110 protein-coding genes, 1 other RNA gene and 3 pseudogenes (2 of these 114 only partly in view) are annotated in these 115,343 nt (G+C 44.5%); 56 read left to right on the top strand and 58 right to left on the bottom strand.

Annotated features, from left to right (window positions below; genetic code table 11):
* The 3 genes from trpB to accD all read left to right on the top strand — a co-directional run.
* A protein-coding gene (trpB, locus tag ACO6VG_RS21790; protein ID WP_422134214.1) for a tryptophan synthase subunit beta crosses the window boundary here: on the top strand, nt 1–257 show its 3' portion. It extends 958 nt beyond the left edge of the window; the window shows 257 of its 1,215 coding nt (coding positions 959–1,215); its start codon lies beyond the left edge, outside the window; the stop codon is at nt 255–257.
* 17 nt (nt 258–274) lie between these two features.
* Complete coding sequence (gene trpA, locus ACO6VG_RS21785) at nt 275–1,078, top strand: tryptophan synthase subunit alpha (RefSeq protein WP_422137120.1); 804 nt, start codon at nt 275–277, stop codon at nt 1,076–1,078.
* Between the two features lie 88 nt (nt 1,079–1,166).
* Complete coding sequence (gene accD / locus ACO6VG_RS21780; protein WP_422134213.1) at nt 1,167–2,096, top strand: acetyl-CoA carboxylase, carboxyltransferase subunit beta; 930 nt, start codon at nt 1,167–1,169, stop codon at nt 2,094–2,096.
* Nucleotides 2,097–2,171: 75 nt separating this feature from the next.
* Here the strand turns inward: accD and ACO6VG_RS21775 are convergent, their stop codons facing one another.
* Nucleotides 2,172–2,606: a DUF29 domain-containing protein gene (locus tag ACO6VG_RS21775; protein ID WP_422134212.1), complete on the bottom strand. Its 435-nt coding sequence runs from the start codon at nt 2,604–2,606 to the stop codon at nt 2,172–2,174.
* 101 nt (nt 2,607–2,707) lie between these two features.
* Here ACO6VG_RS21775 and folC point away from each other — a divergent pair, with 101 nt between their 5' ends.
* The 24 genes and pseudogenes from folC to ACO6VG_RS21655 all read left to right on the top strand — a co-directional run bounded on the left by folC (nt 2,708) and on the right by ACO6VG_RS21655 (nt 30,601).
* Complete coding sequence (gene folC, locus ACO6VG_RS21770) at nt 2,708–4,006, top strand: bifunctional tetrahydrofolate synthase/dihydrofolate synthase (RefSeq protein ID WP_422475653.1); 1,299 nt, start codon at nt 2,708–2,710, stop codon at nt 4,004–4,006.
* 591 nt (nt 4,007–4,597) lie between these two features.
* Nucleotides 4,598–4,918 carry a nucleotidyltransferase domain-containing protein gene (locus ACO6VG_RS21765; protein WP_422475651.1) on the top strand — a complete coding sequence of 107 codons (321 nt, stop codon included), beginning with the start codon at nt 4,598–4,600 and terminating at the stop codon, nt 4,916–4,918.
* Between the two features lie 167 nt (nt 4,919–5,085).
* Nucleotides 5,086–5,367, top strand: coding sequence for a nucleotidyltransferase family protein (locus ACO6VG_RS21760; protein ID WP_422134209.1), 282 nt, complete (start codon nt 5,086–5,088; stop codon nt 5,365–5,367).
* The gene (locus tag ACO6VG_RS21755; protein ID WP_422134208.1) at nt 5,364–5,489 is read left to right on the top strand and encodes a hypothetical protein; all 126 of its coding nucleotides are present in this window, start codon (nt 5,364–5,366) and stop codon (nt 5,487–5,489) included. Before ACO6VG_RS21760 ends, ACO6VG_RS21755 begins: the two co-directional genes overlap by 4 nt.
* 27 nt (nt 5,490–5,516) lie before the next feature.
* Nucleotides 5,517–5,855 (top strand): hypothetical protein, encoded by a 339-nt coding sequence (locus tag ACO6VG_RS21750; RefSeq protein ID WP_422134207.1) that lies wholly within the window; start codon nt 5,517–5,519, stop codon nt 5,853–5,855.
* A 97-nt stretch (nt 5,856–5,952) separates the two neighbouring features.
* Nucleotides 5,953–7,071 carry a non-hydrolyzing UDP-N-acetylglucosamine 2-epimerase gene (wecB, locus tag ACO6VG_RS21745; RefSeq protein WP_422134206.1) on the top strand — a complete coding sequence of 373 codons (1,119 nt, stop codon included), beginning with the start codon at nt 5,953–5,955 and terminating at the stop codon, nt 7,069–7,071.
* Between the two features lie 87 nt (nt 7,072–7,158).
* Complete coding sequence (gene wecC / locus ACO6VG_RS21740) at nt 7,159–8,409, top strand: UDP-N-acetyl-D-mannosamine dehydrogenase (RefSeq protein WP_422475647.1); 1,251 nt, start codon at nt 7,159–7,161, stop codon at nt 8,407–8,409.
* A gap of 77 nt (nt 8,410–8,486) precedes the next feature.
* A complete protein-coding gene (locus tag ACO6VG_RS21735) occupies nt 8,487–10,466 on the top strand; it encodes an alginate lyase family protein (RefSeq protein WP_422475645.1) in 1,980 nt (659 codons plus the stop codon).
* 2 nt (nt 10,467–10,468) lie between these two features.
* The gene (locus tag ACO6VG_RS21730) at nt 10,469–12,682 is read left to right on the top strand and encodes a bi-domain-containing oxidoreductase (RefSeq protein WP_422475643.1); all 2,214 of its coding nucleotides are present in this window, start codon (nt 10,469–10,471) and stop codon (nt 12,680–12,682) included.
* Nucleotides 12,683–12,697: 15 nt separating this feature from the next.
* Complete coding sequence (asnB, locus tag ACO6VG_RS21725) at nt 12,698–14,617, top strand: asparagine synthase (glutamine-hydrolyzing) (protein ID WP_422475640.1); 1,920 nt, start codon at nt 12,698–12,700, stop codon at nt 14,615–14,617.
* On the top strand, nt 14,614–15,846 hold the full coding sequence (locus ACO6VG_RS21720) for a hypothetical protein (RefSeq protein WP_422475638.1): 1,233 nt from the start codon (nt 14,614–14,616) through the stop codon (nt 15,844–15,846). Before asnB ends, ACO6VG_RS21720 begins: the two co-directional genes overlap by 4 nt.
* Before the next feature lie 6 nt (nt 15,847–15,852).
* On the top strand, nt 15,853–17,178 hold the full coding sequence (locus tag ACO6VG_RS21715; RefSeq protein WP_422475636.1) for a hypothetical protein: 1,326 nt from the start codon (nt 15,853–15,855) through the stop codon (nt 17,176–17,178).
* Nucleotides 17,168–18,316: a glycosyltransferase gene (locus ACO6VG_RS21710; protein WP_422475634.1), complete on the top strand. Its 1,149-nt coding sequence runs from the start codon at nt 17,168–17,170 to the stop codon at nt 18,314–18,316. Before ACO6VG_RS21715 ends, ACO6VG_RS21710 begins: the two co-directional genes overlap by 11 nt.
* Before the next feature lie 71 nt (nt 18,317–18,387).
* Nucleotides 18,388–20,538: a bi-domain-containing oxidoreductase gene (locus ACO6VG_RS21705; RefSeq protein WP_422475632.1), complete on the top strand. Its 2,151-nt coding sequence runs from the start codon at nt 18,388–18,390 to the stop codon at nt 20,536–20,538.
* Between the two features lie 207 nt (nt 20,539–20,745).
* Entirely contained in the window at nt 20,746–22,047 is a 1,302-nt protein-coding gene (locus tag ACO6VG_RS21700; protein WP_422475630.1) for an MBL fold metallo-hydrolase, read from the top strand.
* Between the two features lie 207 nt (nt 22,048–22,254).
* Nucleotides 22,255–22,791 (top strand): Gfo/Idh/MocA family protein, encoded by a 537-nt coding sequence (locus ACO6VG_RS21695; protein ID WP_422475629.1) that lies wholly within the window; start codon nt 22,255–22,257, stop codon nt 22,789–22,791.
* 103 nt (nt 22,792–22,894) lie between these two features.
* Entirely contained in the window at nt 22,895–24,568 is a 1,674-nt protein-coding gene (locus ACO6VG_RS21690) for a heparinase II/III family protein (RefSeq protein ID WP_422475627.1), read from the top strand.
* 145 nt (nt 24,569–24,713) lie between these two features.
* The gene (locus tag ACO6VG_RS21685) at nt 24,714–25,952 is read left to right on the top strand and encodes a glycosyltransferase family 4 protein (protein ID WP_422475625.1); all 1,239 of its coding nucleotides are present in this window, start codon (nt 24,714–24,716) and stop codon (nt 25,950–25,952) included.
* A pseudogene (locus ACO6VG_RS21680) lies at nt 25,912–26,040 on the top strand (ISAs1 family transposase); the annotation flags it as partial. The gene ACO6VG_RS21685 and the pseudogene ACO6VG_RS21680, both read left to right, overlap by 41 nt.
* Nucleotides 26,041–26,351: 311 nt before the next feature.
* Nucleotides 26,352–27,317, top strand: coding sequence for a UDP-glucose 4-epimerase family protein (locus ACO6VG_RS21675; RefSeq protein WP_422475623.1), 966 nt, complete (start codon nt 26,352–26,354; stop codon nt 27,315–27,317).
* A 1-nt stretch (nt 27,318) separates the two neighbouring features.
* Nucleotides 27,319–27,876, top strand: coding sequence for a sugar transferase (locus tag ACO6VG_RS21670; RefSeq protein ID WP_422476318.1), 558 nt, complete (start codon nt 27,319–27,321; stop codon nt 27,874–27,876).
* A gap of 43 nt (nt 27,877–27,919) precedes the next feature.
* A pseudogene (locus ACO6VG_RS21665) lies at nt 27,920–28,657 on the top strand (nucleoside-diphosphate sugar epimerase/dehydratase); the annotation flags it as partial.
* A gap of 15 nt (nt 28,658–28,672) precedes the next feature.
* Complete coding sequence (locus ACO6VG_RS21660; RefSeq protein ID WP_422476315.1) at nt 28,673–29,950, top strand: UDP-N-acetylglucosamine 4,6-dehydratase family protein; 1,278 nt, start codon at nt 28,673–28,675, stop codon at nt 29,948–29,950.
* Nucleotides 29,951–30,028: 78 nt separating this feature from the next.
* Complete coding sequence (locus ACO6VG_RS21655) at nt 30,029–30,601, top strand: Uma2 family endonuclease (RefSeq protein ID WP_422475621.1); 573 nt, start codon at nt 30,029–30,031, stop codon at nt 30,599–30,601.
* Here the strand turns inward: ACO6VG_RS21655 and ACO6VG_RS21650 are convergent.
* Both ACO6VG_RS21650 and ACO6VG_RS21645 read right to left on the bottom strand, forming a co-directional pair.
* Nucleotides 30,598–31,032, bottom strand: coding sequence for a DUF29 domain-containing protein (locus tag ACO6VG_RS21650; RefSeq protein ID WP_422475619.1), 435 nt, complete (start codon nt 31,030–31,032; stop codon nt 30,598–30,600). The two genes, ACO6VG_RS21655 and ACO6VG_RS21650, sit on opposite strands and share 4 nt — an antisense overlap.
* Nucleotides 31,033–31,101: 69 nt before the next feature.
* Nucleotides 31,102–31,536 carry a DUF29 domain-containing protein gene (locus tag ACO6VG_RS21645; RefSeq protein WP_422475617.1) on the bottom strand — a complete coding sequence of 145 codons (435 nt, stop codon included), beginning with the start codon at nt 31,534–31,536 and terminating at the stop codon, nt 31,102–31,104.
* Between the two features lie 409 nt (nt 31,537–31,945).
* On the opposite strand from ACO6VG_RS21645, the gene ACO6VG_RS21640 reads away from it, so the two are divergent.
* The 5 genes from ACO6VG_RS21640 (at nt 31,946) to purF (ending at nt 35,627) form a co-directional block, all read left to right on the top strand.
* Nucleotides 31,946–32,194, top strand: coding sequence for a type II toxin-antitoxin system HicA family toxin (locus tag ACO6VG_RS21640; protein WP_422134182.1), 249 nt, complete (start codon nt 31,946–31,948; stop codon nt 32,192–32,194).
* Nucleotides 32,191–32,580 carry a type II toxin-antitoxin system HicB family antitoxin gene (locus ACO6VG_RS21635; RefSeq protein WP_422134181.1) on the top strand — a complete coding sequence of 130 codons (390 nt, stop codon included), beginning with the start codon at nt 32,191–32,193 and terminating at the stop codon, nt 32,578–32,580. Before ACO6VG_RS21640 ends, ACO6VG_RS21635 begins: the two co-directional genes overlap by 4 nt.
* 465 nt (nt 32,581–33,045) lie before the next feature.
* Entirely contained in the window at nt 33,046–33,330 is a 285-nt protein-coding gene (locus tag ACO6VG_RS21630) for a ComEA family DNA-binding protein (RefSeq protein ID WP_422134180.1), read from the top strand.
* 112 nt (nt 33,331–33,442) lie between these two features.
* Nucleotides 33,443–33,940 (top strand): CvpA family protein, encoded by a 498-nt coding sequence (locus ACO6VG_RS21625; RefSeq protein ID WP_422134179.1) that lies wholly within the window; start codon nt 33,443–33,445, stop codon nt 33,938–33,940.
* Between the two features lie 175 nt (nt 33,941–34,115).
* On the top strand, nt 34,116–35,627 hold the full coding sequence (purF, locus tag ACO6VG_RS21620) for an amidophosphoribosyltransferase (RefSeq protein ID WP_422134178.1): 1,512 nt from the start codon (nt 34,116–34,118) through the stop codon (nt 35,625–35,627).
* Between the two features lie 60 nt (nt 35,628–35,687).
* On the opposite strand, the gene ACO6VG_RS21615 is transcribed toward purF, so the two are convergent.
* Nucleotides 35,688–36,476, bottom strand: a complete 789-nt coding sequence (locus ACO6VG_RS21615; protein WP_422475615.1) for a 5'-3' exonuclease H3TH domain-containing protein — start codon at nt 36,474–36,476, stop codon at nt 35,688–35,690.
* Between the two features lie 368 nt (nt 36,477–36,844).
* Between ACO6VG_RS21615 and ACO6VG_RS21610 the strand changes: the two genes are divergently transcribed.
* The 4 genes from ACO6VG_RS21610 to ACO6VG_RS21595 all read left to right on the top strand — a co-directional run bounded on the left by ACO6VG_RS21610 (nt 36,845) and on the right by ACO6VG_RS21595 (nt 42,046).
* Entirely contained in the window at nt 36,845–38,041 is a 1,197-nt protein-coding gene (locus ACO6VG_RS21610) for an O-succinylhomoserine sulfhydrylase (protein ID WP_422134176.1), read from the top strand.
* Between the two features lie 114 nt (nt 38,042–38,155).
* Nucleotides 38,156–39,055 (top strand): AAA family ATPase, encoded by a 900-nt coding sequence (locus ACO6VG_RS21605; protein ID WP_422410508.1) that lies wholly within the window; start codon nt 38,156–38,158, stop codon nt 39,053–39,055.
* 5 nt (nt 39,056–39,060) lie between these two features.
* Entirely contained in the window at nt 39,061–40,053 is a 993-nt protein-coding gene (locus tag ACO6VG_RS21600; RefSeq protein WP_422410510.1) for a DUF58 domain-containing protein, read from the top strand.
* Nucleotides 40,043–42,046, top strand: coding sequence for a transglutaminaseTgpA domain-containing protein (locus ACO6VG_RS21595; protein WP_422475613.1), 2,004 nt, complete (start codon nt 40,043–40,045; stop codon nt 42,044–42,046). Before ACO6VG_RS21600 ends, ACO6VG_RS21595 begins: the two co-directional genes overlap by 11 nt.
* Before the next feature lie 2 nt (nt 42,047–42,048).
* Here ACO6VG_RS21595 and ACO6VG_RS21590 read toward each other — a convergent pair whose 3' ends face one another.
* Complete coding sequence (locus ACO6VG_RS21590; protein ID WP_422475611.1) at nt 42,049–43,227, bottom strand: macro domain-containing protein; 1,179 nt, start codon at nt 43,225–43,227, stop codon at nt 42,049–42,051.
* Nucleotides 43,228–43,476: 249 nt separating this feature from the next.
* Here ACO6VG_RS21590 and ACO6VG_RS21585 point away from each other — a divergent pair, with 249 nt between their 5' ends.
* Entirely contained in the window at nt 43,477–43,731 is a 255-nt protein-coding gene (locus ACO6VG_RS21585) for a hypothetical protein (RefSeq protein ID WP_422134171.1), read from the top strand.
* A gap of 32 nt (nt 43,732–43,763) precedes the next feature.
* Here the strand turns inward: ACO6VG_RS21585 and acnB are convergent, their stop codons facing one another.
* Entirely contained in the window at nt 43,764–46,355 is a 2,592-nt protein-coding gene (acnB, locus tag ACO6VG_RS21580) for a bifunctional aconitate hydratase 2/2-methylisocitrate dehydratase (RefSeq protein WP_422134170.1), read from the bottom strand.
* A gap of 563 nt (nt 46,356–46,918) precedes the next feature.
* On the opposite strand from acnB, the gene solA reads away from it, so the two are divergent.
* Complete coding sequence (solA, locus tag ACO6VG_RS21575) at nt 46,919–48,049, top strand: N-methyl-L-tryptophan oxidase (RefSeq protein ID WP_422134169.1); 1,131 nt, start codon at nt 46,919–46,921, stop codon at nt 48,047–48,049.
* A gap of 48 nt (nt 48,050–48,097) precedes the next feature.
* Here the strand turns inward: solA and ACO6VG_RS21570 are convergent, their stop codons facing one another.
* Both ACO6VG_RS21570 and ACO6VG_RS21565 read right to left on the bottom strand, forming a co-directional pair.
* Nucleotides 48,098–48,811 carry a hypothetical protein gene (locus ACO6VG_RS21570; protein ID WP_422134168.1) on the bottom strand — a complete coding sequence of 238 codons (714 nt, stop codon included), beginning with the start codon at nt 48,809–48,811 and terminating at the stop codon, nt 48,098–48,100.
* Nucleotides 48,812–49,033: 222 nt separating this feature from the next.
* Nucleotides 49,034–49,441 (bottom strand): hemerythrin domain-containing protein, encoded by a 408-nt coding sequence (locus ACO6VG_RS21565; RefSeq protein WP_422134167.1) that lies wholly within the window; start codon nt 49,439–49,441, stop codon nt 49,034–49,036.
* A 224-nt stretch (nt 49,442–49,665) separates the two neighbouring features.
* On the opposite strand from ACO6VG_RS21565, the gene ACO6VG_RS21560 reads away from it, so the two are divergent.
* Nucleotides 49,666–50,379 carry a Fic family protein gene (locus ACO6VG_RS21560; RefSeq protein WP_422134166.1) on the top strand — a complete coding sequence of 238 codons (714 nt, stop codon included), beginning with the start codon at nt 49,666–49,668 and terminating at the stop codon, nt 50,377–50,379.
* Nucleotides 50,380–50,652: 273 nt separating this feature from the next.
* Here the strand turns inward: ACO6VG_RS21560 and ppnN are convergent, their stop codons facing one another.
* Complete coding sequence (gene ppnN, locus ACO6VG_RS21555) at nt 50,653–52,032, bottom strand: nucleotide 5'-monophosphate nucleosidase PpnN (RefSeq protein WP_422134165.1); 1,380 nt, start codon at nt 52,030–52,032, stop codon at nt 50,653–50,655.
* Between the two features lie 534 nt (nt 52,033–52,566).
* Between ppnN and yfcD the strand changes: the two genes are divergently transcribed.
* Nucleotides 52,567–53,106: an NUDIX hydrolase YfcD gene (gene yfcD, locus ACO6VG_RS21550; RefSeq protein WP_422134164.1), complete on the top strand. Its 540-nt coding sequence runs from the start codon at nt 52,567–52,569 to the stop codon at nt 53,104–53,106.
* Between the two features lie 9 nt (nt 53,107–53,115).
* Here yfcD and ACO6VG_RS21545 read toward each other — a convergent pair whose 3' ends face one another.
* Nucleotides 53,116–56,475 carry a hypothetical protein gene (locus ACO6VG_RS21545; protein ID WP_422475608.1) on the bottom strand — a complete coding sequence of 1,120 codons (3,360 nt, stop codon included), beginning with the start codon at nt 56,473–56,475 and terminating at the stop codon, nt 53,116–53,118.
* A 403-nt stretch (nt 56,476–56,878) separates the two neighbouring features.
* Nucleotides 56,879–59,362: an endopeptidase La gene (gene lon / locus ACO6VG_RS21540; protein ID WP_422134162.1), complete on the bottom strand. Its 2,484-nt coding sequence runs from the start codon at nt 59,360–59,362 to the stop codon at nt 56,879–56,881.
* A 149-nt stretch (nt 59,363–59,511) separates the two neighbouring features.
* Here lon and ACO6VG_RS21535 point away from each other — a divergent pair, with 149 nt between their 5' ends.
* The 6 genes from ACO6VG_RS21535 to ACO6VG_RS21510 all read left to right on the top strand — a co-directional run bounded on the left by ACO6VG_RS21535 (nt 59,512) and on the right by ACO6VG_RS21510 (nt 64,780).
* Nucleotides 59,512–60,099, top strand: coding sequence for a DUF924 family protein (locus tag ACO6VG_RS21535; RefSeq protein WP_422134161.1), 588 nt, complete (start codon nt 59,512–59,514; stop codon nt 60,097–60,099).
* Nucleotides 60,100–60,192: 93 nt separating this feature from the next.
* Nucleotides 60,193–60,768 (top strand): chalcone isomerase family protein, encoded by a 576-nt coding sequence (locus tag ACO6VG_RS21530; RefSeq protein ID WP_422134160.1) that lies wholly within the window; start codon nt 60,193–60,195, stop codon nt 60,766–60,768.
* A gap of 215 nt (nt 60,769–60,983) precedes the next feature.
* A complete protein-coding gene (locus tag ACO6VG_RS21525; RefSeq protein ID WP_422134159.1) occupies nt 60,984–61,262 on the top strand; it encodes a hypothetical protein in 279 nt (92 codons plus the stop codon).
* Between the two features lie 282 nt (nt 61,263–61,544).
* Nucleotides 61,545–62,720, top strand: a complete 1,176-nt coding sequence (locus ACO6VG_RS21520) for a thiolase family protein (protein WP_422475606.1) — start codon at nt 61,545–61,547, stop codon at nt 62,718–62,720.
* A 125-nt stretch (nt 62,721–62,845) separates the two neighbouring features.
* Nucleotides 62,846–64,003: an acyl-CoA dehydrogenase family protein gene (locus ACO6VG_RS21515; RefSeq protein ID WP_422134157.1), complete on the top strand. Its 1,158-nt coding sequence runs from the start codon at nt 62,846–62,848 to the stop codon at nt 64,001–64,003.
* 3 nt (nt 64,004–64,006) lie between these two features.
* Nucleotides 64,007–64,780, top strand: a complete 774-nt coding sequence (locus ACO6VG_RS21510; RefSeq protein ID WP_422475604.1) for an enoyl-CoA hydratase — start codon at nt 64,007–64,009, stop codon at nt 64,778–64,780.
* 36 nt (nt 64,781–64,816) lie between these two features.
* On the opposite strand, the gene ACO6VG_RS21505 is transcribed toward ACO6VG_RS21510, so the two are convergent.
* The 5 genes from ACO6VG_RS21505 to ACO6VG_RS21485 form a co-directional block, all read right to left on the bottom strand.
* Entirely contained in the window at nt 64,817–65,098 is a 282-nt protein-coding gene (locus ACO6VG_RS21505; RefSeq protein WP_422475602.1) for a peptidylprolyl isomerase, read from the bottom strand.
* Between the two features lie 4 nt (nt 65,099–65,102).
* The gene (locus ACO6VG_RS21500) at nt 65,103–65,618 is read right to left on the bottom strand and encodes a ProQ/FINO family protein (RefSeq protein WP_422134154.1); all 516 of its coding nucleotides are present in this window, start codon (nt 65,616–65,618) and stop codon (nt 65,103–65,105) included.
* A gap of 102 nt (nt 65,619–65,720) precedes the next feature.
* On the bottom strand, nt 65,721–66,104 hold the full coding sequence (locus ACO6VG_RS21495; protein ID WP_422410536.1) for a DUF2237 family protein: 384 nt from the start codon (nt 66,102–66,104) through the stop codon (nt 65,721–65,723).
* Nucleotides 66,105–66,436: 332 nt separating this feature from the next.
* Nucleotides 66,437–66,694, bottom strand: a complete 258-nt coding sequence (locus ACO6VG_RS21490) for a hypothetical protein (RefSeq protein ID WP_422409201.1) — start codon at nt 66,692–66,694, stop codon at nt 66,437–66,439.
* A 369-nt stretch (nt 66,695–67,063) separates the two neighbouring features.
* Nucleotides 67,064–67,228, bottom strand: coding sequence for a hypothetical protein (locus ACO6VG_RS21485; RefSeq protein WP_422138255.1), 165 nt, complete (start codon nt 67,226–67,228; stop codon nt 67,064–67,066).
* Between ACO6VG_RS21485 and ACO6VG_RS21480 the strand changes: the two genes are divergently transcribed.
* The 5 genes from ACO6VG_RS21480 to recR all read left to right on the top strand — a co-directional run bounded on the left by ACO6VG_RS21480 (nt 67,223) and on the right by recR (nt 72,041).
* Nucleotides 67,223–68,584, top strand: coding sequence for a L,D-transpeptidase family protein (locus ACO6VG_RS21480; protein WP_422134151.1), 1,362 nt, complete (start codon nt 67,223–67,225; stop codon nt 68,582–68,584). The genes ACO6VG_RS21485 and ACO6VG_RS21480 overlap by 6 nt on opposite strands.
* A gap of 98 nt (nt 68,585–68,682) precedes the next feature.
* Nucleotides 68,683–68,779, top strand: an RNA gene (gene ffs / locus ACO6VG_RS21475) — signal recognition particle sRNA small type.
* Between the two features lie 126 nt (nt 68,780–68,905).
* Nucleotides 68,906–70,915, top strand: a complete 2,010-nt coding sequence (gene dnaX, locus ACO6VG_RS21470; RefSeq protein ID WP_422475600.1) for a DNA polymerase III subunit gamma/tau — start codon at nt 68,906–68,908, stop codon at nt 70,913–70,915.
* A gap of 91 nt (nt 70,916–71,006) precedes the next feature.
* Nucleotides 71,007–71,333 carry a YbaB/EbfC family nucleoid-associated protein gene (locus ACO6VG_RS21465; protein WP_317146116.1) on the top strand — a complete coding sequence of 109 codons (327 nt, stop codon included), beginning with the start codon at nt 71,007–71,009 and terminating at the stop codon, nt 71,331–71,333.
* Between the two features lie 108 nt (nt 71,334–71,441).
* Nucleotides 71,442–72,041: a recombination mediator RecR gene (gene recR, locus ACO6VG_RS21460; RefSeq protein WP_422134149.1), complete on the top strand. Its 600-nt coding sequence runs from the start codon at nt 71,442–71,444 to the stop codon at nt 72,039–72,041.
* Nucleotides 72,042–72,069: 28 nt separating this feature from the next.
* Here recR and ACO6VG_RS21455 read toward each other — a convergent pair whose 3' ends face one another.
* From ACO6VG_RS21455 to ACO6VG_RS21370, 18 genes and pseudogenes are all read right to left on the bottom strand, one after another.
* Nucleotides 72,070–72,981, bottom strand: a complete 912-nt coding sequence (locus tag ACO6VG_RS21455; RefSeq protein WP_422475598.1) for a hypothetical protein — start codon at nt 72,979–72,981, stop codon at nt 72,070–72,072.
* Nucleotides 72,982–73,049: 68 nt separating this feature from the next.
* Nucleotides 73,050–73,658, bottom strand: coding sequence for an acyloxyacyl hydrolase (locus ACO6VG_RS21450; RefSeq protein ID WP_422134147.1), 609 nt, complete (start codon nt 73,656–73,658; stop codon nt 73,050–73,052).
* A gap of 325 nt (nt 73,659–73,983) precedes the next feature.
* On the bottom strand, nt 73,984–75,273 hold the full coding sequence (locus ACO6VG_RS21445) for a capsule biosynthesis protein (RefSeq protein ID WP_422475596.1): 1,290 nt from the start codon (nt 75,271–75,273) through the stop codon (nt 73,984–73,986).
* A gap of 149 nt (nt 75,274–75,422) precedes the next feature.
* Complete coding sequence (gene hepT, locus ACO6VG_RS21440; RefSeq protein WP_422475594.1) at nt 75,423–75,956, bottom strand: type VII toxin-antitoxin system HepT family RNase toxin; 534 nt, start codon at nt 75,954–75,956, stop codon at nt 75,423–75,425.
* The gene (gene mntA / locus ACO6VG_RS21435; protein WP_422138249.1) at nt 75,949–76,356 is read right to left on the bottom strand and encodes a type VII toxin-antitoxin system MntA family adenylyltransferase antitoxin; all 408 of its coding nucleotides are present in this window, start codon (nt 76,354–76,356) and stop codon (nt 75,949–75,951) included. Before mntA ends, hepT begins: the two co-directional genes overlap by 8 nt.
* Before the next feature lie 200 nt (nt 76,357–76,556).
* Nucleotides 76,557–76,997, bottom strand: a complete 441-nt coding sequence (locus tag ACO6VG_RS21430; protein WP_422475592.1) for a hypothetical protein — start codon at nt 76,995–76,997, stop codon at nt 76,557–76,559.
* A 54-nt stretch (nt 76,998–77,051) separates the two neighbouring features.
* Nucleotides 77,052–77,294 (bottom strand): hypothetical protein, encoded by a 243-nt coding sequence (locus tag ACO6VG_RS21425; protein ID WP_422134142.1) that lies wholly within the window; start codon nt 77,292–77,294, stop codon nt 77,052–77,054.
* A 265-nt stretch (nt 77,295–77,559) separates the two neighbouring features.
* Nucleotides 77,560–79,626 carry a capsular polysaccharide biosynthesis protein gene (locus ACO6VG_RS21420; protein WP_422475590.1) on the bottom strand — a complete coding sequence of 689 codons (2,067 nt, stop codon included), beginning with the start codon at nt 79,624–79,626 and terminating at the stop codon, nt 77,560–77,562.
* Between the two features lie 118 nt (nt 79,627–79,744).
* On the bottom strand, nt 79,745–80,047 hold the full coding sequence (locus ACO6VG_RS21415) for a nucleotidyltransferase domain-containing protein (protein WP_422475588.1): 303 nt from the start codon (nt 80,045–80,047) through the stop codon (nt 79,745–79,747).
* Nucleotides 80,047–80,466, bottom strand: a complete 420-nt coding sequence (locus ACO6VG_RS21410; protein ID WP_422134139.1) for a nucleotidyltransferase substrate binding protein — start codon at nt 80,464–80,466, stop codon at nt 80,047–80,049. The genes ACO6VG_RS21415 and ACO6VG_RS21410 overlap by 1 nt, the downstream gene beginning before the upstream one ends.
* A 117-nt stretch (nt 80,467–80,583) precedes the next feature.
* Nucleotides 80,584–80,877, bottom strand: coding sequence for an adenylyl-sulfate kinase (locus ACO6VG_RS21405; RefSeq protein ID WP_422134138.1), 294 nt, complete (start codon nt 80,875–80,877; stop codon nt 80,584–80,586).
* 215 nt (nt 80,878–81,092) lie between these two features.
* A complete protein-coding gene (locus tag ACO6VG_RS21400; RefSeq protein WP_422134137.1) occupies nt 81,093–81,407 on the bottom strand; it encodes a nucleotidyltransferase domain-containing protein in 315 nt (104 codons plus the stop codon).
* A complete protein-coding gene (locus ACO6VG_RS21395; protein ID WP_422134136.1) occupies nt 81,400–81,834 on the bottom strand; it encodes a nucleotidyltransferase substrate binding protein in 435 nt (144 codons plus the stop codon). Before ACO6VG_RS21395 ends, ACO6VG_RS21400 begins: the two co-directional genes overlap by 8 nt.
* A gap of 318 nt (nt 81,835–82,152) precedes the next feature.
* Entirely contained in the window at nt 82,153–82,458 is a 306-nt protein-coding gene (locus ACO6VG_RS21390) for a HigA family addiction module antitoxin (protein WP_422134135.1), read from the bottom strand.
* Nucleotides 82,459–82,683: 225 nt separating this feature from the next.
* A complete protein-coding gene (locus tag ACO6VG_RS21385) occupies nt 82,684–82,881 on the bottom strand; it encodes a DUF2442 domain-containing protein (protein WP_422134134.1) in 198 nt (65 codons plus the stop codon).
* Nucleotides 82,874–83,047 (bottom strand): annotated as a pseudogene (locus tag ACO6VG_RS21380) (DUF4160 domain-containing protein); the annotation flags it as partial. The pseudogene ACO6VG_RS21380 and the gene ACO6VG_RS21385, both read right to left, overlap by 8 nt.
* A gap of 40 nt (nt 83,048–83,087) precedes the next feature.
* Nucleotides 83,088–83,312 carry a CopG family antitoxin gene (locus ACO6VG_RS21375; RefSeq protein WP_422134133.1) on the bottom strand — a complete coding sequence of 75 codons (225 nt, stop codon included), beginning with the start codon at nt 83,310–83,312 and terminating at the stop codon, nt 83,088–83,090.
* On the bottom strand, nt 83,309–83,596 hold the full coding sequence (locus ACO6VG_RS21370) for a BrnT family toxin (protein ID WP_422475585.1): 288 nt from the start codon (nt 83,594–83,596) through the stop codon (nt 83,309–83,311). Before ACO6VG_RS21370 ends, ACO6VG_RS21375 begins: the two co-directional genes overlap by 4 nt.
* Nucleotides 83,597–84,036: 440 nt before the next feature.
* On the opposite strand from ACO6VG_RS21370, the gene ACO6VG_RS21365 reads away from it, so the two are divergent.
* Nucleotides 84,037–84,168, top strand: coding sequence for a hypothetical protein (locus tag ACO6VG_RS21365; protein ID WP_422475583.1), 132 nt, complete (start codon nt 84,037–84,039; stop codon nt 84,166–84,168).
* A 71-nt stretch (nt 84,169–84,239) separates the two neighbouring features.
* Here ACO6VG_RS21365 and ACO6VG_RS21360 read toward each other — a convergent pair whose 3' ends face one another.
* The 5 genes from ACO6VG_RS21360 to ACO6VG_RS21340 all read right to left on the bottom strand — a co-directional run bounded on the left by ACO6VG_RS21360 (nt 84,240) and on the right by ACO6VG_RS21340 (nt 93,232).
* Nucleotides 84,240–85,265, bottom strand: coding sequence for a hypothetical protein (locus tag ACO6VG_RS21360; protein WP_422475581.1), 1,026 nt, complete (start codon nt 85,263–85,265; stop codon nt 84,240–84,242).
* A gap of 3 nt (nt 85,266–85,268) precedes the next feature.
* Nucleotides 85,269–88,298, bottom strand: a complete 3,030-nt coding sequence (locus ACO6VG_RS21355; RefSeq protein ID WP_422475579.1) for a glycosyltransferase — start codon at nt 88,296–88,298, stop codon at nt 85,269–85,271.
* Between the two features lie 35 nt (nt 88,299–88,333).
* Nucleotides 88,334–89,215 carry a UTP--glucose-1-phosphate uridylyltransferase GalU gene (gene galU, locus ACO6VG_RS21350; RefSeq protein ID WP_422475577.1) on the bottom strand — a complete coding sequence of 294 codons (882 nt, stop codon included), beginning with the start codon at nt 89,213–89,215 and terminating at the stop codon, nt 88,334–88,336.
* Nucleotides 89,216–89,258: 43 nt separating this feature from the next.
* Nucleotides 89,259–90,425, bottom strand: a complete 1,167-nt coding sequence (locus ACO6VG_RS21345) for a nucleotide sugar dehydrogenase (protein WP_422138236.1) — start codon at nt 90,423–90,425, stop codon at nt 89,259–89,261.
* Nucleotides 90,426–90,499: 74 nt separating this feature from the next.
* Nucleotides 90,500–93,232 (bottom strand): glycosyltransferase, encoded by a 2,733-nt coding sequence (locus ACO6VG_RS21340; RefSeq protein ID WP_422475575.1) that lies wholly within the window; start codon nt 93,230–93,232, stop codon nt 90,500–90,502.
* Between the two features lie 181 nt (nt 93,233–93,413).
* Here ACO6VG_RS21340 and ACO6VG_RS21335 point away from each other — a divergent pair, with 181 nt between their 5' ends.
* The gene (locus tag ACO6VG_RS21335) at nt 93,414–93,899 is read left to right on the top strand and encodes a DUF29 domain-containing protein (RefSeq protein WP_422475573.1); all 486 of its coding nucleotides are present in this window, start codon (nt 93,414–93,416) and stop codon (nt 93,897–93,899) included.
* 88 nt (nt 93,900–93,987) lie between these two features.
* Here the strand turns inward: ACO6VG_RS21335 and ACO6VG_RS21330 are convergent, their stop codons facing one another.
* From ACO6VG_RS21330 to ACO6VG_RS21260, 15 genes are all read right to left on the bottom strand, one after another.
* Nucleotides 93,988–94,713 carry a glycosyltransferase family 2 protein gene (locus ACO6VG_RS21330; RefSeq protein ID WP_422475571.1) on the bottom strand — a complete coding sequence of 242 codons (726 nt, stop codon included), beginning with the start codon at nt 94,711–94,713 and terminating at the stop codon, nt 93,988–93,990.
* Nucleotides 94,710–96,326, bottom strand: coding sequence for a hypothetical protein (locus ACO6VG_RS21325; protein ID WP_422475569.1), 1,617 nt, complete (start codon nt 96,324–96,326; stop codon nt 94,710–94,712). Before ACO6VG_RS21325 ends, ACO6VG_RS21330 begins: the two co-directional genes overlap by 4 nt.
* Nucleotide 96,327: 1 nt before the next feature.
* Nucleotides 96,328–96,717: a capsular biosynthesis protein gene (locus tag ACO6VG_RS21320; RefSeq protein WP_422475567.1), complete on the bottom strand. Its 390-nt coding sequence runs from the start codon at nt 96,715–96,717 to the stop codon at nt 96,328–96,330.
* Between the two features lie 299 nt (nt 96,718–97,016).
* Complete coding sequence (locus ACO6VG_RS21315; RefSeq protein ID WP_422475565.1) at nt 97,017–98,150, bottom strand: hypothetical protein; 1,134 nt, start codon at nt 98,148–98,150, stop codon at nt 97,017–97,019.
* Nucleotides 98,151–98,338: 188 nt separating this feature from the next.
* Nucleotides 98,339–98,629 carry a hypothetical protein gene (locus ACO6VG_RS21310; RefSeq protein ID WP_422475563.1) on the bottom strand — a complete coding sequence of 97 codons (291 nt, stop codon included), beginning with the start codon at nt 98,627–98,629 and terminating at the stop codon, nt 98,339–98,341.
* A gap of 3 nt (nt 98,630–98,632) precedes the next feature.
* The gene (locus tag ACO6VG_RS21305; protein WP_422475561.1) at nt 98,633–100,423 is read right to left on the bottom strand and encodes a glycosyltransferase family 2 protein; all 1,791 of its coding nucleotides are present in this window, start codon (nt 100,421–100,423) and stop codon (nt 98,633–98,635) included.
* Nucleotides 100,424–100,510: 87 nt separating this feature from the next.
* Complete coding sequence (locus ACO6VG_RS21300) at nt 100,511–102,343, bottom strand: hypothetical protein (RefSeq protein WP_422475559.1); 1,833 nt, start codon at nt 102,341–102,343, stop codon at nt 100,511–100,513.
* Between the two features lie 345 nt (nt 102,344–102,688).
* The gene (rfbB, locus tag ACO6VG_RS21295) at nt 102,689–103,801 is read right to left on the bottom strand and encodes a dTDP-glucose 4,6-dehydratase (protein ID WP_422475557.1); all 1,113 of its coding nucleotides are present in this window, start codon (nt 103,799–103,801) and stop codon (nt 102,689–102,691) included.
* On the bottom strand, nt 103,798–104,745 hold the full coding sequence (gene rfbD / locus ACO6VG_RS21290; RefSeq protein WP_422475555.1) for a dTDP-4-dehydrorhamnose reductase: 948 nt from the start codon (nt 104,743–104,745) through the stop codon (nt 103,798–103,800). The genes rfbB and rfbD overlap by 4 nt, the downstream gene beginning before the upstream one ends.
* Nucleotides 104,746–104,747: 2 nt before the next feature.
* Entirely contained in the window at nt 104,748–105,377 is a 630-nt protein-coding gene (gene rfbC, locus ACO6VG_RS21285; RefSeq protein WP_422475553.1) for a dTDP-4-dehydrorhamnose 3,5-epimerase, read from the bottom strand.
* Between the two features lie 12 nt (nt 105,378–105,389).
* On the bottom strand, nt 105,390–106,313 hold the full coding sequence (gene rfbA, locus ACO6VG_RS21280; RefSeq protein ID WP_422475551.1) for a glucose-1-phosphate thymidylyltransferase RfbA: 924 nt from the start codon (nt 106,311–106,313) through the stop codon (nt 105,390–105,392).
* 305 nt (nt 106,314–106,618) lie between these two features.
* A complete protein-coding gene (locus ACO6VG_RS21275) occupies nt 106,619–106,930 on the bottom strand; it encodes a nucleotidyltransferase domain-containing protein (RefSeq protein ID WP_422475549.1) in 312 nt (103 codons plus the stop codon).
* Nucleotides 106,931–107,089: 159 nt separating this feature from the next.
* Nucleotides 107,090–107,515: a nucleotidyltransferase substrate binding protein gene (locus ACO6VG_RS21270; protein ID WP_422475547.1), complete on the bottom strand. Its 426-nt coding sequence runs from the start codon at nt 107,513–107,515 to the stop codon at nt 107,090–107,092.
* Nucleotides 107,516–107,524: 9 nt separating this feature from the next.
* Nucleotides 107,525–107,920 (bottom strand): PIN domain-containing protein, encoded by a 396-nt coding sequence (locus ACO6VG_RS21265; protein WP_422138221.1) that lies wholly within the window; start codon nt 107,918–107,920, stop codon nt 107,525–107,527.
* Nucleotides 107,907–108,218, bottom strand: coding sequence for an AbrB/MazE/SpoVT family DNA-binding domain-containing protein (locus tag ACO6VG_RS21260; RefSeq protein ID WP_422138220.1), 312 nt, complete (start codon nt 108,216–108,218; stop codon nt 107,907–107,909). The genes ACO6VG_RS21265 and ACO6VG_RS21260 overlap by 14 nt, the downstream gene beginning before the upstream one ends.
* Before the next feature lie 380 nt (nt 108,219–108,598).
* On the opposite strand from ACO6VG_RS21260, the gene ACO6VG_RS21255 reads away from it, so the two are divergent.
* Together ACO6VG_RS21255 and ACO6VG_RS21250 are read left to right on the top strand one after the other, a co-directional pair.
* Entirely contained in the window at nt 108,599–108,829 is a 231-nt protein-coding gene (locus tag ACO6VG_RS21255) for a hypothetical protein (RefSeq protein WP_422138219.1), read from the top strand.
* Between the two features lie 27 nt (nt 108,830–108,856).
* Nucleotides 108,857–109,294 (top strand): type II toxin-antitoxin system VapC family toxin, encoded by a 438-nt coding sequence (locus ACO6VG_RS21250; protein ID WP_422475545.1) that lies wholly within the window; start codon nt 108,857–108,859, stop codon nt 109,292–109,294.
* A 161-nt stretch (nt 109,295–109,455) separates the two neighbouring features.
* Here the strand turns inward: ACO6VG_RS21250 and ACO6VG_RS21245 are convergent, their stop codons facing one another.
* From ACO6VG_RS21245 to ACO6VG_RS21230, 4 genes are read right to left on the bottom strand one after another with little or no spacing between them, the layout of a single operon-like run.
* Entirely contained in the window at nt 109,456–111,093 is a 1,638-nt protein-coding gene (locus ACO6VG_RS21245; RefSeq protein WP_422475543.1) for a polysaccharide biosynthesis/export family protein, read from the bottom strand.
* 58 nt (nt 111,094–111,151) lie between these two features.
* The gene (locus tag ACO6VG_RS21240) at nt 111,152–112,405 is read right to left on the bottom strand and encodes a hypothetical protein (protein ID WP_422475540.1); all 1,254 of its coding nucleotides are present in this window, start codon (nt 112,403–112,405) and stop codon (nt 111,152–111,154) included.
* 19 nt (nt 112,406–112,424) lie between these two features.
* Nucleotides 112,425–113,078, bottom strand: coding sequence for an ABC transporter ATP-binding protein (locus ACO6VG_RS21235; protein ID WP_422475538.1), 654 nt, complete (start codon nt 113,076–113,078; stop codon nt 112,425–112,427).
* Nucleotides 113,075–113,854, bottom strand: a complete 780-nt coding sequence (locus ACO6VG_RS21230; protein WP_422475536.1) for an ABC transporter permease — start codon at nt 113,852–113,854, stop codon at nt 113,075–113,077. The genes ACO6VG_RS21235 and ACO6VG_RS21230 overlap by 4 nt, the downstream gene beginning before the upstream one ends.
* 1,380 nt (nt 113,855–115,234) lie before the next feature.
* Between ACO6VG_RS21230 and ACO6VG_RS21225 the strand changes: the two genes are divergently transcribed.
* Nucleotides 115,235–115,343, top strand: partial view of an acyltransferase gene (locus ACO6VG_RS21225; RefSeq protein WP_422138211.1) — the 5' end (the start) only. 596 nt of this gene lie beyond the right edge of the window; only the first 109 of its 705 coding nucleotides appear in the window; its start codon is at nt 115,235–115,237; its stop codon lies beyond the right edge, outside the window.

Below are 115,343 nucleotides of genomic sequence, written 5' to 3'. Positions count from 1 at the left end.
GGCCAGAGCACAGTCATCTCAGAACTGTGGGTCGTGCAGAGTATCCTTGCGTGACAGATGATGAGGCCCTGGCGGCATTCAGAAGCCTGACACGTATGGAAGGTATTATGCCGGCGCTTGAGAGTTCTCATGCCCTGGCTTTTGTTGAGCAGCTGGCTCCCACCATGGCAAAGGATCAGATTATTCTTGTCAATCTGTCTGGTCGGGGTGACAAGGATATTCACACCGTGGCCGAGATTGATGGACTTACGTTCTAAGCATTCAAGGAGAAATCATTATGAGAATTAAAACATGCTTTGAGCGATTGTCTTCAGAAGGTCACAAGGCTCTGATGCCTTACATAACAGCGGGTGATCCGGCCAGTAAGACCGTAGACGTTATGCACAAGATGGTAGCCAGTGGTGCTAACCTGATTGAGCTTGGGTTTCCGTTCTCTGACCCCATGGCGGACGGGCCGGTGATTGCAGAGGCTCACGAGCGGGCATTATCACAAGGTGTTACATTGAATGACGTTTTTTCAATGGTAACTCGCTTCAGGGAAAACGATAATAATACACCGATTGTCCTGATGGGCTACCTGAACCCGGTTGAAATCATGGGTTATGAGGCGTTTGCTACCCGGGCAGCTGAAGCCGGTGTAGACGGTGTACTGATTGTTGATCTGCCTGCGGAGTTTGCCGGTGATCTGGTTGAGCATTTAAAGCCCAGACAGATTGATATGATCAACCTGATTACGCCGACTACCACCGATGAGCGTATTCAAAAGATCTGTTCTGTTGCTTCAGGGTTCGTATATTACGTTTCTGTAAAGGGAGTCACAGGCTCGAACAAGCTGGATCTGGACAGCGTTCAGTCCAGAGTGGCTCACATCAAAGGGTTTACCGATCTGCCTGTAGGGGTAGGATTTGGTATTCGTGATGGTGAGTCTGCCGCCGCCATTTCTTCGGTTGCGGATGGTGTGGTAGTAGGGTCCCTGCTGGTCTCTGAGCTGGCTAATTATGAAAGCCAGGGGGATGGTGCTATCGACCGGGTTTCTGACCATCTGGAAGCCATGCGTCAGGCAATGGATAAAGGTTAACCCAATGAATTAAGGCGATAGAAAATGGGGGATTGCCCTGAATATTCAGGTGCCCCCTTTCAGTCTTGCTAACAGACAGGAAGCGTGAATGAGTAACTGGCTAGTCGACAAACTGATACCTTCGCTGTCACGCTCTGCGAGTCAGCAGAAGAGCAGCAATGTGCCAGAAGGATTGTGGCGCAAGTGTGTTAAGTGTGAGTCGGTATTGTATCGTCCAGAGCTTGAGAGAAATTTATACGTTTGTCCAAAATGTAATCATCACATGCGCATCGGTGCCCGAAAGCGTCTGCAGTATTTTCTGGATAAAAACAGCACAGAAGAGCTGTTCTCTGAGATAGAGCCTGTCGATAAGCTCAAGTTCCGGGATTCAAAGAAATACAAGGATCGCCTGTCATCGGCCCAAAAGCAGACGGGGGAAAAAGATGCTCTGGTGGCCATGAAGGGCCAGCTTGATGGCTTGCCTGTGGTCGCTGTGGCATTTGAATTCAGCTTTATGGGTGGGTCAATGGGTTCTGTTGTTGGCGAGAAGTTTGCCCGTGCGGCAGAGCTGAGCCTGGAACTCAAGATTCCTTTTGTGTGTTTTTCTGCCAGTGGCGGCGCTCGTATGCAGGAAGCCTTGTTCTCCCTGATGCAGATGGCTAAAACCAGTGCGGCACTGGAGCGTATGAAACAACGCGCGGTACCTTATTTCTCAGTGTTGACAGATCCAGTTTATGGCGGTGTGTCTGCCTCTCTGGCAATGTTGGGTGATGTGAATATTGCCGAGCCTGGCGCCTTGATCGGTTTTGCCGGTCCACGGGTAATCGAACAGACCGTTCGTGAAAAGTTGCCGGAAGGCTTCCAGCGCAGCGAGTTTCTGCTAGAGCATGGTGCCATCGATATGATTGTTGATCGAGGCGATATGCGTTCGACGATTGCTCGACTTTGTAGAAAAATGCAGGGGATGGGCCCTGCGCCCGCTGAGCCGGATTCAGACTTTAGTACAGTTGAGGAAGAGGTGATTTCAGCGGCTGGGTGAGGTGTGATTAGAATAAAGAAAATCATGCCTTCCTTGAGGGAGGGAGTTGAAAGTCTCTAGTAATGAATCGATAAGCTAGTCTGGCCAAAATTCATCATTGATCACCTGTTCAAAGCGCCACTCGCATTGTGTTGGGAATGTGGCTTCTTGCAGGCCCGTTTCCTTGAATGCTGTGATCTTCGCAGCGTTATAAGCTTCAGCAAAGATCTCAGGGAATTTGGGTTTGAGTCCGGGGTTTTCCTTGATGAGTTTTTTCAGACGGTACCGTTGTTCTTCAACTGAGCCTTGCCAATATGTGCTCCTGTTTACGGGTTGATATTTCCACTTCAAAAGATGTATTAGCAATACGTCCAGTCGATGACTAAGCTGGCGATATTCACTTCTGCCCATGCTTTCGATTTCCTCGAGAATGTTATCCAAATCCAGTTCTCCCAGTCGACCCTGACGGATTAAGTTGGCTTGTTGCTGCGTCCAGCTATAAAAATCAGTTTCGTAAAGCTGCTGAGTCATCGAATTGCCTCATAAAGGATTCATCCAGAGCAAGATATAGAATGATTTGGGCAAATATGCAACCATTCGTCCTTCACGATGTACTACCAAGGAATCCCTGCATGACATACCAGCAAAACAGTCAGCCTCCCTTCGAGCAGCTGTCTGATTGGCTTGACTGGTTGGAAAACACCCGGCCTGAACACGAAATGGAACTTGGATTGGACAGAATCAGAAAGGTGGCCGAAAGACTGGATCTTATCAAACCCGCTCCGCTCGTAATCACGGTAGGTGGTACCAATGGCAAGGGATCAACGGTCGCTATTCTAGAGTCCATTCTCCTGGCGGCTGGTTATAAGGTCGGCGTTTACACCTCTCCGCATCTACGCAGATTTAATGAGCGAATTAAAGTTAATCGTGTTGAAGCGAGCGATGCAAGCCTCTGTGACTCTTTTCAAAAAGTAAATGACGGGCTGGGTGGTGACTGGCTATCCTATTTCGAGTTCGCAGTCCTGTTGGCCGTCGATGTGTTCAGGAAAGAAAAAGTAGATATCGCTCTCATGGAAGTTGGACTTGGCGGTCGTCTCGATGCCACCAACATGATTGAGCCCGATATTTCAATTATTACAACAGTAGGGTTGGATCATCAGGACTGGCTGGGTTACAGTATTGAAGCGATAGCAAAAGAAAAAGCAGGAATTTTTCGCTCTGAAAAACCAGCAATATTTGGTGGTGTGGAGACACCAAACAGTATCGTCGATCAAGCTGTCAGACTGGAGTCAGCTCTTTACAGAAGAGATAAAGAGTTCGAGTTAACAGAAGAAGACAGAACATGGAGTTGGAAAGGTTTGAACAAAACGGGTGATTGTATTGATTATGTTGACCTCCCTGTGCCTGCGTTAGTCATTGATAACGCTGCTACTGCTCTGCAAGCGATTCAGTTTTTACCTGAAGTGGTAAGCCGTGATGCCATCGTAGAAGGTTTAAAAGCATCGCACCTCCCTGGTCGCTATGAAAAAGTCCTTGAGACTAATAAAAGCGGGGAGGAAGTTCAGATTGTTTTCGATGTTGCTCATAATCCCCAGGCAGCAGCAAAGCTGGCGGAGTGCCTGAAGTCAGACCCGGTATCAGGGAAGACTCGTGCACTGATAGCTATCTATAAAGACAAGGATTATCACGGAGTGATTGAGTCACTGTCTGAAGTGGTAGATGAGTGGGTTGTTGCTGATTTCGACTCACCCAGAGCACTTAATAAAGCCGATCTCAGTGAAGCAGTGGCCAGATATTCTGGTCTGCCTGTCATCGCTGACAATGCAGAACAAGGTTTCCAGCAACTTAAAGAAGAGTCAACAGCCAGTGACAGAGTGCTTGTTGTTGGTTCATTTTTGACGGTTGGTGCAATTTTGAGCATTGACAGTTAGGTATTCCTTTTTAAATAAGAATTCTGGCATGAGTGTTACGTGCTCATGGGTATTTTTATAAAAATATTTGTATTTAGACGTGTGTTTTGGGTGACAGGTACTTGTCAGTGTATGTATAACTGGTACTCTTGTTGTGCTACTTCATGACATCTAGAGAAGGCTCTTGGCTAACGGTTGCCTGGTTTTTGCGTGCCCGTCAGTGGTTGTGTGGTGAATAAAAATTAGACGGTTTTTAAGCTGCTTTTCAGAGGGAGGTGTTATCTGGAGGGCGGTAGCGTTTCTAAAAACAATGATTGAGAGAGAGCACAGTGCGATTGACTGAATCGTAGCAGCAAGCCATTGTGACTTTTATTCGACAGATTGATACTGATCGTTTTGCCTGTATTAGTGACATTCGTTACAAAAAATATTCCGCCTGATTGATACTATTGACCTTGATGATGTCGGCACCATCAGAGACAGAATCAACTGTTGCAGCTACACTCACCCTGCTGGATATTGCTTGAACGGGTATGAAAAGACTGCCTGTGGTATGAGCCCTGAAAATTCCGGAATGCTTGCTTAATAGATAATAGCGAGAGGTCAATACCATTGAGAATCACAAGCGAACATGCAGACCATATTTGCAACGTGCTTCAGCATTACTTTGATGCAAAAACTGATATCTGGCTTTTTGGCTCCAGAGTTGATGATAATCAGCGTGGCGGTGATATTGACCTCTATATAGAAACCGACCTGCAAAGTCCGGAAGCGGTTTTTGATGCTAAACTCCATAGCCTGGTGGACATCAAGCAGCACATCGGTGACCAGAAAATTGACCTGGTTATTTATCGACGAGGAAAACACCGAGAAGCGATTCATCATGAAGCCAGAAATACCGGGATTCAACTGAGTGGCAGCAGAGCAGGGTAAGGAATGAGTAGCGGTAGACAATTTGTAGACGTCATTGGGCGCACTCTTTGGATTTGTGACCGTCATGCTTTGCGCCTTGAGTGGGTGATGGGCGAAGTGAAAAGATTGTAACAAAGGTGATAAAGAGCCGGTGTCTGATATAAAAGCGATGGTTGAGGGAGTGCCCAGTGCGGCTGAGTGAATCTGAGCGTAAAGCTATTGTGTCAGCTATTCAGCAGTTTGACCCAGATGCCGAAATTTGGCTTTTTGGTTCAAGGGTTGATGATCAGGTCAGAGGTGGGGATATAGACTTACTGATTCTTTCAGATAAGTTGAATCCTGACGATAAAATGAGGATCAGGTTGGCGCTCTACGAAAAGCTGGGTGAGCAGAAAATAGACTTGGTCATTGCCGCTGATGATTCCGATCCGTTTACTCGAATAGCATTGGCTGAAGGTGTTTCTCTGTGAGTGAAGGTAAAGTCGGCAAGCAACAAGTAGCAATAAAAGAAGACCAGTTCTTGTTATTGCAGCAGCAGCTGGAAAGCATGAGGCAGATGGAGGAGTTGCTCAAATGGTCTTTGGCTCGCTGAAAGACTGTAAATCTAGAAAAGGGAAGTATGCCAGACCTTGAAGATCTGGAAAAATTTGAATCCCTCACCGCTCGCTTTGCTCGTTTTAACGACATCTTACTACAAAAAATATTCCGTTTGATCGACGTCATAGACGTGGAGCACGGGGGTACCGTTCGCGACAGAATCAACCGCGCTGAGAAAAAAGGTCTGATTGATAACACCATTGAATTTATAGAAATTCGTGAGCTTAGAAACAGTATTGCCCATGAATACCAGCCGGAGGCTTTGAGCCGGATTTTTTCCAAAGTTCTCACATTTACGCCAGTTTTGCTTGATGTTGCTGAAAAGGTTAGGGGGTATTGTCGGCGGTATGGTGGTGGTTAGTGCTATGCAATACTCTGATTCAACTGCATAAATAGACGATATCTCCCTTGAAAGTCACCGTTTGGATACGGTGCCATTTTCCGGATTAAGGAAAATCATGAAACTTCTAATCGTTTTTGGTACACGTCCTGAAGCCATTAAAATGGCGCCTGTCGTCAAAGCATTATATTCACATCCCAAAATTGAAGCCCGAGTTTGTGTGACAGCACAACATCGGGAAATGCTTGACCAAGTATTGAAGCTATTTGAAATAGAGCCAGATTATGATCTAAATGTCATGCTGCCGGGCCAATCACTGACGGATATAACCAGCAATATTCTAAAAGGTATGGAATCCGTTCTCCACGAGTGTAAGCCAGATGCAGTCTTGGTACACGGTGATACTACAACAACTTTGGCTACTTCATTAGCTGCATTTTATCAGCAAATACCCGTGGGGCACGTTGAAGCAGGCCTCAGAACCGGAGATTTGTATTCACCGTGGCCAGAGGAGGCGAACCGAAAAATTACCGGAGCACTTGCAAAATGGCACTTTGCGCCCACCGAAAGTGCAAAAGCTAATTTGCTGACCGAGAACATTGCGGAAGAGAATATTCTGATTACCGGTAATACAGTCATTGATGCGCTGTTGGAGGTAAAAAATAAACTGGAAAATGATCATGAGCTTAAATCATGTTTCTCTGATCAGTTTGCTTTTATTGCCGACAATTCCAGGATTATTCTGGTTACCGGACATCGCAGGGAAAGTTTTGGTGATGGCTTCGAGCGCATTTGTGAAGCACTGGCAGTAATAGCCAAGCAGGAACCCGACGTACAGATCATTTACCCGGTACATTTGAATCCAAATGTCAGGGAACCCGTTAATCGGTTGTTGAGTGATATTGATAATATCTATTTGATTGAACCATTGGACTATTTGCCTTTTGTTTGGTTAATGAACCGTTCGGATATTATCCTGACCGATTCTGGTGGAATTCAGGAAGAGTCTCCGTCCCTTGGTAAGCCAGTATTGGTAATGCGTGACACAACAGAGCGTCCAGAGGCAGTAACGGCAGGTACCGTTAAATTAGTCGGAACGGATTCCTCAAAAATTATTGAAACCATCACTACTTTGCTGAATGACAGCAAAATCTACGAAAAAATGAGCAAAGCCCAGAACCCTTACGGGGATGGTAAAGCCAGCGACAGAATTATCGGTCATCTGATCAATTCATAATTCACATCTTCTTTTTTGCTGCCATATTGCGGCATTTCGTGTGGGCTGGTTTAGGACAAAAGTTACCCATTCCTGGATATAAAAACAATGCATGACTCAACATTTAAAACTGTTTCAGTAATAGGTCTCGGTTATATAGGCCTACCTACAGCGGCCATGTTTGCTTCCCGCAAGATGAACGTTATCGGGGTAGACGTGAACCAGCTGGCCGTTGACACCATCAACGACGGTAAAATCCATATTGTTGAGCCCGACCTGGACATGCTGGTGAGTGCAGCTGTTACTGCTGGTTATCTGCGGGCAACAATAACACCGGAACCTGCTGATGCTTTTCTGGTGGCAGTACCGACTCCTTTCAAAGAGGGTTATGAGCCAGACCTTTCTTATATTGAATCGGCAACTAAAGCCATTGCTCCGGTACTTAAAAAAGGCGACTTGGTTGTGCTGGAATCCACTTCACCGGTGGGTGCCACAGAACAAATGGCGAATTGGATAGCAGAAGCCAGACCAGATCTACTGGTACCACTTAATGAAAAGCAGAGTGGTGACTTGTTTATCGCCCATTGCCCTGAACGGGTTTTGCCGGGTTACGTGGTAAAAGAACTGGTAGAAAACGACAGAGTTATTGGTGGCATAAATAGAGCGAGTTCGGAAAAAGCTATAGAACTCTACCGTGCGTTTGTAATGGGTGAATGTATTACTACCACAGCCCGAACTGCTGAAATGGCCAAACTCACAGAGAATGCCAGTAGAGATGTAGGCATAGCTTTTGCCAACGAACTTTCAATAATCTGCGATGAGCTGGATATCAACGTCTGGGAATTGATCGCTTTGGCTAACCGACACCCAAGGGTGAATATACTTCAGCCCGGTCCGGGGGTGGGGGGGCACTGTATTGCTGTTGATCCATGGTTTATTGTTAGTAAAACGCCGGAAACAGCTAAATTGATCCGACAGGCAAGAGTAGTAAACGAAAATAAACCGGCTTGGGTCATTGAAAAAGTAAAAGAGAAGGTGGATCAGTTTCTGGCAGACCATCCCGGAAAAAAAATGGTTGAGGTCACCATTGCCTGTTTTGGTTTGGCCTTTAAGCCTGATATTGATGATTTGCGAGAAAGCCCGGCGCTGCAAATTACTAGAGAGTTAGTTAACAGCCTGAATTGTAAGATTGTTGCTGTGGAGCCAAATGTTGATAGTTTGAATGAAGACTTTGAACTGGTGAATCTGGATACTGCTTTTGCTAAAGCTGATGTTTATGTTTTGTTGGTTGATCATTATCAATTTAAGAAATTCAGACCGTCAGTTACATACATCGTTGATACTAAAGGATTCTGGTAATTAACATTGTTGAGAATGGGTGATGATTAAATATTTATTATATGAGAAGAATCTCCTGATATTAAGTTGAAATTTAAATGATATTAAAAACATTGAGTCTCATGCAGCGGGCTGTAAAAAAACCTCTGCCTGTTTTATTTTTTAGATTCAAGCAAAGTTTTCAGTTACAGTGGCTGCACTATTCTAGTGGGTGGAAAAAAATAGTAGTAAGATGCGAGCGTCTGTCAAAACATGATATATGCTCAGATCCTATAATACTGAATAAGAAAATACCTTTATTAAATGAGAATCAGAAAATTTTTTTGAAGGAAATTACCCAAAATGTATTAAAATCTAAATTCGATATTTTTGGTAACGCCGCGCCTGATCTCAGTGTTTGCAATTTTTCAGAGGATTGGCGTTTTGGCTATCAATGGAAACCAACATACTTCAAAAACTATTCCTTCTACGAAGAAAAAAGTATCGCATACGATGTTAAGTTTCCATGGGAGCTATCCAGACTTTATTATTTAGTGCCAGTAATGGCTTGGCAAACAATCAATGGTGCAGATAAATCAATTTTAGTATGGGTTTTTAATTTGTTGAGTCGATGGAGACAAGAAAATCCTTTGGCTGGTAGCGTGAATTGGTATCCGATGGAAGCTTCCATGCGCTTGATTAACTTGGCCTTCATTTATGATTTTGTGTTGTTGTTATTTGAACAAAAAGAAAATGGGTCAAGAAAAGAGCTCATAAAAATACATAAAATATTGCTCGTTATGATACGAGAACATAGTGAGTTTGTCTGGATTAATAGAGAGTTTACTGATGTTCGTGGTAATCACTTTACGGCAAATCTTGTGGCTTTGTTGTATGGCTTTTTGATACTTAATAAATATTCTGAAGCATCTCATAAATGGTATCGATACGTTGAAAGCTGGCTAGAGAAGGAGGTTTTTCTTCAGTTTTTACCTGATGGGGTCAATTTTGAAAAATCATGTGGTTATCATAAGCTGGTCACTGAATTGTTTGTACTGGCTGCTATAGCTTTAGAAAAATATGGCGCCCCCCTGACTAGAAAAGCGCATCATCGCTTAAAAAAAGCAGCTTTTTTTAGTCAAAGTATCACACGTGCAGATGGTTTAGGCGCAAACTTCGGAGATAATGACGATGCAGTGGCTTTACCATTTGTATTTGAAAGTCCACGAAGTCACGGATCAGTAGTCGAACTCACCAGATCATGGCTAAAAAAACCTATTGGTACGACTATTTATAACGATGCTGATAATCTAGCTGCACTTTTTATAGTAGGGGAAGTTGAAAGTTATGGTAAGAAAGCATCTGGTGTTGAGGTATTAGAATTTCCTGAAGGTGGATATACAATCGTTCGGAACAAAAGTAACGACTTTTTCTTTATGGTCGATGTTGGCGAAGTTGGAATGAATGGTCGAGGTGGTCATGGACATAATGACTTACTGTCTTTTGAGCTTTGTATAGATGGATTAAATGTTGTTATTGACCCTGGATGTCCTGGCTATACTGCAGATCTAGTTAAAAAGGAGCGATACCGTAGTACATCTAAACATTCAACTATTCAACTGTACAATAAAGAAATTGCCTGTATCACAGGGTATTGGACCATTGAAAATGATGCTTTACCAAAAAATGTAACAGTAACAAAAAGTCAATATGGTGCTGTTATAAGCGCAGGCCACAATGGTTATTGTCGAATAGAACATGGTAGTTATATTGCTCGGCGTTTTACTGTCGATGCACTCATGCAAAGCCTCATCATAGATGATGAAATTACTGTGCCAAGCGACGATGTAAAGGCGTGTTGGCATTACCCGCTTGGGGATTGTAAGAATCTCAGTGTTGTCAATAATTATATGGCTTTTGGCAGTAATGATATTAAAATCGAAATGGTTGGTGATTTACCTTTTACTGAATTAAAAGAACCTTTTAGTACTGGGTATGGAATAGAAAAAGAAGGTTCAGTGATTTATACCGAAACTGGCTTAGCATCAGACAAAAATTACTTTCGGTTCTGTATTAGGAAATCTCTTGAGAAAGTTTGAACATGAAGCAAGTTTTTCTTTCAGGTCAAGGTCAGGTTGATGTCATAGAAGCGCCTGTCCCTCAAAAATTACGTGGCGGGATACTCGTTCGGAATGCATTCTCTCTGATCAGTACAGGGACAGAAGGTGCTGCCGTAACTCAGAGCACTGGTGTTAAAGGACTATACGAAAAGGCCATAAACTCAAGTGATAAGCTTGGGCAGGTTTGGAATATGGCTCAGAATCTGGGTTTAAGTAATACTGTAGAGCTGATTAAAAATAAGTTAGGGGATTATACGCCACTAGGCTATTGCTCATCTGGTGTTGTACTAGAGGTTGAAAATGAAGAGCTTGGCTTTAAGGTAGGGCAACGTGTTGCTTGTATGGGTACCGGTTTTGCCAATCATGCCGAATATGTAGCTATTCCCAGAAACCTTGCTGTAGTTGTTCCTGACTCCGTTCCATTAGAGCAAGCTGCTTTTTCCGCCATAGCATGTATTGGCATGCAAGGTATTAGGCGATTAGAGCTTTCACCCGGCGAGTCTGTTGCTATTGTGGGACTTGGCCTAATTGGTCAGATAACTCTTAGACTAGCAACAGCAATGGGATACCGTGCTTATGGTTTTGACATCGATGACAAACGAGTTAATCAGGCAGCTAAATACGGTAATGCAGTCACAGTTATAAATTCTGCAACCACAGATCCGGTTGCTGAAATAGCTTCTCTAACAGTCAACGCTGGTATAGATGGTGTTGTACTTTGCGCTTCATCAAAATCCAATGTTTTAATAAATCAGACATTTGAAATGTGTCGCAGACGTGGCAGGGTGTCTGTTGTTGGTGATATAGGGCTGGGCCTTCAGAGAGCGAAAATGTATGCCAAAGAACTAGAAGTTCGCTTATCTTGTTCCTATGGTGTTGGTCGCTATGATAGAGAATATGAATTAGAAGGACATGATTACCCATTACCCTACGTTCGTTGGACTGAAAGGCGAAATCTTGAGTTCTTTATAAATCTATTAGCTGAAGGTAGGCTGGACCTATCAGATCTTATTACTTCTAAGATTGGAATCGGTGAGGCAAAACAAGCATATTCACTAGTTAAATCGGGAGGTGGTTCTGTTTATGGTGTTTTGTTGGATTACCTTTTGCCTGAAAAACCAGAATTACCTACCCATTTTGATACGATAAAATATGAAGTGGAGTCAACGAATAAAAAAAAATTGGATGTAGGTTTAATCGGTGTTGGTGCTTATGCAAGAAATATACATGTACCTAACCTTCTTAAAATTAGTGATGTCGAAATAAGAGCGGTTGCCAGTAAAACCGGAAGCTCAGCAGCAGTGACTGCAAAGAAAGTGAAAGCATCTTATGCTACTTCTAATATCAATAAAATTTTGGAAGACGAAGATATTGATGCTGTTGTTATCTCAACTCGTCATTCTAGTCATGCAGAGTTGGTCATTAAAGCTCTAAAGTCAGGAAAAGATGTTTTCGTAGAAAAGCCTATGGCGACAAAAACTACGGACTGTTTGCGTATTATTGATGCACAAAATGAATCAAAGAGAATAGTACGGGTGGGTTTCAACCGTCGTTTTTCACCTATGTTAATAAATATGAAGAAGGCAGTAGGTGCTGGGCAAAAGGTTTTGAATGCACGGATAAATGTTGGAAATATAGGGCAGCATTGGTCGAATACTTTGTCCGAAGGTGGGCGCTTAGTTGGCGAAGGTGTACATTTCTTTGATCTTGCCACTTGGTTGATGGATAGTAAACCGGTTGCAATAAGTGCTCAGTTTGTAGGTGAGCCAGGTCCACTTAATCCTGATGCAAGCATTTCTATTCGCTATGAAAATGGTTCTGTAGCCAATATAAATTACGTCACATTGGGTAATGTTTCGCAGGGAAAAGAGTTTTTTGAATTGTATGGGAATGGTCGAAGTGTTGTCATTAATGATTACAAAAATATAAATGCTTTTGGATGCAGGGTGGAAAAAAAACGCAGCTATCAAGACAATAAAGGCCAAAAGGAAGCCATGGAAGATTTTGTGGTTTCAGCTAAGTCAGGCCATCTTGGGCAAGGTGCAGATGCTTTAGCCGGGCTTTGGGCCACGGCTATATCAGAGGCTGCTATTGTTTCAGGAAAAACTGGTACAACAATTATTCTTGCTGATTTTATTGAACGTCAAAGAATCATGGAATCCGATGCCGAGCAAACATCTGCTGGTGATTGTTAAGGAGAGCAGTAAAAGATGTGTGGTATTCTCGGTATTATTAATTTAGAAAACCGCAGACCCATCGGTGCTGAATTATTGGCAGACATGGCGAAATCTATGGCGCACCGCGGACCTGATGGTGAAAGCGTTTGGGTTCAGGAAAATAGGCAATGTGCTTTAGCACATCGCCGCTTGGCTATTTTGGATTTGACAGAAGCTGGCCGTCAACCAATGGGAACTCCGGATGAAAAAATATGGATTACCTTTAATGGTGAGATTTATAATTATCCATCATTGAGAAAACAGTTGGAGGGTAGAGGTTATCATTTTCGTTCTAACTCTGATACGGAGGCAATCTTATATCTTTACCAAGAGTATGGTGAACGATTTTATGAATATTTAGATGGTGACTTTGGCATCGGTCTTTGGGATTGCAATAAACAACGATTGATTCTTACTCGTGATCGTGCAGGGGTTAAGCCTGTTTATTATACCTATGCGGATGGTCGTTTTATTTTTTCTTCAGAGATAAAGGCCATACTTAAATATCCTGGTATAAATAAACAGATCGACTCTGATTCGCTTTACCACTACCTGACCTATCTGGTGGTGCCGCCTCCTAAAACTTTGCTGAAGGGTATCTGTAAGTTAGAGGCAGCGAGTAGATTAACTTTACTACCTTCTAAAGGTAATCAGCCTAAGGTTGAGAAATATTGGTTGCCACTGCCCCAAGTGGAGCATAATCGGAGCTTTGAAAGTTTTGATGAAGAGCTGGCTTCATTATTTTCATCATCGGTCAAGAAGCGACTGATGGCAGATGTCCCCGTGGGGGTACTTTTCTCGGGTGGTGTTGATTCCACGTTAAATCTCTGCTCCTTCGGCGAATTGATTGCACCGGAGCGGGTAAAAACATTTACTGTAGGTATGAATGATTCTGGAAACTTTCATGACGATTCTGCCATTGCCCGTGAAATGGCGTGTCGACTTGGCAGTAATCATCATGAGGTGCGTATTTCACAGACAGATTTGATAACTGCAGCAGGGAAGCTCGCCCACTTGCAGGATGAGCCAGTTTCAGACCCAGTTGCTGTGCCGCTGTATTTTGTGACTAAGCTTGCGAAGGAGCAGGGCGTTACAGTACTGCAGGCAGGTGAAGGGGCGGATGAATTATTTTGTGGTTACAGTAACTACCGTCGGTTTTTAAATCATCATAGTCGACTATGGAATCCCTTATCAAAACTACCACGCTGGGTCAGTGGCATGGCTGGTGACGCTCTTTCTTTAAGCAACTCACCACGATTCCGAAAAATCAGAGATGTACTTGAGCGCCGTGCCAGAGGGCAGGAGCTTTTTATGTCGTCTGCTGTTGCTTACTATGAACTGGAAAAACAAGCTATTTTGTCATCGGATTTACGACATTCTATGCGAGGGGTTGATTCCTTTGATGTAGTAGCACCTTATTATGAAATAATTGATCAATTGTGCCCTGAGTCCAGTTTTCTGCAAAAGATGACATTTATCGAATTGCAATTACGCCTGCCTGAGCTGCTTCTTATGCGTGCTGATAAAATGTCAATGGCTAATTCAGTGGAGATACGTGTACCTTTTCTGGATCGAGATCTTATGGATTTTGCCATGCGAGTGCCTGATACTTACAAGTTACGGGATGGCATTTCGAAAGAACCAATCAAACGACTTGCTACAAGGTACGTACCGACTCAGGATATTTATCGACCCAAGACAGGTTTTGGTGTTCCTATTCAGCAATGGTTTAAGGGCGAGTTGGGTGATGCGCTACGTGACATGTTGAGTTCAGATAGGGTTGTTGATGAGTTATTCGACAGTAATGTCATTCACCACCAGTTAAAACATGGTTTACGTACAGTTAACGAAGCTTTTCAGTTATGGGTTATCTATAATTTTTTAGTCTGGCATCAAGGAATCATGCGGGAATGAGTGGTACCGTTCAGAAACAGCTAGCAATCAACCTCGGCTTTACCTTGGTAAAGAGTATTTTTATTCTGCTTAGTTTCCGACTTGCGGATATGATGCTCAGTGCTCAAATGATGGGACTTGTATTGCTTTTTCGTAGGCAGGGAGCTTTATGGAGTAATCTTGCACAGCTGGGTTTTTCTCAGATTCTACTTAAGTATTATGTGAGTTCCGATAATAAGGAAAAGCAGTCACAACTTTGGTCAATATTGCTGCGCTTGCTTGCAGTCGTGCTAACAGGTCTGATACTTGCCTGTATAATATTTGCAGAACAAATTAACCCTTGGCTCTTTCCAGCAGCGCCAACGTCTGTTTCAGCCGTATTTGGTCTTTATGTCGCTGGCTTGGCACTTGGTTTTTTGGCAAATTCATCTTGGCTCTCTGAATTCAGGTTCGTCGAAGCGAATCTTATTGATTGGTACCATGGCAGCTTACTTTTTGTTGTTTGTTTATTGATTGGTAGCAAGCTTGAAATAGATGTATTCAGTCTGCTGTTAGCAGGCTTCACTATTGTGGCTTCACTTTTTTCACTCTGGTTTTTTGCTCGACGGATGGGCTATCAGCGCAAGTTATTTGGCTACGATAGTTGGTCCCTGGAAAAAAAAATTTGTCACTACGGTTTTAGCCGTGCATTAACTGCTTATGTCGATATGGCTACCTTAGTCATTGGACCGTGGTTTTTACGTGATGAGCCTGCTCAGGCTGCACAATTTATTGCGGCTTACACTGTACTTCGCATTGCCCAAACTCTTGTGTTACCTATTGCACAAGTTTTGGTTTTGAGGGCTAATAGCCAGCTCTATAACAAAAAAAAAGAGAAGCGGCGTATACTTTTAATGGCTATTATTGTGTTCATATTATCCTGGTTTGGTGTAGCGTTGTATTACCAACTGGGCGATGTATTGATTGCGATTTGGCTACCAAGTTCTAGCACAGAAGTTATGAGCATATTAGATGAATTAATGCCCTACATGCCGGCAATATGTATGTTCTATGGGTTAAGAAATTTCATAGATATTAACTATTCACAACCATGGAATTTGTTGGCATTGCTTTTTTCACTACTTGCTTTTTTGATTTCATTTTATCTTAATGATGGTTCGGTTTTTTCTTCTGTGTTAGAAGCAAGTAGAAGTATGTTTCTGGTTTACTATATTTATTCGGGTTTTTTTATATATAAGCTTTGGAGATAGCATATTTTGGAATATATGTTGCTTTTTTTTTTGCCCCTTTGGCTATTTTTATTGATTATTAGTAATTTTTTAAAAAATCCATTTGTTATATTTTTTTCTTTTTGCCAGTTTATATTCATTGGATTTGGTCTTGTATTTTTTGGTTATTCTGATAAAGAATATTTGAGTTATTTGTTTCCAAGTTTTGATTTTTCTGGGTTAAGTGACTGGCACTTTATAAAGGCGAGTTTTATCGTTTTTTTGGGGACATTTGTTGTAGTTGCACTCTCATTTCCGTTGGGTATGAATGTTAAGTCTGTCAGAGCAAATGAGCTGAACTATAAGGTAGACAACATTAGAAAATACTTGTTTTTGTTTCTATCTCTTCTTGTTGTATGGTGTTGTTTTATATTTGTTGTAGACAACCTATTGCCAATGTTTCAGCTTTTATATGCTTCAAGCAATAGTGATTTATCATCTGCGCTAGATATGAGAGTTGCAGCTACATCAAATTATTTTCTTATCTTGGTTGTATACAATCTTGCTCCTGCATTGGCTTTAGTTTCACTTATCGTATACCGTGAGAATAAAACAATTATAAATGGATTTGTTTTTTATACTTTGATTTTTTTAGTTTTTTTATGTTTGCTATTGACCTTTCAAAAAAGACCTTTAATTGTTTTTTTAGGTGCTGTAATTGTTGCATTTCAGCTTTCTAGCGTTAATGAAATTAATATTTCATCTATTTCTTATATTCATATTTTAAGGGGTATATGGAAATATATTTTATTATTATTGCTCCTACTTATAGGTTTGTATTATTTTTATACGGCATATCGTTTTGAACTTGATAATTCCTCTATGTTAATAAAACTTCTGGAGGTTGTCGGATCAAGGATTTTTGGGAGATTATCATTACCTGCCGCTATGTATGTTGATTACTTTCCTCGAATTGATGATTTTTATGGACTTTCAAATGTTGGATTGTTTTCACGAATCTTTGATAGTGAATTATTTAGAGATACGACAAGAGTTTTCTTATATTATTCGACTTCGGGTTTGGATGGAAGTGTTGCAGCTTCTGTATTTATCGATGCGTATGGACAAGGTGGTTGGCTCTTTGTGTTATTTTACAGTTTGGTTGTGACCTTTATTTTAAATTTATTAAACCTTTTGTTTTTTAAAGAAAGAAATGGGTTGTCCAAAGTTTTACTGTTCCTGTTTAGCTGTATTTTTATTTACTATCTGAGTCAAGCAAGTTTATTTAGATCTATGCTTGGTTATGGTGGTATTATTTATTTCTTGGTTTGGTTTGTTTCTTTAAAAAGGCGGAGTATATTAATTGGCAGTTAAACTTATTTGTTTTCTTTCATCAATGCATCCCCCTTATGATAAACGAGTATTTGATAAGGAAGCTGTTTATCTGTCAGATACTGGGTTTACGGTTAGTCATATTTGTCCAGGGAAATCGCAAGTGGCGAAGGTAGTAAAGGGGGTAAGAATTCAGACCTATACTCCACCATCAGGTATCCTTGGTAGATTAAAACAATTAACCAACCTTTATCGTATAGCCAAAGCTGAAAATGCAGATGTGTATCATTGCAATGAGGTTGACTCTTGGTTTATTGGGGTATTACTTAAAATATTTCATGGTAAACAATGTGTTTTTGATGTACATGAACACTACCCAAGCACCTTTGCTCAAAGTCGTTTTCCTATTTGGCTACAACCCTTGGTTTCATCTGCTGTAAAGCTGGTATTCAGATGTTTAACACCATTCACTGACCGCATTGTCCTTGCCAAGCGCTCTGTGTCAGATGATTTTCATTTAGCTGCTGATAAGAAAGTTCTGGTTCAAAATTTTACGCCACTGTCTGGTCTGAATTTTTCCACTGATGAAGTGCATTTTGAGGAAAAAGCTATATACACAATGGTGCATCTTGGTTTACTCAACAAAAATCGTGGTTGGCCTCAAATAATAGATGCAATGGCTACAATGAAGCATCATAACCTACACTTGTTAGTGATCGGTGAAATTAATGATGGTAGTCGTTCTGAGTTTGAGCAGCGAGTCATAGAGTTAGGTTTGAGTAACCGGGTTCGCATAATGGATTGGATGCCTTTTGAGCGGGCTTTTTCTTATCTATTGAAAGCCGATATAGGCATAATTGGTTTTCAGCCGGGTATATTGAATCATGTTTACGCCATGCCTCATAAGATGTTTGACTACATGGCTGCGGGACTTGCCGTATTGTTGCCTGATTTTGCGGTAGAGGTTGCGCCGATTGTTGCTGAGACTGGCTGCGGTCTACTCATTGACTCGGCAGACCATAACGATATAGCAGCGAAACTGGATACAATGCTTGATAATCCAGAATCTATTCGCTTAATGGGCATTAAAGGTAAAGAGGCTGTTAAATCACGCTATAACTGGGAACTTGAAGTTGCCAAACTAATTGAGATGTATAAAGGGTTAGAGCAGAGCAGGTAGCTGTAAAAAATATTACCTGAATTAGGATTACTTTCTTTTGATGTATATGCCTTTTCCTACCAACTGTTCCATTGAGTGAATTAAAGTTGAAACAAATCCTCCAAAACATGTCCACCGGTGAAACCACACTAGTTGAAACACCATCACCCAAATCTAAAAGCGGCCAGCTATTAATACAAAGTAAAACATCGCTAATTTCTGCTGGCACGGAACGTATGCTAGTTGAATTCGGTCAGGCCAACCTGTTAGAAAAAGCACGACAGCAGCCAGATAAAGTAAAAATGGTGATTGAAAAAGTGCGTACCGATGGTTTGGCTACCACACTGGACGCTGTCAAGTCAAAGCTGGATCAGCCATTGCCATTGGGCTATTGCCATACTGGTGTTGTGCTTGAAACGGGCAATGGTGTTAGAGGGTTTTCTATTGGTGACCGAGTGGTCAGTAATGGCCCCCATGCAGATATTGTGCGGGTACCACAAAACCTGTGTGCAAAGATTCCAGATAATGTAGACGATGAATCGGCAGCCTTTACCGTCCTTGCAGCGATTGGCTTACAAGGCGTTCGACTGGCCCAACCAACTCTGGGTGAATGCGTGGTGGTAACTGGCCTTGGTCTAATTGGTTTGGTGACGGTACAGCTGCTTCGTGCCCAAGGTTGTCGGGTATTGGGTGTTGATTTTGATGAAGATAAATTGGCGCTGGCTCGGTTGTTTGGTGCTGAAACGGTTAATCTTGCTCAAGGTGAAGACCCAGTTGCGGCAGGTATGGCGTTTTCCCGGGGTAAAGGCGTGGATGCCGTATTGGTTACAGCCAGTACCAAATCTAATGATCCAGTGACTCAAGCTGCACGCATGAGTCGTAAGCGTGGCCGCATTATTTTGGTAGGGGTTACCGGCCTTAATCTGAGTCGGGCGGCCTTTTATGAAAAAGAGCTCATTTTTCAGGTTTCCTGCTCTTACGGCCCTGGTCGTTACGATAGCAACTATGAAGAAAAGGGGCAGGACTATCCAATGGGCTTTGTCCGATGGACGGAGCAGCGTAACTTTGAAGCCATTCTGGATATGATGGCGGATGAGCGGCTGGATATGAAACCATTGATCTCCCATCGGTTTGCATTTAATGATGCCCTTAAAGCCTACCAAACCTTAACGGATGAACCGAAGACATTGGGTATTCTTTTGCAGTATCCCAAGCAATCGGTTGATGCATTGCGGGTTGATCGAGTAGCACTGTCTAATAAAACACCTGCTTATCTCACCACTGATCCTGTATGTGGGTTTATTGGAGCTGGCAATTATGCATCACGTATTCTTATCCCTGCGTTTGATAAAGCCAGGGCAAAATTTCACACTATTGTCACTAGCGGTGGTGTAAGTGGTGTTCATCATGGCAAGAAGGCCGGTTTTACTGAGGCTTCCACCTCTGTTGATGACATGCTGGCTAATCCTGCTATTAATACCGTCACCATTGTCACTCAGCATAACAGCCATGCTGCTTTTGTTACTGAGGCTTTGCAAGCAGGCAAAAATGTGTTTGTAGAAAAGCCACTGGCTCTCAATCATGATGAGATCGACGGTATAGTTGAAGCGCTGGGCGTAGCGGAAATTCAGCCGCGTTTGATGGTTGGTTATAATCGACGCTTCTCCCCACAGATTCAGAAAATGAAAACTCTGTTGGATGCTATAAAAGAACCCAAATCTTTTATAATGACCATGAATGCGGGAGCTATTCCGGCTGATCACTGGACTCAGGATCCAGCTGTCGGTGGTGGTCGTATATTAGGTGAAGCCTGTCACTATATTGATCTAATGCGGTACCTCGCGGGCAGTCCTATAACCAGTTATCAAGCCACCCAGGTTGGTAACGTGCCTTCGGTGGCGATTCGGGAAGACAAAGCAGCTATTATGTTGAATTTTGCTGATGGCTCTTTTGGCGTGATTCACTACCTCGCTAATGGTGGCAGCAGTTTCCCTAAAGAGCGTATTGAGGTGTTTGCCGCCGGCGCAACCCTTCAGATTGATAATTTTCGCAAGATGACCGGTTTTGAATGGCCGAGCTTTAAAAAGATGAATCTTAGTAAACAGGATAAAGGTCAAAAAGCTTGTGTTGAGGCATTTCTGAGAGCCATTCGTGAAGGCAAACCTTCGCCAATTCCAATGGAAGAAATTATTGAGGTGGCACGTGTAGCTGTTGATGTGGCTGATTACCTGCGTGAGGGCTGAGACACTTCGGAATTATCAGACATTCGCACTAATTGTCTTATTTCAGCAACGTTTAATTGAAAAGTGCGTTAAATTTTTTTCTGAGTCGAAATTATCTGAAATGAGTTTCAATAAATTAGCAGGTTGAAACTGTAAGGTATCATTTTCTTTGTAGAGCTCTTTCTACAGGTTCGCTATATGATTTAGAAAATATTAGAGATTAAAACTATGAAAATAACATTAATTTCACATGCATGTATTGTAATTCATACTGAAGACATAAAAATATTAACTGATCCATGGCTTTTTGGTACAGCCTTTAATGATTCTTGGTCATTAAAACCTCAAGCATCGAAAGAATCGTTAGACTATGAAAATATAGACTATTTATGGATTTCACATGAACATCCTGACCACTTTCACATCCCAACACTTAAAACTTTACCAGAATCTTTTAAAAATAAAGTTACAGTTCTTTATCAGAAGAATAACTCAAATAAAATGATAAAAGCATTGAAGGGCTTTGGGTTTAATAGTTTTGAAATATTGCCTCACCGTGAAATTGTTAAGCTTTCAGATCAAACAAAAGTCTATTGCTATCAAGTAGGAGGTATGGACTCTGCACTTGGTGTTATGGCTGACGAGGAAGTGATTTTTAATATCAATGATTCTGAACTAAACCAAAGAGATTGCAACATTGTGAAAGGTGATATTGGTTCACCTGATGTGGTGCTTAACCAATTCTCAATTGCTGGCTATTCTGGACAGGCAGACAGGGGTAACCACCTTCCACTAATGGCGAAAAATACTCTGATAAACTGCTCTAATAATCATATTGATCTAGGGGCTTCTGTCACTATACCTTTCGCCAGCTTGGTGTACTTCTGTAAAGATGATAATGCCTATATGAACAATTATCACAATTCACCATTAGATTTTTGCGAACACATGATGAGCAAGTCGTTAGACTACACCCTCTTATATCCTGGTGATACATATACGCTTGGCATGGCATTTAACAATGTAGCTAGTAAAAAAAAATACGAAGCACTTGAAAGTAACTTTGACAATACTTTTGAAACGTCAGCATTAAAATCTATTGAGGCTATTAGAGAGGCTTTTAATGAAAGGTTTAAGCAGATAAAGTACGACTTTTCTAGTTTGTTTAGGTTTATTCTTAAACCTGTCACTGTAGAAATTAATGATATATCAAAGAAAGTAGAGTTTAGCTTCAAGGATGGTACTTTTAGTGAGCTAAATACGACAGATGAATGTGATCTTGTAATTAATAGTCAGCCACTTTGGTTTGCATTTAAATTTCCTTTTGGAATTCAGACCTTAGGGGTGTCTGCAAGATATACTTTAAATAAGAACGAAAAAAATTGGAAATATTATAGAGTGCTTTGTTCGCTCAATAACGCCGAAATATATCTATCATGGAAGTTTTTTAATAAATCAAATTTACAATGGCTGGCTGCTAGGTTTAGCGGAATAATGAATCAGTTAATTTATCAACTAAAGAGAATGTAGAAGTTGACTAATATAACAAGTTCAACTCTCAGGTCTAAAAGAGCTGCGACTGTGTTTGAGATGTTAGCTATTTCACCAATATCTAGACTGCATATTTCATTTCTGGTAGTTCATTCTACCCACCGGATCAATGGCTGGTTAAAAATACATTGATTTTGCCTTTATCGGCAGCCCCATTTGGCAAGTATGTAGGCGCTGCTGGAACCGATGAAAGCTTCAAAAATTTTAATTATGACCATGAGTACCGGTGCCATTCCCGTTGGTCACTGGACACAGGATCCGACAGTCGGTGGTGGTCGTATTATTGGTGAAACCTGTCACTATATCGACCTGATGCGCTTTCTGGTGGGTAGCCCGATTACCGGCTTCAACGCCGACATGATGTGGGATGTGCCAGGCGTTGAAGTACGAGAAGACAAGGCCAGTATTACCCTGAGTTTTGCGGATGGTTCTTTTGGCACTATTCTTTACTTGGCAAATGGTGGCAAGAGCTTCCCTAAAGAGCGGATTGAGGTTTTTTGTAACGATGCAGTGTTGCAGCTGGATAACTTTCGTCGACTGAATAGCTTCGGCTGGCCCGGTTTCAAGGGTCTAAAGCTGATGCAGCAGGATAAGGGGCAGAAGGCTTGCGCCAAGGCGTTTGTTGATGCCATTCGGCAGGGTGCACCATCGCCGATTCCATTCGAAGAAGTGATAGAAGTGGCTCGTGTGTCCATTGAAGTTGCACAATCTTTACGCGGGTAATTTTTTTACTAACCACGAATGATACGAAGTTTTATTCTTTTAAGCTTCGTGCACTTCGTGACCTTAGTGGTTCCAAAAACAAAACCAATGAGTTTCGCTCTTGTTGAAAACCAGTACTTTTTACCGCTATTTCCATACGCTAAGGCATCTTAAGCCTGTTCAGTTTTATGGCCGACTCGGTCATCTTTTGCATAAAATCCGTCTGGATACCCGATCGGCACCACTATGCCGACCGTTGGCTTCAGATGGTCAATGGCACCTTCCTGCACAGATCAGAGCCTCCATTCTGAATCTTGAAACTTTTCACTTTTTAAATGAAACCCATACCCTGTCTTCTGCCAGTGACTGGAATAACCCGAAATGGGAAAAGCTATGGCTATACAACCTCCATTACTTTGATGATCTGAATGCTGAAGATGCAGAATTACGTTTGCCCTGGCATGCAGAGCTGATTGAACGATGGATTAAGGAAAACCCGGCACCTATAGGGAATGGCTGGGAACCTTATCCATTATCGCTGCGGATAGTTAACTGGGTGAAATTCTTTCTGCGAATTTCAGCGAATCAGCCACAGAAAAAACACTGGCTTGATAGTCTGGCATTGCAGGCTCGGGTTTTGATGCAAAAACTAGAGCACCATCTACTGGGTAATCATTTGTTTGCAAATGCCAAGGCTCTGGTATTTGTTGGCCTCTATTTTCAGGGGGCTGAGGCAGAAAAATGGTTGCAGACTGGTTTGGCAATTTTGCAGCGGGAAGTTCCTGAACAGGTTTTAGACGATGGTGGTAACTTTGAACTGTCCCCGATGTATCACAGCATTATGCTGATGGATATGCTGGACCTGATCAACATCAGCCAGTGTTACTCAGCAACAACAGTGCAACCTTTTATTAACGGTTGGCAGCAATATGCTGAAAATATGGTTACATGGCTGCAAGCCATGTGTCATCCGGATGGTGATATTGCTTTTTTTAATGATGCAGCCGTGGGGATTGCTGCCTCACTGAAAACTATGTCTAGTTATGCCAGATCATTAGGTATTGCTACTAAAAGTTATTCAATACAGTCTTCTGCTAAACCGCAGTTATTAAAGCTTAAACATCTAAAGGCTTCTGGCTACGTGCGTCTTGAAAATAAACGGGCAGTGGCTTTTCTGGATCTGGCAAAAGTGGGGCCTGACTATATTCCAGGCCATGCCCATGCCGATACGCTGTCGTTTGAGTTATCCCTGTTTGGTCATCGTGTGTTCGTTAATTCTGGCACTTCCTGCTACGGCTTGGGTGATGAACGCATGAGGCAACGTGGCACTGCTGCTCACAATACCGTGGTGATTGATGACCAGAATTCCTCCGAAGTATGGAGTGGCTTCCGGGTAGCTCGCAGGGCTTACCCTGGGCAGCCTTTCTTTTCACTAGAACCGGAATCATATCGAGTGAGCTGTAGCCACAACGGTTACCGCTGGCTAAAGGGTAAGCCTTTGCATTCCAGAGAGTGGGCCTTGACGGCTCGAACCTTTTCGATAAAAGATCGTATCACTGGCAAGTTTCAAAAGGCGGAAGCCCGTTTCCATTTGCATCCGGATATTCGCTGTGCTGAACGCGAAGAGTGTTTAGTGCTCACCCTACCTGGAGGGCATGAAGTGCTGGTACATAATCAGAGCAGCAAACGCAGGATAGAACAAACTAGTTGGCATCCAGAGTTTGGCCTTTCTATACCAAATCTTTGCCTGATTTTTGAGTTTGTAAATAGCGAATGTGTAGTAAAACTTGATTATTAGCATTCAGCAGCGCGGAATAATTGAGTGTTCTGTTTGGCTATAACCATGTTTGCAAACAGCGGTGAACCACAGCCCAATTCCGTGAAAAGCTTTCTTTGTTTCATATATTTTCGGATTTAACAACTTTTTCTATTCTAGGTTTTAAGTGAAGGTTTTAATTTTTTCGTTTTATTACCAACCGGATTTGTGCGCTGGTTCTTTTCGTTGTACTGCCCTGGTCGAGCAACTGAGTCCGTTAGTTACTGAGATTGAAGTCATAACAACCATGCCTAATCGTTATGCTTCGTTTGGTGTCGATGCGCCACCAGTTGAGCGTAATGGAAATGTAACAGTCCGACGCATCCCCCTACCTGCCCACAAAAGTGGGATGTTTGATCAGATGAAGGCTTTTATTACATACTGCCGGGCTGCTTTAGGTTTAGTCAGTGGAAAGCAATACGATATTGTCTTTTCAACATCTTCAAGACTCTTTACAGCATTTTTGGGAGCGATTGTTGCCAGCAGATCTAAAACACCACTTTATCTGGATATTCGTGACATCTTCGTAGACACACTCAATGATGTGCTTTCTCCGAAAATCTTGTGGCTTGCTGGTCCGGTAACGTCAATTGTTGAGCATTTCACCTTTAGCCGTGCAGAACGTATCAATCTCGTCTCGAAAGGTTTTTCTGTTTACTTTCAGAAGCGGTACACAACCATTGAATATCGTTGGTTTACAAATGGTATCGATGATGAGTTCTTGCGTGTAGTTCCGGATACAATACAGCGTCGGGGTTCCAATACTGAAATTACCATACTTTATGCGGGCAATATTGGTGAAGGTCAGGGCCTTCATACTATTGTACCTTTTTTGGCAAAAAAATTAGATACTAACGTTAAGTTCCGGATTATTGGTGATGGCGGTAGAAAACAACAGTTGATTGATGAATTGGAAAATTGCAATGTGAAAAATGTCACGCTTCTCCCCCCTGTTAACCGGGAGCTACTTATTGCTGAGTATATGAATGCAGATGTGTTATTCCTTCACTTGAATGATTATCCGGCATTCAAGAAAGTTCTACCCTCTAAGATATTTGAGTACGCTGCCTCAGGGAAACCTATATTAGCAGGTGTCTCTGGATATTCTGCTGATTTCCTTACAACGGAAGTCAATAATTGTGCAGTATTTTATCCGTCTGATACACAACAGGCTGTTGAAGCTTTTGCAGGGCTTAAGTTAACTACAACACCAAGAACAACATTTACAGAAAAATATGCGCGACGAGCGATTATGAAAGCGATGGCATTAGATATTGTTGAATTTGGCAGCAGCAATGCGGGAGAGGTTCCAATAGCCTACTCACCTTGCGATGAGAGAAGACGAGTGTCGTATCCGAAGAAATGACGGATCAGAAATTCTGGCAGGCTATAGACATATTACTGTCAATCTGCTGAACAATACGAAAACCTTCAAAGCAGGCGTGAAGAGAAAATAAAAGAAAGCTGCTATGAGTACACGATATCTCACTGAAGAGCCTGCTGGGAACGAGCTACATGATTTTTCCGTGGTTAGAACGGTTGAGATGAGTAGATGATCTTTGAATATATTCGCAACAAAGAAGCAGAAGAGAAACGGTAGGAGCAAATGAAGCTTTCTAGCGTTAAGCTAACCACCCCCTTTCTGAAGGGCCTTCACAATCCCGCCTGCATTACAGGTGATTCTGTTTAAGTTTTATGAGTTTAGAAATGAAAAAGTTTAATTTTTAATGAATTTTATTTCTATTCGTTATTTGAGAGCTCCAATTTGACGATTTTAATAACGGGTGCCAGTGGTTTTGTTGGTCAGTCTCTGCAAGCTCAGCTGGCGGAAAAATCATACAATTATAAAGCAGCTTTTCGTAAACTACCATCTGTCTCTGATGAAGATGCCATTGCTGTTGGTTCAATCGATGCTTCTACTGATTGGTCTGTAGCATTGCAAGGAATAGATGTTGTTGTTCATCTTGCTGCTCGTGCACATATCATGAAGGACGAAGTCACTGAATCAATAACAGAATATCGCCGGGTCAACACCGATGGAGCATTGAATTTAGCAAGACAGTCTGCATCTGCTGGAGTAAAGCGCTTCATATTCATAAGTTCAATAAAAGTCAATGGTGAAACAACTTCTGGTGCTTCAGCATTTACGGAACAGCATAGCCCTCTAACTCAAGATGCATATGGTATTTCAAAAAAGGAAGCTGAAGATGGGTTACGTAAAATAGCTTTGGAAACTGCTATGGAGGTTGTAATTATTCGTCCTCCTCTTGTTTATGGTGCAAACGTAAAAGCTAACTTTCTAGATTTAATAAAGCTTGCTGATACAAAAATTCCACTTCCTTTTAGCATGATTAAAAATATGCGCAGTATGGTGTATGTTGAAAATCTTGTAGACTTTATAATCACCTGTATTGAGCACCCCATGGCGGCAAATCAAACTTACCTTATCTCTGATGGAAAAGATGTCTCATTGTCAGAGTTAATAAAAATGATGCGATATTCACTTAGAAAGCCAATAAGACTGTTTCCAATTCCAGGGTTCACTTTTCGTTTTTCAGGTGCTCTAACTAGGAAAAGCTCAATTGTTGATCGATTGATAGGTGATTTACAAGTAGATTCTTCAAAGGCAGAGAAAACGTTGTCGTGGAAGCCACCTTATACAGTTCAACAAGGTATAGATGCGACAGTGGCTAATTATATTAAAGGTAAAAAGTCTGGAGGTAATGGTTAAGGTGTACCGTTTTTTGGATTTTACTTTAGCAATTTTTGGATTGGTCTTTGGCTTACCAATCATGCTACTAATTTATATCATAGGTCTATTTGATACAGGTTCACCTTTATTTCGTCAGGAAAGAGTGGGGTGCAAAAAAAAGCCTTTTATATTGATTAAATTCAGGACAATGAGTTTAGAAACTGCCTCAGTGGCTAGCCATCTTGCCTCTACAAGTTCTATAACCCGACTTGGTAAGTTCCTTAGAAAAACGAAATTGGATGAACTGCCACAGCTATGGAATGTCCTGAAAGGTGAAATGAGTCTGGTCGGTCCAAGACCCAACTTATTTAATCAGAAGGAGCTTATTGAACATCGTGATGGATTAGGAGTTTACAATGTGAGGCCTGGAATTACAGGTTTAGCCCAAGTTTCGGATATTGACATGTCGACGCCTGAGTTATTGGCTAAAACAGATGCGGAAATGGTTAAAGGTATGTCTTTTTCTAACTACTTTCGATATATTTTCATGACTCTGGCTGGACGTGGTCAGGGTGATAGAGTAAATCAGTCTAAATGATAGAGTTTTGATAAAGTAATTTAAGTTTTACTTCAGGTTACACATGCGCAAGACACTGCTCTCACTCCCACGCTCAGGCAAACGGCTGGTGACATTGCTATTCGATTCAATAGCAATAATCTTCTGTCTATGGATGGCGTTCTATATTCGCCTGAATATGGTGGACTCGTTCACTCAATATTATCCTGCATTCATCATTGCTGTAGTAGTCACCTTGCCCTTCCTGGTTAAGATGGGACTTTATCGGGCTGTCCTCCGGTACATGGGCTCAGACTCTCTTATCGTTATCTTTAAAGCCTGTTCCTATGCTGCTATCTGCCTGATGTTGGCTGGGTTTCTTTCCGGTCAGGCTCATCTTCCCCGGTCCATTCCCTTTATATATTGGCTCCTGTTGCTACCGACAATGATTATCTCTCGCTATTTGATCAGAAGCTGGTTATTAGAGGAATCCATAGCAGATATTTTCCCTGAATTTTTCCCTCGCAGGCAGCGTCACTCGCGCAGGGGAATTCCTGTAGCCATCTATGGCGCAGGCGCTGCGGGTGTCCAGGTGATGTCCGCTTTAGATCGGGGGATTGAATACCAGCCAGTCGCTTTTTTAGATGACAAAAAGGACAATGCTGGTCGTGCTATTCAAGGGAGGCGCATTTACCGACCCTTAAGTTTCGAGCAGATGGTTCAGGAGACAGGTGTTCAGGAGGTGTTACTGGCTATACCTTCTGCGAGCAGGCAAAGGCGAAAAAAGATCGTTCAGACTCTTGAACAACATGGTCTACCTATTCGAACTATACCCGCTATGGCTGACCTGGCCAGCGGCCGCATGAAAATGCAGGAAATTCAGCCAGTTGATATTGGTGATGTGCTCGGAAGAGACGAGGTAGAGCCAAGGCAAGAGCTTTTGGAGAAATGTATCACCGGTAAGGTTGTCATGGTGACTGGGGCAGGAGGTTCTATCGGTTCTGAACTCTGTCGTCAGATTCTTAAAAAGAAACCTTTATGTCTTGTGCTATATGAGCACAGTGAGTTTAGCTTATATTCTGTCGAACAGGATTTAATTAAGACGCAAAATAGTTCCAATGACTTTAAAGCGGTTCAGATAGCAGCAGTACTCGGTTCGGTGAATAATCCGGAGCGTTTAATTGAAACCTTGCGAAGATTCGCTGTGAATACGGTTTATCATGCTGCTGCCTATAAACACGTGCCTATCGTTGAACAAAATATTGAAGAAGGTTTACGCAATAATACTTTGGGTACGCTTTATACGGCACAAGCCGCCATTGTTGCTCAGGTAGAACGTTTTGTTCTTATATCTACCGATAAGGCAGTACGTCCCACAAATGTTATGGGTGCCTCGAAGCGTCTGGCAGAAATGGCTTTGCAGGGATTGGCTGATGAAAGTTCGGTGAATCTGTTCCATTCCGACAGGTTTGGCTTTAGGCCAGAAACAAAAATACCCGTTAATACCTGTTTTACAATGGTGCGGTTTGGAAATGTATTGGGCTCGAGTGGTTCAGTGATCCCAGCGTTTCGCGAACAGATCCGGGTCGGTGGCCCTGTGACGGTGACTCACCCAGACATTAATCGTTATTTTATGACGATTCCTGAGGCTGCACTTTTGGTGATTCAGGCCGGTGCGATGGCCAGCGGAGGGGAGGTCTTTGTGCTGGATATGGGGAAGCCTGTCAAAATAGCCAATCTGGCAAAGCGTATGATTAATTTATCTGGCTTAACCCTGAAGGATGAAAGTAACCCTGAAGGCGATATTGAAATTGTCTACACAGGACTACGCCCGGGTGAAAAGCTCTATGAAGAACTGCTGATTGGAGACAATGTGACAGGTACCAGTCATCCTAAAATCAGTATGGCTATGGAAAGCAAAGAATTATGGAGTAACTATAGGCTGGCTCTGGAAACTGTTTTCGAAGTAGCAAGAAATGGGCGTTTTACCGATCTGAGAAATCTGCTTTCCAGCTGTGTGAATGGTTTTAATCCAACTTCTGATGTGGTGGATTGGATGGATCAGTCCAGACAAGCTGAATCAAAACCAGAGCGAGGAGTTTTGAACTACCATTGAGTTGTCGTTTGCTATGATTTCTGCTTGATCCCTGTCTATATTGAACGGCTCATAGTTCTGAAACGATCGGTGAGCCAGATGCAAAATGCTATGAAAAATCCACTGTTATCCGTTGATGAATATATAGAGTCTGAAAAGACGGCTGAATCGAAAAGCGAGTATATCAATGGATATGTCTTTGCCATGGTGGGTGGCAGTCGAAAGCATAACTTGCTAACGGTTTCTCTTGCCACAAGACTTCATCAGCATCTATCGGGCACTGGTTGTGATGTCTTTGCTTCTGACATGAAAGTCAGTGCAGGTTCTGAAAGCGATAATATTTTCTTTTACCCTAACATAATGGTGTCGTGTGGAAGTGGCTCTGGCGATGATTATGTTGAGGAGAATCCAAAGCTGATTATTGAGATCCTTTCGAAATCTACAGAACAGCAGGATCGTTTTGCCAAACGTGAGGCATATACTCAAATAGCAACTCTGGAAGAATGCATGCTGGTTTCTCAATATGAGTTTCTGGTGGATCTATACCGACGGGAAGGAGGACAATGGTATACACAGCATTACAGAGAAGGAGACTCTTTGCTGTTGCGTTCAGTCGGTCTCGAACTTTCTGTTCTGGATATCTACAAGGATATTAGAAGAGTTGAGCATTAAGGCCAGAATTCCGGATCCACTGCCTGCTCATAACTCCAGGGGCATTCTTTTGGGAAAGTAGTGGAGGGGAGTTCTGTTTCATCTGAGGCATCTTCCATAGCGTCGGAGTAGGCTTCAAGCAGAATTTCTGGCAGCTTGCCTTTCAGTCCTGGATTTTTTCTTAGAATCCGTCTGATCTGCTTGCGTTGCTCCCGGATAGTCCTTTCCCAGCTGTGGCCGGTTTGTCTTTTTTCAGGCTGGTACCGCCATTTCAACAAATACATGAAAAGCAAACATATTCTGGATTCCAATGCCCTGTAGTCACTGCGCCCCATGCTTTCGATTTCCTCCAGGATATTTTCCAGATCGAGTTCTGCGAGTCGACCCTCACGGATCAGTTTTGCCTGTCTCTGGGTCCAGCTGTAAAAGTCGGTATCGTATAAATCACGCACAAAGATCACCTGCTGTTTTTATAAGATTTCATAGTCACCTTTCAGTTTATATTATTGCCTGGAGAATTATCAGGGCCAGAACTCGGTGCTCATAGCTTGCTCATAGCTCCAGGGACGCTCTTTGGGGAAGGTTGAGGGTGATAGTCCAGTTTCTTCAGCAGCATCTTCGACGGCTCTTTTATAAGCGACAGGGAGCATGGCATCAATTTTGTTTTTCAGACCCGGCGAATCCTGGAGAATTCGTCGTGCCTGCTTTCGTTGCTCACGAATGGTGCGTTCCCAACTGTGACCCATCTGCCTTTTTTCTGGCTGGTACTCCCATTTCAACAAGTGCATGAACAGTATTTCCAGCCGGGATTGTAAGGCTCTGTAGTCACTGCGGCCCATACTCTCAATTTCCTCAAGGATATTTTCCAGATCGAGTTCTGCGAGGCGACCTTCACGGATCAGTTTTGCCTGCCTCTGGGTCCAGCTATAAAAGTCGGTATCGTACAAGTCACGCATATAGGCCACCTGCTTTGTCCATTATCACACTTTCCTACAGTCTATCTTACCTACTTTGTACCTTACGAATCTAAACTGCACCAACAACGATAGTGCAAGTTTCATTTACAGGGCTGTGCCTAGTTTAATGAAGAGTCATTAGGTGATACTGGTTGCAGCCATGAGTGCACTCAATACTTCGGCTCGTTTTGTTCTGAAATTTATACTCGAAGTCATCAATCCGAAAGGCTCCTGACGGTTTGTTTTGCTCTTGACTTTTTGTTGTCAGAGCCTGAAGAAATAGTTTTATTCATGCTTTTATCGAACTTCAGCGTAAGACCCCCACCGAAATGGGTGGGGGATGTAAGCTCGGCAGTTGCCACAGAGAGCCAAGCGACTATAATTAGTCGCATACTGGAGAGCAATTATTGTGGCTCAGAAAAAGAACATTGAAAAACTGAAGGAAGGCCCGAACACCTTTCCATGGAAAGATGTCTGCTCACTATTGAATTATTTTGGCTACAAGCAGGAGGAAAAGGCTGGCTCACGGGTACGATTTTACAACAAAAACACGAAACGAATGATAAGACTGCACAGGCCACACCCGGACAAAAATCTGAAAGGGGGAGCCCTGAAGGCACTTATTGAGTTTCTGGATAACGAGGGGCATCTGTCATGACTCAATACCTCAAATACAAGGGCTATCAAGGCACAATAGAGCCACAGATTGATGATGGTACGCTGTTTGGCAAAGTAGCCTTTATCCGAGATCTGATTACTTATGGAGCGGACACGCTGCCAAAGCTGATAGAGGAATTTCAGCAGTCAGTAGATGACTACCTGAAAGACTGTGAGGAACTAGGCAAAACCCCTGATAAACCATTCAAGGGCTCGCTGAATGTTCGCGTCGGTGAGGAACTTCACAAGGCCATGGCCATAGCCATCCTCGAAGCACCACTTAATCACACAAGGCCAAAGTCTATCAATGCGTTCATTTGTGAGGCGATAGAGGAAAAGCTAAGCAGGGAAAGAAGCAAAGGGATTAGCACCGACACGATTAATTAATTATCGAATGAGCGTAAAAACCCGTCCCTTAGGACGGGGCGGACATCAAGTTTCATTTATAGGGCTGGGCGTAGTTTAATACAGAGTCAGAAGGTGATACTGGTTGCAGCCATGAGTGCACTCAATACTCCGGCTCGTTTTGTTCTGAAATTTATACTCGAAGTCATCAATCCGAAAGGCTCCTGAGGGTTTGTTTTACTCTTGACTTTTTGTTGTCAGAGCCTGAAGAAATAGTTTTGTTCATGCTTATATATTGTCAAAACATTGGCTTCGCTGTCTGAGTACTTATTTTGGAGACTGTCCCGACTTCTTTATAAAATCAGTCGTTTACACCAAATGGCTCTGTCATAGTCATAGTTTTTTTTCAATGCGTTTGGTTTTTTTTTAAAATCCGTCTAGAACTGAAAATAACGGTTTTAGAAATATCTAAAGCCAAACTCAAATAATCAATAAGGAAGTTTGATTATGAATAATTTTTTCCCAGCTATCGCTCTTTCCAGTCTTTTGATGTTCTCTGCAGGCTCATTTGCCAATAGCGACGAAAAAGAATGGGTCGTTAATGTCAACACAGCCACTGTTCAGGAACTGGACGAAAAGCTTATAGGTGTAGGTCGACGAACAGCAGAAGAGATAGTAAAACACCGAAAAGCCCATGGTCCTTACAAGAATATGGATGACCTGGATCAGGTGAAGTTCATCGGTGAAGCCTTTATGAAGAAAAACGAATCCAGAATAATTTTTGAAGAGTAGGAATAATACACACAAAAAAGCCCGTCCATAGAGACGGGCTTTTTTGTGTGTTGAGTAGCTGTTCCAAAACCGATAATCTGACCCGAATAAAGACTAATGCAGGAGTTTTCCTTTGACGTTTACCTGGATCGACTGGGTCATTGTGGCCATAGTGGCTGTGTCCTCTCTTATCAGCCTTAAACGTGGCTTTTTTAAGGAAGTTCTTTCTCTTCTGACTTGGGTAGTGGCCATTTTTGTGGCCTGGACTTTTAATGGCAGTGTTGCCAGCTTGTTGACCCAGTATGTAGAGACCCCATCTGTTAGAGTAATTTCCGCATCAATCCTGCTTTTCGTCGCAACTCTACTGGTGGGGGGGTTAGTGAATCGTTTGTTTGCAGAATTGGTAGAAGCCACTGGCCTTACTGGGACTGACAGGGTGTTGGGTATGGTTTTCGGAGGACTCAGAGGCTGCCTGCTTGTAGTGCTTGTGGTGGGACTAATGACATTTGCCCCATTAGAGAATGACGAAGCATGGCAAGATTCGGTATTATTGCCCCACTTTTTGCTGCTTGCAGACTGGTCCAGGCAAACAGTGGTCCAGTGGGTTGAACCATTGATGCAAGCCGGTTGAAATAATCTCTGAAAGCTTCCCGGGAACAGGCAAACGTCCAGGGAGTGCTTTCAATGAACTTTTGAGAAAAAACAGGCTCTAAAGCCAACCAAAAGCATAAAATGCGGGGAGAGCCGATTTTCAGGTTACCCTGCCATAGCTTTAGAGCCGCTGATCCAGCCTGAGGATGTGATAAATGTGTGGAATTGTCGGTATTTCGGCGACAGTGAATGTTAACCAGCTGTTGTTCGATGCGCTGACCGTGCTTCAGCACAGGGGGCAGGACGCAGCCGGAATGGTCACTTTGGGGGGAGGGCATTTTTATCTGAGAAAAGATAACGGGCTGGTCCGTGATGTCTTCAGAACCCGGCATATGAAAAAACTGGTAGGGAATATGGGCATCGCTCATGTTCGGTATCCTACTGCAGGGACTTCGAGCTCAGCCGAAGCCCAGCCATTCTATGTGAACTCTCCCTACGGGGTTGCCCTTGCCCATAACGGGAATCTCACCAATGCCCAGAGCATCAAGCAAGAGCTCTTTGAAGCAGATCTTCGTCATATCAATACCAGCTCTGATTCAGAGATTCTGTTGAATGTCTTTGCCCATGAACTGGAGCAGTCTGGCAAGTTGCAGCCCAGTCCGGAAGATTTTTTTCAGGCGGTTCGTCGCGTCTATGAGCGTTGTGAAGGAGGTTATGCTGTCGTTGCTATGATCAATGGTCACGGTATCATTGGTTTTCGTGATCCTTATGGTATCCGCCCCCTGATTTACGGTAAGCGAGAAAGCGAGAAAGGTACAGAGTATATGATGGCTTCTGAATCCGTCGCTCTGAGTGCCTCTGGTTTTGAAGTGATCCGTGACGTTGAACCAGGCGAAGCCGTATTTATAGACTCAAACAATCAGCTGCACACTTTCCAGTGTGTCGAGGGCACCAAGCACCCATGTATGTTTGAATACGTCTATCTCGCTCGGCCTGACTCAATTGTGGACGGTATTTCGGTCTATCAGGCGCATCAGAGAATGGGGCAGATCCTGGCCAACAAGATTCTCAGAGAGTGGCCAGAGCACGATATCGATGTGGTCATGCCTATTCCTGACACCAGCCGAACATCGGCACTGGAGATTGCCAACCGGTTGGGGCTTCCTTACAAAGAAGGCTTTGTTAAAAACCGTTATATCGGTCGAACCTTTATCATGCCTGGTCAGGAGGTCCGCAAGAAGTCCGTTCGTCAAAAACTCAGTGCTATACGTCAGGAATTTGAAGGCAAGAATGTGCTGTTGGTGGATGACTCTATCGTCAGGGGCACAACCTGTCAGCAGATCATCGAGATGGCCAGAGACAGTGGTGCAAAGAAAGTCTATTTTAGCTCTGCTGCCCCTGCGATTCGTTACCCCAATGTTTACGGGATCGATATGCCGACATCAGAAGAACTCATAGCCTACAATCGGACAGATAAGGAAATTGAGCAGGAAATCGGGGCAGATCGTCTGATCTTCCAGGATTTGGATGATCTAAAGAAAATTGTTTCTTCGTTGAATCCCGAGATTACCGACTTCGACTGTTCTGTTTTTGATGGTAAATACATTGCTGGCGGTATCGACAGTGAATACCTCAGTCGTCTTGCTGCCAGCAGGAACGAACAAACCCGGGCGAATAAAGGAAGTGATTCGATCATTGACCTTCACAATGATGAAGAGCTTGCCTGATTTATCCCTCAACAGCGCCAGTTACCATAGTCAAGCCCCTGTTAGCTTTGCTAACAGGGGCTAAGCTGGGTCTGGTTTAGATACAGTTTCATACCTCAAATCTTTCATCCTCAGCCCAATCTCAAGATCACAAGCCAAAGTTGCCAATTTCAGGCTTAACAATGCCTGTTCTTTCTGCTTCACTACTTTTCCCGCCGCCCCTTTAGCCTCCTCTCCCAACAAAAAGATATTGCTTATTTCCTGATGTTCCAGAATCAGGGAGGTCGCTCCCTTATCGCCTACGCCCTGAACGCCGGGCACATCGCCCACACCGGCAATTGCCCAGAACTGGGTTAGCTTTTCAGCCCCGAAGCCGTAAAGGTTCTGTACACTCTCTCCCTGATAATCAATCTTCTGGAAATGATCACGCAGTTTTATCTGCGGAACATTCAACAGTTGCAGGAAAATACGGTCGGTTGAAAGGATGGTGGTTTCGGCGTTGGCTTTTGATGCCTTGGAGGCTATAGCGGCAATGACATCATCCGCTTCCAGACCTGTTTTTCTGAATGTTTTTACCCCCATTTTCAGAAAAGCTCTGTTAAAGTCGCCCAGTCTTTTTCTCAGTGCTTCGGGCATGGGCTTGCGACCCTTTTTATAGTCAGGAAAAAGCTCATGTCGCCAGGTCGGAGGGTTGCCATCAAAAACCATCAGGCAATGCGTTGGCGATGTTTCCTTAATGGCCCGAGTTAGCGAAGCAATGGTAGCTGAAATTGCTCCGTCTATCTGGCTGTTTTCATCCGGGGCCCTGACAGCAGCGTGTACTCTTCGGATAAGATTCAGAGCATCAATCAAAAGCAGGTGAGGGCGCATTCTGTTTTTCCTGAACAGCCATGGATGTATAAATCAACACTAAACATTTAATAATCGTGTTCCCAGATTACCACATTCAGGGGCCGGGAATTTTCTTTTATCTTTCTAAAACCGAGCAGTGAGGGTGGTTATTTCTACTGTCAACTGCCGGTTTTTTTCGCTATCTTTGGCATCTCAGCCATCCGGGATATGTCAGACTCAAGGTTCTTTCAGGCCGGGTAGAAAACCTCAGCATGACATATAATCGAAGCCTTGGAATTGTAGGCTCAGAAACAGCCATGAGTGAAAAAAAATGCAGCGTAATATCTGAATAGCAGAACAAAATATTATTCATGGTAAACTGCCCTCAGCGGTACAAAGGACCAGAAATGAAAGACAACGAATTGAGTAATCAGGATCAATGGGCGTTTGAAACTCAGGCTATCAGGACTGGCGTCATACGCAGTGGTGAAAGAGAGCACAGCGAAGCTATTTATCTGACTTCCAGCTTCACTTATGACAGTGCTGAGCAGGCTCAGGCTGTTTTTGCCGGAGATGAACAGGGCAATGTTTATTCACGGTATACCAACCCCTCAGTAAAAATGTTTGAAGAGCGTATGGCGGCCCTTGAAGGGGGAGAGTTGGCCTGTGCCGCCTCTTCAGGCATGGCGGCTATCCTGGGTATGTGCATGGGGTTGTTGAAAGCCGGTGATCATGTGATTTGCTCTCGCAGTGTTTTTGGTACGACGGTCACCATATTTGCCAAATACCTGGGCAAATTTGGCGTAGAAACCACTTTTGTTGATTTCACGGATTACCAGCAGTGGCGAGATGCAATGCGTCCTGAAACACGTCTTTTATTTCTGGAAACGCCTTCAAACCCTCTGGGCGAAGTAGTGGATCTGGAAATCATGGCCGCCATTGCTCATGAGAATGATGCTTTATTGATGGTAGATAACTGCTTCTGTACACCGGCTCTGCAGCAGCCTCTGAAGCTTGGGGCAGATATTGTCGTCCACTCTACCACCAAGTTTATCGACGGTCAGGGACGCTGCATGGGGGGAGTAGCTGTCGGCAGCAAGGAACTGATCAGTGAGATGCATCTCTGGCAACGAGCGGCTGGTGCTTCAATGAGTCCTTTTAATGCCTGGAATTTCTACAAGTCCCTTGAAACACTTAATCTCAGGGTCAATGCTCATTGCCGCAATGCAATGGCTCTGGCCCAATGGCTGGAAGCGCATCCTGCTGTTGAAAAGGTTCACTACAGTGGTCTTGAGTCTCATCCCGGTCATAGTTTGGCAAAACGGCAGCAGAAAGCCTTTGGCGGTGTTCTTGCCTTTGAAGTCAAAGGCGGTCGAGAGCAGGCCTGGAAAGTGATGGATGCGGTAACCTTTATTTCCAGAACCGCTAATCTGGGTGATACCCGCACAACGATCACCCATCCGGCCACCACAACGCACTGTCGTCTTTCTGATGAAGACAAAGCAAGAGCCGGTATTACCGAAAATCTGATCAGGGTGGCTGTAGGCCTTGAGAACCTTGAAGATCTCAAGGCTGATCTGGAAAAAGGATTAGCTCAACTTTAAATAAGCCCCCCGGAACAGAAAAGGAATTCTGTTCTTTTGTGTCGATTGACCGATAAAACAGCCTTGAGTACAAAAAAGCAAAGTCTTCAAAATAATAAGAATGGTTCCCAATCAATGAATGAAGTCAATCAATGTATTCATGCGCTGAATACGATTATCCGTGGCAAGGATCAGGAAATTCGGCTTGCGGTATGTTGTCTTCTTGCCCGGGGCCACCTGCTCATCGAAGATCTGCCCGGCATGGGTAAAACAACGCTGGTTCATGCACTGGCGCGGGTCATGGGGTTAGATTATCAGCGAGTGCAGTTTACCAGTGATTTGCTACCTGCTGATATTATCGGGGTCACTGTTTTTGATAAAAATAGTGCCAGCTTTGCTTTTCACCCCGGGCCGGTTTTTTCCCGGCTGTTGCTGGCGGATGAAATCAACAGGGCTTCACCCAGAACGCAAAGTGCCTTGCTTGAAGCCATGGAGGAGCGTCAGGTTTCGGTAGATGGTCAGCCGCACTCCCTGCCCGAACCTTTTTTCGTGGTGGCCACCCAGAATCCTGTCTATCAGGAAGGCACTTTTCCCCTGCCAGAATCCCAGCTTGACCGATTCTTGATGAGATTAGAGTTGGGCTATCCCGACCCTGAATCAGAGAAAGCCATTTTGAAAGGCGAAGCCGGCAGGGCAGAACTGAATGCACTGCCTGTCATCTTTAATGCAGATCAATTGATCAAGGCTCAGAATGCATCAGCCCGGGTACATGTCGGGGAGATGTTATTGGATTATGTCATGAGGCTGATTTCTCGTACCAGGGAGGCGGGTTGCTTCCATGTTGGACTCTCGCCACGGGCGGGACTGGCGTTAATGGCGGCTGCAAAAGCCTGGGCCTGGATGGAAGGTCGGGACTATGTTATTCCCGAGGATATTCAGGCTGTGTTTGTCTCTGTTGCCGATCACCGATTACAAGCAAAGGAAAAAGGTCAATCGGTCAGGGAGTTGCTGACTAGCACTCAAGTGATGGGTTAACGGGTATGTCAGAAGGCGCTGTAAAACGGCGATATCGTCAATGGCTGGATCGACGGATTCCTCCGGCTGCCCGGGTGACTCTGGATCAAAAACGGATATTTATCCTGCCCACAAAAGGGGGCTACACATGGCTGTTTGTTGCTGCCCTTATTTTTATTCTTGCTGCCAATTATGCTAACAGTCTGGCGTTTGGTCTGTCCTTTTTTATGGTCAGTCTGTTTATGCTGTCCATTCTTCATACCTGGAGAAATCTGGCGGGCATCACTCTGATTTCAAAGTCTGCCGGTTCGGGACATGTTGGGGACCTGATACCCGTTCATCTGCAATTGCAGACAGGTGGGCGGGGTCGGCAATCTGTGAGATTAGGCTGGCCCGAAAATGAGCAAGTGACCTATTCATTCGAAACGGATCTGGACGTGAGTCTGAGGGTAAAAGCAACATCCAGAGGCTGGTTTCGTCCGGGAAGGATGAGACTCGAGAGCCTGTATCCTCTGGGATTTTGCAGGGCCTGGAGCTGGGTTGAACTTGAAATGCAGACACTGATCTATCCCCGACCTGATTACACCCACCCTGTTCCAAGCCTACTGGGCGCGGGGGAGGAAACCGGTGTCCAAACACGATCAGGGCAGGATGATTTTGCCGGCTTTCGCCGCTTTAAAGAGACGGATCTTGCGGGTCATGTTGACTGGAAAGGGTATGCGAGAACCAGTGAGCTGAATACCAAGCTGTTTGAAGAGCCTATTGGTCATCAGGTTAAGCTCTCCCTGGAGCATAATCCCGGCGTAAGTCTTGAAGATAAACTGTCTGTTCTGGCTGGATGGTGTCTGAGATGCGAAGCCACTAACAAACCTTTCAGCTTGTCTGTTCCCGGGACAGAGTTGGCAGCCGATGGAGGGCGCAAGCATTTAAAACAGTGCCTTGAGACTTTGGCTCTATTTGCTTCTGGCTCTGACAGGGCTTCGGGCAGTGTAAAGTCAGGAGGTGGTCGTGCTGAGTAATGCTCAGGTGAGCAGAACCTCAACACTGTGGTTAACTGCAGCCCTTCTGTCAGTCCTGTTGCCCATTTGGAAGCAAGTTCCGACGCTGATTATTTTACTGGGTTGTCTTTCAGCAGGCTGGCGGATTACTATTTTGCTGGGTAGAGGGCAGTGGCCACCTTTTTTGTTGCGTCTGGGACTGATTCTGATTGCACTGGTTACGGTGATAGTCAGTTTCAGGCCGTTGATATCTCTGGAATCATCGGTCTCTGTTCTGGCAGCAGGGTATGCACTCAAACTGTTGGAAATGAGAAGCCAGCGTGATGCGCTTATTGTGGTTTACATCGGCTATTTTCTGGTGGCGACAGCCGTTCTTTTCTCCCAGTCGTTACTACAAACACTCTACCTGATGTTTTGTCTGGTGATGTTGATCGCTGCCCAGCAGGGCTTGTTCCGATCAACGAATGCGGCACCTGTTGTTTCCAGTATAAGGTTTGCAGGCCTCCTTGTTTTGCAGGCAGCTCCTTTAACCATTCTCCTGTTTGTCCTGGTGCCACGGATGGGGCCGCTCTGGTCAGTACCCCTTCCCGATAATAGTGCCAGAACTGGCTTAACCGATGCCATGACGCCAGGCGATATAGCAAGACTCAGTCGTTCAGATGAGCTGGTGTTTCGGGCACGCTTTGCTGGTGATGTACCACCACCTCGGCAAAGATACTGGCGGGCTGTGGTTCTGGATCAGTTTGATGGCAAGACCTGGAAGCAAACGGACAAGCCTTTTTCTGTTGCCGCCATGTCGCAGAAAGATTGGGTCAGCAGGCAACCTGAAATTGAAGGCTGGTGGAAGAATCGTCAGGGAAGCTATCAATATGAAGTGATGATGGAGCCTAGCGGAAAACCATGGATGTATACATTGGGAGCTGCTGGCACAGTGGCTGAAAACAGCTTTTTATACAGGACAATGAGACTGGCATCGGAACGACCGATTGACAGCCGATTGTTGTACTCACTGGATGGGATGTTGCCTCAGGCTCGATCTGTCTTAATGCCTGACTGGCTTGCTGCCTTGAATACTCAGATTCCGGATTTTGGAAATGACCGGAGTCGACAATATGCCCTCAGGCTGTTCAACCAGGCAGGTCAGGATCCCGTCAAAATGGCGGCTCGATTGCTGTCGCTGTTCCGTCTGGATGATTTCTACTACACCGTTGCACCGCCTTTGTACGATCAAAACTCTACGATTGATGAATTTCTGTTTGAAGGTAGGCGAGGTTTTTGTGCCCATTATGCCGGAGCATTCGTTTATCTGATGAGGGCTGCGGGTGTTCCGGCCAGGGTCATCGGCGGTTATCAGGGTGGAGAGTTTAAGGAAGCTGATAACCTGATTCAGGTTCGGCAGTTCGATGCTCATGCCTGGGCTGAAATCTGGGTGGCAGGGCAGGGCTGGCAGAGGTTTGATCCAACTGCTGCAGTTTCACCCCAGCGCATAGAGGCGGGTCTGGAAGCGGCTATTGGCAGCTCCGGAACTTTTTTGCCAGACAGTCCTTTGTCTCTCTATCGTTACCGTGATTCAGGCATTATTAACAGAGTCAGGCTGGCCTTTGAGAAGGCAGAATATCAATGGCAGAGATCGGTCGTGAATTTCAAGCAGGATCAGCAGGAAGCGTTTCTGAGAAGCCTGTTGGGTGATGAAGATTTTTATTGGCGACAAGGGGTGGCTCTGACGATAGGGGTAAGCGTGATACTGGCCATACTGTCCCTGACTTTACTGTATCGCCGACAGACTCTGCCTCCGCTTCAGAAACTCTATGCTCGCTTCCTGAAAAAAATGGCCAGAAGAGGCTTTGTTCCTCGAAAGGGTGAAGCAGAGTTGAGTTTTGCCCGTCGTATTTCCCAATCGGATGACTCGCTTGCAGAACCTGTAATGTCGTTTTGTGAGGCTTATATGCGAGCGGCTTACGGAGAAAAACATTCGGAAATGGACGAGTTGAAGCGGCTTTTGGCTAATTTTTAGGGCTAGATGATTTCTCGTTTAGGTGGCTTTGGCATCTTCTGGCTCAGATAATGGTTAATATATCGCTGGGTTTCCTGACCTTTTTCAGTGCCGGGGCAAACCAGATACACTTTTGGCGGTTTGGTTTCATAAGGGTGACTGCTCATGTATCGGCTGATGGCTACACAAACAATGGTCGCTGCTCTTTGTGGGGAAAGGTTCATTTCAGAACTGAAAATGGGGATGGCTATGCTCGACAGATTTTTCCTGTGAGCGGCTTCGATGGTGGATTGGTAGGCGGCGACCAACTCTGAATTAATATTCCCGGAATCGACATGTGGAAGCATGGCATGAACCATGTGACTGAAGCCCCTGTCCTGCAGTGCAGGGCTGGGTGCAATGACGGCCAGTCCTGGTTGCACCTTTTTAATAGCTTCCAAAAAACCTTTTTTTGCCAAACCGGTATCAATTTCGGAAAGCTGCTTCAGTAAAACCGTCTCATTTTTTGATCCCTTGGGGGTGTACGGGCAGGCAATGGCTTGAATAGGCGGGGTTTGTAATTCATTCATTCGGCTGATATCCCCGGACATCAAAAAGACCTCTTTTCCTAGCAGTTGGTCAGCAGGTATTCTGACATCCGTTTGCATCAGAGTGTCCGTAGATGGTTGTGCTGAAGCAGTGATAAGAAGCTCAAGAGGCCTGACAAAATCGGCAAGTTTGTGAGCCTCTCCAGCAGGATGCCTCAGAGTCAGATCATTCAAAACAGCTGGCCAGTTAGCGGCGCCCACCTGGTTCACAAGTTTGGAAAAAGCCTGCATGTCTTCCAGCGTTCCCTGTTTGTAGGTTTTGATTTGAAGGCGCCTGGCTTGGGTTAGCAGTTTGTTCTGAAGTTCAGATAAAAGGTCCGTCTCTACAGTGACTGAGCTGACATCAATACCAATACGGGCAAAGTCATTCCTGAAGTGTTGAGCGGCTCTATTAATCCGGGATCTGGGATTATCATGGCGTTTGATGTCTCGAAGTCTTATGCGCGAATAAGGGTTGTCGCCCCTGGCTCTGGCTTCCTGGAGCAGGGCGGCAGGGTCTTCCAGTACCCGGGTTTTCCGGTTCCAGGTAAAGGCTGAGCGCAGTTTGTGTTTTACCCAGCTTTTGAAAATCTGCCAGTTGGATGCCGAACTGAACACGTCAGACGTTGGAATCATGCATAAGCCAGAAAATCTACTGATAGTCTTCAGTATAATCAGTTCATTCCTGATCTGGATTTACAAGGCTAAAAGGTATCTGGCAAGGCTGGCTGACAACGTCAGCCGGATAAGTTATCGACTTTCTGACGAGTCTTTCTGCTGGCTGGAAATAGGCTGTCAATTTTCCCACTCTGGCAACCAGGCTTAGTAAAAAAAATCCCCGCACAATGGCGGCTGTCGCAAAACTCTCTCCAGCGTGGGAACGAGTTGACTCCCGTCATTCCCGGCTTCATTCTCGTCATTCCTGGTTTCATTCTCGTCATTCCCGGTTTCATTCTCGTCATTCCCGCGAAGGCGGGAATCCACACTGACTCACCACCAGAACCATACTGCCCGGTGCCCACCTGGCCTTGTCATCCCCGAGAAGGCAGAGATCCACCGTTGGCGCTGGATTCCCGCCTTCGCGGGAATGACGAGCTTAGAACGTGGGAACGAGTTGTTAAAAAAATCCCCGCACAATAGCGGGGATTTCAGGTGGACAATCAGGTTACTGATCAGCTTGCTTTGGCGATAACATCATCAGCTGCCTTCTGGTAGGACTCTACCTGATCAAAGTTCAGGTAACGGTAGACTTCACTGGACATGGAATCCAGATTTTGAGCGTATTCCATGTACTCATCAGCTGTAGGAATCTTACCCAGAATCGCGCCAACAGAAGCCAGCTCGGCAGAGCACAGGTATACGTTAGCCCCGTCACCGAGACGGTTCGGGAAGTTACGGGTAGACGTTGACAGTACTGTAGCACCGGGTTCTACCCGTGCCTGGTTACCCATACACAGTGAGCAACCCGGGATTTCGGTACGTACACCGCTGTCCTGATAGATGTTGTAATAGCCTTCTTCTTCCAGTTGGGCCTTGTCCATCTTGGTGGGAGGAGACATCCAGAAGCGGGTTTGCAGAGGGGCCTTGTTCTGCTCCAGCAGTTTACCGGCTGCACGGAAGTGACCGATGTTGGTCATGCAGGAACCCAGGAAAACTTCGTCAATCTTGTCGCCAGCCACGTCAGACAGTGTACGGGCATCGTCCGGATCGTTGGGAGCACACAGGATAGGCTCTTTGATTTCAGACAGGTCGATTTCAATCACTTCAGCGTACTCTGCGTCAGCATCAGCGCGCATCATAACCGGGTTGGCTAGCCACTCTTCCATCTTGCGGGCACGGCGCTCCAGAGTACGAGGGTCGCCGTAACCTTCGCTGATCATCCAGCGCAGCATAGTCACATTCGACTTCAGGTACTCAGCAATGGACTCTTCAGACAGAGTGATAGTACAACCTGCAGCGGAACGTTCAGCAGAAGCGTCTGACAGTTCGAAGGCTTGCTCGGCTGTCAGGCTTTCCAGACCTTCGATTTCCAGGATGCGACCGGAGAAGGCATTTTTCTTGCCTTTCTTCTCAACGGTCAGCAGGCCTTGCTTGATACCGTACAGTGGAATGGCGTGAACCAGATCACGCAGAGTGATGCCGGGTTGCATTTCGCCTTTGAAACGAACCAGAATGGACTCCGGCATATCCAGAGGCATAACACCGGTGGCCGCAGCAAAGGCGACCAGACCGGAACCGGCAGGGAAGGAAATACCCAGTGGGAAACGGGTATGAGAGTCACCCCCTGTACCCACAGTGTCTGGCAGCAGCATACGGTTTAGCCAGCTGTGGATGATACCGTCACCCGGGCGCAGAGATACACCACCGCGGTTCATAATGAAGTCTGGCAGAGTGTGGTGAGTTTCAACATCAACCGGCTTTGGATAAGCCGCCGTGTGACAGAAAGACTGCATCACCAGGTCGGCAGAGAAGCCCAGGCAGGCCAGATCTTTCAGCTCATCACGGGTCATTGGGCCCGTGGTGTCCTGAGAACCGACGGTGGTCATTTTTGGCTCACAGTAAGTACCGGGACGAACGCCTTCAACACCACAGGCTTTACCGACCATTTTCTGAGCCAGGGTAAAGCCTTTCTCGGAGGCTTCAGGAGCAACAGGGCGACGGAATATCTCGGAATGTCCCAGACCCAGAGCTTCACGGGCGCGGTCGGTCAAGCCACGACCAATGATCAGGTTAATACGGCCGCCAGCTTGTACTTCGTCCAGGATGACATCGGATTTGAAGCCAAATTCAGACAGTACTTCACCGGATTCGGACAGGATTTTGCCGTCGTATGGACGGATCTCGATCACATCACCCATGCCCAACTTATCAACGGGGGCTTCGAAAACCAGTGCGCCAGCATCTTCCATCGTGTTGAAGAAGATGGGTGCTACTTTTCCGCCAATACAGATACCGCCTGCACGCTTGTTAGGTACGCCCGGAATATCATCACCGAAGAACCAGAGTACAGAGTTGGTCGCGGATTTACGGGAAGAGCCGGTACCTACTACGTCGCCCACAAAAGCAACGGGCAGGCCTTTGGCCTTGATGTCGTCGATCTGCTTCAGAGGGCCGGTAACACCGTGCTCTTCAGGTTCCAGACCGTCGCGGGTCATTTTGTACATGGCTCGGGCATGAACTGGAATGTCTGGTCGAGACCAGGCATCAGGGGCAGGAGAAAGGTCGTCGGTGTTGGTTTCACCGGACACTTTGAAGACGGCAACCTTGATGCTTTCCTGAACCGCTTGACGCTGGGTGAACCATTCGGCGTCTGCCCAGGACTTCAGGACAGCTTTAGCATGGGCGTTTCCGGCCTTGCTTTTCTCTTCGATGTCGTGGAAAGCATCAAACACCAACAGGGTGCTTTTCAGTTGTTCTGCGGCCAGCTCTGCCAGTTCGGTGCTGTCCAGCAGTTCAACCAGCGTCTCAATGTTGTAGCCACCATGCATCAGGCCCAGCAGTTCAACCGCTTTTTTCTTGTCCAACAGTGGGGATTCTGCCTCACCTGTAGCAATGGCAGACAGGAACCCGGCTTTCACATAGGCAGCTTCGTCCACGCCGGGCGGAATGCGGTTTTCCAGCAGGTCCAGCAGATACTCTTCTTCACCGGCGGGTGGGTTTTTCAGCAAGGCTACCAGTCCGGTGACTTGCTCAGCGCTTAATGGCTTTGGTGGGACACCTTCTGCTGCACGCTCTTCGACATGTTTTCTGTAGGCTTCTAGCACGGATCAACCCTCATCATCTGTGCGGCCTGCCCGTTCACCCTTGCTGTAATGTTTACAGTGATGGGGCGGACAGTTGCTGATGTTCCTGTGAATATAGGTCCTGCACGGTATGGCTGGGCGGGTAAAGAAGAAAGCTCTGCCGGATACTTCTGCTCCTCCTCTAGAACAGGAGTTTACTTTAGATCACTTTCATGCCCATGACGATGTGTGCAGGCATCGTAAACCGGTCGGAATTATTCTGTATAGATTAGCAGTGAAAAGAACTGTAACCTTCGCTTATTCAGCCAACCGGCGGCGCGGGCAGTATAGCGGATAGCGTTATTCAAGTTAAGGGAAGCCCGCAATCTTTGATATAAATTTGGTGAATACTGGTTGAATCGGTCGGAAAAGCCCTTGTTGCGCCGGTTTTTTTCGTATATCGCTGATTATTACCGCAAATAATGAATGCCATCTGGTCTGAATGAACTTCGATGTCTATTCATTGAAATGACTTAACCCAACTGATCAAGTGATCGGTTTAAGTAGGTCAAGTTCCCATAAAGGTGGGGCAGGGGCATTAGAATATGATGCACTATGATGCCATTATTGTGGGTATGGGGATTATGGGATGCGCTGTTGCAGCCCGACTGACCCAAGCTGGTTTAAGTGTGCTTTGTCTGGAGCAATATGAGTTAGGTAATAAAAGAAACAGTTCTCACGGCCAGACCAGACTCTTTCGACTCTCTTATTTTGAAGACTCTCGCTACGTTCCCCTGCTTAAAGAAGCTCTGGTCGACTGGCAGGATATCAATCGTGTTACAGACGGGAAGATACTCTCTCTGAACGGGCTGCTAATTGCTGGTGATCTGATGTCAAGCCAGACTTTAAAGGGAGTTTTAAGCAGTGCCTCTGAGTATGATCTGGACGTTAATATCCTGAAAGGCAGTGAATGCAGCGAACTTGTTTCCGGTCTGAAAGTCCCTTCAGTCTGGACAGGCATACTGGACCGGCAAGCCGGGTTTTTGGATCTTGATAAGTCATTGCAATATTTCCTTGAAGTATTGAGAAGTCACTCAGGTCAGATACTGGAGAACACTTTAATGGAGTCATTTAAGGAGCATGATAGTGGTGTTGAGGTTACAACCAGTAAAGATGTTTTTTCCTGTTCACACCTGGTCGTAACCGCAGGCTCCTGGCTGAACAGCATTGTCGGTGGAAAGTATCCGCTGGAAATTGAGATGAATCTTCAGTATTGGTTTAAGAGCAGAAACAGTGAGAATTTGTCAGCGGATGCGCCAGCTTTTGCCTTCGACACTCCCGATGGATTTTATTATGGTGTGCCTCAATATGGTGCTGAGCGACTGGTGAAGATTGGCAGACACAAAACGGGTTTTCTGTTGGATAATCCTGAACAGTTGCTTCAAGATTCTCGCAGAAACCTTTCAGAGATCCAGTCAGTTATTGAAAAGTATTTGCCAGGGGTGGTGCCTGAAGTTATCAGGGAAGAGCCATGTCTTTACACTAATAGTCCCGATGGGCATTTCATTATGGAGGCATTACCAGATCACCAGAGAGTCATTGTAGCAGGGGGCTTTTCAGGTCATGGCTTCAAGTTTGCCCCTGTGGTGGGGAGTATTATCAGAAAAATGGTTTTGGAGGAGCCACTGCCTGAAGTATTGGAGCTTTTTAAGCACTCAAGGTTTCAGAATATGTAAAGAAGCAAAAATAAACTATGGCGCTTTGTTTATTTATGAGAAAGGCAGTTATGTGCTTAGATCTTTAACAACCCTTAGACTTCCTTTTTTCCATAGTTCAAAAGTATCTAATATTGATTCAAGATCCTGAATGTAAATATCTTCCTTAGAAAGCTTGCTAATGTATTTTCCATTACCGATATAAACCACACTATGAAAAACTAAAGGTTTTCTTTCAGTGTGGGAAGTATTGTTTGTTATTTGCACAATGTCTCCAAAGTCTAAATCCTTTTCTCCAGTAAATTCATAAATTTTTATGTTCGAAAGCGATTCGTAAAAAGAATCATGAGTGTTATCTCTCGTAGATATTAAAACTGAAAGCCCAAAGCTCAAATAATAAGCAAAGTCGTGACATACACCCTCTATTTTTGATTTATCATCTGGATAGAAAACAGTGCAAACATTTCTAAAGCCTTTTGTTATGATGTCAGAGAGTCTCTTTATTAATTGTTGGTTTTTCTCTTCTTGTTGTCCTGCACAATGTTCTATAAAAATCTCATCATTTTCTGAAACGGAGTCACAACCTGAGGCTTTGTCAATATGGTAATAAGTCTTGCCGTTTAGAATAAATGGATAGACTTTAAAGTCTCCCATATTGTCTCTATTAGTTACTTTATATTGGCATATCTCCAGTTTTCGATTTACTGGCTGATCAGTTTGAGAGATGGATGGGATGTCCATTGCTGGTTGAATTGATGCCGTGCTATTTTGAAATGGTTGCATGGTTCTTCCTTGATAACAGATTGAATGATTAATTAAATCTGTATAAAAAGAAGATGTCACTAACATTCGAGTCAGCGAATATAACAAAGAACTAAAGGGAACATCGGTTATGTCATACTTCGTCTTTGGGATGATTCGGTGGGTCGTGCTATCTGGATTTGTATTCTTCTGGAAGGGAATGATGATCGGCCGGGAACCAGCCGATCATTTGTGCTGGTGGTTTCAGAGACCTTTGATTTTGTCGTAAGTCTTGTAGAGAACGGCTTCTTCTTTGGAAATTCGCTTGCTTAACGCCCTGATGATATTGTTGCAGTCCTGCTGAAAGTTTTCGATGGTATTATCACCATTTTCATAAAGGTTGAAAAAAATCATCACTTTGGCAGAAATCTTATCCATATCAAGCGCGTAGTCAGTCAGAGTCGACTTCAGGCTTTCATCGTTCTCAGCGGCTTCTCTTAATACGGGATACAGGAGCTTATCTTCTTTGTTTAAATGTGCCAGTAGTATTTTTTTGGCGGACAGTATTAAATCCCGACCTTTCTGGTTACCAATGCCAATATCACGTGCTTGTAAAAGTAAGTCACTGATTTGCACATGTTCGCTTTTGAATTCCTCAATTAACTGAGACATTTTTGTTCGCTCCCTGAACATAATGGTTACTAATAGTTTAGGAGGTGATTGCCAGATTTGTCTCAAATCATTAATTATTTACCGTTATGTGTGACTGACTTACCATCCGGGAGTTTTTCGTGGGGGCGTTATCTGTTATTGCCCAGACTCTTCGAGCTGCATGACGATAAGAACTCGTGCAGATATAATGTGGAAATTTCAACCACAACTTCTGGGATGAGCCAATGACAACGGCAAAAGATACTGTTTGGGGTATGAACCCTGATCCTGCGATGGCCAGGCAGCTTGCCGTTCGTGATATTCCTTCCCTGGTTTATGACGCTGTCAACCTTGAAGGGGTTGCGATGACTCTTCCAGAAATTCAAACATTATTAGATGGGATTACTGTTGGAGGCCATAAAATAAGTGACCAGAATATGGCTCTACATCAGGCAGAGGCTTGGAAATATTTGTTTGCTCTGGCTGCTGAAGGAAAGTTCTCTTTTTCCAAAGACGTTGCCTTGGCAATTCACAAGATTGCGGGTAAAGCAGAAGCTCTGGTGTGGGGGGCTTTTCGAACTGGTAACGTCACGATAAGTGGATCAGCATACGAACCTCCCTCGCCCAATGAGCTGGATAACGTCTGGGCTGAGATTGAGTCGGAAATCGCTACCTGTAACGATGTTTATGATATGGCATTTACCGCTTTTTTGAGAATGGCGAGAGCACAGTTCTTCTGGGATGTGAATAAGCGTATGGGGCGATTTATGATGAACGGTATTTTGCTTTCTCATGGGTTTCCCATTGTCAATGTTCCAGCAAAACGTCAGAAAGAGTTTAACCAGTTGATGCTTGATTTCTATGCAACGGCAGACACAATCCTGATGAATACATTTCTGAGATCGTGCCTTAATGAGAAAATTATTGAAAATTTCAAATCCGATCCATCGAACGGCTAAAAAAAATTCATGGGATTGCCTTTGGATGAGGCATTAAATGGTTGGGTAAGAGTCATTGTGCTAAAAAAGGAGAAAGCGAAGATGTAAGTACTCAACCATACGAAATCATATTTTCTGACTTATTGTTCAGGCACTCTGACCGCGTTGCAACTCTGGTCACATAGCTTGCTATGTTCCCGTCGTTGCGCCTTGCAGAGCACCTGCCCAATAAGCCAGAAATATTCGATTCCGTATGGCTGAGTACTTATCACTTCGCTTTCCAGAGCTACTTTTTTAGCTTTCGCTTTCGATCTCGTAACAGGGGACATAATGACTGCCCGGCAGCTTCATTCTGAATTGTTCTACAAAAGACTGAAGCAGGCTATCGACCTGTTTCATCAATTCAGGCTCTCCCTTCAATTGATAGGGGCCTTTTGCCCTGATCTGGCAAACGCCTTCTTCTTTTATATTGCCTGCCACAATACCTGACATGGCGCGTCGAAGATTGGCCGCCAGAATATGGGGAGGCAGCTGGGTATTTAACTCGAGGTTCGCCATGTTTTCATGGGTTGGGTCAAAGGGGGTTTGAAAGTCCTCGTCAATTTGAAGCAACCAGTTAAAGTAGTAGGCGTCGCCATGCTTTCTGCGATAGCGCGTAACCTGCTCCAGTCCACTTCTCATCACCCGGCTGACTTCCAGCGGATCATCAATAATAATCTGGTAGCGTGACTGGGCTTCTTCCCCCAGTGTGTTGCCGATAAATTCATCAATTTTTTCAAAATATTCTCTGGCGGCTTCTGGCCCTGTAAAAACCAGTGGGAAAGGGATTTCCCTGTTGGCAGGGTTGAGTAAAATGCCGAGAATATAGAGAATTTCCTCACAGGTTCCCGGTCCACCCGGAAAAACGGTGATACCATGACCCAGACGAACAAAGGCCTCCAGACGCTTTTCAATATCCGGCAGGATAATCAACTCGTTGACAATAGGATTGGGGGATTCGGCCGCAATAATGCCAGGCTCTGTTAAACCGATGAATCGTCCACGGGACATTCGCTGTTTGGCATGACCGATATAAGCCCCTTTCATGGGGCCCTTCATGGCACCCGGACCACAACCTGTGCAAATGTTCATGCTTCTCAGGCCCAGCTGGTAACCCACTTTCTTGGTATATTCATATTCATGTCGGGCAATGGAGTGTCCGCCCCAGCAAACCACAATACTGGGAACCTGTTGGGTAATAAAAGCGTCAGCGTGTCTGAGAATCTGGAAAACCAGATGCGTGATATCCGTGGAACTGTTTACAGCAAAGCGCGGGTCTTCTGTGATGCGAGACGACACATAAAGTATATCTCTGAGGACAGAAAACAGGTTTTCCCGAACGCCGCGAATCAGTTTTCCAGCAACAAAGGCGTCGGCAGGAGCATTAATTAATTCCAGTTTTAGTCCGCGGTGTTCCTGAACAATACGAATGTCGAAATCCTGGTATTGCTCCATGATTTCTTCGGTGTCATCACCTTCCTGTTCACAGTTGAGTATGGCCAGGGCGCACTGCCGGAACAAACGATGCAACCCTTTCTGACTGGTGTCCTGAAGGCTGCTGACCTCATGGTTTGAGAGAACACGCATGGAGCCTACAGGGTTAACAATAGTGGAAACAGTATTTCTGGCGGTCATGGCACCCCCTGGTTTTTTTTATCGTGAAAATCGTCCAGCGATTTGGATAGCAAAGTGGTTCTGACCTTGTGGCCATGTTATTTAATCGGCCACAGTCTGATTATATGTGGATATAAGACATTTTTTCAGTCTTGACGGATTGTCCATCCTCTGACAAATTGGGAGTGTTAACACCTTGTTGAGAGCCGAATGGTTGACTCACTGGCTCACATTTCATTTCGGCTCTTTCAGGCTTTGCCAGAGGTAGTGAAAATGGCTAAACAAAGAGTAGTGGGCTATCTGAATCATCACCATGTGACCTTTTCAACCCATCGCCAGCCATCCGCTTTTACGGCTTAGGAAGTTGCCGAACAGGCACAGATCAGTGGTCATAATTTGGCCAAAACAGTGATGATATCTCTGAACTTTTGATACTGGGTTGGCAAGACTTTCAGGAGCTCGTGCATCCGGTTGTGCTCTCGAAGAGACAGAGAGATACGATTGCGTGAAAATGTCTCACGGTAAAATAAAACGAATATCCGGAGCCTGGTATTTATGCCATCTAACCCAGAACTGCAGCCTGCATCAGAAAAGGTCATTATTGTCGATGAAAGTAACCAGGTGCTTGGTGCTTTACCCAGAAGCCAGATGAGAGAAAAGAAACTTTGCCACCGGGCTACTTACGTCTTTGTTTTTAACAGTAAAGGGCAGCTCTACGTTCAGGAAAGGACGTTGAGCAAGGATATTTACCCGGGTTATTTTGAGCCGGCAACGGGAGGCGTAGTCGCTGAAGGTGAGAGTTATGACGTGGCTGCCGTCAGGGAACTGGCGGAAGAGCTTGGCATAGAAGACACACCTTTGGAGCCTCTGTTTCACTTTTACTTTCAGAATGATGACTGCAAGGTTTGGGGGAGGGTCTACAGCTGTCAATATGAGGGGGAGCTGAGGTTGCAGGAAGAAGAAGTGGCAAGGGTAATCATGGAGTCGCCTGAAGAGATTCGGTCAAACCGCTTCAACCGGACATACACACCAGACAGTCTCGTGGCTCTTGAACGTTTGATGAATCTCTATGGTGACAGAGAAATATCTGCCTGAACTTTCCGGTCAAATCGACATCATCTTAAGTATTGAGGCCCACTCACGCTTGAGCCCCGGGTCAAGAAAACCTTTCGAAGATCTGGAAAATACAGGTTGGCTAAGCAGCGATGCATAGCTTGAGAAAGAGTTTGAAAGCAAGAAGTTCTCTTCTTCCAGATGGCCCGTTTCATCGGTTGGAGAGATCTTTATTTCCTTATCTTCATCATCGATTGCTATAGGCAAGTCTTCATTGAAGGCAGTGGACTTTTGATCAATCGTTGGGTTGTAGGGTGTATCCAAAGCATCGAAAAACTCATCATCTTCTTTCATGCCAGATATTGTCTCAGAGGCCGTGTTGTTTTCGATGCTGGTTTCGGCAACCGGGCCTTGAGATGTCAGCATGGTCAGCAGGTTGGGCTCAACAGGTCCCCTTACTTTTATCAGTAATTCCATAACCCGATCAACCTGCTGATTTGCATCCTGAATCTTCTTCAGCAGCAGAGGTTTGCTTAAGTAGGCTGACTCATCAGTTCGGGCAGTTTTCAGATGCTGTTCAACCTGATTCAGGATTCTCACGCGATCATTCAGACTCAGCGCTTCTCCCTTTTGAAGGTTAAACAGCTTATTGACTGCTTTCACGAAAGAAGCCTTTTTTTCCTCTGTCATCAAAAGATCTTCTGTGAAAATCCCTGCAAGTTCCGGATGGGGTTCTTCTGTAACAAGATCAGCCAGGACGGAAATAGCTGCCTTTCTCATGACCTCCGGGGTTGTGGGAGTCTCTATCAAATGCCTGAGGCGACGAACTTCCTTTTCTAACGTTACACCTTCAGCTAGCTCATCCCTTACCGCCAACTCCACTTTCACCTTAAGAGCTGATGGGTTGCCCTGCCTGATACCAAGGTCAAGCATTCTTGCAGCCTGTCTGGGATCCCCTGACTCAATCAAAAGGTCAGCGGCTTCTTTAAAGCGACCATGCTTGATCAGCAGGATTTTAAGATAATTCAGAGTGCTATGAGCTTGAATGTTGTCATCTGCCCAGAGGTTTTGAAGAAGAGTCTGTATCGGAAAGTGTTCCAGTGAGCGGGCAACGATGTCCGGATGGCTTTGGTCAAGCAGGTTTAATAATGAGATGAGATGATGAGGGTCTGCAAAGTAGGGATGGTGACTGACCAAGTCTTGAATAAGATCATTCAGCTGCTTTGTTTTATAGAGATTGTTTATATTGCAGTCGATAAGCAGCTTGATCACTTCTTCTGCTTTTTTCGGATTGGATTTATAGGCAAACTCGGCTAAGCGGAAGGCAATGGCTTTTTCCTCGGGCGTGTTTTTAGGGAGGTTTTTTGCCAGATGGATCAGCCATTCAGTGTCAGTCACCAGTTTACTGGCATTTTCGATGTCTTTTCTTTTCAACAGCTGTCTGTATAGCTCAAAGGCTTTCTGTCGTTCAACGACAATCAGCCTGTGTGCGACACTCTCAAGCCATAGCCATTGCTCATCATCTGCTTCTGCAGCTTCCCTGGCATAGAAAGCTTCAGGGATAGCCTGCAGGGCGATCATGCAGTCACTTTCATGCTTAAATCTTTCCTGATCCCGGACAAAGCGGAGCAGGATCCGGCAGGCGGCCTCGTCACCTCTTGCCGCTTCTATGCAACGTTTTTCCATTAATCTTGGCACCATCCTTACTGGCTGGGCTAAAGCCTGGTCTTCTGAGATGATGTCACTGAGCACTCTACTGAAGGCATCGGGTACAATGAGTACACCCTCTTCTTTTTTGAGTGCTTCTATATGCTGGTGGTGAAGTGCAGGTGACGCTTCATCTGACGTATTGCCTGATTGAGATTGCTCTGGTATTGGAGCATCTTGAGTGTGCATCTGATTCAGTCGCTCATAGGTGACCTGATCGTGATCTTCTATTCTGGTTGCCGGTTTTCCAGGGAGCAGACCGGGTATCTCGATTTTGCATGCGATAAATTCAAACGGCCAGCCTATTTGCAGTCCTGTTCCACCTTCGTAGGGAACCAGGCGTGTTTCTTTGGCTGTTAGCGCTTTTTTTACTAACCACCCAGCCAGGCTTCCACCTGAAACTCTGATACCGTGTTTCAAATCTTTTATCCTGACTTCGCCGTGCTGCATAAAAGCGAAGATATCGAGATGAACAGGTTTTGAGAAGAGAGGAGCTAATAGCCAACCAATGTAGGGGATGTTTCGAATGGTTTTGGGGTGAATGATCAGTGAGCTGTTGAAGGTTCCATTATGAGTATCATCGAAGTGCTGAATGTTGACTTTCTTAACCTCCAGCAGGGCAGGCCGGGCTGACTCGTTGACAAGCTTTAACGCATCGAAAGCAAGTATGGATGTTTGTTTTGTTGAAGCTTTAAGCAGATCGAGAGGTTTGCAAAAGCGGACGCCTTTCATGGTCAGCTTTCCTCTCTCATAACCTACTATGCAGTCTGATTCTTTTGAAGGGTCAGGTACTGCCGTCAGCTCTTCATAAGAGTCCAGATTTTCATATCGGACTTCAACTCTTTCAGCGGAAAGTTGCACCGCTGTTCGATCCTCGGAAGAGGAAATGAATGAGTTTTTCAATAGTTGGGAGATGCTGATATCGGTGCCGACTGAGATAGTCGTGTTCTCGAGTCTGATTTGCAACGTCAGTGGAGGTTTATCTTTAACCGGAATTTCAACCGTACAGGAAAGATCCCCTACTTCAAAATGGTTTTTTGTGGCTTGTCCATTGATTAAATAGCTCTCTGATGCCTGGACGACTCTTTTCGAGTCGAAGTTCAGCGCTGTAATTCTAACGGGCAGATCATCGCCATTCTTTATGAGTATCTCATTAAAGTTGAATGGAGTTTGCTCTCCGTCGACAATGACCGCCGTATAACTGCACAGCAAGTCATATAATAAAGAGCGCCACTGGCGTCTTTCATCCTCACGGCTGATCTCAATGCCAGCCTGATGATTGACGAAATTATCAAGCTTTGATGCGACTTTCTCGAAACCTGCACCAGGAAGGTTCGCCAGTGCTCCGACAGCTCTGCCTGGAAGATCTTTCAGTAAACCAAGGTAACCGGTCTGCTTTTCCGCTTCTTCAGGTTCAAAATCCTTAGTAGGAGGGAGTGTCGAGTTTTTCTTGCCGATGTAACTTTTGTACCATCGCCGGAAGAACCAGGGGCGTCTTTCAGCTTTTCGCTCATTAATCTGAGGGGATTGAGGTGCCCGTTGATCAGATGATTCGTGGCTCAATTGACTACTGGTGTTTGTCTCACTGATTTGTCTGCCCAGATGGTCCTGTCCAGTGAGTGGAGAAGAGGGCGGATTACGATCGCCAGAAGATCTGGAAGAAGGGGGCGAGTTGTTGCTGCCAGGTGTAAGAGGTGATGACATGTCGCTGCAGTCCGTTATGAGCTTTCGGGTTCATCAGCATTTCAGTATTTATTAACACAGCTTAGCTGATAGCAATAGAGCTTGGCAGCTTGGTTGAGGCGGTAGGAGAAATTGTGTTTTTGCGCTGCTAAAAAGTGTCGAATGAATGGCAGACTGTCAAAGGAAATGGCTGGCATTTTGCGGCGTGACGAAAATTGACTTAAAAAAAAAATCTTATGCTTCAAAATTCTTGATTGCAGATGGACAGCAATCTTTAAGAAGTCAATACTTAGTTCGCTCACTAATGTGTCCTAACGGGGGTCTCCCTCGTTGTTAGAGCATTGAATCATGTGCCGCCCCCTAAGGGGCGGCACAGTTCGTTGTGGGGAAAGAAATTTCCAAGTCCGGGTCGATCTGATTGAACTCAACGCTTTCTCACAGGCTTTTTACGTGCAGTTTTCTTTGTGCTTTTCTTTACAGGCGATGTCTTTACAGGCGATGTCTTTTCAGGAAATGCTGCTTGGCGCACATCTTCGAAGGTTGTGGCAAAGTGAATGGTCATATCTTCTCGAATATAATCCGGCAGTTCATCGTAATCTCTTCGGCATTCTTCCGGAATGATCAGGGTATGAATACCTTGTCGTTTGGCGGCTATGACTTTTTCCCTGACCCCGCCAACAGCCAGAACTTTTCCGGTTAGAGTCAGCTCTCCGGTCATGGCTAGAGAGGCGGGCTTTTTGCTCGTGGCAAGAGATAATAGTGCGGTTGCCATGGTAATCCCGGCTGAAGGACCGTCTTTGGGAGTTGCGCCTTCAGGCACATGAAGATGGATAAAGGCTTTTTCAAAATAGGCTTCCGGAATGCCTAATTTTTCAGCCTGGCTTGAAACAAAGCTATAAGCTATTTCAGCAGACTCCTTCATGACATCCCCCAACTTACCGGTCAGTTTGAAGCCAGCTCGCTGATGATGAATAAGGCTGGCTTCTACTGGCAGGGTTGCGCCTCCCATGGCAGTCCAGGCCAGACCTGTCACTACACCAATGCCTTCAATGCGCTTCTCTTTTCTGAAGTAAGGTGCACCCAGATAGTCAGATAGATTCCTGGTAGTCACACTGAGACTCTTACCGGTGCCTTCAAGCAGTTGAACAACGACTTTGCGAATAATTTTATGAAGCAGTTTTTCAAGGTTTCTCACGCCAGCTTCCCTGGCATAGCCCTCAATGACTGCCTTAAGAGTGAGGTCGGAGAGCCTGATCTGGCTCTTTTTTAAACCCGACTGTTTCAACAGTTTTGGCCACAGGTGATTTTTGGCGATAGCCATTTTTTCTTCTGTGATATAGCCTGAAAGTCTTATGACATCCATTCGATCCAGAAGAGGGCCGGGAATCGTGTCCAATTGATTGGCAGTACTGATAAACAGCACTTTTGAAAGATCGATTCTCATGTCCAGATAGTGATCGAGAAACTCACTGTTTTGTTCCGGGTCGAGCACTTCCAGCATTGCGGATGCGGGGTCTCCACGATAAGAGGCACCGATTTTGTCAATTTCATCCAGCATGATAACGGGATTGGCAACATCGACTTCCTTAAGGGCCTGAACCAGTTTGCCCGGCAGTGCACCGATATAGGTCCGGCGATGACCTTTAATTTCTGCTTCATCCCTCATGCCGCCCAGGCTGAAACGATAAAACTTTCTGCCTAAAGCACGGGCGACGGATCGTCCTATGGACGTCTTACCAACGCCGGGAGGGCCTGCCAGTAACATGATAGTGCCTGATATTTCCTGTTTGTAAGCACCAACAGCCAGAAACTCGATGATTCGGTCTTTGACGTCTTCAAGCCCATCATGATCTGCATTTAAAATTTCTCTGGCATGGGCAAGATCAAATATGTCTTCGGAGTATTTGCCCCAGGGTACCGAGGTAGCCCAGTCAAGATAGTTCCGGCAGATGGCATATTCAGGGGAGCCCACTTCGAGAATCGAGAGCTTTTTCATCTCGTCATTGATCTTTTTAAGGGGCGTTTCCGGAATAGCCAGCTCGGCAATCCGTTTTTCAAATGCCTCAATTTCAGCCGTTCTGTCGTCTTTCGAAATGCCAAGCTCTTTCTGAATGACTTTCAGCTGTTCTTTTAGAAAAAATTCACGTTGATGCTTGCTGATCTTGCGGTTCACCTCAGCGTTAATCTCACCCTGAAGGCGGGCCACTTCCTGTTCCTTGCGGATGAGAATCAATACTTTCTCCATTCGACGCTGAACAGAGAATGTTTCAAGGACTTCCTGCAACTCCTTACCCGGCGCAGTGGTGATGGCGGCTGCAAAGTCCGCCAGTGGGGACGGGTCTTTTGGACTGAATCGATTGAGGTAATTTTTCAGTTCTTCGCTGTAGAGCGGGTTCAGCGGGATTAATTCTTTGATGGCCTGAATCAGTGCCAGTGCGTAGGCTTTGATTTCATCGGTGTCATCTTCGATATTGTCAGGGTACTCTACCTGAACCAGGTAGGGTGGGCGTTTTCGAAGCCATTGCTTGATACGAAAGCGCTGCATGCCCAGAGCGATGAACTGGATCTGGTCGCCTTCCGGAAGGATATTATGAATTCTTACGGTGCAGCCCACCTGCGGGAAATCTCCCGGACTGACTACATGGCCAGCTCCTGTCATGCCAGCAACATAACTAAGTCCCACTACTTTATGTGGGCTCTGGGCGACCCGATGAAGTGTTTCTTCCCACTCCTGACTACTGAATACCAGAGGTTGAACCTGTGCCGGGAAAAACGGCCGGTTTGAGACAGGGATGAGGTAAAGCTTGTCAGGCAGAGCGTGTTCCGGGAGCACCAGTCCGGTACCCATATCCTCTACCTGTTCATCAGCTGAAATAACTTCGGGTTCCTGATTGTCCTGATCTGTCATAGTCTTTTCGGATAACGTCTCGGAATGAATAGTAAGCGGATAATGACTATCTGGAGTCATCTCCAGTGATTTCAATAGGCGATGTAATTAAGTATGGTTGAGTAAAATCTGCGTGCCACTCAACTGACGCGATCAAGGGAGTTAATAATATGAAAAGTTTTCAGGAAGTTTTGGGTTTCTGGTTTGAAGGTGAACCCCTTGGCGATGTGCAAATGTCTCGCTGGTGGAAGAAAAGTGAGGCTCAGGATCAGCAGATCCGCAATCAATTTGCTGGCTTGCCGGAGGCGATAGAGTCCGGAGAGTGCGACGAGTGGCTGGAATCCGCTGAAGGGCGGTTGGCAGCGATTATTGCGCTGGATCAGTTTCCCCGGAATATGTTCCGGGGCGATCCCAGATCCTTTCAGTACGATCATACTGCTCTGACGATTTCCAGAGAGGGTGTAGAGCTGGGTCAGCTGGATCAGCTGACAGAGCTGCAACAGGCTTTTTTTGTCATGCCTTTCATGCACAGTGAGTCGCTTGAAGATCAGGAGCAATGTGTGAGGCTGTTTGAGAGCATTCTTGGCGGGGCTGGAGATGGCTATCAACAATACCTCGCAGGTTCACTGGATTTTGCTGTCAGACATCGTGATATTGTTGCCAGATTTGGACGCTTTCCTCATCGCAACAGCCTGCTGGAACGTGAGAGTACCGATGAAGAATTGAGCTTTCTTCAGCAGCCTGGATCATCTTTCTGAGCTTTTTTCGCCATGTCCGTGGTAAAAATGGGAATAAAGTATCAGCTGCTGTAATATGTCGCGACAAACAATAATAATACCCAAAGGATACTTATGAAAAAGTTGTTTATTGTCGCATTTGGGATGGCCCTCTGGCAGTCAGCTCAGGCTCTTTCGATGAAGGGTGTGGAGATCCCTGATGTTGTGAAGTCAGACGACACTGTTTTGCAACTTCAGGGTGCAGCAGTTCGAACATGGTATTTGGTGGTAGACGGTTACATTGGTGCACTCTATCTTGAAAACCCCACCACTGACGTATCCCGCATACTCTCTGAAGAAAGTTATCAGAGAATGAGCTTCACCATTCTGTTATCGAAAATGAGTGCGAGACGTATGGCCAATGCCTTTTACGAAGCGATTCAGATTAATACATCTGAGGAAGAGCAGAAGGAGCTGGAAAAAGGTATCGCTCAGTTTATGGGCATGATTGATGGTACTCTGAGCAAAGGAGAATCTGGAACCTTTGAATACATCCCTGGTAAGGGAGCCAGAGTCATTATTGCCGGGGAGGAAAAGGGGATCATACCCGGCAAGAAACTATTCAACGCAATACTTAAAGTTTGGATTGGTGAAACCCCGCCCAACCAGAAGTTTAAGGAAGGTATTCTGGGTTTGAATGCCAAGGGGTAGGGCTTTTCACAAGATAGAGCTTTTCACAAGATAGTGCTTTTCACAATAGGTTGCTTTCGGTTTTGTCTTCGGGGCTGCTCACAAGGCCACTTTCATCCGCTGCTAATGTCGAAACTAACCGGTCAGGTATTTATGACCTGAATTCAAGCAATGTTTTTCTCTTCTCAGCCGATGCATGGATAGAGGTGTCTTCGATCAGCCAAGAGGAGAAACTGATGAGTAAGTCTATAGAAAAAGCCGTTCTCACCATGACTGAATCGACCCAGGGGGAATATGTTATCCGGGTAACCCAGGGTAGCACGATTCTCTTTGGGGATGTCATTCTCCGCCTGCCAGCGGGTTTGGGAGAGTCGCTAAAAAGTGATCTGGCTTCAGTCATGGCCAATGCTGTCCTGAGGCACATCAGTAGTGCTGACAAAGAAGCTATCCGCGAAGTTGAAGGCCTCTTCCTCGAGTGGGGATGCTTTGATATTGCGGATGATAGCTGCATCTAACTGAATTAATATTCCCCCCCCCATACATCTTGCCTTCTCAGGTTAGAGGTGCCTGTCACAGAAGTGCAATCACGAGTCCAAATGTTCAGGGTGGTATTTTTTGTCCTCTCTTGCAGTAGAATGTTTGAGAGTCGGTCAGTTCTGTCGGATACTGGCTGTATTGTATCGCTGTTCTGCCGTAATCGTTTCAGTGCGATGAAGTGCAGACGAAGTGCAGATGTATTGTACAATGGAGCTTTTTGCCGTATGTGCATTTAGCATCAACAAAAACAAGAGATTACCATGTCTGATCAAGTTAGTATTGTCATCGTTTCAGCTTCACGTACTCCCATGGGAGGTTTCCAGGGGAGCCTTTCAGACGTCTCAGCGCCTGAACTGGGCGCTGTTGCTATCCGTTCTGCCCTTGAGAAAAGTGGCCTTTCTCCCTCCGATATCTCTGAAGTTCTGATGGGCTGTGTGTTGCCTGCAGGCTGTCGTCAGTCTCCCGCCAGACAGGCAGCCAGAGGAGCAGGTCTGCCGGACTCTACTTGCACGACAACTGTCAATAAAGTGTGTGGCTCAGGCATGAAAACCGTCATGATGGGCGCGGATCAGCTAAAATTGGGCGAGGCTGACGCCGTGGTTGCAGGCGGTATGGAGAGTATGACGAATGCGCCCTACTTTCTGGAAAAAGCTCGCTCAGGTTTGAGATTAGGGCACGGAGAGATTAAAGATCACATGTTCACTGACGGGCTGGAAGATGCCTATGAAGGCCAGGCCATGGGCGTTTTTGCCGAGCAAACCGCCAAACGATTTGAAGTATCCAGAGAATCGATGGATGACTACGCTCTGGAATCACTGAGAAGAGCCCTGGCTGCCAATGAGGAAGGGGCATTCGCAGATGAAATTGCTCCGGTGGAAACACGTCGTAATGGTCAAGTTACGGTGGATGAACAGCCCGGCAAGGCCCGTCCTGAAAAGATTCGGCAGCTGAGACCCGCGTTCGAGAAGGACGGGTCTGTCACAGCAGCAAACTCCAGCTCTATTTCCGACGGTGCGGCGGCCCTCGTTTTGATGCGTGAAGAAGATGCTTTGGCCAAAGGTTTGGCACCTGTTGCACGCATCAAAGGCTATCAGAGCCATGCCCAGTTACCGGCGGAGTTTACTATTGCCCCCATTGCTGCTATCAGTAAATTGCTGGAAAAGGTGGATTGGCAGGCAGAAGATGTAGACTTGTTTGAAATCAATGAAGCTTTTGCGGTTGTCACCATGGCGTGCATGCAAGAGCTGGGTCTGGATCACAGCAAGGTCAACGTCTACGGTGGCGCCTGTGCGCTGGGCCATCCACTGGGAGCCAGTGGCGCCCGAATTATTGTGACGCTTCTTAATGCCCTGAAAAAGAAGGGGGGCAGCAAAGGTGTTGCATCCCTCTGTATTGGTGGTGGTGAAGCTACTGCTATCGCACTTGAGCTTATTTAATGTGTCTTGAGCTCAGGATTTTTGACGACTTGGTCGTTTATTAATCGCCACAAGCAAAAGGAGTCTGTAATGGTTTTCTGAAGTCCGGCAGGCTCCTGAGGCTTACAAACAATAAGAGGCCGTTAATGAACTTTACCCTGACAGAAGATCAAATCGCTTTCCGTGATCTTGCCGCCCAGTTTTCCCGGCAAGAGCTGTTACCCCATGCGGCTGACTGGGATAGAGATAGCACTTTTCCCGTTGAGACCCTCAGAAGAGCTGGCAAACTGGGATTTTTATCCCTGTATGCACCTGAATCAATGGGGGGGATGGGGTTATCACGGCTCGACTCAAGTCTGGTTTTCGAACAGCTTGCCATGGGATGTACGTCAACCACGGCTTATATGACCATCCATAACATGGTCGTCTGGATGGTAGGACTGGCTGCCAGCGATGAGGTGCTGTCCGAGTGGAGTGAGGCTCTGGTGACGGGTGAAAAACTGGCTTCTTATTGCCTGACAGAACCGGGTTCCGGGAGTGATGCTGCTTCTCTGAAAACCCGTGCCGTCAGGGAAGGAGACGAGTATATCCTTTCCGGTTCGAAAATGTTTATTTCAGGTGCGGGCAGCACCAGTCTGCTGTTGGTCATGGCCCGAACGGGGCAAGAGGGTCCAAAAGGTATCTCTGCTTTTGCGGTTCCTGCCGACAGTGAAGGAATTACTTATGGTCGTAACGAAAAGAAAATGGGTTGGAAAAGTCAGCCAACCCGGCTGGTAAGTTTTGACAATGTCAGGATTCCCGCCAGCTCTCTTCTGGGTATGGAGGGAGAAGGCTTCACTCTTGCTATGAAAGGTCTGGATGGTGGTCGAATTAACATAGCCACCTGCTCTGTCGGTACTGCTCAGCAGGCGCTGAATACTGCCAGAGAATACCTTAGGGAGCGTAAGCAATTTGGAAAAGCCCTGGCCGAGTTCCAGGCCTTGCAGTTCCGGCTGGCCGATATGGCCACAGAGTTGACGGCAGCCAGACAGATGGTCAGGCTCGCAGCTTTCAAGCTGGATCAAAAAGACCCTGAAGCCACTGCCTATTGTGCTATGGCGAAACGTTTTGCCACAGATGTTGGTTTTAAAATCTGTGATGAGGCGCTGCAACTCCATGGGGGTTATGGTTACATCAATGAGTATCCTCTTGAGCGGCATGTCAGAGATACCCGGGTGCACCAGATTCTGGAAGGGACCAATGAGATAATGAGACTGATCATTGCCCGTAGAATTCTGGCTGATGAATACGCAGGACTGGAATGAACTATGTCTGATCTTTTGAAGCTTTCTCTCGAAGGCCATATCGCCACCATCCAACTGAATAACCCGCCGGCCAACACCTGGACACTGGAAAGTCTGAAGCTCCTTCAAGAGATGGTTGATGAATTGAATGAAAATCCGAGGGTCACCGCCCTGATTATTTTCTCTGAAGAAGAAAGATTTTTCAGTGCCGGAGCCGATCTTAAGCTGTTTGCCGATGTTTCGCCTGAGCAGGCCCGGCCCATGGCAGAAGCATTTGGCATGGCTTTTGAGACACTGACAGAATTTAAGGGCATCTCTATTGCAGCAATCAATGGGTTTGCCCTGGGGGGTGGGCTTGAAGTGGCGCTGGCCTGTGATCTGAGAGTGGCTGAAAGACAGGCCTTGTTGGGGCTGCCAGAAGCATCAGTGGGTCTGCTGCCTTGTGCAGGCGGTACTCAGAATTTAATGTGGCTGGTGGGCGAAGCCTGGACCAAGCGGATAATATTGCTGGGTGAGAAAGTGGACGCAGAGAAAGCCTGTCAGATTGGTCTGGTGGAAGAAGTCGTAGAGCAGGGGCAGTCCTGTTCAATGGCTCGGGAGCTTGCTGAAAAGGTGAGTCAGCAAAGCCCTGATTCTGTTGTCGCCAGTAAAAAGCTGATTCAAATGAATCGGCTTTCCTCAAGCAATAGGTACGCTGTTGAGCGAGATCTGTTCCTGAAGTTGTTTAAAGGTCAGAATCAAAATGAAGGTGTTAAGGCTTTTCTGGAAAAGCGCTCACCTGATTGGCGCTACGAGTAAAGCCAAACCCGGCTTGGCCGGGTTGCTATTTGAGTGTCAGTCGTTGCGAAACAGTGTTTGTACCAGGTGGAAGCCGAATTGAGTTCTGACCGGGCCATGAACCTTAAGAACTTCTTTTCGGAACACCACCTGGTCAAAGGCTTTTACCATTTGTCCCTGACGAAACTCTCCAAGGTCTCCTCCCTTCTTGCCAGAGGGGCACTGGGAGTATTTTTTGGCCAGCTGGCCAAAGTCAGCCCCTTTGTCCAGCTGTTTTTTGAGCTTTTCTGCTTCTTCCTGCGTTTTAACCAGGATGTGTCTGGCACCGGCAGTCGCCATAAGATTACTCCTGAGTGGTTGAATTTTGGTTAGTGGCCGTTTTGCAAGTGTCACTTTGAGCGGGTTGTCCGGTCACTACCAGTTTGAGTTGCCCCACAAAGACTCGTTCGTTCTTTTTCTGGCGAGTCAGTTGTCTCTGATACAGAAGAATTTCGGCGTTGACAGCTTCTTTCAGTTTGACTTTGCCGGCAGGTTTGCCATTCAGGTCGACGCGGTTTCTGCCTTCCTTGATCGATGATAGGTAGCGATCCTGCTGAGTAAAGAGTTTCAGGGCTTTTTTGATGGTGCTGGCCGGAAATTCACCGGTCTGATTCATTTCATTATGGATGCCGACTTTAAGGGGGCGCGGTGAAGCCACCCGAAAGGCTTCAGGCCAGCGTTCCCTGATCAGGCGGAGTGCTTCAGAACTGGATATTTCATCTCTATCGTTAGCTGAAGTCTGTTCATCAGAAGAAGAAAGGTTACTGCATTGAGTATCTGCCCTTGAAATAGTCAGATCTTCTCTTTCTGCATTGTGCATATTGTGCTCATGACTGATTACTTGGGATGTTTGTTCTGTGCAATTGTACTGCATTGTGGACTTCTAATGATATGTTTTGAAACCGAACACTTGTGTCGTTTATTAATGAATATCAAGGGCTTTAGATTTCAATACACCAAAGCTGATCATTTCAAGAGCCTTTTCGTGTGTCGATCTCAAGTAGACTGGAGGGGCGACGCCGACTTCATAGGCTTGTATCCACCTCTGTGCACAAAGACACCATTGGTCGCCTTCTTTGAGTCCGGGAAAACGGTAGGCCTGATTGGGGGTAATCAGGTCGTTACCCTGTTCGAGGGAAAACTCCAGGAAATCCTTAGTGACTCTGGCGCAGACAACGTGCTGTCCAATGTCATTCTTGTCAGTATGGCAATACCCATCCCGGTAGATTCCGGTAACAGGATCAAGGCAACAGGGTTGAAGAGGTTCCCCGAGAACATTTTTTTGATCAGAAGCCGATGTGCTCATGCCGTTTTCCGCAGACAGTCCTGAGGTGAGAGTTAACAGCAGGTTGCTTCGGCAGTCAATGAAGAATTTTCAGTAATACCAATCGTGCTTTCTAACTCCCGTGATGAGCATGGAGATTTGAGCCTTAAGACAAGGCGGCGTGAGGAGTCATAGCCTTAGCTATGGCGACGATCGCCAACGCAGGATTAAGGCTCAAATCTTCAGCGCAATAGGGAGTTAGAAAGTTCGATTGGTATAAGATCCTGACGGTAAAGAGAGGAGTATCAGGACCTTGATTCTTATTGCTGTTTGTAGACACAGTCGTTTACTTTGTTAAGGCATCACTGCTTGTATCAAGGTCTGATAGAGGTGTGGTTTTTTGCCTGTTTGAGAGTCATTTGCAGGGCCTGTTCTCTTGGCAGGACTTTATAAATACTTCTCAGATATTCGGCTTCAAGCGCTAAAGAGTCTTTAGCGTTTAAAGAGCCTTCTGTCTTGACAGTTTCTTCTAATCTGAGGTTGTTGATTTCTTGATGTTTTTCTTTCAGCTGCACATTGGCTCTGAGGTATTTCAGATAAGCTTCCATGTGACTTTGTTCAGGTTTGCTCATTCTTGTTCCAAATCGCCTTGGTCGAAAAGTGCGTGTTTAGCTAAAAAGTGATCTGTTCGAGCTAAACGTACTTTCAACATTAAAAATAACGAATCCTATTCACCTGTTGTCCTGACATCTTGCTTCGGACGGGCTGCTCTTTGTCGGAAGGTAGCATGCATAGTGCGTGCCAATGATAGGGGGGATGGGTATTAATACCTATTCTGGTGCGTTTCCTTTACGTGGGGTGAGTGCTTAAGTGGCTTTTTTTGAGTTGTTCTTCGTAGTGCTACGTTACGATTGGGATCGCGGGTTACACATTGTTCCGGGGTGAATCCCGTCGGCGAGTGCTTTTTCTCATTGGTTTGACAGATTTTTGTCACTCGAAGCTCAGGGGTAACCACCCATTAATGAAATCTGCTCTTTGTCGGCCAGCCAGGCCTCCTCTTTGCCTGATCGTTTGTAGCGCTCTTTAGTCTTCATATAGCTACCAATTTTGTTTCCCCAGACATTCTCTGTCTCCAGAGCGCAGCTGAAAACGAGGATATTATGCATAGATGGGTTGTCATGCTGATTGGGTTCACGCTTTATGCCAAGGCCGATAATACTGCTTATATCAACTGGATTGCCGGTTTACCAGAACAGGGTATTCCTGTGGAGGACCCGGACTGGCAGCGCCTGGTTGCCAGTCCTTCTTCTGCAGCACTTCAACAAATAGTTCGTCGGTACGCTTTGTATGTTGATAGAGGGCGTCTTGATAAAAGATTGTTTCAGCCAGGCTGGCAGATAGATGACCAGCCACGTAAAGAAAAAGATCAATCGCAACGCTATTCCATTGATGACCTTAAGGGTCTTGAGCCTGACCTTCCCCAATATCGTGCTTTGATCAACAGTCTGAAAAAACTCAAGAACTGGAGCCTGGTGGCTGCTCAGGAATTTCCGGATGATCTGATTTTCTTCAAAGACGATCGGCACTCTGCTGTTGTCCGCCTGAATCAGTGGTTGATGGATCTGGACCTTGCAGAGCATTTGGAAGGAAGTGTTTACACTCAAGCGCATAAGGATGTCCTGACGCAAGTACAGCTTCAGTTTGATCTGATGCCGGATGGCAGGCTGGGGGTCATGACGCGTCAGGCATTGTTAGCCATAACTCACGAAAGAATCAGAACGCTTAAGGCTAATCTTGAGCGTCTTCGCTGGTTGCCATCGACACTGCCATACCCTCACATTCGTGTGGATATTGCGGGTTTCAATGTTGCCTGGGTCAAGAATAAAACCAATCAGAAGATTCATAAGGCGATCGTTGGAATGCGTCATAAGCAGACGCCGGTTTTCAATGATCAGGTCGAAAGTGTGACATTCAATCCCGTCTGGAAAGTTCCTCATTCTATAGCCGCCCATTCGATGTTAAGGGCTGAAAGGAAAGAACCGGGATTTTTAAAGCGTGAAGGTTTCGTCGTCTATGAAAGCTGGGAGGACCGGGCACCTGCTGTTGCTATCGATAAAGTCAATTGGCGATCCTTGACGCCCGGAACATTTCGTTACCGGCTTGAGCAGCAACCCGGTGAGAAAAACCGATTAGGGCGCTTTAAGCTGGATCTGCCGAATCCGTTCGGTGTCTATCTCCACGATACGGATAAGCCTGAGCTGTTTGCAGAGGAAAGGAGGATGTTTAGTTCAGGCTGTACCCGGGTTGAAGGGATTGCCGATTTGATCCAAACCATCTTTCATCAGCAATCTATGGCGTGGGTGCACAAAACCACCCCTGGAGAGCTGACGTACAAAAGAATGCTTTTCCAGCCTGTGCCTATCTATTTTGTTTACTTTACAGCCTGGCCCGATGAATCGGGCAGAGTCCGGTTCAGAGAAGATATCTATCAGCAGGACGCTGCCATGACCAGCTGGTTTTGAACATCTGGCAGAGAGACACTATAAGTAGTTGACGGAGTAGGGCGTTTTGTGGAAAATGCGCTGCATCCAGACGAGACGTCTGTTTTTTTGGTGGGCCCTGTCGGTCCCCTCGCAATGATCAGCTGTGAACCCCGCCAGGCCCGGAAGGGAGCAACGGTAGCAGTGACATCATGTGCCGGGGTGTGGCTGGTGGGGTTTGCCTCCATCTGTATTGCCCTGTCCTTGAAATATCCTTATCAGATCCCTGTGAATCGTGCATTCTTTCGCTTTCTTGGTTAGCATAGAGTCCTCAGTTTCAGTTACCGGTATTTAAGCTTTTCAATGAGCTATCAGGTTCTTGCACGCAAATGGCGACCCCGTTCTTTTAAAGAGCTGGTGGGCCAGACTCACGTATTACAGGCTCTGGTCAATGCGTTGGACCAGGATCGGCTGCATCATGCTTATCTGTTCACGGGCACACGAGGCGTGGGTAAGACAACGATTGCCAGAATTCTTGCCAAGTGCCTTAACTGTGAAACAGGTGTCAGCTCTACTCCCTGTGGGCAGTGCGCTGCCTGTTGCGAAATTGATGAAGGTCGTTTTGTTGATCTTATTGAAGTGGATGCTGCTTCCAGAACCAAGGTGGAAGATACCAGGGAGCTGCTTGATAATGTCCAGTACGCTCCTACCAGAGGGCGTTATAAGGTTTATCTGATTGACGAAGTGCACATGCTCTCGGTGCACAGTTTTAATGCGTTGCTAAAAACCCTGGAAGAACCACCTCCCCATGTAAAGTTCCTGTTGGCTACCACTGATCCTCAGAAGTTACCGGTAACCATCCTGTCGCGATGTCTACAGTTTGGGCTGAAAAATATGACGCCGGAAAGGATTGTCGGTCACCTGGAAAATATTCTCGGCCAGGAAGCTATCCCTTTTGAAGGTCCGGCCCTCTGGCAGCTGGCCAGAGCAGCCGATGGCAGTATGAGGGACTCTCTGAGCCTGACCGATCAGGCCATCGCATTCGGTAATGGTCAGGTAACCGAGCAGGAAGTCAGTGCCATGCTCGGTACCATTGATCAGGGCCAGGTCATGAAGATGGTCAGGGCACTTTCTTCGGGTGGGGCTCCTGAAGTCCTGGCCGCTGTTGCCAGCCTGGCTGAACATGCACCGGACTATGGGGCAGTGCTGGACGATATGCTTTCCATGCTGCATCGGATTGCCATTGCCCAGGCAGTTCCAGAGGCAGTGGACAATAGTCAGGGTGATCGTGAGCAGGTTCTGGAGCTGGCGGGTAATATGCTGGCTGAAAACGTTCAGCTCTATTATCAGGTCGGTCTGGTCGGGAAAAAAGATCTTCCGCTGGCGCCGGATCCACGGGGCGGCTTCGAAATGGCTCTCTTGAGAATGCTGGCATTCAGACCTGAGCCTGTTGCCATTCAGGTGCCACAAAGTGCCCGGCGTGAAGTGGAGGCTCAGTCAACAGAGGCTTCAGAACCTGTTGTATCATCTCCTGATCCGGAACCTGAGCCTGCTGCAGTATTGCAGTCCGAAAATCAGCAGCAGAGGGATACTGAAACAAGCGAGCCTGAAAGTCCTCTGTCATCGCCTGTGACTGAAGAATATCAACCTCAGGCCTCAGCTGAGCGGCCTGTTACCGCTATTACAGAAAATTTCTTGCCGGAAGATTTTTCTCCTTCAACGCCATCCAGTCTGGAGCCAGCTCAGGTATGCGGGCCTGATCAAAATGTCGATGAAGAAGTTCCGCCAACGGTTGAAGCTTCTCAGAAACAGCAAGTGGAGGAGGATGGAGTTCCGCCATCGGTATCCACTTATGAAGCTTATGCATCTGAGCAGGCATCAAGAGAGACGGTCGCTCAGCCAGAGCCAGAGTCAGCACAGGTGATAGAAGAACCTGTTCAGAGTTCTGCTCCTGAAGAAAGAATTTCTTTTGCTGATCTGAATGTTCAGTCCTGGGTGCCTGTTTTTAGAAGTCTTCCTCTGGGTGGTGTGACCCGAACGATTGCCTCTCACTGTGAGTATGTCAGTCATTCAGCAGGTAGAGTCGATCTGCGACTGGATAGTGGCAGAAGTACTTTGTACAACGACATGCATCGGCAAAGGGTTGAGAAAGCGCTGAGCGACTATTTTGATCAGCCGCTCAGGGTTCAGGTGGAAATTGGTCAGGTTCAGGCAGAAACGCCTGCCGCCTGGCGAGAGCGCAAAATGGCTGAACGAATGGCTGATGCTCGCTCCAGTATTTTTAATGATCAGCATGTGCAAAGTCTGATTGATAAATTTTCTGCTGTCGTCATCGAAGACAGTATTCAGCCAGTTGGCAATGTCGTTAAGTGATGAATAGCCGGGTATTTCAATCATCCGGCGGTTGTATTTGTGTTTAGTTCGTCGCTTTTAATAAGCCAAAAGATAACGTAAAGGAGTTTTTATGTTTAAGGGCGGTATGGGTAACCTGATGAAGCAGGCCCAGAAAATGCAGGAAGACATGCAGCGTATCCAGGAAGAGCTGGCGAACGCTGAAGTGACTGGTGAGTCTGGTGCCGGTCTGGTGAAAGTGATTATGAACGGTCGTCATGATGTCAAGGATGTCCAAATCGATCCAAGCCTGATGCAAGAAGACAAGGAAATGCTGGAAGATTTGCTGGCGGCAGCAGTGAATGATGCGGTGCGTAAAGTAGAAGAAAACAGCAAGGATAAAATGAGTGGTCTGACCGCTGGTATGGGTCTGCCGCCTGGCTTCAAGATGCCTTTTTAAGCGTCATTTTCTTGCAGCAGGCTATTCGTTCAAAACACCTTTGGACAGTCATTGGCTACCAGGGTCTACTTAAGGTGAGTGGGCCCTGACCGGAATTTGAGTGCATTTATGTTCAGTCCTCTGATCAAGGAATTGATAGAATCCCTGCGTTGTTTGCCCGGGGTGGGGCCCAGGTCATCCCAAAGAATGGCGTTGCATCTATTGGAAAAAGACCGGGAGGGTGCACTTCGGCTGGCTAAAGCTCTCACCGAAGCAGCAGAAGGGGTTGGGCGCTGCAAGTCTTGCAGAACATTATGTGAGAGTGAATTGTGTGATATTTGCAGTCATCCGGGTCGCGAGAAATCAACACTTTGTGTGGTAGAAAACCCTTCTGATGTAATGGCCCTGGAACAGGCCGGTGGCTATTCCGGACGCTATTTTGTTCTTATGGGACACCTTTCACCGATCGATGGAGTTGGTCCTGACGAAATCGGTGTGACCGACTTGCTGGAGCGAGTGTCCGATTTTCAGGTTAAAGAAGTCATTTTGGCAACTAACCCGACGGTTGAGGGTGAAGCCACGGCTCACTTTATTGCAGAAGAGCTCAAAAATATGGGCGTTGAAGCCAGCCGGATAGCACATGGTGTGCCGTTGGGTGGTGAGCTGGAATACGTTGACGGCGGCACTCTGGCCCACGCATTGGCAGGCCGACGAAAGCTTGAACTATAAAGCAGCAGAGGCCAGGAGATGTCCTGGTTTACTTAGGACAAAAGTACTGAATTCGATTTACAAGGCCCGTGGTTTTCGCTTCACCTGTTCGTATTCGGGTGTACTGGTCCGTCGTCATCCAGTCAATGGTTTTCTGTGTGCCTGGTAAAGAATCCGGAAAATAAGTGTTGATATAGAGGGTGAAGCCGCCATTATCTGTACCAAAAGCGGTTTGCCAGCTTGTGTCACTATCGAGCTGCACTCGATAAAAGCAATTTCTGCTGAAGCTGCTGGCCTGAAGCTTTCTGCCTCTGGCTTCATGAATCACTTTTTTAGTTGAATCCGAATCAGGAAACTCTTTCCATTCAATATTTTGACACTGGCTCAGTATTGTATGGGTCGGCACTTTGCTGGCTTGTCCATCCGCTTTCTGAACAAGGGTAGTATTTTTTCTGTCCGACTGAATATGGGCTTTCAGTACGGTTTTCTGGTCGCCGAAGTCTTCGGGTATCAGTTCAAGCCGGGTTTTGTTGTAACAGGTGGACAGGTAATTGTAAAAAGCCTGTTCTTCATTGATCCAATGGAAACAGTCAGGATTAAAGCTGCTGTTGCTGTTGAGATCTAATTTCTCTGGAACAGAAGGGCACCATCTGCGAATGGATTCAAAGCCAAGAGGTTTTTCACTGGTGCCGTCACTGCTTTCAACGATCAGAGTGTTTTTCTGTGCGGCAGAAATTTTGAGTATATAAGTCTCGGCATTTTCCAGGCTGCCGTAGGGGGTAAGCAAGAGAGCATCTTTATTGACGGCGGCTGCAAAGAACCAGGCTTGATCGAACTCAACCTGATAGTGGCAATTAGGGTTGAAATCCTCCGGGGTGTCTGTTGCTACATCCACCCAGGGAGATTCCAGAGGCATCCAGGCAGCAAAAAATCCAAAAATTGTCGATAAGCCAACAGCCATTGGAATACACCATAACACTATGATGTATCCATTCTAGTTATTGTTTTAGAAGGCTGCCGACTAAGTGATTACCAGTTGTAGCCAAATGTCACCGAATGAAAATCAATGGATTCATTCATGCTGTGCAGTCCGGCATTGGAGTAATGGAACCAGCCATAGCTGAGTTCAAATTGCTGATTAGCTCCAAATTCAATACCTGCCATGAGCCGGATCTCGAATTGGGAGTGACCGCCCATATTAATAGGTGATCTCTTTTCTTTCTCCAAATCTTGTTCAGACAGGTAGGCGGCACCCACCCCAAGATCTATAAACGGACGCACGCTGGCGTTGGGGAGAAATCCCATTCTTAATACCGGCGAAAAACTAATAGTAGTTACTTTGTCTTTGCCGTCAGGACTGGGATTGTCACTGGCCGAGAGATTACTTTTCCATGAGCTGGCAGCCAATTCAAAATAGCTGCTGAGTACAATGCTATCAGACTGATAAAAGTCCTTTTTCCAGTCCCAGGTGATGCCCAGGCGCAGATTGGTGTAATCCGCTGAACGACCTGAAACAAGGTCAAGGTACTGGCCATAGCTAACATTGATACCATCTGGAACAAAGTCCTCTGCGTGAACGCTCTGTGTTTGGATCAGCAGCGACGCTGATAAGCACAGGCTGGCAATAGCACTCTTCATATACTTCCCCTTGATATTATTCTCTTAGTGGTTTCCACGCATTAGCTATCGGCCGATAAAAATGAAACTTTATGAGAGATTTTCAGACAGCTTATTGCCGGGGGGATTTGATGAGAGAAGAGGGCTAAAATCCTTTGCGCATTGGTCACGCAGACTTGTTTGTAATAAAGAGTAGTTCTTCCACAACTGTTCTCAACTGGCTGGACATTTCAAGTGACTAACAGGAATCTCCCACCGATATTAGGTAGAGAAGGGTGTTGAGCAGAGGTGTATACAAAGAGAAGGAGAGCCCTAAATGAATATGGCTCGGGTGGTCAATGCTGCTCTACGCAGCACTGCTATAAGAGGAGGGCAGGGGTTTGGCTTGTTCAGAGATCAGGACAGGCGCTTGTTCTGATGGTCTGAATGTTGAAGTGGGTTTCAGAAATTCTTCGTAAAAGCGCAGACTGCTATCACAGGTAAGCCGGTAGTATTTGAAAAAACTGCCATTGATCTGGGTTTTCTGAAACAGGTAGGAATGCAGTTGTTTGAATAAATGACGGTCAACAGGCTCCGGACTTTTCCAGAATGACTCCAGAGATCCCTGATGGGTAATGCCGTCGATATCATAAAAAGCTCGTCCCATGACCTTGGTAGGCAGGTGGTGCAGAAGGGCGGAGATCCCAACGGTACTGTTAACGGTTACTACGCCACAGGTGTGATGATATAAATCGGGTAAAGGGATGTCGTGGCAGTACAGCACTCTGTCCTGGATGCCCAGATTTGTTGCCAGGTCTTCAATAAACTGCCCGTATTCTGTGTAGCCCCTGTCCATCGGGTGGTGTTTGAAGCACAACACCTTGTCTAAATCTGCATGCTTCCAGAAGGAGACTATGACTTCCTGAATAAAAGCTTTCACTGACTCATAAGGAGAGTGAAAAATCATCTGGGAGTCGTCGTGAACTTGCAGCGGAACCAGATAAAATCTCTGATCAAACTCATTATCCAGACGAAATTGCGTTTGCTTGTCATAACTTTTAAACAGCAGTTTTCTGGCAAACCCTCTCAACCAGTAAAAGCCTTCTTTGACCGGATTAGTAGCCCTGTGATGCCTGTACTCAGAAAATTCATCCCTTGAGAAAGAACTGGCCCAATAATAAAAAGCAGCGTAGAGGGTCCTTCGTTTCATGGTGCCGCCGATTGTCTGGCTGGATTTAGCTGAGCATGGCGTTATTCTCTCCAGGCTTTCACGGCTGAGATCCATCTGGCTCAGTGAATTAACGCCTCCGGACTCCAGTGTAATGGTATCAGGTCGTAAGTAACCTTCTTCGAAGACACAAAATTGAACCCCCAATGCATCACAGACCGGCTTTGCAGTTCTGTGATAATAACGGCAGTCACCAAGGAGAAAAACGGCTTCGATACGATGTTCGGTGAGGTACTGTTCAAGAAAAGCGGCCCAGTCAGCTGGTTTTCCCTTGTAGTGGGTCTGAACATTAGCCCATGAAAAAAACCGGTCGCCGCCATTAAAGTTGATTTTGTGGGTGGTGTAACCCGCTCTGGAAAAGGTGCGTGCCAGCCGCTTGAAAAATGGCCCCAGTGGGCCTTGAAGAAAAAGTACGGCAGATTTGGTCATAGCCTAAATCCGATCCTTGTGTATGACCTTGGTCGCTTATCGGTGGTTGTGTGTTGTGCAAATCCTAGCATAAGCCAGTCTAAAAATATAACTGAATGTAATTGAATTGCCGTAGCAAGCAAACTGGTTTGGGTTTTAATATGGTTGCCTTAAACAATACTAGGTTCTGCATTGGGAAGGCTATACGTATAGTACGTGGTAATGATTAAACTCACCTTAACACTGGGTCCTGAAGTGGTTAAACAATTTAAAGTTGATGCAGCCAGCCAACAGAGCCTGTCCAGGCAGGTAGAAAATTGCCTGAGATCACTGTCAATGTCTTGAGAGCGCGATGAGATAAAGTCAGAGGGAGAGTGAGAGGTTGCAGAGCTGTCAGGAGTGATATGCGAGAACGATTCGATCATTCTCATCATGCTATCTGCCAGCGCAAGAGGCACATAACCATGGTCTGACAACAGGGAAAACGAGTCCCGACTTCCCTGAGGGATGCCCAACTGTTTCAGGCGAATTACCCGGTTCGCCAGGTCCAGTGCGGCCTGTGATGCTCGCTGGATATTTAAAATAATGGAGTCCTGGCGGGTAAAATTCGTCGTCAACTCATCTTCGTACCCGACATACTCTTCTTCGATACGGGCAAGGCACCGTTGAATAATACTGTATTTGTTCAGAATCACATCATCCATTTTTAATCCTGCTCAATAAGTCATTAATAATCTCGCGGCGATCTTCCTGAAGTTGCTGATAGTGTGAAAAAACATGCGTTTCAAACAGGTCGCATGCCATTTCATCTATCCTGGCCATCCAAACACCATGCTGAAATACTTCTTTCTGGAGCACGGTAGTCGCGCCTTTCAAGTCAATCAGGTCAACATACTTACCAAAGTGGCAAGCGAGCTCCTGTGCTTTATCCCACAAAAGTTGTTGGGAGGTTTTTCCGGATATAAAGACCGCCAAATCTATATCGCTTCCAGCTGTGGCGTGCCCAGTCGCCTGGCTGCCATACAAAACGACTCCCAGCAAAGTTTTACCAAATGCCGCTCTAAGTGACTCTTCGATATAGGAAGCATCCAAATCTGCGTGCATACTTTCTCTTTGAGTGATGTTTGAACCATTAGAATAACACTGCTCAAAGCAAATTGGACATAATACAGTGGGCAGATGGTTAAGTTGACACTGGTTCTCTTGCCTTTTTCAGGCCCTGTTGGCCCCTGCGTGGGAAACCGGACTTTATATTAAGGTGAAGAGGAGAAACCCCGGAAGGAATCAGCAGTATTTGATAGAGATTACAGTTGCCTTAGATGATTGATATTAATGGCCATTACTTCGTGATATGCAAAGTTGTTATAAGCTCTCAGATCATCTGTTAAAATTAAATATTTCAAACTCTTTGCTGCTAAAATGATGGATGTATCAGTAATCCCAATATGGTTAAAGCCATATGTACTAATCACTTCATCTTTATGAATATATTCTTCATTCACTAAATAGAGTGTTGGGAGAATTGAATCTAAAAAGACCTTGAATCTGTGTTCAGGTATTTTTTCCAGAAAATTCCAGGCTTCAGCTAAAACCTGAGGAGTAACGACAATTTTTGAAAACTGAGACACATAACCATTAAGCCAATGGAAAACTTGTTCAGAATACATTGTGGTACGTTTGAACTTTGGTACATATGTAGGTTGATATTTACCAATTAGATATAGAATAAGTAAATTGGTATCCAAGAATGCACCACCGTTCCTGTACTCTATCAATAAATCAGTGAGCATTGTGAAATACTAGATTTTACGAATTTTCATAGATATTACTTCACCTGTGTTAGCATCGACTTTAAATATTTTATAGCTTGTTACTTTATTTCCTATGCTTCCAAGTGCGTAAGAATCAGACATACCAAGAGTAATTAACCAAAAACCATCTTCCAGTTCAACTTCCTCAATTGACAATCTTACCCTCTCTGATGACACATCTTCGAAATACTTTGCTGCTGCTTGAGCCGCTTCTTTTGGGCTAATAGCCATTATATTTTCCCATAGATTATTAATGTTGAGCAGAATAGCGAAGAATCTACTTAAAAACCAGCATCCTCTTTAAGTTGATTAGAGAACTCATCTACATACCCAAAAATAGCTGGCTTTGCAACTTTGGAGCTGAATATGCAGAGGATCTCATACACTGAACAGTTGATTAAGTTAAGTTTTCTGGCTACAACATGGCCCTTCAGGAGGGAATCGTGAATACCAATTCAGCTATCTCAGAGAATGCCACTGAATGTATAAGGAATATCTAACTAAACAGAGCCTCTATTAAATAGCCCACCTTTCGTCGTTTTCTGCTCAACCATCGGTTTATAAAGTGCCCACTCTCTGATGTTGAACAACGTTCTTGCTCGATAGCAGCAATAACCCTCTCTGGTGTCGTATACCTTCGGGTTTGCCAGTTGATATACATGGGGTAATAACAGTGCGCAAAATAGATCAGTTCCTCCAGGTTTCTCGTACGATAACGCCTGTTGCTGGTTAAATGATCAACGGTCACCCCCCATCCCCCATAAAAAGGCTGGCCCCAGCAGTGAACTGTTTTTCCGAGTGTCAGGGCTTCAAAACCTGCCAGAGAGGTCATGACGTGCAACTCATCACATTGCTCTATGCAATCAAAAATATCACCATTCGCCACAACATGGTCAACCCAGTTCAATGCCAGACTGTCAGGAATATGTCCCTCTCTTCCTGCTAAAAGAACATCAGGGTGAGGCTTGTAAACAATAAAAGCATCAGGCGCACAGGTTCTGACTGCCTTGATCAATTCAAGATTGGATGAGATCTCGGGGCTGCCCCATTGAATGGAAGCATCGCTGTCCACCTGACCGGTAATCAGTATCTTGCGCTGATCCGTTCTGGCTGACGCAAACAAGGATTGTTCTGAACCTTGCAGATTATATTTGCTGATTCTTTGCTCTTTCAGCGTTTTACGCAAAGCTTTCGCCTGTTCGAGCTGCTTATCATTGAGCTCAATGGTATTGATCGCAGTTTCAAGATCAGAAGGTCGTGAAGCATCAAAATAGATACCCGTCTGATCCAGAATCAATGAACTGGGTCTTCGCAGGTCTGCGCCGAGACCTACTGAACGAATAAATGCGTCTTCTGCTCTGAAAAGCTTAATATTTGATGGAGGTTTATAATCATGATGTTTAGCTCCCCAAACCAGAACACCATCTCCTGATTTAGCCTTTGCTTCAGCCTGCTGAACTGATTTTACAAACTGAACCTTCTCTGAAATTGCCCGGGTAAAACTCTTTAAAAAGGCTCTTTTCCATAGGCTGAAGCCAACCGCATAGAGTGTTTTGACGGGTTGGCAGCGTGATCTTCTCTGCAGGGGGATAAGTTCAAGAATAGCTTCCAGCTCACACCGTTCAAACGTTTCCGGATCGATATAACGAGTGTATTTCAGGCAGGCAGCAGCAAAGAGGCTTTCAATAGTATGCACTTGTTTTCGACGAGGGCAGGGAACTCGGTCATCGGTTAACCCCCAGCCACTGTAAAAGGGGACACCAAAACAAACGACATTCTTCTTGTGCCAGAGTGCTTCAAAGCCTAATTGAGAGGTAACAACGTAGACTTTTTCAAAATAGGGGAAAAGCGACTGGGCATTAACCTTGTCGGCAAGAATGCGTATTCTGGGATTATCAGGAAGATTGCTGCCGAGATAGCCCTTTTTGGTACCCAGAACAACATCGGGATGAACTTTTATCCAGACTTCAGAATCCGGATTCTCAGCAAGAGCTGCATTCAGCATTTTATTAAAGCTGGAGTCATCGGCTAACCCAAATTTGACGGAACAGTCCCCGTAAGTCTGATCAACCACAAGAATACGTTTCTGCTCTCCAGCTTCAGGCTTCCAGCTATCAACTGGCTCATGATTATATTTAGTGATTTTGTTTTCAGTAATCAGAGCCAGAAGGTTTGAAGACCGCTCTTTTAATGCTGAGCTGAACCAGTCTGGATGATTCAGAAGATCTTCAATATCTGAAGGGCCGGTAGCATCGTAATAAATGCCCCGTTTATCAACGATCAAAGCAAAGCGTTTGTCACCCAGGGCAGGGTGGCCCAGGTAGCTGATAAAGCCGTCTTCAAGGTGCCAATAAGGTACCTGGTGTTTTTCTGCAAGTTTTACAGCTTGTTGTGTGTTGGCTTTTTTACCCCAGCCCAGAACAACGTGAGATGGCTGTATTTTTGTGTAAGGCTTTTTCTTCTCTATGTCATTGCACTGTAAGAGAGCTTTTAGTTCTCTGGCGTCACTGATCCCTTGAGAAAGGGTGATAAAAGCTGGTTTTGGTTTTGGAGAAGACGGCAAGGTAGTCACTGATAGTTGATTGGAATAAATAACCTGGAATCTGAAAATCGACAGGTCTAAAGTGAAAATGTGTAAGACAATGTGTAACTATGGGTGTTACAAGACCTGCCTGCGGTACCTACCTCTCCAAAATCAGAGGTTTTGCCTTATTATCAATATGAGCCTTCAAAGGCTCATGAGTGATTGTTCCATAATCCACTACATCAAACAAATAAGGTGTTGGAAGTTCATCCAGAGCCGCAGCAATACGAGCTACTGTGTGAGGGTTATCGTTGGTTAACCAAATTACGATATCAACATCAGATCCTGCCCGATATGTGCCCATAGCACGGGAACCAAAAATAGCCGCCCGACTGATTTCAGTGAAGCCGGACAAGCAGGCAATAATTTGTTGCAGGGTTGCTTCAGGAAGCCCAAACATCAGGGTGTCACTCGCCCGGTAAAGTAATCTGACAGCGCCACTAAAGCTGGGTGATAACTGCGCTGTATAGCCTTGGCAGCTTGTTGCGCCTTCTGGTTGTCATAGGCATGACTCATGGTATTACGGGCTTCCAGCATATCTATCCATAACTGGCCATCTGATATTATCTGCTGTTGAAATGCCTGCTTAATAACCTGTCTGGGCGACGGTTGAACCTCGATACCCTCATAGTTCAGGTAGTCTTTCAGTACTTTCCAGCCAAGCTCCCAACTGAACTTGAAAGACTGGATCAGGGCGATTCGATATAAAATATCTTCGGGTGCTGCCTGAACAGCAGCTACAGCGGAGTCCAGAACAGCAAGGGCATTCTGATAGTTCTCGAAGCGCTGTTTCCAGCGATTATCAGGCGTTGGGGTCATGTGGATAAATCAGCAATGATAAAAGGATTAAAATAACAGAAAAACGTACATCAGGTGAATTTTTGGATTGTGGTGCGCAAGAACGGTTACCCGAAGCAGCTCTGGTTATTAAACGTCTTATAAGGCAGCACAGAGCCGCAATGATTGGCTCAGTTCTGCAAGAGGTGCTAACTTGTTCAAACGATGACGAACATTATCACCATCCAAGACGTAGGTATGATAACCCTGTCCATGCAGGAGACCGTCAACTGCGTTGGCAACGGTAGACTTACCTGAGCCACTCAGGCCAGTGAACCGGATCAGGCAGGGCTTTTGTGATTTCAGGTTCGAACGTGCTTCTCTGGAAACCCTGTGACTATGCCAGGCAATATTTTCTATAAGACGAAGCTCCGGCTTCGGAGGCTGTAACATGGCAAAATCATGAAAGTGCCAGTTCAGCAAGAGCCTGAGCGGGGAAGTGTGTACTCTTTGAATTCGACACTGATTTTCTCATCGTAACATCAAACTTCCAGTTAAGCTTATACTCGATGTGCTAATGTTTCCCGACCGGCCTTACCCGATTGCTCTGTCGTTAAGTCTGCCAGGCTGATGAAAGAGCAGGGGAGGGGGTTAATCTTTCCCTGTCTTCAAACCAGGCAAAGCTCTTGATAACAGGATTTAATATTAGTTTTAAAAGACTCTGGTATCGCAGACCAGGACAGTGCCTGCACAATTATGGGAATGTTGGAGTCACGTAAGGCTTCATTAAACGCCGCTAGCTGAGCGAAACTATCATTCTCATCTTGCTCATCAGGAAAGTGAACGACAATGTCCAGGTCACTGGCATCATAATTAGTACCTTTTACACGGCTTCCATAAGCCCATAGCATGGTACCAACGGGGAATATCTGCGATGCCAGATCACAGACGGACTTGCGATCTTTTTCTCGTAAATCAATCATCTCTGACTCTTCCTAGATGCTGCACTATAGCTTTCTCCAAGGTAATGGCATCAGCGATAAAACCTGGCAGCAACGTTAGCGTGTATTCAGCAAATTTCTTACCATAATCGTGGGCCGTGTTACTACGATTATCCCGATAAATCAACCAGCGTTCGGTTTCCTCAACAGACAAAAGGCTATGTTGCCCCGCCTGCCTGAAGACTTCTTTGAACACAAGGCGATTTATCGCCTTGGGGCTATGAGCAAAATCCTTCAGACACTTGCGGAGAAGTTTACCAGCCTGTTCGAGGATGATTTCAAACTCTTTCACACAGGCTGAACGGTACATATCGTACTCTATACTGTCTTCTTCACAGCCGAGTAAACGGTTATAAGCAGTATCCAGTGTCTTGATGCAACGAGAAAAAAAAGTAGTGTCTATAGTCATGTGTCTTACTGACAATTGATATTTAGACCATCATATCTCAGAAATTTGATTAGTACAGTCAGTGAAGCTTATTCTCGATGTGTCAATATTCCCGGATGGCCTCACCAATTGTTCAGCAGTTAGCTCTTCAGAGCTGATGTAATGGTGAATGCAGACATCATTCAGGCTCACTAGCTCACTCTCAAGTTATCACCGATAAATTACAACCCAATAATTACGACACATTCAAGTCAATCAAAAAGGCAGGGAGGAATCCGGAGTATAACAGAGTTAAAGGATGTCAAGAATCAAGATCTGACTCTGCTTTCTTCTCATTCGCTACGCTACCTGATTAAAATCAATGCGTTCAAGGCTTGCTGTATCGACCACTTGCCTGGCTTTCCACAAGTCAAAGCTTTCCTGAAGTGTCATCCAGCTTTCAGCAGAACCACCCAGTACTTGGGACAATCGAATGGCCATTTCCGGTGAAACACCTGCTTTTTCATTCAACAAACGATTGAAAGTACTTCTGGCCACGCCCAGTTGGTCGGCAATTCTGTTAGCGGTCATTGAGGTGAACGGCTCAATGTAGGTACGGTAGATCAATGCCCCCGGGTGAGGTGGGTTAAATGGTTGTATAGCCATCAGTGGTAATCCTCATAGTTTACGATATAGGCATCACCGTCTTTAAATTCAAACACAATGCGGCGGTTACCTGAGACGTTTACGGCTCAAACACATGACACCGGTTTTGTGTTGCCGGGTCTCACCACACGGGTTTCTCCGAGTTTCTTTTCTTGGTTACGCGGCATCAAACCTGACTAGCTTACCTGCCTTATCCAGTTTCTCATGCAAGCTACCTGGACTCAGCTAAAAACCGTTAGGCCAGCACAAAGCGCCCAACTCAAGGAAAAAACGGCAAAAATACTGTGAACTCTCCAAGGGTAATGTCATAGCTGTTTTTTTAGACAGCAACGGAGAAAAATCCATCACTCCGTGGGAACCATCAGAGAAAGAAAGTCGAATTTCTTTATCGTATAACCACTCAGCTTTTATCAATTTAATCATAATCAGCTCCCGGAATACGCTCTGGCGGCTGAAGCTCCACTGCTTTTTGCCAGTTATCAAATAGTGCTGTTTTATGGTCACCAGACCAGTCAGATACCAACCTTGCGGCCTTCTTTGGAAGATGGCCATTGAGAACTGTACCATCATTAATACACACCAAAGCCTCGTGACCTTGGGCTGAAGGTTAGATACCTCCGACTACCAATTTATGTCCTGGCTTGCCATGTGATGTCGATTTTACGATGCTGTATCATACAATCTTTGAGATAGAGGTTGATCAGACTTTGATAAGGTACACCCGTTTCTTCTGCCATTTTTTTGAAATATTCAATCACATCTTCACTAAGGCGCATTGTTACTGATTTTTTCAGCTTTGAAGCGTAAGGGTTTCTGCGGGCTTTCATTTTTGAAAAATCATATTCATCTTTCATGATAAGTTCCCTTCATAATAACTGCGCTCAGTATTAGTGGCTTTCCTTGCTGAGATAATACGGATGGTCTCACCATCGTCTCTCTCGCAATGACATACCAGTAAAACACGGGATTGTTGACTCACACCAACCATTAAAAATCTATCTTCGACCTCAGAACTTTCCTCGTCATAAAACTGAATAGCATATTCATCATAAAATATACTTTTTGCCTCCTCGAAGGAGATTCCGTGCTTTTTTCGGTTGGATCGGTTTTTAGTCTGATCCCATTCAAATTTTATCATATGTACAGTGTATGTACGTGCTGGGATCTGTCAAGTTTTATTGAGGCGTGACGCGCAGCAGATCATGCAATTGCCTCCTCACAAGGACTTCAGCGAGAGAGCCTGTACTCATATTGGCAATAGCTCTTGCCTTGAGGGAAGCAGGGTAGCGGGTGATGTTCATGAGCCTTAACAAGCTGATGGCCACGCTGGAAAAAACACAAGAGGAAAACTGGCTTGAAAGATAAGTGCAGCAACTGATGTATTCAAGTTGGCTGATACTGGATGAAATCAGTTACTTTCTCATGCATCAGGATGAAGCGTCCGTGATACAGGACTCATTAATGCATTACGCAACCACTCAGAATTATCAAGGGTCAAAGCTACTGTGAAGGAGAAACGAAAAGCAGGACTTCTGAAAGACTCTTCTGGAAAGAAGTAAACAACTGAAAGAAAAAGGAATGAACTTAACCGTTGAGTTGAGGTCAAAAACACTGCTTAAAACGGGTCACCGCAAAGCGGTGGAAGAAGATCATTTCAAAGGGGAGTTAACATCGCAGCCAATCAGTTATCTTGTGCCAGAAAAAGGGTAAGGGAGTCACTGTTATTGAATTGAAGTTTGGAAATGCATATCCAACAACTAACTGTTTAAAATCTGAAAAGATCAAACCGCTTCGTTCAGAGTAGGGCTTGAAGATTCCACAGCCAGGATTAGTTGGTTTGCATTGGTCAGCATATCTTGTTTATCCAACTTTATAAGATGTTCAATAGCCTCAATCCATGAATCCACCCTGTCATCAACAACTAAGCCTGCGTTACTTTCTTGTATCTTGTTCGACAAAGGAAAGCGAGTAGAGTATATACCCACAGCATTCTGACGACAGATATCAAGCATTTTAGTATGAGATCGGGAATGATTGAACGATGTGTCCATCAGAGGTGCCAGACCAATATCCATGGTTCTTGATGCAGTCATGGTGAGATAGTCTGGCCAGGGCATGGGATGGAGGATCTGCACACGGGGTATACCTCTTGCTGCTTTATACAGTGAATGGTCACCGATGAGTTCAAACCAGGTATTCAGGTTGCGTGACTGGACTTTTCTGATAACGCTTAAAACAAAACTCCAATCTTCCTTATGAGAGCTGCTACCGTGATAAAAACATCGAACTAAAGGCAGTCTTTCTGTTTCTATCTGGGTGGGAGAGAGAACAGCTTCTGCCGGTAACTGATATTTTTCTGCCAAGTGAGTTGTGGAAACCCAGATCCTGTCACACACCTTAGTAAGCAGAGGTTTTGCTTTTTTGTACCAGGAAGAAAGACGTCTGCGATAAGAGCTTGGCAGCGTGTCATCAAGATGAGCACCCGGCATATCGTCGTCAATAAACCAAATCACACCAGTTGGCATAACAGTGGCATTAATAAGGTATTTTAAAATATTGAGAGGAACATCTCTGACCAAAATGATCAGGCAACCGGTAGTGATTGAATTGGATAGCTGTGCCTGAAAGTCATCGCGGCTAATATCAATTTCGGTATATTTTTGAACCTGATGATTTCTATTGCGAAAGTAGAAGTCAATTGTTGGGGAAATGGACTTACCAACGACAACGATTTCCCCATTCCATTTTTCAGAATATTTCTTTCTCGTTCTGAACAGACTTGGCTTGGATCTAAATCTGGCTAGCATAAGTTATATTCTGAGAGAGAAGTCTTCTTTTGTGTGAGTCAGGTTAGGATTATAGTAAGGGTCTGACTCTATTTTACCCTTCCATTTTCTCTTCATATAAGCGAACTCTTTTTCAAATCGAGCTTTTTTTTCAGGGGTGTCATCCAGACCGCGACTAATCGATTCATGGTGATAGAGTTCTGCATAGGGCGTCCATAAATTTCTATAGCCCGCTTCCCGAACTTTTAAACAGAAATCAACGTCATTGAAAGCGACTTTGAGATGGTCTTCATCCAGGCCATTAACTTCCAGATAAATATCTTTGCGGACAACTAAAGCTGCAGCAGTAACGGCTGAAAGGTTCTGAACACAATTCAAGCGATTCATATGACCCTTCTGGCTGCGCTTAAAGTGCTTGTGAGAGTGTCCGGCAACACCACCAAGACCACAGATGACGCCTGCATGTTGAATAGTATCATTTGCATAGTACAGTTTTGCGCCGACACAACCAATTTCGGGTCGTATGGCTTGTGATACCATTTCTGTTAACCAGTTACCTGAAATGACTTCAATGTCGTTATTGATTAAACCAATCACGGAACCAGTGGCATGCGTAACGCCATAGTTGTTTATGGCTGAATAATTAAAAGGCTGGTCGTAATCGATAATCTTTATTTTCTCGTGATTCTTTATCTCTTCGAAGTAGCTCAGCGTATCGGTACAAGTTGTTTGATTGTTCAGGATTATAATTTCAAAATCGGTGTAGGTGGTATTTTTCAGGATACTTTCTACACATTGACTGAGTATGTCAAAACCATCTCTTGTTGGGATAAGCAGACTAACTTTAGGTAATGTCGTAGGCAGTGGCCATTGAATCTTATGTGCACCTTTGTAAGATTCTACTTTGATATCGGGATTTATTTTTGAAAAATGATCCCTAATGCAGCTTAATCTAGCTGTAGGTTCAACACTGCTACCATCTCTAGACAGATTATGAGCAAGAATATGGGGAACATGTGTAACTTGGTTCGGCTTGAGGCTACATGCTTGTTCTAACAGGAATTTATATACTCCCAGCCCAATGTTGTCTGTCTTTATTAAAGAAGTCGAATCTATAAAATCCTTTCTGAATGTCACAAAACCAGAAATATAGTCTTGTGCGTAAAACAGATCAGGTGACCAATCTGGCTTCAAATTAGGAGAACTGTGCATTCCTTTCTCTAATAGATCTTCGTCTGTATAGATGACTAATGATTCAGTATTATTATTTATGCTTTTTAAAATAAAATAAACGGCATGCTCGCTAAGAAAGTAAGGCTTATTAATAAATGTAATGTACTTTCCTTTTGCGGAAGATATTAGCTCGTTTTTTGTGTATGATTCGTTCTTTAGATCGAATAATTTGATGTTTTTTGAATTTTTTAAATTATCAAGATTTATAGGGTTTAAATCTTTAATTTGAGCGGTGCTGATAATAACTTCAAAGCATCTGTGAGTCTGATTATTTAATGAGTCTAAAATGCTGGAAATATAAGGCGATCTTAAAACCGAGCTGTCTAGTATGATAGAAATTATCTCAGAAGAATGAATATTTTTATTTTCTTCTGATAATGTTCTTGTTAGGTAAAGCTTTCTCCACTCATGATAACTTATCACCTCTTGATTTCGTAGAAAGCATAGCTCATATTTTTCTTTTAGATCCTGAATGGACTCATTGAGATATTGTTTTCCAAGTATACTACTGACTTTTTTTCTCATAAACTTTTCTGCATATGAGGATGTCAGTTTTGATAATTCAAAATCCTCTATTGTAAATTGAAACTGCTCATTACTGGGATCAAAACGGATTGAGGTGGGTTTTTCTGAAAAGTAACATATTTTTTTAAAAAGAGATCCTGATTTTAAAGGTAGTCGGATAGCTGTGCTTTCACTCATACCCGTTCCATAATTTACATAAAGCTTGGCATCCAATCTGGGAATAGAGGCCTTTACTTTAAGTGTTAGCATGTACCAGCCTTTAGGCATGGAGCCATAGCGCTTCAAAATAAAGGCAGGATCTTTATCAATAGCTCTCCACTCATAGTCTGAAGACTTTTCCAAGTCGGAAAATGGAATAAGAGAAAAGTTCATCTTTCTCTCCAGCCATCGGCCTGCTTCACCTGTAAGGGAGAGTAAGCCTTTAAAGTGCTTGAACGCAGAATTCCTGGTTTGGTGGTATCTACTTAGTAAAAGCTTATATTCAATGTTTTTTACCTCACTTCGAACGTCCTGATAAAAGCGATCCATACTATCATCAATTTCATCATTCATGTCGTGGGCCTTAAAAAAGCCATCTTTTCTCAATTCATTGACGGTAGCTCTACCTCGTCGCTGTTTGCGAGTCTTGAACTCTTCAAAAGACTTAACAACGTAGTGGTTTATACGGACGGGTGACCAGTCAATAGTTTCACTGGAACCATGACGGTTTCTCTCATAAAAGCTGAAGGTTTCTCCAGTGATTTTTACATACTCACCTTTTGATAAAGCAACCTTATGAGGATTAAGGAACTGTTCGCAGTAATCGGGCTTTACCAGAGTTTTTATATGCCGGTTGACACCTGTCGACTGCTTGGCTCTGTATTTGAAACGCTCAATAACCGGTTCATCTATATACTTTTCGTGACCGGAAGAGCCAAAGATTGCCCAGTTCAGTGCAATGGCACCTATAGAATTGTTATGTAGTAAAGGTGTTAAGTTTTTCTTAAGAGAAACCCCTTCTTCAGGAACTATAAACTCATCGGCATCAATAAAAGCCAACAGGTCTACAAGATGACCATACTCTCTCAGTATGAGGTTATAAGCAGGGACCTGTGGCCCCTGCTCATTTTTTGTAGGATAGGCAATACGAGTGATATAGCCTGCCTGATCCAGATCTTTCAGAAGCTCGGTTGAGCCATCATCACTGATGTTATCAGCAATGAAGAACTGATCGACTCCGATCAAGCGATGAAAAGCCAGCCATTCGAGAATATAAGGCTTTTCATTTTTAAATATCGCAGCTATACCTAATTTCATATCTACTGTTGTGAATACCAGCTTTAAAGTGAAAGTTAACACGTTTCCAGGAGCGATTTCAGATACTCTCTGAACACAGCATTTAGTTCAGGATGCCGTAAAGCATATTCAACATTTGCTTTCATATGACCCAGTTTACTTCCGCAGTCGTAACGGGTACCGTCGAACTCATAAGCGTAAATATTCTCTTCTTCGAGCAGAGCCGCAATAGCATCAGTTAACTGTATTTCACCACCTGCACCGCGAGTTGTATTTTCAAGAAGTTCAAAAATTCGCGGCTGCAACACATAGCGACCGACAATCGATAAATTGGAAGGCGCTTTTTCAACAGGGGGCTTTTCAACCACACCTTTGAGCCGATAGAGACGATCACTCAGTTTAATGGGATCAATGACACCGTATTTATTCACACACTCTTTGGGCACTTGCTCTACGGCTACGACTGAGCATTTATCTTCCTGTGCCATTCCTACCATCGTATTCAGGCAGGGCGTCTTTGGGCAGTGAATCATATCGTCAGCTAATAAAACCGTGAAAGGTTCATTGCCTACGATATCTTTTGCACAAAGCACGGCATGGCCTAATCCCAGGGCCTCTTGCTGGCGTACGTAAAAACAGTTTACACCCTTTGGAAGTATGCCTTTAACAATCTCAAGCAGCTCATTTTTACCCGCTTGCTCAAGCTTGTACTCTAGCTCAAAATTTTTATCAAAATGATCTTCAATAGATCGTTTGGTCCAGGAAGTGACGAAAATCAGGTCAGTGATACCTGCAGCGATCGCTTCTTCAACGGCATATTGAATTAAGGGCTTATCCACTACGGGGAGCATTTCCTTTGGGCAAGCTTTAGTTGCTGGCAGAAAGCGAGTGCCCATACCCGCTACAGGAAATACGGCTTTTTTGATTTTTGAATTCATAAAACTAGAAGGCTGTCAGGAATCAGGATAGTTAAGGCTTTGTTTAGTCAGAGCCAAAAAGGTCACGAGTATAAACTTTGTCTGCTACGTCAGCTAACTCATCGACCATACGGTTTGAGACGATAACGTCAGAAATATTTTTAAACTCGGTAATGTCTTTCACCACTTTTGAGTGAAAAAACTCTTCTTCTAGCAAAACCGGTTCATAAACAACGACTTCAATACCTTTAGCTTTTATACGTTTCATTACACCCTGAATAGATGAAGCGCGAAAGTTATCAGAGCCTGCTTTCATAATCAAACGGTAGATACCTACTACTTTGGGGGCTTTTTTGATTATGGATTCAGCAATGTAATCTTTTCGGGTTGTATTGGCATCAACAATAGCCCGGATAATATTATTGGGTACATCTTGATAGTTAGCCAAAAGTTGCCTGGTATCTTTTGGCAGGCAGTAACCGCCGTAGCCAAATGAGGGGTTGTTGTAGTGCTTACCGATTCTTGGGTCCAGTCCTACGCCATCAATAATCTGACGTGCATCCAAGCCATGGGTTTCTGCATAGGTATCCAGTTCGTTAAAGTATGCAACACGCATCGCTAAATAGGTATTGGAAAATAACTTTACTGCTTCTGCCTCTGTTGAGTTGGTAAACAAAAGGGGTATGTCTTGCTTAACAGCACCTTGAATCAGCAACTCTGCAAAACGTTCTGCTCTTTCAGAGCATTCACCTAAAATGATTCGTGACGGATAGAGGTTATCGTGCAGTGCTTTCCCTTCCCGTAAGAATTCAGGCGAGAAAATAATATTTTTACAGTTCAGTTTGTCTTTGATTCTCTCCGTATAACCAACAGGTACGGTGGACTTAATCACCATAACTGCTTCCGGATTGATAGCGATGACAGTTTTTATCACAGCTTCCACAGAACTGGTATCAAAAAAATTGGTTTCAGGGTTGTAATCTGTAGGCGTAGCAATGATAACAAAGTCAGCATTCTCATAAGCCTCTCTGGGGTCTGTTGTCGCTCGCAGATTCAGAGCTTTGTTAGCCAGAAAATCCTCGATCTCGGCATCAACGATAGGCGACATCCTGTCGTTAATCATATCGACCCTGCGGGGTACAATATCGATGGCTTTGACTTCATTATTTTGGGCAAGAAGTACGGCGTTGGACAATCCAACATAACCGGTGCCTGCAACTGCTATTTTCATTGACATAAGATTTAATATTTATAGATGAGTGAATATTATTGAACACTCATTATTATGAGAAAAATTACTTAGAGTTAAGATGCCAACCAACCGGAATAGATTGTGTCCAACTGCTGGCAGAATATATTGGAAGAAAATGTTTCGGTTACTTTTTTGATGCCCGCTAAACCCAGTGCTCTTCTATGTTCGGAGCAGCGCGCCAGGAGCTCTGCACGTTTCAATAAGCCATCAATATCGCCCAGATGAACAAGGTAACCATTGACACCATTATCAATAAGTTCCGGGATGGCTCCCCAGCGATAGCCTATAACAGGTCGTCCAGACGCCATGGCCTCGGCAATGGTGCGTCCAAATGATTCTTGAAAGGTTGAGAGGTTTAAAACAACATCTGCATTTTCAAGTGCTTCATTGGGTGTTTGTGCATAGCCATGGTACACAAGATTATCTGGTTTATTTTTAGAGTAAAGTCTGGCCCCAGTGTATTCATTCTCAGGGCCTATCAACACAAATTGAGCATTTTTGATGTTGTTTTCAGCCCTCCTGGCAAGCTGCATAAAATCATCAATTCCCTTTTTAGGTATATTGCTACTGATCAGAGCAAAACGAACCGTTTTATTATTGGATGGTGCATAAGGAATTGTGCATTCATCAACCGTATTGTATAACAGCTGACTTCTATCTTCAGAGCCGACAAAGCGGGCAGTACAGAGCGAATTAACGATAAAACCATCTGCCCACTTGTTAATATTGAATTTGATTCTTTCAGGATTAGAGCCAAGAGCTTCGCAGAGATCATGATCCAGCTCCGGTAGTTCTCTCACATGCATAAGACCGGGTATACCCGATTCTCTTGCGGCCATTAACGGCTCCCTGAGGACCAGTGTATTGGCATGAAGCAGATTGACTTTGTATTGTTGAATGACAGCTTTAAATTGATCAACCGACTCTCTATTTACGGGTCTCTTTTCATGCCACCATAAATAGGGCATGACAATAATGTAACTTGCAAAGCCCTTCAAGGCATCCAGATACTCAGGGCTGCCTGCTTCAGGAAGAGTTATAATCAGGCGGTAATCATTGATGCTGATAGCCTTGGCCAAATCGAGAAAGCTGCGTTCTGCTCCAAAGAGCGTTTTTCCGGCGGCATGAGCACAGAGTAAAACGGTTGGTTTGTCAGTAGATACAACCTGACTACCCTTATGAACAGGGTATAACGCTTTGCCAAAATATAAACCCGGTCGTTGAATGGATTCCGGGGCAGTGAAAGCTCTCTGCACCGGGTTGAACTCCATATACAACGAGCTGTCTTTTTTTGCCCGCAGATGCCAGCTTCGAGCAGCATCCATATAATCCTTACGAAGACCACCGAACTGTGTTCGCCAGTGAGTCTCGGAGGTGCCCGTCAGACTATTCTCTGAGCATCTGCCAAACGATAATGGAACGCCTGGCAACACTTCATACAGGCTGTTATCGCCATACTCACTGGCGATACGATAGTAGTACTCAGTGTCTGCATTGATGGAAACTCTATCCCAGTAGCCCAGCTGTTCGAAAACCGATCGATGAAACATCAATGATGAAACGTTGCGATGTACCCAACTGGATTCCTGGCGCCAGGAACCAAAGACAAGCTCACCAGAACAACGAGCCCAGTGCGAAGTAGTCGCTTTAATGACGGAGGACTTTTTAAAAGCTTGAACCTGATATTCGATTTTCTGGCAATGAGACCAGTCATCACTGTCATGGGTGGTTATATAGTCGCCACGGGCAACTTTAATGCCTGTATTTCTTGCAGCATAGGCCCCCTGATTGCAATGTTGCTGAATGACTTTAACTCTTTTGTCCCGTTCAGAAAATAATTCAGCAATTCTCTGCGAACCATCGGTGCTGCAATCATCGACAATAAGAATCTCAAGGTTCTGATGGGTCTGATTGAGCAAAGATTCAATCGCTGTCGGAAGTGTTTTTTCAGCATTGAAAACAGGAACGATCACCGTGACCAATGGCTGTTCAGTACATTGATACACAAAACTGGATTTTGTAGTTAAATTATCAAGGTCCAAACCCCTGTTAATGCTCTTGTAGTCGGGCACCAGCAATTTATTTAATCGATACAAGCGCACCAATGAAGATAGACCATCCCTTTTACTGTTCTGGTCTGTCTGCTCAAGAGAGCACTGCATTAATGCAATATCCGGTTGATGCTTTAACGACTTCTGAAGTTTATTCAGTAACTCTCTGGCCGAAGAAATATCACCACATTCCAGAAGTACGCAGAATATCAGTATGAAAGGGCCATCATGAGCCAGAAAATCTTCACGTGCCTTCTGGTAGTCGTTACTTTGAATGGATTTCAGCAAGGATTTTGCAACAGGCAGAGCTGCTTGCCATTGTCCCTGGCTTGCATACCATCTCGTAAGAGCCCAGTGTGAGTAAAGCCTTTCCGCATCGCAACCATGGTTTAATAGTTGACCCAGCTTTTTAAGGCTTGAATCAACATGATCAGTCTTATTCCATAACTGCTTTTCAATTTCTATGGCTTGCAGTGATCTTGGCAGTCTGCCTTCATTTTTTCCGTATCGAAGAAAATGTAACAGTGGGTTTATGCCTGATGCTTTAACGTCAGGGTTGTTTTCCAGATACCACTCAATGGAGAAACGAGGGGAGGGGGAATAGCCCTTGAGCCAGCCTATTGTGCAGAAGTGCTCAAGGGCTGTTAAATCATCATCACCCTCCTTGAGGTATTTCTCCTGGTAGGCCTTTTGATCGAAATAATCTGAGGTCTTTATTAGTTGGATGTCTTGCATAATTCTAAAAACAAAAGAATACAGGCAGATCTTATCATCAAGGAATTTGAATTTTTCAGGCCATGTAAACCAGATGCACATTCAGCATCAAGGGTTCACCCTGATCAATGAATTCGCTGGATCAGTTGCAACAGATGATCTACATTGGAAGTTCAACGGAGTTAAACATTAAGAGGTCATCATGGAAAACCTTTATAAGTCCGACTATCACGGCTGGATCGCACGGCAACGTGAACTGCTGAAAAACAACAGGCTTAACGAACTGGATATACCCAACCTGCTAGAGGCAATGGAACAGGAAATGGGGAACAACTATCATACCCTTGAGTCACATCTGAAGATTCTTTTGTTGCATCTGCTGAAATACCAACATCAGGTAGAGGTTATCAATCCGGTATTGCCGGAGCCGTATAATTGTCGTGAATGGTTTGCAAGCATAGACAGGGCCAGGGATGATATAAGGTCGTTACTTCGCAGAAACCCATCTCTGAAACGAGAGACCGGCGTAACACTCTGTGAGGTTTATCCCAGTGCCAAGCGCATGGCCATTAAAGAAATGAACCGCTACGTGCAGAAGCATCAGCAGCTCGATAATAACAGTTACCCACCCGAGTGCCCATGGATCTTCGAGCAAGTGATTGAGGATGACTGGCTACCCTGCGATTAAGTCGGCTACTTTGTAGTTTTACCCGTTTTGGACGAAGCGACGACTTAATTAGAATTGTTTGACATATGTCATGATAGGTCGTTTTGAATTATTGGCCCGTAGTTTTAAAGTCAAGGTACTCTTGTGGTACACCGCAAAAAATCACTTCCTCCGAGGCAATAAGGTCATAACCCACAAAAGCCCCTCTAGAAATCAACAGGTTGTATAAAGGAGCAACGTATAACTCAGACTTTTCCCACTCAGACTCTGGTCTTGAGGCATATTCCAGATAGATCTCTTTAAAGTCACTCATATTGGAGAAGTAATAAAGCCCAGTACAACAGAGATCAGAGATTGGACTTTTCTCAGTCGTTTTTGTCACTCTCTGTGGTTGGGACTCATCAAGTTTGATAAATGACCAGTTATCACCTTCACCTCTAAATACCTCAAGGTAGCCATCCAGCTCTTCAAGATTATCAGGGTAGGTAAAACCGGGTCTGAAGGTATCAATATTAAATATCGTAATAGATTCCTGAGAATTTATCTCCTTCAGAGCAAGATAGACTGTCTCGGCCTGGCCTCTCGTCTCTTCACCCAGTACATGAATTTTATAGGCACTGATACCCAGCTGTTCTAGTTCATCTCGTACAAAGTTAGCCGTACCATACACATCCCTGATGATAAACAGGAACGTTTCTGTCTCAAAATACTGTCTGAAACTCTCGACTGCATGTCTGAAGAGGCTTTTGCCATGAGCCTCAAGCATGTATTTAGGCTGCTCATAGCCTGCTTTGAAAAATCGGGAACTTAAACCCGCCATAGGCATGACAATCATGCAGCCTCCTCAAATCGTACGTTGCCACTCTCTATCAGCATGCGATACAGACGTAATGCATTGGCAATCATTGCCATTTGCCCTATAGGACGATCCGAATGCAGTGGCAGCATGGAGAGGAACAGGTGAATCGTGATAGCCAGAATTTGTTTTTCAGTTTTTGGCTGTTGATGAAAGAAGTTCTTCCGGAATGTTTCCTGAATCTCCAGAAGGCGCTCCGCATCAGGAAAATTCAGATAAAACTCACCGGCTTCAGGCCTGGATTCGAGTTCAAACCGTTGTGCAATAATCAAGTCATAAAGACCAATCACCGAGTGATAGAGCTTGGCGATGTCATAGCGACGGTCACCATAAATCGTGAGATTACCTTCATTGTCTAGGCCCCTCGGGTCAATCAGTTTGATTGCCTGCACTCTGGAGTCGTAGAGGATGTTACTAAAGCAGAAATCACCGTGGGCCACTCCAACATCACCTGGCACCGCGCGCTCAATCAGTTGGGCCGTTTCATGAGCGATATCCAGCAAAGAGGGTAGAGCTGCACCATTGAATGTAAGAGTTTTATTGAGGTCAAAGTCTCTTTGAGCCGCAAAGTCCTCTAGCCGAGTTAACGTTTTTGGCAGGTACAAACTATCCAACTGCTCTGGAGCAATGGCCTTCAGTGGTTGATGGCCTTTGAAAGCCACACTTACTTCTTGGCAGGCTTGAAAGATCTGATGCCAGACACTGCCAGGCAGTCTGCCATAAACAAACATATCGTTCAGGGGCAGCAGGTAGAGATATTCCAGGGAATAGGTGGCCAGTTCGTCTTCGGTACGATCGCTGACCAAATGTGGCGTAAAAATTCTAAGCTCTTCTGGAAGGGTCTTAAACCAGTTCGCTTCAGCCTGCATCTTCAGTCGCTTTTTACTGGCTTTCTCAACAACGCGAGGTGTGATGGACATCTCGTTAAACTCGCGCTGAGTAGTGATCAGGGTTCTGGAACGGAAAAAGGTATTGATATGACCAAAGTCAAACCATTCACATCTCTCAATACCTTTTAACGGGCACATATGGCTGTAATATTTCAGGCCAGCAATAAAATCACCGCTATTTTTTACAATGCCCTGAATGAACTTTTGCGGCTGATTGAATGAGAAATAACCTGATAAAATCCACTCATCATCCCCTGCCCAGGCATCTTCAATAGCGCCATTGACCAGATTACCCCGGGAAACCGTGGCCCGGTGATAATAGCCCTGATTTTGGGCAATAGACACCGAATCCAACAGGCTAAAATCCATACCACGGATCAGTGTGTCGCCGTGCAGGATTTGCAAGTTATCATAACGTTTGCCAGTACTGTTCCAGCAATACAGAACCGATTCGCCAAGGGTCAGACCTTCAGGCACGGGCAAAATACTGACACCGTATTGTTCGAGCAATGTCAGGTCATGGCGTTCAAGTAGGTAGCCTTCCGGAATGGAAAGGTAGATATCCGAAGATACCTGCGCCAATTGTTCCAGCTGGTAAATAAACAGTCGTTGATTCCCGACTGGTAAGAAAGCAGGTGGGAGCTGGCCAATCTCAGAAACAAGATCCTGAGAAACATAAGCCCCTGATGTAATTAAAAACATATTACTGCTGGCTCCTGAATTCGACTTCCTTATCCAGAAGCTCGTTAATTTCATCTAACGACAGTCGGGAAAATTCACTGGGTCTGATAGCGCGATCATCAATATAGAAACCTTCATGGCCACACCAAGGTTTGCCGACTATGATTTCATCGTATGGTACTTGGTGTTTATTGAGCCATTCTATGATGGTTGGTAATGTGTGGATGTTGATTTTTCCTATATTACCGCCGTATGTACGCATATTTCTCGCCGTAAAAATTATTACTTCATAACCTTTTCTTTTAAATTTATTGAGATTTTCAATAACCATTTTATTAGGCAGTGCTTCATTGTAATTATTTGCAACGTTAAATGATAATGTATTGTCAAGATCAACTATTAGTTTTTTCATTTAAGTGATTTTATTAATTTAAATTTAAGTTAAAGTATTTAGAGTTAAAGCCTTTATATCAACCGATTAGTTTTCCGAGTAGTATTGGAAAACTAATAACCCTATGGGATTAAAGCAAAATTTAATCCGAACGGGATAGGCTGTTAGTGAAAAATAATGTACTAGCAATACGGCTAGGGTACTCGAAAATAATTGATGTTAAAAGACCAGTGTGCAGGTGTTGTTATTAACTCAATGAGACTGAAATAACTCACTTTTCTATTTTGTTTATGATTGGTCAATAAAGCTGCAGGTTAGTGTTAAAGGTTAATCTCAGAAATATTATGCAAAATTTTATCAGTCATAATTTTCTCAGAATTTAAAAACTCAAACAAATCATTCAAACTAAATTTTAACTCTGAAAGCAAGAATTTTAGCTGTCTTATTATATATTCTCTTCTATTAACACTTATTCTTTTATAGATGGCAGAAGATAGGTCAGCAAGCAATAAAAACCTTAATGCTTTGTAATATTCGCCTTTTTCAATTTCGTTTATATGTGACTTTATAAACCAGGCATTATTTATTTCGTTGGGTAAGTTTAGGCTAAGAAAATCACTTTCATTCATAGTGTTGTAAATGCTGTCAAGAATTTTATTTTCCCCTTTTATTTCATCATATGAAATAAGTTTCTGATTTTCGAAACCTGATGGTGTTATTGCTACTGGCTTGACTTGCTCTAGTTCATTGCTTTCCAGGTGAAAATATAAGTCATTATGAATATATCTCCACTCTTTCAACATTGATTTATAAAATAGTAAGGTATAGATGTCGATCGATTTAGAGCTTCCATATGCCATTACATCATTGGTGTAGTTTTTATGATTGGAATTTAAGGGTAAATAAATTTTACCTTCTACAGCATTATTCTTAGCTATTTCAGAGAAATTCAATTTTAGATTCAAATCTGGCCTGCTTACAACTACTAAGTCGAACTGCTTATTACGATCACGCTCAATTTTTTTCTTTATTTCGTTTGCTCGCCATCTTTTATATAACATTTTTTTGGAATTCCTTCCATTTAAATGAGCAGGAAGTTCCAAGTCTAAAATTTGATCCTCAATATCTATTATTGAATTGGGAAACAGGTTCCGAATTGTAGTTTCAACATCAAGATCATTATATTTTAACCGTTGATATGTTTTTGGCAGCTCTTTCCATAAATTTTGATGATAAAAGCTAGTTGGAATAGTGAAAGATAAGTTTCTTTCGAATATTCTAGCTAGTTGAGGAAAGTCAAGTGGACCTTCAACTTTTGATGACGCATTTTTCCACAAGCTAAATATACAAGTGATTTCAACATTGCTAGGCACCTGTGTCAGCTGCTTAGCCAAATCATTCATTGATTCAAGCTGGCCTCTAGCCTGCCCACTGATGCAAATACACAATCTCATTTATTTCACCTTCAAAAATCTTAACAGAACATCCAATTAAATAAGAAAACCCCGAGTTTATGACTACCCTCTTTTATACCAAGGCTACGCTGGCAGTAGAATAAAGGACCATCGTAAACTTTTTTGTCTATTTTTGGTACAACAACAATCTTGAAAAAACAGTGGCTGAGCAAATATGACTCAGAGGGCTACCGGTTATTGAAAGAGTTAGGTTTACGGCCTAAGAATTTCCCATATTTTAAATAGTGTTCTTTTGCTGTGAGCTTGCTTTTTAAAACATCGGGATATTTATTTAGATAGTAATGCTCGTCAAACTCATCTTCAGTATTGAATTGTTTTTTTTTATTTTTATATTTTGCAAGTTCAAGTTCTAGGCTGGTAATATACTCCAATAGCCTATTTTGCTCAGCGTAATAAAGCTCAATTTCTTCTATTGCCTGTTCAAATTTAAATATCATTAATTCCATTTCATCAGTCACAGTTCAATCCTCAACAAAATCGTTCAGTCTTTTAAAAATAGCTCTTCCAGAATATTTCCTTTTATGAATAGAAACGTAAAAAAGATTTATAGTATACTCAGTCTTTGAATTGATAATTGATTTAATGTTTTCTGCAGTTCTTCCAAAATAGGAGTCAAATGCTGGTAGATTGCTACCTTTCAATCTATCACTCTTGAGTATTTTTTGAAACTTATAGTGTTTTATTGGAATGATAATATTTTTATTTTCAAAAAAATCTTCTGATGTAAATTGGTAATCTGCATAGCCTAACGCATGAAAACCCTGATTGAATTTGACTTTTTTATTAAACTTCAATACTGGAAATTTTCTCAGTGAGTCAATTGTGCCATAAAACCTGTATCTAAAATCAAACTCAAATGATTTAGCCCAGTTATGCGAAAAACCCCACTTTATACTCGGTATATTTTGATAGTTATATTTTTCTGTAGCACTTCTCCAAAAATGATGATTCATTTTTGATAGAAAATTTTCGTCGGTTATTTCAGTCTTACCACTAGGCAACATTTCAATCAGAATGCCACCTGAATAAAGTAGATCTTTATTTTCCAGATTATCAATGAGTTCATTAACATTACTAAAGCCTGAGCTTTTCAAGTCCAAAAACTCGTCACTATCAATTGTTAAAATCCATGAGTTTTCATTTTGATACAAACTACACAAAATCTTAATCCAATGAACCTTGAATAGTTTAAAGTTACCTATTCTTGGTTTGAAAACGAAGACATCATCAAATGGTAATTCTTTAGATATTTCACTACTTGATTGGTCATCAACAATTATAAATCTTTTAATGCCCATTGATTTGTAATGACGATACCAAGCGTTTAGATATTGAAAGTCATCTTTAATTACGGAATATACTGTAGGCACATTTGAGAGTTCAGGATAGCCAGAACTTGTTAAGAAAAACGCTATTCTTCCCAACTCGTGCAAATTGTCAAGTTGGAATGTTTTTTCTTGCTCTTGCTGTAATTTAAAATGAAATTCTTTTTTTGCTTTATCATTATTTGATATTTTATACATCGAATAATATGCATTGATATTTTGATATATATTTAGTTTTGGATCTTTTTCCGCATATCCTTCACCTCGGGGGAGTAGTGGCGGAATAATAGAACCAAAATCTACTTCTTTAATTTCAATTTTTTTAAGCAATGATACGCTCTTAAAATGCTTCGCATAACCCGAAAGTTCAAATATATTTACGTTAGGCTTGGTTACAAAGATAATATTCTCGTTCTCTAATACATTAAGAATTAGGGCCATTTCATCAAATTGACGAGGATATAGCTCAGAAATATAACCGTATTTTTTATAATGCTTATTGGAAACAATTACTCTTCCTGAAGTACCGTCACCCCATTGCCCTGTAAAAAGATGAATTAAGTACTCATGCTTTTTATCTTGACATAACTTCAAGCTCTCACTTACTTCTTCTTCTGTGAGGTAATTGTCACCATCAAGACTTGCATAGTATTTAGAACCCAGAAAGCCTTTAAATGAATTTTTTGCCCAACAAAAATGCCAGAATGGTAAAGTTGGTCTTTTATTTAGTTTCAACAATCCTTGAGCTATCTCTTGATTGAATTTGTTTGAAATCCAATTAAAAAGCACATCATCACTATCAAAGCAGTTAACTACTAATTCAGTTTGTTCTGAAAAACTTTTGATTATACTGATGTTATGTGGAAGTGTGGCTTTTAGATCATCACTCCTATTCATGACTGGAATACAGTATGAAATAGTTTTCACTCTAAGTTTACCTCAAAAAAAATTGAATATTCTTTATATTTATTTAGATATTATTAATTAACTATTTGTCTCAATAAAATCAGATTTTTATTCATATGCATCTTTCAATATGCGGCCTTCATTGCGACCAAACTGGATATAATGGAGTAATGGATTTAATCCGGCTTCTTTAACATCCTGATAGGTGTTTAGATACCAGCTGCTATTAAAGCCCGGTGATGGGTTATGGTTATTTTCGGCACCCATCATCAGGTAGTGAGCAATAGCCCCCGCTTTATATTTCGCTGCTGCCGGGTAAGTCTTTGTGTACCACTGAATATCGAATAAACCAGAATGTTCTATCAGTTCGATCCTTTCTTTCAGCTTTGCTTTTGCAGCCTGTCTTTTCCCTAGTACTTTAAAGCCTTGGGATAACCGTTTCTTACCAGCCGCTTTTTTCTTCGTTTTTTCTTCAACACTGGTAACAGTTTGCCGTTTGATTTGCTGCTCTTTCTCTTCCAGCATCGAAGTCAGCATAGCCAGTTCATCAAAACGCTGTTGCAGAGACTGCTCCAGTCGGCGGTTCTCCTGCTTTAGCTCTTCTATGGTCAAAGCTGCCTGTTTCTGATCCGCTTCTAACAACTGGTTATTCTGTTCCAGCCGTTTAATTAACTTATCCTGTTCTATCAATTTCTGGGTTGCGCCGGTCAGCTCCACCCCTGCCTTTTGATTATTACCCTGTTCGTTTTTTAATTGTTCAGTCAGTTTTTTGATTTCCGCTAAACGGGCTTTATTGGCCTCTGTCAGGGAGTGTTCCAGCGCCTGTTGCAGTTTTTTTTGCTCAACCCTGGCTGCCTCTAGTTCGGCTTCTGTCTCATTAAGCAATGTAGTCAGTTTGGCCAGTTCATCAAATCGTAAACTGATTGAATCTTCAAGAGCTTGCTTTTCTTCACTCTTTTTTGAATCTTGCCGTTTCAATTGCGCAACATCAACCTCTAATGTCTCAATTTTTCTCTGACTGTTATGAGATTCATTTCTGAATGATGTGAGTTGTTTTTCGATAGCTGATTTCTCGTCAGCCAAGATTTTTAGATTTTCTTTAATATCAGTTCTATCTTTCTCGGCTATCTTAAGTTGAGCAATGGCAGCTGTTTTTTCTTTATCAATTAATAGCAGCTTTTCTTGTTGCTGAAGAATCTCATTGTTGAGTTTAATTACCCTTGATTTATTGCTCTGACTTAACCAGCTATCATAACAGGCTCTGCCTAGTCTTCTGTATACGTCATGTAGAACTCGATTACCAGAGTTGTTCGATCCACGATTACAGAGTGATTGCACTCTGGCCGTTTGCTCCTGACCAAAAGCAACGAGCAATAGCCCATTACCATGAGTGAATTCAAAAGTGGGGTAGGTGTCTTTCAGTTTTCTGCAAATCGGTTTGAGCTCTTTTTTCTGACTGCCGTGAACCAGGACAACGGATTTTTCTGACAGTTTTTTTTGCCATTTATCCATCAATTCTTTATCGAATAAAATAGCGTTATTGTATTTTAACAGAAAAAGATCAATAGAATTATCGTCATATTCATTAATGAGTTCTTTACCGGAGTCTTTAGAAATTAATGAAAACTCTTGATAATGTTCATGATTATAGTCATTGATTTTTTGATAATCATCAAAGTTACTGCTCACTGTAGCATGGCAGAGTGTTTCAAGATTTAGTTTGTCCACTGCCTGACATAATGCAAAATAAGAGCTGGCAGCCGACATTTCTGTTTCGAGAATTCTTGCAGGCTCAAGAGCTTCTGTCAGCCAGAAATAAAAGGGTATATGTTCCAGCCATTCTGATTCTTCCAGGTATCTTGGTCGCCAGAACATAGCTTTGGAGGATAATGTGGGCAAAATGCTATTGCTGGTATCAATTATATTTTTTAATTCGGTCATGGTTGATTAGCTTCAGAACTGAAATGGTAATATTTGGGAAAAGTGTTTTATGGCTGAAAAGGTATTCTTCTTGAAAGACGTACGCACATTAAACAACTAAAGGCTTAATGCCACAGCGGTACTCATAGCAATCTAATAAATAACTTTCATCATATCATTGCTATATTGCATGTTTTTTAAATCGGCTTGTGGTACAGCAAGAATTTTATCGTAGGGTTTAACGTCATATATGGCAATGCTTCCGCTAAAGCAGCAATCGTTATACTGAATTCCTGAAATAGTGCTGTCACTTTGTAGTATCAGAACGAGTGGTCGGCTTTTTTGAGGGTTACATGCTGCTGCAGGCTATAGATTTTCAGGAGTGGCATTATTTTCCCTGCTCCCGTCAATAAGAGCCAGCCACCAATCTTGATTATTCAAATACCATTCAACGGTTTTTCGAATACCTGTTTCAAATGATTCTTTAGGCTCATAACCCAACTCTGAACGTGTTTTTGCTGCATCAATAGCGTAACGGCGGTCATGACCCGGTCGGTCTTTAACGTATTGGATCAGTGATTCTGAGTTGCCAGCTATTGCGGACTTTGCGGTTGGGTAGCGTTCCTTGAGCTGGAAGCCCGAGGCTGGAAGCTGGAAGCTTTCATCCATCAGTTTGCAGATCAGTCTGACTATATCGATGTTATGCCATTCGTTGTGGCCGCCGATATTGTAGTTTTCGCCAACTTTGCCTTTGTTCAGAACCAGATCAATTCCGCGGGCATGATCTTCTACATAAAGCCAGTCGCGGATTTGTTTGCCGTCGCCGTATATGGGGAGTGCTTTATCGTGCAAGATATTTGTGATCACCAGAGGGATCAGCTTTTCCGGGAAATGATAAGGTCCGTAATTATTTGAGCAATTACTAATAGTGGACTTTAACCCGTAAGTTTCCTGATAGGACCGAACCAGGTGGTCACTGCCAGCTTTACTGGCTGCATAAGGTGAGTTCGGGGCATAAGCAGTCTTTTCGGTAAAGGCTGGGTCACCTAACGACAGAGTGCCATATACCTCATCAGTAGATACATGGTGAAAACGATGCTCTTTACCTTTTAACAGGTCTTCGTCCAACCACACTTTTTTTGCCGCTTTGAGCAGGCTGTGGGTTCCTATAATGTTCGTTTCAAGGAATGCATCAGGAGCCGTTATGGAGCGGTCTACATGGGATTCAGCTGCAAAGTGGACCAGAGTGTCGATTTTATGGTTTCTCAGTAATCCTTCTACCCGTTCTGTATCCAATATATTCCCATGCACAAAGGTATAGTTGGGGTGCTCTTTAATGGGGTCAAGACTGGCAAGATTTCCTGCATAAGTCAGGGCATCAAGAACTACGATGTTATGCTCGGGGTATTGCTCTATCCAGTACTGGACAAAGTTTGAGCCAATAAAACCGGCACCACCGGTGACTAATAGTGATTTCATGAAACTGGTTTGTCTGACTTAAGCTCTGTTAGCACGCACCTGAGAGCACTTCGCCAATGCTCAATTGGAAGCTCTAACTGAGAGTAGGTCGGTTGTTTGTCCAAAACACTGTATCCAGGGCGTTCAGCCGGAGTGGGGTAGGCAGAAGCGGGTATTGGTTTTATCGGGATACTTTTTTGTAGGATGTCCAGCGTCAGGGCTTCTTCCTGTATGGCTATAGCGAAGTCGTACCAGCTTGCGACACCGGCGTCGGTCCAGTGGAGGATAGCTGGAAGCTGGAAGCCGGGCAGAGAATTGTTCCCGACATTCTCTGCATTCCCATTATCCCTGGCGGTCAAAGCTTGAAGTTTTTTTAATGATTGCCAGCAGCACAGTGCCAGAGACTTGGCCGAGGTAGGTGTGCCAATTTGGTCAAAAACAATACCCAGCTGATCTTTTTCTTGCATCAGTCTTAGCATGGTTTTTACAAAATTATTACCGTGAGACGAATAGACCCAGGCTGTGCGAATAATAACGGCCTTGTTTCCAAGTATCCTGAGAACCTGTTTTTCGCCCTGAAGCTTACTCTCTCCATAGACACTGACAGGGTTGGTTTTGTCAGTCACTTTATAGGGAGTTGATTGAGAACCATCAAAAACAAAGTCAGTAGAGAGCTGAATCATCGGGATGTCATGCTTTGAGCAAGCTTCAGCCAGGAAAGCGGCACCGTTGTTATTTACTGCGAAAGCTGCATCACTATCCGTCTCCGCTTTATCAACCGCAGTATAAGCCGCTGCATTGACTACCGCTTCAGGCTGATGAGCATCAAAGTAAGCATGAACAGATTCTTGAGATGTAATATCCAGTTGACCCCGATCAGCGCATAACAGACCTATACCGCAAGGCACAGTCCTCTGCAATTCGTAGCCCAATTGCCCATTGGCACCCGTAATTAGCACGCCCATCTTCAGACTTCTCTTACCCAACTTCCAGGCCGAAAATTGTTCCCGACATTTTCGGCACTTCCACAATCCCTGGCAGTCGCTTCCAGTTTCCAGCTTCCGGCCTCAGAAAACGCTATAGCATTCTCGTCCTTGCCAGACAGCAGAGGCTGTTCGCCATTGAGCAACGGCCATTCAATCGCCAGATCAGGATCGTTCCATGCAATGCTCAGATCATACTCAGGCGCGTAATAATCTGTGCATTTGTAAACGAAGTCAGCACTTGCGCTGGTGACATAAAAGCCGTGAGCAAAACCTTCGGGTACCCAGAGCATACGCTTGTTTTTGGCGGATAGAAAAACGCCATGCCACTGGCCGTAGGTCAGTGAATCTTTTCTCAAGTCGACCACTACATCATAGACTTCGCCCTGTATAACACGTACCAGTTTGCCCTGGGTATGTTGTGTTTGAATATGGAGTCCCCTGAGGATGCCCTGTTTGGAACGACTGTGATTATCCTGAACAAAATGGGCAGGAAGGCCAAGTTCCTCGAACTTTCTGGACTGCCAGGTTTCCATGAAGAAACCTCGTTCATCACCAAACACCTGCGGCTCAATGACTTTAAGCCCTTCAATGCCTGTTTCCAATGCTTTCACTATTATGATACCTCAGGCAACTTCGGTCTTATGTTGTTCGAACCAATTGATGCCTTCCAGTTCTTCGATGATATTCATAAGATAAACACCGTATCCGCTTTTACGCAGTGGACCGGCTATTTCAAACAATTGTTCTGCACTAATGTAGCCCATTCTGTAGGCGATTTCTTCAGGGCAGGCAATCTTTAAACCTTGTCTGGATTCGATAGTTTCTATGTATGTAGCAGCATTAAGAAGGCTTTGGTGAGTACCGGTGTCCAGCCAGGTTGAGCCTCGGCCAATGGTAGTGACATTCAGGTTGCCTTCCTTAAGGTAGCAATCGATGACAGAGGTGATTTCCAGTTCACCGCGTGCTGAAGGTTTTATCGATTTAGCAAAATCCACGACCCGGTTGTCGAAGAAGTATAAACCTGTTGCTGCATAATTCGACTTGGGGTCAGAAGGTTTTTCTTCAATGGACAAGGCTTTGTTGTTTTCATCCAGCTCAATAACACCATAATCCTGAGGGTTGCTGACCCGATAACCAAAGATTGTTGCCCCCTGTTGTTTGTCAGCCTTTTGAAGCAGACTGGAAAACTGGTGACCGTAGAACAGGTTATCACCCAGTATCATGGCGCAATCAGTTGAACCAATAAACTCTTCTGCCAATATAAAGGCCTGAGCGAGACCATCAGGTGAAGGTTGATTCAGGTATTCAAGTTGAAGACCCCACTGTGAGCCATCACCTAGCAGTTCTTTAAAGCGATGCTGCTCTTGAGGTGTGGTGATAATCATTATTTCAGTAATACCTGACAGCATTAATGTTGCCAGTGGGTAATAGATCATGGGTTTGTCGTAAACCGGCATTAGCTGTTTGCTGACAACACGGGTTAAAGGATAAAGGCGAGTGCCAGAGCCTCCAGCCAGGATAATACCTTTTCTATTTGATTTTCCCATCTTGGATCCTGATTGCAGGTTATTAGAGACTTAATCGGGCCTGCTGGCTGATCTCTTTCCTGACCAACTCTATGATGTCGTCTTTCTGTTTCGGACTGATTCTCAATGGCCACCACCTAACTTTATATTGTGGAGCCTGAGTATGTAGGCTTTGATCCGATCGGTGATTTTAATCAGTTCGGGAGCGACAGCTCATGCCATGTTGAGCGCTTCAGCCCGCTGTGATTCACTTTGAAACCAGTATGCTGCCAAGAGTGCCAACTTATCAGTATCTCCGAAAAGCATTGCCCGATAGGCGGGGGCTGTCAGCTCTGATAAAAAAGCTTTCCCACCCGCTGAATATGCTCAACCAGCGCCGGGTTATCAATGTCTTCCAGAATCGAGAGATCAAAACTGTAAGGCAATAGCAGGTTATCCAATGCATCATCAATTTTGAACAGCAGGTTTAAATCCAGTGTTTCACCCTCTGCAGCCACCAGGGTTAGATCAATATCTGAGCCTGTGCGGTAGTTTCCTTTTGCCCTGGAACCATAAATAATGGCGCTCCCAACTTGCTGGTGTCGGTTTAATACGTCTTGAATGGCTTCAATGGTTTTATCACTTAAGCCAAATTTCATGAGTTATCGTCACCTAGCAGCCTGTCGGACTTAAGACTGTCCTACTGCGGTTGCAATAAATTGGTCTAAAAATCCCTGTTTCTTCGTCAAATAGCTCGCTATTCTCCTCAGAAACAGAGATTTTTATCCTCAATTTCTTGCAATCCTCGCTACGGACGCCTAAGTCCGACAGGCTCCTAGCCTTTTTAACATCTGCTCCAGTGCTTTGAATTCAAAAAAATACTGGCTGATGATATTTTCATAGATTTCCTGAGCAACTTCTTCCCGATAGGTGTGAGATGTCAGGTTTCTGCTTTTAATCATACTCATCCAGATTTCACCCTGCTCTATAAGCCCTTCTTTGAAGGCGAGGCGAGTGACGTCCCTGGAACCGTAAATTCTTTCAGCCCCGCGCTCAATCAAAAAGCCTTTCAGGGTATTGCAGGCCAACTCATGGGTAAACTCAAAGACTTTGATCAAACCCAGTTTTTCAAGCTCACTCAACACACGATGGTTGGCCAGACTGACAGCTGCCTGCAATCGGCCTAAGGCACGCTGGTAGTTATCAAATCGTTGCTTCCAGCGACTATCTTGTTGCTTTTCCATCCTGTTATTTCAGTGATCTGGTTGAATCAGGCTAAAGGCTGGCAGTCTTGATGCTTTTCTGTCAAAGGTCCAGGTCTTTTTGCATTGATGACTGAGGTTATAGTGGCCAATCATTGCATCTGCAAAGTCATACCCTTGTTCATAGTCATCCAGTGCAGCTATGACCGCTTGCCGGTCATCGGTGACAACGCCCTGTTGGCAAATAAAAGCCTTTAATATCTCGCACTGTCGTAACCGCTTGACCTGATAGAAATGACTGAGTCCCCATACCGTTTCTACCAGCAGCACGATGGGGGAGAGATAAACCTTCGGCATTCCGATAAACAGTGACAGTGCCTGTTGGTACTGCTGCAGGTCATCTTTGACCAGGAAGCGGATAAGTACATTTGTATCAATCCCTTCCATTGTCAAGCTCCTTGTTCTGCCCCCAATCCTTAGTGGCGCCCTCCTTGATAGCGGATTCCATATCTTCAAGGGATGCCCGGCGTCCGCCCACATCGTCGGCAAGGCAACCGGCCAGGTGGGTAATATCCTGTTTCATGGGTACCAGGGTGATTACCCCGTCTTTTTCTAAAAACAGCACCTTATCGCCCGGTTCCAACTGGAATTTCTCCCGCAAGGCGCTGGGGATGGTCACTTGTCCCTTGGTGGTAATAGAGCTGCTGGCCATGGCTGACTTCCCGAAAATAAAGGCATTACTCAAAGTAATACCTGGAGGTCTACGTGTCAAAGGGCGCAAGCCGATGTTTGCCCCTCAGTGGATACCATGTCATTTAGGAACATTATTTCACCATAGACTCTCACCAGAACGGTATTGTTTCGCATATACATGGACATTTATCAATAAAGCAAAGGTTGCACTGAAATTACCAGGATTAACCGTACAAACAGACGACGGATTGATTATATATTAACCAGTCATTTGCACACCATTCCATTAATAATCATTAGCCCCAGCTATTGACTGGATACTACTGGAAAGGTGAGTGTCAAAACCGGTTCTGTTAATGATGATTTGCCAATGCACCATGATGCACTATTATCACATTCATGATGTATCAAACTAAAAAAAGGGCTTAAACCATGAGAACAACACTGGATCTAGAGCCGGGCTTGCTTGCTCAGCTCAAGGAGCAAGCCGCCAGGGAGCGCACAACCGTGAGCCAGTTGGCAAACCAACTCATTCGCATGGCTATTTCCACACAGCAGAATAAACCGGAGCAGGTGCCTTTCCAGTGGCATGTGGCAGAAAATGGCAAACCTGCCGATGGTTTTGATCCATCGGATCGCAGCTACCTTGATGACCTGGCTTAATGCCCTATGAATTGAGCGGAATAAGCCATGAAGCTGATTGATACCAATATTCTTGTCTACGCCAGCATTCCCTTTTTTGATGAGCACAAGGTAGCCAGGGGGCTCCTGGAGCAGGTTGCTTCGCAGAAAACCCGCCACTGCATTACCTGGATCAATATCTTTGAATATATGAGAGTGGTCACCCATCCAAAGCTAATCAAGCCGAAGCCACTGGGCATTGAACAAGCACTTGCCAATATAAAGAATCTTCTTGATCAGCCAGTGGTATCCCGGATTGATCCGGGCCCTGACCATTTGCAGTATTTTACAGAAATTATCCAACAAGTGGCGCCTGTCAGAGGTAACTTTGTTCACGATTGTCGTATTGCAGCAGTGATGAAAGAGCATAGTGTCCGTGAGATTATTACCCGGGATACCGATTTTATGAAAATCCCCGGTTTTTCTGTGACTAACCCTTTTGATTGATGAGGTACCTCAGCATCGAACGCAGGCAAATTTCTGCCCGGAAAAGCCATACAATGGATTTTACCCACATTACCAGTCATTCCGATTTGATCGGCTTTTCTACGGATAAGCATGAAAGGTTACTACCTAAAGTAATACCCTTTCATAACCGCAAAAAAGTGCTACAGCCTCAACACCACCGCCGCACTCATAGCCACCTGATAAATGACCTGCATAATATCACTGGTATATTGCATGGTTTTTTCATCGACCTGTGGCATCACCAGGATTTCGTCTCCGGGTTTAACGTCGTATTTCGCTAAACCACTACTGAACAGACCATCGTTGTATTCAATGCGAGAAATCGTTCCATCCTGATGCAGGACCAGCACTCGGGATTGATCGGCTTTTTGAGAGTAGCCCCCTGCTGCGGAAACGTAGTCGTTGATGGTTTTTTCATTATCAAAGACCATGGCATTGGGGAACATGACTTCGCCATGCACCTGAACCAGAACGGTGTCATTAGGAATAACGATTCTATCCTGGTCTTTCAGCATGACATCCATGCGGGTTTTATTCTGGCCCAGCAGCACCTGACCACGAGGGACTGCCTGTCTGGCTCTTTCTACAAATTGCAGGATCGATTGTGCATCGGCCTTTCTCAAGTTGGCTTCGCCTATGCTTTTGCTTCGTGCCGAGAGTGCCGCTTGCTCAAGCTGTTTTAGCTGCACATCAAGCATGGCTTTCTGGCGTTTTGCTACAGACTCTCTGAAGAGTTGCATGGCTTCCATATTGGACCGGTCGTTAGGGGAGAGCCGGGCCATCAGATCTTTAATGGTGCTGCCGTAAGGAAGGATATAAATAGCCTGACCGTTGTGTTCCCCCTCGACTGATACACTGATGGTTCCCGGCATTTTGTCAGAAACAACGGTGACTTCATCGCCACTATGAAGTTGCACGTCCGCTGTTTTGGCAATAGACAGGTATTCCACGTTGCGCTTGGCCATCTGGTTTCTGGCAATCCGAACGTGGGTGGCTTCGGGTAATACACCGACCATATCCAGAGCGTCTTTCAGAGCCGTCTGGCCGTTCGCGAATTCGATCTGAACCGGGTTTTCAACCAGTCCATCAAAAGCGGCTACCCCTTGTCGTGTGTTGACAACCAGAGTGTCACCGTCGCCCAGTTGAACTTGTTCAATGGTACCTGTAAGAAGAAACTCATAGAGGTTAAAAATGGTTCGGGTCTTGCCGTTGCGTTTTAGCTCAACGTTCAGATAACTACCAGACTCTGGACGTATACCACCGGCTTTTGCCAGAAAGGCCAGTATTGAATCCGATGAAAAGCCGCCATAAAGACCGGGTGATTGAACAAAACCGGTGACAAACAGTTTAACCGGTTCTGCTGCATTCAGGCTGGAGTAGACGTTGACATTTTTTTGGTAAACACTGCGAACTTTTTTCTCGATAACCTGGTTCAGGTCTTTGTTGGCAACACCTTGCAGCTTTACGGGTCCTACCTGTGGAATAAAGACATTACCTTGTGCATCGACCGTAAGTTCTACGGCCACTTCATAAGCTCCCCACATTTGCAGGGTTACTCTGTCGCCAATGGCCAGAGTGTACTCAGGGTTGAAGCCTTTAAACTCGGCCTGTTTGAACCCTTCAAATAAATTTTGACCGAATACCGGATGTTGCTTGACGGTTTCAACCAGTTCCGGGCCTACTGTTTCCGTTTCAGTAGATTCGGGGATCGGTGTGTTTGCGTAAGCAGCCACACTCAGCATGAGTGCAGCTGTTGATGAGATGAGTTGTTGTTTCATAAATTCATAGTCTGGGAAATCAGGAATGCTTTAACGATGCTGTTTTCTTGATCTTTCGTCAATCACGATGCTCATGGATAGTGGCGCGAATCATTCGTGCCAGAGCAAATATCATCAGCAAAATCAGCAGTATGTTGATAAGTGAGTAGGCCACCCTGGGGTATTTGGCATCCTGCGCCTGGTATGGACTGCTGACGACGACCAGCTGCTTTAATTTTCGGCTTGCCTCTGTGCGTGTTGTTTCCAGGGCAACCAGTGCCGACGTATAGGCCTGGGTAGCCAGCTCCAGATCCAGTTGTAACTCTTGTTGTTGAGCAGCAAGTTCGTTCAGCGAAGTAGCATCACTATCGACCAGCTTGTCCTTTTCTGTGGTGATCTGAGATTGAAGAGCACTGATCCGTTGTTTTAATGCAATGACTTGAGCTGAGTTTTCGTTCAGGTAAGACGTCAGGGTCTGTAACTCGGTCTGGCTTCTGATCAGTTCAGCCTGAAGTTCATTCATTATGCCGCTCAGTGCAGCTCCTTGCTCTTCGACGCTCAGTAATCCGGTTTCGTTCTGGAAGTTTAATAACCTTCGTGTGAAGTCCTTCAGTCTTTGTTCCGCCCGCTCGACTTCGGAACGTACAAAGGTTAATTGTTCATTGGCCAGGTTGTGACTAATGTCATTAACAAAGCTCTCGCTCTTTAAAAGAATCAGGTCGGTGACTTTTTTGGTGTATTCAGGCTCAAATCCCTGAACCTCCATATCCAGCATGCCATTGGTATCGTTGTATCGCACATTGATATGGCTGCGATAAAAGTCGAGAAAATCTTCCTGACTGGCAGATGGGGAAAGTCTGGAAATCCAGTCACCAGATTCAATGTAATGCTGTTTCAATGAAAGCTTTTGATCCAGGTGTTCCAGCATATCGGGCGACTGTATAAAGGTCTCCAGAATCTTCTGGTCATTGCTGGCTTGTGGTGTCACGCCAAACAGACTGAGGCCTTCAATAGAGCCGCCGCCTGAGTCACTTCGCTCAATAAGAAAGCTGGCTTCGGACACATATCGATCCGAAGCGATCAGGGTAAAGTATATTGCACAAAGTGCCCAGGGAATAAGAACAATAGCAGTAAACCACTGTCCGGTTTGATGAGTCAGAAGTGCTGACTTGAGCTTATGAGCAAGGTTAAGCTGTTTTAGCTTTTTCTTGATGGTGTATGCTGGAGTAACAGGTTTCTTGAGCTGTAATGGAGTTCGAAGTGACTCGCTTTTGCTGGCTGGTTTTTCTTCTTTAGGCGGTGTTTGAGGTGGTGCTTGAATAGTGTCTGGCATATCGAGAGGGTCAGGTAAATTACATGGAGTTATAGGCGGCAATGGCATCATCTATGCTGTTATGCACATGGATAGAGCCGTCTTTTATATAAATGCCAATGTCGCATTGCCGCTTTAGCTCATTAATGTTGTGTGAGACAAAAAGAAAATTGGCTATCCCTTTTTTGGCATCAAAGGTTTTGCGACATTTTTCCTTGAATCGCTTGTCACCTACTGCTGTAAGCTCATCAATCAGGTAGTAGTCAAAGTCAAAAGCCATACAGACGGCGAATGAGAATTTGGATCTCATTCCGGAAGAGTAGCTTTTGAGAGGCATTTCGAAAAAGTCATTCAGTTCAGAAAAGTTTTTGATGTACTCGATCTTATCCTTGATCTCATCTTTGTCTTTTCCGTAAATCCGGCAGATAAATTCGGCGTTCTCACGGCCCGTCATACTGCCCTGGTAGCCGGAAAGTCCCAGAGGCCATGAAACATTGCCTGCTATTTTGATACTGCCTTTGTTGGGGTGGTCGACACCGGCCAGCAGTCGCATTAGAGTGGACTTGCCACTTCCGTTGGCTCCAAACACTCCGATGTTTTTATCACCGGGCAAAACAAGGTCTACATCTTTTAGGATGTAGTGGCGGCCTTTGGGAGTCGGATAATACTTTGTGACGTTATTGAAGGTGATCACTGCGTCAGCATCCTGCGCCAGTTGGCCCGGAGCATCAGAAGGCCTAAAGTTAATGTTGTTAAGGCCCACATCTCCACGTATTCAAGGCTGAGCAGGCCTGTATCATAGTCGTATGAAAAACCTGAGCGCATAAATTCAAAAATATGGATCAGTGGATTCCAGAGCAATATTTCCTGTGCGGCAGAAGGCAGCTCGTTGATGGAGAAGAACGTGCCAGAGATGAACATGAGCGGTCTCAGTAGGGCGGGTATAAATTTTCCAGGCTCTGGGTGAAGCGTATTGATAACGCCGAAGATCAAGCCCAGCCCGAATGCAATGATGCTGAGCAAAAGGTAGGCGTACATGATGATCAAACTGTTTACCAGGTTGACTTCATAACCAACCCACCAGGTGATAAGAATTATCCCGGATAAGACAATAAAAGATGTTATAAATTCAAGTATGAAGCGGCTCAAAAAGGTGTCGAAGACTCTTACCTGACGGTATATGAGTAGATTTTTGTTGGCATTCACTGCGCTCAATGATTGCGTTATGACTTTCTTGAAATATAGAAAGGGGGCAATACCGGTGGCCAGAAATATGGGGATTTCAAGGCCTCCGACAGAGCTTCGTCCGCCGAAATAAAACAGCCCCATGAAAACGGCTATCTGCAGGACTGGTTCAATAAAGGCCCAGGCTATGCCCAGCCTGTATGCTCCAAAGCGAGTTTTAAGCTCGCGTGTGAGCAGCGCATGCAGTACAGCATACTGAATTTGTAGAGGTGATCTTGATTGCATCAGAAAAATAAGGTCAGCCAGTCTAGACCGTTAGTAGGTTTGAAGCATGGAGTTGCATCGATTTATATCCAGACACGCTACCGCCCTTCGAGATTTGCTGCATGAATTGTCATAGGACAGGTACGAGCACGCATATACTGAAACAGCGTGTTAGGAAATTTGGCTGAGTACTATAAGCTTTGTGTTTTATTCAGGTAATTGTGTATTGTTGCACTTGATTATTTCGTTTTTGTTACACCGATTATTGCGGCTATGTTCTTGTACAGGTGCGAAGACAAGGAAGGCAATAAACTCTAGGTATAAAGGCGTATCAGGTATCTCGACTGCTGTTGTTCATATTCATGCTTTGTTCATAAAATGTCTGGTTTTGTAGTCTTTTTGTAATTTATATGGCACTAATGTTTCATGCAATAGGTAGTATACCTGCTTGGAAAAATAAGAAAAGCATGATAATCGCCAATGTCCTATTATATTACCATGTTAGTGTATTTTAGTGTTTATCCAGTTATGAAAGACTTGGTGTAAGGTTAGTGTCGTTTAAAGAGTCGCCAGCATCGCGCAATCCAATCGCACTTTCTGTGCGGTAATGTCTGTGGTCATTTTGCTCAGCGGTGCTGGGTGATTTTTCGCCCTGGTTTCCTTGCTTTAGGCCCTCTATGTAACTGAGTTGCAGCTCTTCTTTTATCTGCTACGTTCCAATCTCGAATAAAAAACCATTGGGGTAAGTAGTGTGAGTCTTTTGGAGAGAGTCACGGCATTGGAAGAGCATCGTGAGCATTGGGGCGGTATTGAAGGCGCAACATAAGTCCTAGACATCCATTCCGATGCGTCGCTGGGCTCCGATAGGGAGTGGCCAGATGTACCTGAATCACTAGTCGAAAGCGCTGGGATAGCCAACATCTGGACTAAGGAGCTTGCGCACAAGTTTTGCTCTACTCAGGCTCTATCAGAAAAAAACGACATTCAGGCTAATGCATCGGGTCAACGAAAATAGTAATGATGCAGGGCTTGCGCACTATTTGACAGGTTGAGGTAGAGGTATATAATCCGGAACTTCCTAAAACTTATTAGCCTGATCCCTTCTCGCTTTACTTGAAAATTTCGAAGATACTCGTTCTTTGACGTCATGTGAACACGGCTTTAACGATATCCTTGTGATCGGTAATTTCGACATCATCACTAATGTCGGTATTTAGGGGAGGTTGGTAAAGAAAATAGGTTGGTTGCGAGCTTTTTGCGGAACTGTTCGGAGGCATGTCCTCGGATTATAAGTTCAAGCTAAGGATCAGCCATCTTTATCCTGGTTAATTTCTGGATTGCTTTACCCGCTGGGTAAAATCTGCTTTTCTCGAAGGCTCTGAAAGATGAAACCAGATTAAAATGATATCAATCAACGCAGACACACATTGCAACGATATTACTATCAACAAAATGAATAGTGATATCAATGGTCTTAGTATAATGGCTAAGGGGAGCGGTAATACGCTGC

The sequence above is a fragment of the Endozoicomonas sp. ALB032 genome (genome assembly GCF_049310125.1).
Lineage (GTDB): Bacteria > Pseudomonadota > Gammaproteobacteria > Pseudomonadales > Endozoicomonadaceae > Endozoicomonas_A.
The sequence above is the reverse complement of the archived record's forward strand: the minus strand, read 5'-3'. Positions and strand labels throughout refer to the sequence as shown.

Bases quoted from the DNA above. Each gene is read 5' to 3' on its own strand.
- ACO6VG_RS21720 (WP_422475638.1), top strand. From the start codon at position 14,614: ATGAGTGGTACCGTTCAGAAACAGCTAGCAATCAACCTCGGCTTTACC.
- ACO6VG_RS21300 (WP_422475559.1), bottom strand. From the start codon at position 102,343: ATGACCGAATTAAAAAATATAATTGATACCAGCAATAGCATTTTGCCC.
- ACO6VG_RS21230 (WP_422475536.1), bottom strand. From the start codon at position 113,854: ATGCAATCAAGATCACCTCTACAAATTCAGTATGCTGTACTGCATGCG.
- ACO6VG_RS21735 (WP_422475645.1), top strand. From the start codon at position 8,487: ATGATATTAAAAACATTGAGTCTCATGCAGCGGGCTGTAAAAAAACCT.
- ACO6VG_RS21520 (WP_422475606.1), top strand. From the start codon at position 61,545: ATGTCTGATCAAGTTAGTATTGTCATCGTTTCAGCTTCACGTACTCCC.
- recR (WP_422134149.1), top strand. From the start codon at position 71,442: ATGTTCAGTCCTCTGATCAAGGAATTGATAGAATCCCTGCGTTGTTTG.
- ACO6VG_RS21330 (WP_422475571.1), bottom strand. From the start codon at position 94,713: ATGATTGTCATGCCTATGGCGGGTTTAAGTTCCCGATTTTTCAAAGCA.
- ACO6VG_RS21495 (WP_422410536.1), bottom strand. From the start codon at position 66,104: ATGAGCACATCGGCTTCTGATCAAAAAAATGTTCTCGGGGAACCTCTT.
- ACO6VG_RS21250 (WP_422475545.1), top strand. From the start codon at position 108,857: ATGAAGCTGATTGATACCAATATTCTTGTCTACGCCAGCATTCCCTTT.
- lon (WP_422134162.1), bottom strand. From the start codon at position 59,362: ATGACAGATCAGGACAATCAGGAACCCGAAGTTATTTCAGCTGATGAA.
- ACO6VG_RS21445 (WP_422475596.1), bottom strand. From the start codon at position 75,273: ATGACCAAATCTGCCGTACTTTTTCTTCAAGGCCCACTGGGGCCATTT.
- ACO6VG_RS21775 (WP_422134212.1), bottom strand. From the start codon at position 2,606: ATGACTCAGCAGCTTTACGAAACTGATTTTTATAGCTGGACGCAGCAA.
- ACO6VG_RS21500 (WP_422134154.1), bottom strand. From the start codon at position 65,618: ATGCACAATGCAGAAAGAGAAGATCTGACTATTTCAAGGGCAGATACT.
- ACO6VG_RS21415 (WP_422475588.1), bottom strand. From the start codon at position 80,047: ATGTTTGGGCTTCCTGAAGCAACCCTGCAACAAATTATTGCCTGCTTG.
- ACO6VG_RS21530 (WP_422134160.1), top strand. From the start codon at position 60,193: ATGAAAAAGTTGTTTATTGTCGCATTTGGGATGGCCCTCTGGCAGTCA.
- ACO6VG_RS21405 (WP_422134138.1), bottom strand. From the start codon at position 80,877: ATGTTACAGCCTCCGAAGCCGGAGCTTCGTCTTATAGAAAATATTGCC.
- ACO6VG_RS21425 (WP_422134142.1), bottom strand. From the start codon at position 77,294: ATGGCTATTAGCCCAAAAGAAGCGGCTCAAGCAGCAGCAAAGTATTTC.
- ACO6VG_RS21695 (WP_422475629.1), top strand. From the start codon at position 22,255: ATGAAAGCTTCAAAAATTTTAATTATGACCATGAGTACCGGTGCCATT.
- ACO6VG_RS21340 (WP_422475575.1), bottom strand. From the start codon at position 93,232: ATGCAAGACATCCAACTAATAAAGACCTCAGATTATTTCGATCAAAAG.
- ACO6VG_RS21315 (WP_422475565.1), bottom strand. From the start codon at position 98,150: ATGAGATTGTGTATTTGCATCAGTGGGCAGGCTAGAGGCCAGCTTGAA.
- yfcD (WP_422134164.1), top strand. From the start codon at position 52,567: ATGCCATCTAACCCAGAACTGCAGCCTGCATCAGAAAAGGTCATTATT.
- ACO6VG_RS21605 (WP_422410508.1), top strand. From the start codon at position 38,156: ATGAATGAAGTCAATCAATGTATTCATGCGCTGAATACGATTATCCGT.
- dnaX (WP_422475600.1), top strand. From the start codon at position 68,906: ATGAGCTATCAGGTTCTTGCACGCAAATGGCGACCCCGTTCTTTTAAA.
- ACO6VG_RS21480 (WP_422134151.1), top strand. From the start codon at position 67,223: ATGCATAGATGGGTTGTCATGCTGATTGGGTTCACGCTTTATGCCAAG.
- solA (WP_422134169.1), top strand. From the start codon at position 46,919: ATGATGCACTATGATGCCATTATTGTGGGTATGGGGATTATGGGATGC.
- wecC (WP_422475647.1), top strand. From the start codon at position 7,159: ATGCATGACTCAACATTTAAAACTGTTTCAGTAATAGGTCTCGGTTAT.
- ACO6VG_RS21275 (WP_422475549.1), bottom strand. From the start codon at position 106,930: ATGAAATTTGGCTTAAGTGATAAAACCATTGAAGCCATTCAAGACGTA.
- ACO6VG_RS21395 (WP_422134136.1), bottom strand. From the start codon at position 81,834: ATGACTATAGACACTACTTTTTTTTCTCGTTGCATCAAGACACTGGAT.
- hepT (WP_422475594.1), bottom strand. From the start codon at position 75,956: ATGGATGATGTGATTCTGAACAAATACAGTATTATTCAACGGTGCCTT.
- ACO6VG_RS21730 (WP_422475643.1), top strand. From the start codon at position 10,469: ATGAAGCAAGTTTTTCTTTCAGGTCAAGGTCAGGTTGATGTCATAGAA.
- ACO6VG_RS21410 (WP_422134139.1), bottom strand. From the start codon at position 80,466: ATGACCCCAACGCCTGATAATCGCTGGAAACAGCGCTTCGAGAACTAT.
- ACO6VG_RS21750 (WP_422134207.1), top strand. From the start codon at position 5,517: ATGCCAGACCTTGAAGATCTGGAAAAATTTGAATCCCTCACCGCTCGC.
- ACO6VG_RS21570 (WP_422134168.1), bottom strand. From the start codon at position 48,811: ATGCAACCATTTCAAAATAGCACGGCATCAATTCAACCAGCAATGGAC.
- ACO6VG_RS21270 (WP_422475547.1), bottom strand. From the start codon at position 107,515: ATGGAAAAGCAACAAGATAGTCGCTGGAAGCAACGATTTGATAACTAC.
- wecB (WP_422134206.1), top strand. From the start codon at position 5,953: ATGAAACTTCTAATCGTTTTTGGTACACGTCCTGAAGCCATTAAAATG.
- ACO6VG_RS21630 (WP_422134180.1), top strand. From the start codon at position 33,046: ATGAATAATTTTTTCCCAGCTATCGCTCTTTCCAGTCTTTTGATGTTC.
- ACO6VG_RS21465 (WP_317146116.1), top strand. From the start codon at position 71,007: ATGTTTAAGGGCGGTATGGGTAACCTGATGAAGCAGGCCCAGAAAATG.
- ACO6VG_RS21700 (WP_422475630.1), top strand. From the start codon at position 20,746: ATGAAAATAACATTAATTTCACATGCATGTATTGTAATTCATACTGAA.
- ACO6VG_RS21375 (WP_422134133.1), bottom strand. From the start codon at position 83,312: ATGAAAGATGAATATGATTTTTCAAAAATGAAAGCCCGCAGAAACCCT.
- ACO6VG_RS21265 (WP_422138221.1), bottom strand. From the start codon at position 107,920: ATGGAAGGGATTGATACAAATGTACTTATCCGCTTCCTGGTCAAAGAT.
- ACO6VG_RS21240 (WP_422475540.1), bottom strand. From the start codon at position 112,405: ATGCCAGACACTATTCAAGCACCACCTCAAACACCGCCTAAAGAAGAA.
- ACO6VG_RS21660 (WP_422476315.1), top strand. From the start codon at position 28,673: ATGGCTGACCTGGCCAGCGGCCGCATGAAAATGCAGGAAATTCAGCCA.
- ACO6VG_RS21645 (WP_422475617.1), bottom strand. From the start codon at position 31,536: ATGCGTGACTTGTACGATACCGACTTTTATAGCTGGACCCAGAGGCAG.
- ACO6VG_RS21325 (WP_422475569.1), bottom strand. From the start codon at position 96,326: ATGTTTTTAATTACATCAGGGGCTTATGTTTCTCAGGATCTTGTTTCT.
- ACO6VG_RS21510 (WP_422475604.1), top strand. From the start codon at position 64,007: ATGTCTGATCTTTTGAAGCTTTCTCTCGAAGGCCATATCGCCACCATC.
- folC (WP_422475653.1), top strand. From the start codon at position 2,708: ATGACATACCAGCAAAACAGTCAGCCTCCCTTCGAGCAGCTGTCTGAT.
- ACO6VG_RS21485 (WP_422138255.1), bottom strand. From the start codon at position 67,228: ATGCATAATATCCTCGTTTTCAGCTGCGCTCTGGAGACAGAGAATGTC.
- ACO6VG_RS21365 (WP_422475583.1), top strand. From the start codon at position 84,037: ATGAACTTAACCGTTGAGTTGAGGTCAAAAACACTGCTTAAAACGGGT.
- ACO6VG_RS21515 (WP_422134157.1), top strand. From the start codon at position 62,846: ATGAACTTTACCCTGACAGAAGATCAAATCGCTTTCCGTGATCTTGCC.
- ACO6VG_RS21360 (WP_422475581.1), bottom strand. From the start codon at position 85,265: ATGCTAGCCAGATTTAGATCCAAGCCAAGTCTGTTCAGAACGAGAAAG.
- ACO6VG_RS21560 (WP_422134166.1), top strand. From the start codon at position 49,666: ATGACAACGGCAAAAGATACTGTTTGGGGTATGAACCCTGATCCTGCG.
- galU (WP_422475577.1), bottom strand. From the start codon at position 89,215: ATGAATTCAAAAATCAAAAAAGCCGTATTTCCTGTAGCGGGTATGGGC.
- rfbD (WP_422475555.1), bottom strand. From the start codon at position 104,745: ATGGGCGTGCTAATTACGGGTGCCAATGGGCAATTGGGCTACGAATTG.
- ACO6VG_RS21610 (WP_422134176.1), top strand. From the start codon at position 36,845: ATGAAAGACAACGAATTGAGTAATCAGGATCAATGGGCGTTTGAAACT.
- ACO6VG_RS21450 (WP_422134147.1), bottom strand. From the start codon at position 73,658: ATGAAGAGTGCTATTGCCAGCCTGTGCTTATCAGCGTCGCTGCTGATC.
- ACO6VG_RS21655 (WP_422475621.1), top strand. From the start codon at position 30,029: ATGCAAAATGCTATGAAAAATCCACTGTTATCCGTTGATGAATATATA.
- ACO6VG_RS21385 (WP_422134134.1), bottom strand. From the start codon at position 82,881: ATGATTAAATTGATAAAAGCTGAGTGGTTATACGATAAAGAAATTCGA.
- ACO6VG_RS21320 (WP_422475567.1), bottom strand. From the start codon at position 96,717: ATGAAAAAACTAATAGTTGATCTTGACAATACATTATCATTTAACGTT.
- ACO6VG_RS21345 (WP_422138236.1), bottom strand. From the start codon at position 90,425: ATGAAAATAGCAGTTGCAGGCACCGGTTATGTTGGATTGTCCAACGCC.
- rfbB (WP_422475557.1), bottom strand. From the start codon at position 103,801: ATGAAATCACTATTAGTCACCGGTGGTGCCGGTTTTATTGGCTCAAAC.
- ACO6VG_RS21535 (WP_422134161.1), top strand. From the start codon at position 59,512: ATGAAAAGTTTTCAGGAAGTTTTGGGTTTCTGGTTTGAAGGTGAACCC.
- ACO6VG_RS21525 (WP_422134159.1), top strand. From the start codon at position 60,984: ATGAGTAAGTCTATAGAAAAAGCCGTTCTCACCATGACTGAATCGACC.
- ACO6VG_RS21505 (WP_422475602.1), bottom strand. From the start codon at position 65,098: ATGGCGACTGCCGGTGCCAGACACATCCTGGTTAAAACGCAGGAAGAA.
- ACO6VG_RS21635 (WP_422134181.1), top strand. From the start codon at position 32,191: ATGACTCAATACCTCAAATACAAGGGCTATCAAGGCACAATAGAGCCA.
- ACO6VG_RS21615 (WP_422475615.1), bottom strand. From the start codon at position 36,476: ATGCGCCCTCACCTGCTTTTGATTGATGCTCTGAATCTTATCCGAAGA.
- mntA (WP_422138249.1), bottom strand. From the start codon at position 76,356: ATGCACGCAGATTTGGATGCTTCCTATATCGAAGAGTCACTTAGAGCG.
- ACO6VG_RS21565 (WP_422134167.1), bottom strand. From the start codon at position 49,441: ATGTCTCAGTTAATTGAGGAATTCAAAAGCGAACATGTGCAAATCAGT.
- purF (WP_422134178.1), top strand. From the start codon at position 34,116: ATGTGTGGAATTGTCGGTATTTCGGCGACAGTGAATGTTAACCAGCTG.
- ACO6VG_RS21335 (WP_422475573.1), top strand. From the start codon at position 93,414: ATGGAAAACCTTTATAAGTCCGACTATCACGGCTGGATCGCACGGCAA.
- ACO6VG_RS21455 (WP_422475598.1), bottom strand. From the start codon at position 72,981: ATGGCTGTTGGCTTATCGACAATTTTTGGATTTTTTGCTGCCTGGATG.
- ACO6VG_RS21600 (WP_422410510.1), top strand. From the start codon at position 39,061: ATGTCAGAAGGCGCTGTAAAACGGCGATATCGTCAATGGCTGGATCGA.
- ACO6VG_RS21390 (WP_422134135.1), bottom strand. From the start codon at position 82,458: ATGGCTATACAACCATTTAACCCACCTCACCCGGGGGCATTGATCTAC.
- ppnN (WP_422134165.1), bottom strand. From the start codon at position 52,032: ATGACCGCCAGAAATACTGTTTCCACTATTGTTAACCCTGTAGGCTCC.
- ACO6VG_RS21590 (WP_422475611.1), bottom strand. From the start codon at position 43,227: ATGATTCCAACGTCTGACGTGTTCAGTTCGGCATCCAACTGGCAGATT.
- ACO6VG_RS21355 (WP_422475579.1), bottom strand. From the start codon at position 88,298: ATGAAATTAGGTATAGCTGCGATATTTAAAAATGAAAAGCCTTATATT.
- ACO6VG_RS21490 (WP_422409201.1), bottom strand. From the start codon at position 66,694: ATGAGCAAACCTGAACAAAGTCACATGGAAGCTTATCTGAAATACCTC.
- accD (WP_422134213.1), top strand. From the start codon at position 1,167: ATGAGTAACTGGCTAGTCGACAAACTGATACCTTCGCTGTCACGCTCT.
- ACO6VG_RS21545 (WP_422475608.1), bottom strand. From the start codon at position 56,475: ATGTCATCACCTCTTACACCTGGCAGCAACAACTCGCCCCCTTCTTCC.
- ACO6VG_RS21400 (WP_422134137.1), bottom strand. From the start codon at position 81,407: ATGATTGATTTACGAGAAAAAGATCGCAAGTCCGTCTGTGATCTGGCA.
- ACO6VG_RS21245 (WP_422475543.1), bottom strand. From the start codon at position 111,093: ATGAAACAACAACTCATCTCATCAACAGCTGCACTCATGCTGAGTGTG.
- ACO6VG_RS21255 (WP_422138219.1), top strand. From the start codon at position 108,599: ATGAGAACAACACTGGATCTAGAGCCGGGCTTGCTTGCTCAGCTCAAG.
- asnB (WP_422475640.1), top strand. From the start codon at position 12,698: ATGTGTGGTATTCTCGGTATTATTAATTTAGAAAACCGCAGACCCATC.
- ACO6VG_RS21370 (WP_422475585.1), bottom strand. From the start codon at position 83,596: ATGATAAAATTTGAATGGGATCAGACTAAAAACCGATCCAACCGAAAA.
- rfbA (WP_422475551.1), bottom strand. From the start codon at position 106,313: ATGGGAAAATCAAATAGAAAAGGTATTATCCTGGCTGGAGGCTCTGGC.